This window comes from Thermophagus sp. OGC60D27 (assembly GCF_052400625.1).
In the GTDB taxonomy this organism is placed as follows: domain Bacteria; phylum Bacteroidota; class Bacteroidia; order Bacteroidales; family Marinilabiliaceae; genus Thermophagus.
On sequence record NZ_JBQTGH010000002.1, the window covers coordinates 57,672 to 173,014 of the forward strand.

The window sequence follows — 115,343 nt, forward strand, 5'->3', positions numbered from 1 at the left end:
CGGCCTTCAGACTAACATAATTGGAGTTCTGATCCTTATCAAACATACGCTTCAGTGATATTTCATCTACAAAAAGAGTGGAATAGAGATGAAAGTGATCCATTTGTCGGCTGCTGACATCAAAAAACATCTGTGCATTCTGCCCCACTTCATTCGACGCGCCATTGTATGTATGATCCACTGACTTATAAAACATGACAGGAATTAGAAATGCAGGATTAACACGGGTATCAGCATAAACAATGCTGTTCCCTGCCGAAACATATAACCTTGGCACGGGACGCACAGTAATCATGTTGGCTGCCACATATTTATCGGTAAATACTTCCCTGACACCATCATAATAGGAGAAAGAGCGAACAGTGTCCACCACCTCCGACACAAGCCATCCATGCAGATATCGCAGCTCCAACCATGATACCGGACTGACCACCAACGAAATGAAGGCATACGAAGGGACATTCCCGGAAAAGATATTGGTCCCGTTGTAACCATGTCCCCAGATGTAATGATCCTTTTCAAGTGAAAAACTACCCCAGTTCCACGACCAGGAAATACCTCCTCTGGCCTCACTGAAATCTCGAGCCGTTCCTTCTCCCTTATAAACCGCGCCTCTCTTTTGAAGCAGGTATGACTCGCCCCCTATTATTTCCGACTCATGATTATCACGCAAACTACCGTAAAAACCTACATGAGAACCTATCGAGCCGTATATCTCTCCTCCATTATACCGATAATATCCCACATCTTTCCCCGACATAAATGCGCCCATACCCAAAATAGGATTAACCGTCAGCCGAAACAACGAATCGCTGTAATAGAAGAGGTCGAATCGTTTATTGACCACCTTGCCCTCATGTAACTCCTTCCCGTAATCGCGCAGATAAAACGCTACTTCCTTTCGTTGACGCGAAGTGAGGGAACCTTTATCGAGTGCCATTTCCAGCCAACGGGCAATCTCCTTTCTGCTGTATGGTTTTGCGATGGTATTAACATCAATCACGCCTTCGTTGGCCAATTCATCCACAAAATCATAAATGCCGGAATCATCCACATGCACCGGAACATACTGTCCCCTAAGCAGAGATACGCTGCAGAAAGACAACACAATTACCAATGTCAGCGTACAGATTATATTTCTTTTACCGCCCATTAACATCATTTTCAAGAGTGATTATCGCTAAAGATGTTCAACATTCTGTTTCCTACCACTTCGAGTGTTGCATTTTTCCTATACCAATCCATTGACTTTTGTGCTATTTCCGCCATTCGTTGTCGATCTTTCAACAATTCAGCAAGGGTTTCCTCCAAATCTTCCGGATTACAGCTCACCACCGGCAGGTCGGGATAACTCTTGCGGGCCCACTCTTCCAGACGACACACGACCACACATCCACGGGAAAGTCCTTCCACCGACAACAACCCAAAGGTGTGGGTAAACTGATCGATCAGGACATGTGCCGATTCCAAATTTTTCAACACTTCCTGATTGGTCATCCGCCGGCAGGTATATTCAATTTCATACTTATCTTTTAAATGCGTTATGGCCTCTTCAACATATTTGGTACCCTTTAATTCGCGATGCGATGGAAAATGCATGATGCGTACTGCCGAAGGATTTCTAAACTTATCCATAGATACGGGTTGTTTCGGAGGGTCGGTCATCAACCACATGGGCCATGCTTTCTCGGGATATTTCAGATAGCCCGAAGTACTGGGACGAGAAAAAATATAATCGGCATGTTTTTCAAACTTACGAATTCGAGCCTTCTTTTTATCCGGCTGATTACAAAGACAAAAAGTCTGCTTTTTAGTATCTGTACAATACCAGCAAAAACTGTATTTCATCATATTGAGCTCATCATAAGGATTCTTCTCCGCACAGCCCGGAAAGAAAAAAGCCACCTTTTTTCCGAAGAACCTAAGAATGCCCAGATCCGCATGATTTTCAAAAAAAGTAATGGGCGATATAAAATAAAAAAGATCATAACGAAACAATACCGACACAAAGAATACCACCCGAATCAATGCATTCAACGGATGCAGCACAAATCGATTGTTCACAAGCTTAACAGGCCCCTTCTTCTTCAGCGATCGAAATTGAAGTACCACCCGATCGGTGGGATAACCAAATACATGTTTTTCATAGGCATAACTTCTGGCCTTAGCGCCCACCATTCTTAACGATCGCGCTATATAGTGAGCATTCCCGGCAGTATTACCCGGTCCTACAAACACTCTTAGTTTTCTCTTATTTTTCGATTTATGCATTTGTATAACAGTTATCCATTTCACTATTCTAATGAAACTTTCATGGCCTCCTTTTTTATAAAATAAGTTTTTCGTCATTAGTTAACAGTCCTTTGCTTTCCCAACACTAATGACTATTGACTTACTAGTTGCCAAAAACCCGAAGCCACCATTCGAAACTCAACAGCGACCAAATCAGTAACCGATGGTTCTTTTGACCGTTCATATGTTCTTCCATCAGTAGCCGTGCAGTCCCGAAATCAATAAAATCATAAATTCGTGCATCACGATCATATAACAACCGTTTAATATAATTGAGGCTGTCCCCTTTAAACCAGCTGGCATCGGGTGCCGAGAAGCCTTGCTTATGTCCATTGCAATAGGTGGCCGGCACATATTTCTGCAACATTTTTCGCAGCAACAGTTTACCATCGGTGGACGGGGATTTCACCTGTCGAGCTTTCCCTGCCAGATCGTTCTCATTGACCCGCACCATTTTTTCCCAATCTCGCAATTTAAGCTCCACCGGCACTTTCATGGCAAAATCAACCAGATCGTTATCCAAAAATGGCAAACGGGTTTCCAGCCCATGAGCCATACTCAACTTATCTTCGACCAATAACAAACCATGCAAAAAAGTCTTACTTTCGAAATAAAGAGAATTATTGATATAGGTCTGAGGAGACCGATCATCCACATTGGCCTGGCCATTGGTAAGCAAGCCTCTGAAAACAGCTGCTGGCCGGTCAAAATCCATTTCTCCACGAATTGTTGAAGAAAAAAACGCTTCCCGTCGATCGTCAGGGACTAGCCGCTGCCAGTATTTAAAATAACTATCGGCAAACCCATTATGATACCCATTTTGCGAATTGTGATAATAGCGCCAAGGGTAGCCTGCAAACAACTCATCGCCTCCCGCACCCGACAAACAAACTTTAACAAAGCGCCCGGCCAGTCGCGAAATATAATAGTTGGGATAGGATTGTCCCACTCTTAAATCCTCCAGGTGGGTCGTCAATGCGGGCATCACTCGTTCCATATCTCCGGCTTTCAGAACAACCTCGTAATGTTCCGTTTTATACAAATTGGATAAAAACTCGGATCGCTCACGTTCATCGAAATTTATTTCCATCCCGGTGGCAGAGGTTAAATCAAAGCCGGCGGTAAAAGACTTCAAGTTTCTAAATTTTCGTGACGCCACACAGGTAATGCCCCCGCTGTCCATGCCTCCACTCAGGTAGGCTCCCACTTCCACGTCAGAAACCAACTGTCGTTGTACCGCCTGTTCAAACAAACGCTGAAGCTCCGTCTCTGCTTCATCTGCATCCATGGCTACCGAGCGAAACTTAAAATCCCAATAACACTGTTGCGACATCTTTCCACGCTCCGGCCATACCTCCAAATAATGACCGGCAGGTAAAAGCTTTACCCCCTCAAACAAAGTGAGATCACTTAAAATATTCTGAAAAGAAAAATATTCGATTAATGCCTCCCGCGAAACCCCGAACCGAAACCCTGGATGTTCTCGCAGTGCTTTTATCTCTGAACCGAACAAAAAAACATTATCGGTAAATAGATAGTAAAGCGGTTTGATGCCATATCGGTCGCGTGCCAACACCAGTTTTTGTTCATCCCTGAACCACGCGGCAAAAGCAAACATTCCATTTAATTTTTCAATGGCTTTGATGCCCCATTTATGAAGTGCATTCACCACTACTTCAGTGTCAGAACTCCCACGAAAACGATAACCTGCCCCTTCCAACTCAGCTCGTAACTCTCTGAAGTTATAGACCTCCCCGTTATAAATCAAAACAATTTGTCCGTCTTCCGACGTCATGGGTTGTCTTCCCGTTTCGGTCAGGTCAATGATGGAGAGACGCCTGTGCCCCAACGCTACGGGTCCCGAAGCAAAGATGCCTTCACCGTCCGGACCGCGATGCGCTAGTACCTGAGTCATCTGCCGACACACTGCTTCATCAGCTTTGTCTCCATTTTGGGTTAATATTCCGGTAATTCCACACATCTCACACTGTTTATAAAAGGGTTACAGTTACTTTTCCAATCCACATTACAACTTCATATTTTCAATAGCATCCACCATAAAGCCGGTCACGTCAATGTGATCGTCCAAAAATTTTCCGGATTGTGCCGCCGCATTGTTCTTGGTGCCGGAACGACCAAAAAGCATTTCTGCACTGTTGAGAGCCATCGACTGTTCTTTCTCTGATGTCCCGAAATTTAGAACTAAACCATAGTTATTCTCGAGATACAACAGGTTGGCTAGCCGAAAATCGGACAAGTAAATAGCCGGGGTGCCCAAAAGAGCTGCTTCAGTGGTCATGGTGGCGCCTTCACCAACCAGTAGGGTTGCATAAAACAAGAGATGATGCATTTTGGCGGGATCTATTCTCAAACGATGCGATTCCAGCTCGTTAGGCAATGCTCCTTCCGAGCTAATAAGCACCTTCCCAAATCGTTCAAGTGACTTCACCAATTCCATTTTCCGATGCTCCGGGAATCCCGCTTTCCCGCGATCATGCAAGGCTTTCCAGTCCACAAACCGAAGTATGGCAAACCGATCTCCCGGCTTCAAATTCAAGGCTTCAAGCACCGCAGGGTCAGGCTCAAAATATTTGGGATGAAGATATGCCAGTTCCATAACGCCATTAAACCTCCGGTGATGTTTCCCTAAATGGGAGGGAAAACATTCGGGGGTATATACAACTTTACAAAACGGATCAATAAACCGGCGATAAAGTTTCGTGTTTTCGGTATCGGTAAAGGTAATGTAAGGTTTTCGGGTGAGCCAGGCTGCCGGTCCGGAGTAAATGGTGCTGAAGTCCAAAAACAGATCGGGTTTGAATTTTAATGCCCTGCGATATTGTTTCCAAACCGTGACCAGAAGATAGAATATCTTTCCCATCAATGAGGTTCCACCGATGCCACGATCTTCAAAGGGAATATCGTAATGGCGCAGCAACTCTGTCACATGTTCGCGGCTTCTGGCAGTTACCAGAAACTGGTGTCCGCGGGTCTCCATAATACGGATAAAATTCCGGAAATAGTGAACATGTGCCGGATGGCCTATGTCTATCATGATCCTCATATTGTCAATTTTCAGCTAATTCACTAACCACTCAATACCAGATACTTTTTTTAAGCCAGCTTTACTTAGGCAGCATTACTTTTCAAATAGTATTTATGGAAATAAAAAATTCGCACCTTCTTGTACCACCTGTAAAAGAGTCTGCCAAGGTTCCATAAAAACCAATTGTGAACGTAAACGAATCGTCCGGTTTCGCGGATCATTCCGCCATATGATTTCTTATACTGTCGCAAGAGAAAATCCTTTCCGGGTCTGCCTCCGCTACCCATTTCCAGAGAACCGACTCCTTCCCTTTGTAACTCTCTGATGATATCCCATAAAAAACCATCGTAAATCCATTGCTCGCTTTCCTCAAGCAGATTTCCTTCCATCCAAATATGAGCCCTGTCATCGAAAAGCAAAAGCCATACTGTGGCTTTCATGCTCCCATTTAAAAACAAACCTTTTGCTTTTAGCTTCGGTTTTAGATTTTCGGAATTAATAATCGCCTGCATCAAAGAGAAGTTAGGCATGGGTCTCCCTTTGGATAAAAAAGAAGATCTCAACACCTTCCAGGCGGTTTTGAGTTCCTTTTTATCAACCAATTCTCTGATCTCGAAACTATCGTTCTTCAAATTTTCAATATTCTTACGTCTCTCCGGCGATAGCGATGCCCAGAGCTTTCCCTCCTTTTGGTCGATATCGACCACCACTGTCAGATAAGGTTCGTAATAGAACCCGGCCTCTTCATATACCGGTTTCAGCGGGAGTTTCAACCGATAATTCCGGATCTCTGTATAAACCACCGACCTGGCAGTTTTTGCAAACAAGGACTCTACCAACGCCAGTAAAATTCCGCTATCGTTATCTTTTATCAGCGGTCCGCCAAATATTATCTGACGACGCGTGAAAAACGTAAACGGAGGAAATACATTTCTTAACTGAACCACAATTAACAATCCCACCAGCTCATCCTGTTCAAAAGCAAAAAATGTTATCGGTTTCTGCCGTTTGGTGTAGCAATATAATTCATACATATATGGCATCTGATAGATATTCCCATCCGGGTGGTCACCAACAAACCTCTCCCAACGGCCTTTATCCACCCTAGCAGTATCTGTTACAATCTTTATTGCCATAATATCACCTTACCTTATTTTGGATGAAGATTTATCCTTCACCTCTGCATAAATCATTAATAGTTGATTAACAATACTTTTGTTATCCAATTCCTTTATTTGTTCTCTTCCGTTTGTCCGGCCTTTAACTTGAAGCGCTTTTTCCATTCCCCCGGCCAGCATTTTCGCATCCGAAGGACAGACAAAGCATCCTTTGGCATGGCGCAACCAGCGTTTTACGTCTCCCACATCTGTCGAAACCACCGGCACATTACACGCCAGGGCCTCTTTCACCACATTGGGTGATCCCTCCCATTTGGAAGTAATCAGCACCACATCCGCGGCATTATAATACCAGACCATCTGTTCGGTGGGCTTTCCCCACACCATTTTAAATTCGCCGGTAAAATTTTTCATATGCTTCACCACCTCCATTGCCAGCGCAACATTTTTAACCTCCCTGCCGGGATTTGCCGGCCATAGGATGACCGGTTTGCGGGAGAAGCCTACTTGTTCTTTGGCCTCCTCTTTGGGTATTTCCCTAAACAGCTGCATATCCACCCCGTTGGGTATGATTCTTAATCCTTTCACCTTTAACCGTTCAGCCATTTCCCGACTCTTTACAATGGTCAGCGGCCAACAATACCGGGAAAAAATTCGCACGCCGGCACGCAACCACCTTTTGCCATACACATCGCTGCCCATGAGCGACACGACCAATGGTCGGGCTCCGGCCAGCCAGGCGGTCATACCACTCAGACCGTAATGGGCATGTACCATTTCCGACGGATGACCGGACATATAACGCTTTAACCTAAGGATGGCCCGTAGATAGGCAAACAATCCTTTGCCCTGAATCCTGAAAAATTGAACTTCAACACCGCTTTTTTTCAAAGCCCGAGCCTGTTGCTCTATGGCTGCCGTGCAGCAACCATTGGAGGTTCCACTGCAAACAAACAAGACTTTTGCGGAGGTGAAAACCGATTCATTTCGCATCGTTTATCATTCAAATGCCAACTAAATTTAAGGAAACTGGAATCGAAATGCTGAGAAGACTGGTCAGTGACCATAACTATTTGACTAAATGAGCTATTTTGTATATTAAAGCAACCGATAAAAAATCTTTTGCCGAAAGAACTTTCTTTCAGAAAGCGAATCCAACTGTCAGACAAGTCGTCCGTCTCATTTGCGTCGTATAACACTTAAACCCGAATAATGCATTAGAAAATCTATTACGAATTAAAAGTGCAATCAATCAAGAACTTGTTGAAATGAGGCTTAGCACCGCTATGGTGAATGGAAACAAGTTAGCTTGCGACTTGATTGGCAGCAATTTTAATTCGTAATAGATTTTCTAATGCATTTTTCGGGTTAAAGCGTACCTTTCCCATTTCGGCCCATTAAGCCATGCCAAATGCCCAACCAATAAGTAGCAAACATTTTCGCTCCACCTTTTCGCAACGACCAGAAAAAGGTAAAAGGCGCCATAGCCACTTCTTTCAGCAGATAGGCTGTCAAACTTTTTAAAAGTCCATATTTTTTAAAATAGAGCACCTTGTTTCGCCTCAGATAATAGTATTCTCTTTGGTACCCACTTCTACTTTGTGCACTCCAGTCGTGAAAATGCCAGCACACAGCATCTCTGACCACGTCGGCCACATAGCCTTTTTGTCTGAACCGATAAAAGAAATCTCGTTCCTCACCATACAAAAACAGCTGGGAATCAAAAAAAGACATTACTCTTAAAAGGTCGGTTCGAATCATGAATGCCACCCCCGACAGATAATCGACCCGGGCAAACGTTGGCAGTTCATTCTCCGGTTCCAGGAGCATGCCGGCATCTGCAGAGATTTTCTCTGCGCTCCGGAAATTCATATACAATCGATAATTCTGTATGACATTGGTTTTCCGCGTTCCTTTTCCTTCCAGTATTACCGGACCGCATGCACCCACCTGGGGGAAGTGAATCATGTGTTGGCGCAAATGGTGCAAAAAATCGGGATGCAATTGAACGTCTGTATTCATCACCACCACAAAGGCAGCACCCGACTGAAGGGTTTTTTCAACCAGCCGGCTGTGCCCTCCGGCATAGCCCAGGTTTTGTTCGGAACGATATAACTCACCTTCAGGATACAGTCGGCGGAACGTCTCTGCTGCCGCCTCATCATCACTATTATCCAGTGCGATAACCTGAAAATGCTGATAGCTTTGCAATCGTAATGAATCGATCAACCCAGGCAAGTAGACCGCATCGTGATACAACACCAGCTGTATGATAATTTCTGGAACCATAGTGATTTCAACTTTTCGATTGACGATAAAGAAGAGCAGCCAGAATTCCGGCATACAAATTGATCTGCAAAGTACCCGTGGTTAATTCGTTGAACAAATAGTTGGGTTTAAAAAAGAAGGTTTTCACCATCCAGGCAAAGACCACAAAGAAAAAGGCCATATCCACCTCATTAATGTGAACAACCTTGCTTTTAAACTTTTTATATCCCATTATCAGGAATCGCCACATCTGCACATAGAATAAACTATAAATGCCAAGCCCTATAAAACCATACATGGCCAAATGCCCCGTAATGGGCAAATCGGTCACTTCATAATCGGAAGGATCGAATCGCAGACTGAAAAATTCACTAAAGTCGGCGCCCGTACCCAGCCAGGGATGTTGATCTATCAGGGCCAGGTGTGCCGGCCACTGATTCAGAATACGACCTTCCACCACCCCGCTGGTATAAGCATCGCCACTTATAAACAACCAGAGATCCTTGGCCTGACGCCATACCAGCCCGGGATACTCCGGAAACAACATCAACATCAACAACAATAAAATCATTCCAAATCCCGACAGCATCCCGGTTATCCCGGACAAGGAGATGTTGTAATAACGGTAATACAAAAAGAGGGCTCCGACTAACAACCCCAAAAGATTAATGTAGTTACTTTTGGTTAGTGACAGCATCATGCCCAATGCAAACAACCCGGTAGCAACAACCAGTAACGTACGAAAACGATAATTCACCTTTCCGGCAACAATATAAAAAGCCAGTGGAACAAGCATGTCGGTCAGGCCCGCACTAAAGAGGGAATATCGCATGATGCCGGTTCCGCGGTAACGTTCGGCCTGCCAGACCGGCACCAGATCGGCATTGGTCAAAATGGTGATAAAAAACAGAGTATAAACAATCAACGTGGTCCAAATCAAAAAACCGACAAACATCGACAGATTGCGGCGAGCCATCACAAAGACAGGAATGATTAACAAGAATCCAAACACGCTCATTCGCTCTCTCACCATTACATAGCGAATCAGATAGTTCCACCCCTTGCCGGGTTGCCAATAGCCAAAAACAAAAAGATGATAAAGCAAAAACAATAGCTGAACGCCCAACAATACCAGAAAGGGCCGATAAGAAAGCAATGATTTAACCCTCACCTTCGATGAAAACAACGGAATAAATGCCATCACATACAAAAAGTCCTGATAGTAAAAACCTCCCAAAGCTTCCTTCCCAAACAATACCGACAGATGTCCCGATGGGTCAAATAAAAACACGATGATCAGCCAGAAGGCATGGTCGGGCCACCGTAAAACAGCAAATATTCCTATTGCCATCAGAGAAATAACCAGAAGAATCAGTAACGACAGGCTCATTTCATATACTTTTTTATTCCATCCCAAAGATGTATTAAATCGGAAGGATAGACTAATTTAAGCAAAAATGCCAGACCGCCTACCCCAACAATCACCCCCACCCGAAGCCATACGGGAATTATTTGTGGCCACGACACGACCAATACCGACAGCATCAGGGCAATAATAAAAAAGAGATTGATCCGCCAATAAGGATATGCCACAGAAAAATATTTTGATGCGACCCATACCTTCACCTGCCAGTAAACGACAAACGAAATAAGGGTGGCTAATCCGGCCCCCATAAAGCCCCACCTGGGAACCAACAGGAAGTTCAGACCTATATTCAACAAGGCGGTGACGCCGGTGATCCAGGTATAGTGCCAAGTCTTTTCCGACAAAGAGATTCCCGGCCCCATCGTTTGAAACGATTGTGCGGCAACGTAGGAAAACACCAAAAACGGGATCACCCTGCTACCCTCGGAATAGTCGGGGGTCGAAACAAATGGAACTATGACATCGGCATAGACGGAGAGTGTTGTCGCCAAAAGAACCGCACCGGTCAAATAGATCAGATAGATATCTATAGCCATTTTTCTTGCTTGTGGCTTGCCCGGATCTTTTTCGGAATAGTACAACTGGAAAAATAAAACCCCAAAACTCATTTGAACTGCCATATTCACCAATAGCACCGGTTGAGAAAATAGGGCTCCGATAGAATAGAGACCCACCTCATGCAAATCACAGTAATGCACCAGAAAATATCGGTCGCTGCTATTAAAAACCCAGGCAGCAATGCCTACCCAAATAAGCGGAAAACCATATTTCAACAATTTTCGAGCCCAGTGCATGGAAAACCGAAAGCTGTACTTGTGATAATTAAACCCGGCAAATGCCACCACTACCACCAACGCACTGCTCCCGATTCGGGCCCAAACGGCCCCTTCCACGCCCTTTTTCATCATTATCACCAGCGTGATTCCCAATCCGATATTGGTCAGCGACTTCAGGATGGTAATTAAATTGTATCTCCAGGGTTGTCTGAAATAGCGAAACAGATGCGACTGCTCACTCATCATTAGGTTGACCGGTACCAAAAGCAAAATCATGAAGACCAAAGAAGAATAATCCCGGCTTTGAAAAAGAAGCCGGGAAAAATAATCTTGAAAAAAAATCAATGGTACAATAAGTAGAAAAGAAATCAAACGAAGATAGAAAGCCGTCGACAACACATCGCTTTTCTGACTCTCGGGGGCCTTAAAAAAATAGAATCCGCAAGAAGATTCCAACCCCAGCGAATAAAAACCACCCAACAAAGCAGCCGTAGTTCCCAAGGTTTCCAGCACCCCAAACTCACCCACACTCAACGCCCGCGTATAAAAGGGCAGAAGAAACAATCCAATAAATTTCTTCAATCCATTTCCCAAGCCATAAACCACTGTATCTTTAACAAATGCTTTTCGTTCTCCCATTCACTAACTATTTACTCCTAGCTCCGCCTATAAAAATGTTCCACAAAGCTTTAAAAAAATAGATTACATCCGTTTTGAAAGGAGCCTTATGATAACGCTCAATATACTTCAGTTCGGAAGCCTGGATTTCTTCCAAAGTAGTGGGAAGATCCACATAATAAGGTGGAATAAGACCCGGTTTCACCGATTGGCGACGCTTAGCCACAACCGGATCGTAGAGCTTCAAATACTGAGGGCTCAACGGGCGAACCCCTACCAGCTTCATCTCACCTCTAAAAAGATTAATAAACATGGGCCACTCATCAATCCAGAACTTCCGTAATAGCCCACCTAATATGGTGACACGTTTATCGTTCCGGAATTTCCCCTTAAGATCCAGATGATTCTTCCTATAAATATGTTCCTGAACATATTCGCTAAAGGCAACCATTGTCCTAAATTTATAAACTTTAAACATTTGGCCATTCTTCCCTATACGGTTCAGCTTCAACAAAAGGCCATATCGTTCTTTCAATGGTGCTTTAGGAGGTAGGCCCACCTTCCGCGCCACCAGAAAATGACGTCCATCGATCTCTTCGTCAAATTCAACCCGAAAGCCACAATAGATCAAACGACCTACCATTTCGAAATAAGACATTACTTTTTCACGATTGGAAACAAACCGCGCATACAACCAACGCGTCAATTTAATGGTAGGAACAACTCGCCGAATCAGATAATCATAGAAATAGTATGCCCTTCGAGAGAAAGCCGGCGATTCCCGGAAGATACGTTGTCGTCGCAATCTGGTTGTTTCCAAATTACAAATGAACAATCCTTCCTGGCGCAACTGATAATTTGCCTGAGCCAAAAAACCGTTTATGTGTTCCGCCTCATTTAAGGAGCGCAAAATTACGATACTCCGTCTGGGGCGCAGATCTTTAGTCCGCACATCAAAAGCTTCGGTATCGCTGAGCAGCAGCGTATCTTCCGCCTCAACGTAACAAAAACGACTAATAAATTGAAAAACCTTATCCCCAATAAGACGATCGGGGATTTGAAGCCTTTTTCCCCTAGGTTGAGGAACAGCAGCCGACGTTTTTGTATCAACAACTGTTGGATTTTGGAAATGAAGCATGACCCTTATATTTTTTTGTTGCTCAAAATACAAATAGGACATACCATATTCAATAACAATTTGGCAGACAAGCCAAAAGGATAAACCAAGAGACTCGTTTCGTAGATTAAAAATTTCGGACTATGACTTTTTCGTACCAAGATCTTCTTCACCCCCAAAGACCACCTTTTAGCCTCCGGCACCATGTCAACAGAAACTGCACCCCATTATGTTGCACCCTGAAAAAATCGCTTCAATGGCTTGGGAAAAGGTTAAAAGATCGACATTAGAGGATGAGGATTAAACACCTATTGAGGTGTCGGTCAAAAACCTATAAAGGTGCCTGACAAACACCTTATTGGGTGCCTGACAAACACCTTATTGGGTGTCAGGCAAACACCTTATTGGGTGCCAGTTGAACACCTTATAAGGTGTCAGGCATAAAGATTTAGCAATAAAATAACACGAAATTAATGAAGGAACAGTGGCAGTTGGTCGGACTTGGCATTGCTTCACCATATTTCTCTTGTCACAAAAAATCGGACAGAGCCATTGCCGCTCCGTCCGATAATTATTTCAATTGATATTATTCCCTAATGTTGCATTTCAATGGTTAACAAATTCAGCCTTTCGTCTCTTTCCATAAAGCCTTAAACACAGATTTAGGCTCTAATGAGAAGTAGACAGGATCTCCCTTTCTTATCGAGAAATGCTACAGTCCGAAAACTTCCCGAATCTGATCAACATAATCGAGCTTCTCCCAGGTAAAGAATTCCACTTCACGATTCACCTCTTTTCCGTTTTCGATAAATTTAACATTGGCCGTATAAGGCTCTCTTCCCATATGACCATATGCTGCGGTAGGGGTAAAAATAGGATTTTTCAGTCCAAGTCGTTGAATAATTTTTCCGGGGCGTAAGTCAAACAACATCTGAATTTTTTCAGCAATTTGTCCGTCACTCATCTTCACCTTTGAAGTCCCAAAAGTATTGACGTATAATCCTACCGGCTGAGCCACTCCAATCGCATAGGCCACCTGGACGAGCACCTCATCGGCCACACCTGCCGCCACCATGTTTTTGGCTATGTGACGGGTGGCATAAGCCGCCGACCGGTCCACTTTCGAACAATCTTTTCCCGAGAAAGCGCCACCACCGTGAGCTCCTTTTCCGCCATAGGTGTCAACAATGATCTTCCGGCCGGTCAACCCGGTGTCGCCGTGCGGTCCGCCAATGACAAAGCGCCCGGTTGGATTCACATGCAGCTTATAATCTTGAAAAAGCCTCTGAAGCTCAGGTTTCAACTTGGCCTTGACACGAGGAATCAGGATGGTTTCCACATCGTGCAAAATGGTCTTATGCATAACCTCATCACTGGCATCAAAAGGATCGTGCTGGGTAGAAACCACAATGGTGTCGACATGAATGGGGTTGTTGTGATCATCATATTCGATGGTAACCTGCGATTTGGCATCGGGACGCAGATAAGTCATTTCGTTTCCTTCACGCCGGATGGCCGCCAGCTCCTGAAGTAAAAAATGCGAGAGGTAAAGGGGAAGCGGCATAAAATTGTCGGTATCCCGACAGGCATAGCCAAACATCATTCCCTGGTCGCCGGCGCCCTGAGTATCTTCTCCATCCCTGTCAACGCCGCGGTTGATATCATCACTCTGTTCGTGCAAGGCAGAAATCACACCGCACGAGCCCGAATCAAACATATAATCGGCACTGGTATACCCAATTCTTTCGATGGTGTCGCGTGCCACCTGCTGCACCGCCACATAACCTTTAGTGTTAATTTCACCGCTGACTACTACCAGGCCTGTAGTAACCAGTGTTTCACAGGCCACCTTTGAGTTGGGATCCTGCCTGAGTAATTCATCCAAAACAGCATCCGAAATCTGATCGGCCACCTTATCAGGATGCCCTTCCGATACAGATTCTGAAGTAAATAGATATCCCATAACAATACGATATTACATTTATCACGATCAACACACACGGTGCGCCGGATAAATCGGATTAAACAAACAAGTTATAAGGGATGGAAAAACAATTGGCAGGCTAAAATCGCATTTTAGCATTGTTTTATAGTGGTTGCAAGCAGCCAAATCCATCCACTTTGGATTGACAAAGATAGTGGTTATTTAGAATTAATCAAAAAAGAAGCCCCATTCTCTCTTCTCAACCCAATTACTTTCCTGAGAACTAAACTCTTCAATTCCGTACAACATCTCCTTAAAAAATACTTATTTTATTGTCGCTAAAGTATTAACTCAGAAAAAAAATTGTTTTATTTGAATTTTAAAAATTCTCCATAAATAGTATTTATTCCACTACTTTTAAAACCTTCTTCTGGAAACTCTGTCCCCATCCATCCAGACAATCCAAATGCTTGCAGTCAATGAATATCATTGACTCAAACACAGTATTTCATTTTTTATCAGTCACTTAATGGCTCTACCGTATAATCGAAATAAATCCCCCAATCGTGTGTTTATGTTAATCCTCTAAATTATTGCTATTTTCGCAAGAATAAAATCATTGCATCCGGTGGGATCTAATCACAGCAAAACCTTTCAGAGATTAACACTCTCTTCCCCATTTTTGGGCCAACGGCTATAAAAACGAGGACATGCGGGGTGTCAGACCGAGAGCAACCAACGTCAAAAACAAACAATAGCCTATGATTAGTTTTTACAATGAAAAGGAACTTTTAGAAAAGCTATCATCTGGTGATAAAATGGCTTTTGGAATTCTTTACAACACATACTCTGAAAGGCTTTACTACTTTTCCATGCATTATCTGAATGACCGTGAGGCTTCACGTGATATTTTACAGGATGTATTTTCAGAAATTTGGGAAAAACGGGAAAAATGCACGGAAATTAGGAATTTGTCTTCATGGCTTTTTACGATTTGCAAAAACACTTGCCTAAAAAAAATCGATCATTTAAAAGTTCAACAAAAACACAACGATCATCTCAAGGTAAGACAATTAGCTATTGTACAGAATTCCCTAAACCAGCTCGACACGTCACCAATGATTTTCGATGAGATAAATAAGATTCTTAACCACACACTGAAAAAGCTTCCCGAAAAAACAAGAATAATATTTGAGCTCAGTCGCTTTAAAGATAAACGACATAGTGAAATTGCAGATGAACTGAACATATCTGTAAAATCTGTTGAAGCTCACATTACCAAGGCCCTTAAAGTCTTACGTATAGCACTAAAAAACTACATTCCATTTATACTGTTTCTATTCCGTTAAATTTTCGTTTATCCCACCCACCCTTCTTTCTATTTTGTCACCCCAGCTCCCTCATAACAGGATGGTTTAAAAAAACATTCAAATATTTTTTAGTTTTTTTCAAAAATATTCTTAGGGGTAAGGGGCATAAACCGTACTTAATACTTAGAACATAATATATATGAATAAACAAAAGCTAGAAAAATTTGCCAATCACTCTCTAACCAACAAAAAAGAGATTGAAGAAATAATGAATTGGATCGAGGCAAGTGAAACGAACCGGGAAGAATTCAACCATTTAAAAAACCGACAGGCATATAAATACTTTTTAAATTTTGATAAAATTCAAAACAATCAACGCTCCACTATTCCTCTTTATAAAAAATTCAGGATTTATGAGATTACGAAATATGCGGCCATCCTGATACTAGTTTTTCTGATCGGTGGTGTTTTGTTCCAACCAATAAAGAACACTCTATTGGGCTATGGGGTTAAATTAAATAAGATTGTAGTGCCTTATGGGGAATCGGCTGAATTAATACTGGCCGACCAAACCCATGTTTGGCTAAATTCCGGGTCAACCCTTAAGTATCCTTCCGATTTCGGATCAGGTGCCAGAAAGGTTGAATTATCTGGCGAAGCCTTCTTTGATGTCTCCACCCGCAAAGGCAGCCCCTTCATAGTGAATACTTCTGAATTAAGGGTAAAGGTGCTTGGAACAAGCTTTAACGTTGAAGCTCTTCCCAACGCCAAAACCATAGATATCACCCTGGTAAAAGGAAGTATTTGTATAGAAAACAATGAGGGCAAAAGGATTACCAAACTAAAACCTCATGAAAGAGCTGTTTTTAACAAAAAATCAAAAAAAATCAAAATATCATCCTCTGTTGACACCAAACTATACACCTCGTGGAAAGATGGAGTTATCTATTTTGAAGATGAATCTCTGGAAATGATTGCATCTAAAATTGAAGCCTGGTTTAATATAATAATAGTTTTTGATGATCCTTCTCTGAAAAACATCAAATATACCGGAGCCATTCTCAAGAACAAACCCATTGATCAGTTACTCGAAATTTTAAATTATACGGCGAACATCGATACGAACATGGAAATAAAACACTTAGAACCTAATGTTGTACATATAAAAAAAAGAAGCCAATGAAAAAAAATCTATGAAAAAAGAAAGAGCCGGAAAAATAGTACCAGTATTTCACCGACTCTCTGAAACTAAAACGTTTCAATCATTTTGAATTATTCTTCTAGTAAAAAAGAATTTATTAATCCAAAACATTACGAAGGTATGAAAAAACATCGAAAAGGGGTAGCCAGCGGCTACAATAAACTACTGAAAATAATGAAACTTACGCTATTATTTATAACCATTAGTATAGGTCAGGTTTTAGCCCTTTCGACTTATGCTCAGGATACCAAGATTAATCTAAAAATGGAGAAATCGTCTTTAAAAGTAATCCTGGATAAGATCGAAAGCGAAACCGATTATCATTTTTTCTACAAAAGCGAAGATCTGCAAAACGAAAAAAGTTTTGATATTAATTTCCAGGATGCGACAATATTCGAGATTTTGGATGTATTATTATCCAAAATGGATCTCTCGTATAGGGTTTTCGACAAATACATTGCCATAAGCACCTACAAGTCTGATACCTTACAGAGTGGACAAAACAAAACCATCAATGGAACTGTAACCGACAATACAGGGTTGCCCATCCCGGGCGTCTCTGTCGCCATCAAAGGAACGACCATGGGAGCCATTACGGATGTTAATGGAAATTTTTCTCTCAACATCCCACAGGATGCTGAAACTCTGGTTTTTTCTTTTATTGGAATGAAAACAATGGAAGTTTCATTAGGCCAAAAAACATCCTTCCAGATTGTTATGTCTGAAGAAATAATCGGGTTAGATGAAGTCGTCGCCGTTGGGTATGGAATTAAGAAAAAAGTAAATGTAATTGGCGCAGTTTCTTCATTGGAAGGAGAAGAACTTACCGGAAGACCTGTAGCCCAGACATCGGTAGCTTTACAAGGCCTTGCGCCGGGAGTAACCGTCACGCAATCTTCGGGACAACCGGGTAATGATGCAGGCGCCATCAGAATCAGAGGGGTTGGAACATTAAACAACAATGATCCGTTGGTGCTGGTTGACGGAATGGAATATAACATCAACGATATCGACGTTAACGACATAGAATCCATTTCTGTCCTTAAAGATGCAGCTGCTTCGTCCATTTACGGGGTTCGGGCTGCCAATGGCGTCATTCTAATAACCACCCAAAGGGGTAAAGACAAAGAGATTAAAGTCTCTTATAATGGGTATTCCGGCGTTCAAAGACCAACTCAATTGCCGGACTTTGTTGGAGCCCAGGAATACATGAGCTTAGTCAATCTTCTCCACATCAATTCAGGGGGAGCCGCTATATTTTCCGGTGCCGAGATTGCCGCATACGATAATCCCAACCGCAATACAGACCTGTATCCCGATGTAAAATGGATCGATGAAATACTCCAAGGCTCAGGATTTCAGCAGCAGCATAGCGTTAGCATAAGTGGGGGAAGTGACAATGCAAAATATAGGTTCTCATCAAACTACCTTCAACAGAAAGGGCTTATCAAAAAGGCCAATTATGAACGTCTGACGGTACGATTGAACAGCGACGTCAATTTCAACGATCATTTTACCTTTCAGGCTGACCTGGCTGCTAAACTATCCGACAGAACCGAACCACAGGGAGATGCTGGCGGCATCTGGTTTCAATTCAATCAAGCCATAAAATCAAATCCCACCTTGCCAGTAAACTATTCCGACGGAACATGGGGCATTTCCAGAGGAGACGGAAACCCGGTTCGTTTGCAGGAAGAAGGAGGCAACTACGATTACAAAGAGGATGCCTTCGACGGTAACTTCAAACTCAAATACGAACTGTTGGATGGCCTGAATATAGAAGGAAATGCAATGGTGAGGTATGGCCTTTCTTTTAATTCTTTATACGAAAAATCCCTCGCTTATACAGACTTCTTTTCCAAAACAGAAGTAATAAAAGGTACAGATAAAATTGTTAAGCAAAATTACAAGACCCTACATACAAATCTCCAGGGGTTATTAAGCTATGACAAGCAATTGGGTATTCACTCATTGGGAGTTCTTGCTGGGATATCCCGTGTAAACGACGATACAGATTATCTTTCTGCCCTCCGTAACAATGGTTCATTAGATGTTATTGATGAACTTGCAGCAGGAACCCCATCCTCTCAAGAGAATGACGGATACTCATACGGCTATAGTCTTCTATCCTATTTCGGAAGATTGAACTACTCTTTGGACAATAAGTATTTATTCGAAGCAAACATCAGAAGAGATGGTTCCTCCAGATTCTCTGAAAATAACCGTTGGGGAGTTTTTCCGTCGTTTTCGGTTGGATGGAGAATAACCCAGGAATCATTCATGAACAATGTTGACTTCATTGATGACTTAAAAGTCAGAGCATCATGGGGCGAATTAGGAAACCAGGAAATCGGATACTATCCCTATCAATCGGTAATGCAATTGGGATACAATTATCCTTTTGGAAGCCAATTGACATCCGGCGCCAGAATGATTGATGCTGCCAACTCGGAAATCAGTTGGGAACGCACACAAATTACCAACTTTGGAATCGACGCCATCCTATTAAGAGGAAAAATTGATTTTGCGTTTGAATATTATGTCAAAGACACAAAGGATATACTTATTGAGATCCCCATTCCTTCAACTGTTGGACAAAATGCGCCTTATCAAAATGCGGGAAGCGTTGAAAACAAAGGATGGGAACTGGCCTTAGGATACAAAGGAAAAATTGAAGACTTCAAATATGAAATCCAATTTAACCTATCCGATGTAAAAAACAAAATTACCGACCTAAAAGACTCTAATTGGGAAGATCAAGATAACGACAATCGCATCCTGGCCTACCATGAAGGCTATCCCATTGGGGCTTTTTACGGCTACATCGCAGAAGGTATTTTCCAGTCACAACAGGAAATTGACAATCATGCTCAACAGCCGGGGACCATTGCACCTGGCGATTTAATGTATAAAAATATTTCGGGCGATGACGATCAGATAAATGCAGAAGACCGCACCATTATCGGAAGCAGTATTCCCAGATATACTTATGGTCTTAACTTCTCTGCCGCGTATAAACAATTTGATTTTTCTGCCTTTCTTCAGGGCGTTGGGAAAGTAGATGTAAATACGGTTCAGTCAAATCGTCCCCCCATCAGTCAGGATGGAAATTTCAAAGAAATTCATAATGACAGTTGGACAGAAACCAACAAAGAGGCATCGTTTCCTAGACTTTCCTCTTATGGGCACAACTATGTATCCTCTTCTTTTTGGATAGAAAGCGGGGCTTACCTAAGGTTGAAAAACATGCAGCTGGGCTATACCCTTCCTGAAACTCTCAGTAACAAAGTTGGCATAAGCAGATGCAGACTTTACCTCGGCGGACAAAACCTGCTGACATGGTCCAAACTAAACGACTATGGTATCGACCCGGAAAACCCACAGGACAGCCGCTATTATCCTCAAGTAAAAGTCTATACAATTGGTGTTAATATTGATTTTTAATCGAAAAAATCCAAAAGTTATGAATATTAAAACTTCTATATTTTATTCCCTCTTCATCGCTTTATTGGCATTCTCCTGCAGTGAAGATTTCCTGGAAAAACAACCTACTAACGCCTTGACCAATCAAACTTATTGGGCAACTACATCCAATGCGGGAAAAGCAGTCGTAGGCTGTTATCAGTTTTTAGGTGATGACTGGTGGAAAACCTTTCTGACATGTGCAACAGATGACAGTTACGCATGGTCCAACTGGCCGTGCGACATTCTTTATGCCGGAAACGGATCTGCCACCGCAAGTCTTGGCACATTCTCTCACTTCTGGTCTTTTTATTATCAAGCTATTGCTGCCTGCAATAATGTCATTGACAACATAGATAACGTACCCAATATAAATCCTGATGACCGCAACAGAATGGTAGCAGAAGTAAAAGTCATTCGTGCCTATGCTTACCAACAATTAGTAGGCCTTTACGGCGATGTTCCGCTCATTACCTCCCTGCCCAACGGCCCGGCAGAGTATAATGTGGAACGAACCAGCGCCGCCGATGTGATGGACTTTATTTCACAAGACCTTGCTTCCATAGCAGATGATTTGCCCGAATCTTCAGAGGTTACCGAAAAAGGAAGAATTAGCAAAGGAGCGGCATTGGCATTAAAGGCCAGAATAGACCTTTACAACAAGAATTACAAAGATGCGGCCGATGCGGCTCAACAAGTAATGAAAATGACCGATGGATACATTATTGATCCCGATTATGAAAGTCTATTTAACGGGACCAATGAAGAAAGCAAAGAAATCATCCTTGCAGCCCAGTATATAGAAACCCATAAAAACGCGATTGCAACTTGGGTTGGTGGGCCTTTTGTCGGAGGATGGTCGGAAGTAGTTCCTCTTCAATCACTGGTAAATGCCTATGAATGTACAGATGGTAAAACCATAGATGAATCTGTGTTTTATGATCCTGAAAATCCATTTGAAAACAGAGATCCACGGCTAAAAATGACCATTGTGGTCCCCGGAAGTGAAGTAAACGGAAGCATCGTAGACATTACTGATCCCAATTCCCCGGACGGATTAGGCAAAAATAATGCCTCCTACTCAGGATACTATTACAAGAAATACATACCGGCTGTAATCGATGGTGGTTGGGATGGCAATTCAACCAATGATATTATTGTTATCCGATATGCAGAGGTTCTACTGACCTACGCCGAAGCAAAAATTGAACTGGGAGAAATTGATCAATCAGTGTTAGACGCCATCAATGAAGTTAGAGGAAGAGAATCGGTACAATTACCGGCGGTTACAACCACCAGTCAAGACGAACTTAGGACTATCTTAAGAAGAGAGAGACGCGTAGAATTCGCCATGGAAGAACATCGTTTATTTGATATCAGAAGATGGGGAATTGCGGAGGAAGTTATGCCCGGCCCTGTTTATGGCATCTTAAACTACTGGAATCCGGAAGATGAAAACTACGGAAAACATAAACTGATTGAAGAAAGACAATTCGATCCGGAAAAAGATTATCTCTGGGCCATACCTCAAAGAGATATGGATATCAATAAAAAGCTAACTCAAAATCCGGGTTGGTAATCATTATTGCAGAAGGACGAATGATCTTAAGGCACTAATAAAAAGCTACAGGAATCCGGAAATGAACGTAATTCCTGTAGCTTTTTCGTTTCTGACACCATAGATCTTCGTCTATTTTTTACTCAAAACAAAATATCTTTTATTTGTTTTTTTATTAAGTTTGACTTTCAATAGTAAATATTTCATTCTTTTAAGACTTCCGACAAACCACAGACTGAACAGTTATGATAGCAACCAAAGTACCACTTAGGATTCTCCTCCTTATTTCGATCCTCTTCAGCGCTTGCCAAAATGAAAAATACTACCAAAATCAGGTAGCCTTCGCAGAAGGAGAATCACTCCAAAGCAAGATTCACAAAGCAGCCCGAGTAGTCCCAACCCAAAAACAACTGGATTGGCAAAAACTGGAAATGACCGCATTCATTCACTTCGGCATCAACACATTTACCGGACGGGAATGGGGCGACGGAACCGAATCTCCCCAACTGTTCAACCCCACAGAGTTTGATGCCCATCAATGGGTCAAAAGCCTAAAAGAAGGCGGCATGCAAATGGTCATTGTTACGGCCAAACATCACGACGGCTTTTGTCTCTGGCCGACCCAAACCACATCGCACTCGGTAGCCTCCTCCCCTTGGAAAGATGGCAAGGGAGACGTCGTGCGGGAAGTGAAAAATGCCTGTAAAGCCTTGGGCCTGAAATTCGGGATCTATCTTTCGCCATGGGATCGCCACGCTCAATGCTATGGCGATTCACCGGCCTATAACCAATATTTTCTGGAGCAACTAACAGAGCTTCTTACATGGTACGGGCAAGTGGATGAAGTATGGTTTGATGGAGCCAACGGCGAAGGCCCCAACGGGAAAAAGCAAGAATATGATTGGAAGGCCTATTATGAAAAAATAGAAGAGCTCCAGCCACAGGCCGTTATAGCCATAATGGGCGAGGACGTACGTTGGGTAGGCACAGAAACCGGGTATGGCCGCGAAACAGAATGGAGTGTTACGGCCCTTGCCCCAGGCGGTACACCCAGAATGAAAGCCATCAACGAACAGCTGGGAATCAATGCGCAATCACCCGATTTGGGGAGCCGAAGCTTAATTGAGAAAGCCAATCACCTCTTTTGGTATCCTGCCGAAGTGGATGTCTCTATCCGCCCCGGCTGGTTTTATCACCCCGAAGAGGATCACCGGGTTAAATCTCTCGCCAAACTGATCGACATTTACTTCAATTCAGTGGGTATGAATGCAGTCCTGCTTCTAAACGTTCCTCCCGACCAACGCGGACTCATTCATGAGAATGATGCAAAACGTTTAAAGGAATTCAAAACTTATCTCGACCATACTTTTTCAGAGAATATGCTGGAAGGAGCAGTCTTTTCGAAGACCACTTCCTCACAAACCATTCCATCCGACAACAATATAATGGGGAATACATGGATTGCAGCTAAACATCCTGCATCGGCCGAGATCAATCTCAATGGTGCCAAAACCTTCAATGTCATCCTGCTTCAGGAAGATATTACGAAAGGTCAGCGGGTGGAAAAATTCAGCGTTGAAATATGGACTGATAATCAGTGGAAATCCGTTGCGTCTTCAACGACTATAGGCTACAAAAAGCTGTTGCGACTACCCGAAACCACCACCTCAAAAATTCGCATTATTATTGAAGAAAGCCGTGACAAAGCCATCATTGCAAACTTGGGGCTCTATCGTGCACCGGAACTATTATCCGATCCCATCATTCTCAGAAACAAAACCGGATTGGTAACCATCACCGGCGAAAGCCCCAACCCCGTCATCCGATATACGCTGGACGGATCAGATCCCACGCCCTCTTCTTTGAAATATGAAGGCCCTTTTTTACTTAAGGATGGCGGGATTGTCAAAGCCCGAATTTTCATCAACCATTTTAAGGAACAAAGTGAGGTCGTGACAAAGAGCTTCCATATCAACCAATCTAAATGGAAAGTGGTTGACTTTAGCGACCAGCATAGTGGCTATCCGGCAGAAAATGCCATTGACGGAAACGAATCTACCATGTGGCACACCCCCTGGAGCGATAAGGTAAAATCGCATCCTCACCACCTAACCGTTGACATGGGAGAAAGCATCCCAATAGAAGGATTTTATTATACCCCAAGAATCGATGAGATCAAAAGCGGCACCATTGCCAGATACTCTTTTTGGCTAAGTGCCGATGGGAAAAAATGGAAAAAGATTATCCAACACGGAGAGTTCGGAAATATCGCCAACAATCCCATTCAGCAAGAAGTAAAATTCGATCAAACCTATAGCGGGAGGTTCTTTAAATTCATATCGCACGAAGGGGCTTTTGAAGAAGCATGGATTTCGGCAGCCGAGATTGGGGTATTGAATAAGAAATAAACAGATGCTCCCCAATGGATTGGCATCTCAATTTTGTTTTAAAAAATTAAAGACTGGTCAATTTTGGACCAATATTCTTGTAATTCACATATTTATGAAAACCATATTTCCAGTTTTACTACTTTTCAATCACTTTTTGGTATTAAATGGGCAATCCACCTCACCCAAAGAGTGGGAGAATCCGTTAATCACCGAAATCAATAAAGAACCCGCCAGAGCCTCCTTTACCGCCTACCCTTCCCCTGAGAAAGCGTTATCAGGAGAACCATCTCCCTTTTCGCGCACCCTCAACGGGCAATGGAAATTTCATTTTTCCCAATCCCCTGATGAAAGACCAATTCATTTCTATGAAGATTCTTATGACGTCAGTAACTGGGCAGAAATAAAAGTCCCCGGGAACTGGGAAATAGAAGGTTTTGGAATTCCGATTTATGTCAATATAAAATACGAATTTGCAGATCCCAGAACGCCCATCACAGAACTGAAGAAAGGACCAGAACCGCCAAGGGTGCCTCACGACTTTAACCCTGTTGGATCCTACCGCAGAACCTTTGAGATACCAAAGGAATGGGAAAACCGTCAAATCTTTATTCATCTGGGGGCTGTCAAGTCAGCTTTTTATATCTGGATTAACGGTCGCAAGGTAGGCTACAGCCAAGGAAGCAAACTGCCGGCCGAATTTGATATCACCCAATTTGTAACCCCGGGACAAACCAATACGGTGGCCCTTGAAGTTTATCGATGGAGTGACGGAAGCTATCTGGAATGTCAGGATTTTTGGCGTATTTCCGGCATTGAAAGAGATGTGGAAATCTATTGCAGACCCAAGACCCGCATCCGGGATTTAGAGGTGGTATCGACCCTGAATGATGGTTACAATCATGGGCTCCTTGATCTGTATGTGGATATCAAAAACCATGTTTTCGAAAACCAAAACATATTGTTGTCCCTCTCTTTATTCGATAAAGAAAAATTGTTATTGACCCGAGAACAGTCTTTGACCATTCCCAAAGGCAGTGAAAGAACCGCCGAATTCCATGCTTCTTTGGCGAATATCCGACCATGGAATGCCGAGCAACCGAAGCTTTACAAACTACTTATTACCTTATCTAACGAAGAGGGAATCCCAATGGAAAGTATTGTTCGCAATATCGGATTCCGATCTGTAGAAATCAAACGCGGGCAATTACTCATAAACGGAGTACCCATAACAATTAAAGGCGTCAATTTGCACGAACACCATCCCGAAAGAGGGCATGTCATGGATGAGGAGATGTGGCTACGCGACATAAAACTGATGAAACAAAACAACATCAATGCGGTACGTTTGGCCCACTACCCTCAGGCAGAACGATGGTATGAATTGTGCGATGAATATGGACTGTATATCGTGGATGAAGCCAATATTGAGTCTCACGGGATGGGCTATGGCGAGCGTTCTTTGGCCAAAGATCCGCTATGGGAGAAAGCACATGTTGAACGCATGACCCGAATGGTAGAACGGGATAAGAACCACCCTTCTGTCATCATCTGGTCAATGGGCAACGAAGGAGGTAACGGCGTTAATTTCTATGCCGGATACCAAGCCATAAAAGCGCTGGATCGCAGCCAACGCCCCGTTCAATACGAACGCACCGAAATTGGGAGTCGCTATGCGCTCGACTTCGACTGGAACACCGATATTATTGTTCCCCAGTACCCCGACCCGGCAACCTTTGAGTGGTTTGGGCAGAAGCTGTTGGACCGTCCCTTTATCCCATCAGAATATGCTCACGCCATGGGCAACAGCATGGGCAACTTTCAAGATTACTGGGATGTTATTAACCAATATCCTCAGCTACAAGGCGGTTTTATATGGGACTGGGTAGATCAGGGGATCCATGTAACCAACGATCACGGCCAAAAGATTTTTGCATATGGTGGTTATTTTGGTACAGACATGCCCAGCGATGGTAATTTCCTGCTCAACGGGATAGTAAGTGCCGACCGTAAACCCAAACCAGGCCTGTTTGAGGCCAAAAAAGCACATGAATGGATCACCTTCCAGCCGTTACGGTTGAATGATACGGTTGCAAAGCTACTGGTAGAAAACCGCTATGATTTCTCGAACCTGAGAAACTTTAAAATTACCGCATACATCAAAGCCGATGGGAAAACCCTCAAAACCATTCATCTTCCTGTTTTAGAAACGGCTCCCCATCAGGGTGAAACCATCTCTTTTGACATCTCCGGAGTTCAGATAGCCCCTAATACCGAATACTTCCTCGAGATGGAGGCCTCCAATCGGGCACCAACGGGTCTTGTTCCGGCCGGTCATATTGTGGCACGAGAACAAATAAAATTGCCTTGGGAAGCCAAAACGGAGGAAAAGAGGATGCCCCAAAGCGGCGTAAAAATGTTAGAATCGGTGAACGCTTTTGTCTTTCAGGCAGGCGACATCGAACTTTCAATTGACAAACAAAACGGACGGATTATTAGATATCGTCTGAACAAAACAGACTTATTAAAGGCCGACGGCGGCCCAGCACCGGATTTTTGGAGGGCTCCCAACGATAATGATTTTGGTGCAGGAATGCCCCGGAATAACATAAACTGGAAAAAAGCTACCCACGAACAACATTTATCGAAAATAAATGTCGAAAAAAACCATTTGGGAGAATATCTGGTAAATGTAGTATGGAACTTACCGGCTGTAAACAGTCTATTTTACACCTCCTACATCATTCATGGCGATGGCAGCGTGACATTAAAAAACAGACTATCGGCCTCTACAACCGAAAAAAGTGACATCCCAAGAGTCGGAATGGTCTTGTTACTTCCACGCGAGTTTGATCAACTAACCTGGTTCGGGCGCGGCCCCTGGGAAAACTATGTGGACCGCAAAGCTTCTGCTTTCGTCGGGCTCTACAAATCATCCGTTTCCAACCAATTAGAACCCTATGAGCGTCCGCAGGAAAATGGGAACAAGACAGATGTGCGATGGGCTGCCCTTACCAATCGAAAAGGGATTGGGCTAATGGCCATTTCAAAAGAACATCCCAAGGAAGGGTTTGAAATGACGGCCATGCCATATCTAACGGCTGACTTTGATGCCACAACAGGCTACGAATATGGACCAGTTCATGAGGAGCAAAAACACATTGCTTCAGTCAAAGAACGCAATCTGATTCGCTGGAACCTCGATTACGGACAGCGTGGCGTGGGGGGAGTTAACAGTTGGGGGGCACAACCGCTTGAAAAATACCAACTGGATCCCGAAAAAGCGTACAGCTATTCTTTTACTTTGGTACCTGTTTCCAAATCGGGAACCGTGGAATTGACACAAAAAAGCAAACAACATTAACCTATTAAACAGTACCTACAAACGATCATCAATTGGCATACTTCATTCATAAAATAACCATAAAAATATCGCAATGAAACACAGAATGCTAACATTATCTATTGCTATAGGCATGACCCTCTTTTCTGGGTGTAAGTCTGGAGATACAACCAGCAAGCAGCTCTCAATCATTCCATTGCCCAAGGAAATGAAAGTTCATGGAGGCGAATTTCGCTTATCCGATGATACAAAAATTATTTTTTCACCCAACGACAAAGAAATTAAAAGTGTTGCAGGTTATCTGGCAAATCTTATCGCCCCAGCAACAGGGTTTAATCTGCCTCTTCTTTCAGGCTCTGAGCCCACAAAAAATGCCATATTTTTGAATATCAACGAAGGCATTACAGGGCAAAAAGGCGTTTACCATTTGGCCGTTACCAACAATACAATCACCATTGAAGCACCCGAATCAATAGGCTTATTTTACGGGGTTCAATCTCTTCGACAATTGCTACCACCGGAAATTGAATCGCAATCGGTTCAGTCAGATATTCGTTGGGTTATTCCTGCAGTAACGATAAAGGATGAGCCTCAATTTCAGTACCGTGGATTACATCTTGATGTGTGCCGCCATTTCTTTCCTGTCAGCTTCATAAAAAAATATATCGATCTGCTGGCCCTGCATAAGATGAACAAATTTCACTGGCACCTAACCGATGACCAAGGCTGGCGGCTGGAAATAAAAAAATATCCCAAACTCCAGGAAGTGGCCAGTCAGCGTAAAGAAACACTTATTGGTCATGGAGGAAAAAAGCCTTTCAAATTCGACGGAAAGCCTTACGGCGGATACTACACACAAGAAGAAGCCAGGGAAATTGTAGAATATGCAGCCCAACGATATATCACGGTGATTCCTGAAATTGAAATGCCGGGGCATGCAACGGCCGCCTTGGCCGCCTATCCCCACGTAGGATGTACCGAAGGCCCTTACGAAGTGATCACAAGATGGGGAGTCTTCCCTGATATTTATTGTGCAGGGAAAGAAGCAACATTTGAATTCCTTGAAAATGTCTTGCTCGAGGTAATCGATATTTTTCCAAGCCAATATATCCATATTGGAGGGGATGAAGCGCCCAAGGATCGATGGAAGAAATGTCCGCTTTGTCAGGCACGTATCCGCAAAGAAAATCTTAAAAATGAACATGAACTACAAAGCTACTTCATCGGTCGGATAGAAAAATTCCTGAACAAACATGGACGTCAGATTATAGGATGGGACGAAATCCTCGAAGGGGGGTTAGCCCCTGGTGCCACGGTTATGTCCTGGCGAGGGGAAACCGGAGGTATTCAGGCCGCTAAAATGAACCACGATGTAATAATGACACCTAATTCACACTTATACTTCGACTTTTATCAAACAGACCCCAAAAACGAACCATTAGCGATTGGGGGTTATCTCCCTCTGGAAAAAGTGTATTCATACCATCCCGTACCAAAGGAACTGACGCCCACTGAAGCCAAACATATATTAGGTGCACAAGGTAATTTATGGACCGAATACGTAAAAACCCAAGAGCACGCAGAATACATGGTTTTCCCAAGAGCTGCAGCTTTGGCCGAAGTCGTATGGACGCCCCAGGAAAAAAGAAATTACTCTGATTTCCGGCGTCGTTTGGAAAACCATTTCAAACGCCTTGATGTTCTTGATGTGAATTATTTCTATGAAGTACCTAAACCAATGGCTAACACTAACAAAGCCGGTTTTCTCGACTCTACAGAGATTGTTCTAAGCGCACCTATTCCCGATACAGAAGTCAGATACACCCTTGATGGATCAACCCCTTCAAAAGAATCGTCACTCTATATCCAACCGATCCATGTAACCAACACAGGCGTAATAAAAGCCATCACGGTAAAAAACGAGACAGGCGAAACAAGCTCTGTATTGGAAATCCCGGTTAAAAAAGTGCAATATATCCCTGCAGCAGATAAGATCACCCCTGCCAAACAAGGTCTCAGCTATGCCTACTACAAAGGCTTTTTCCATAGCGTAAAACAACTTCATGAAACAAAACCACAAACGAAAGGGGTTGTTAGCGACCAGCAATTCATTCCAGACATCGCTAAAAATGAACCGTTTGGTATGATCTTTACCGGATATTTGCCAATCAAGGAAGAAGGAATATATCATTTTTTCCTTACCTCTGACGATGGCAGTATTCTTTATCTGAACGGGGAAGAACTTATCAACAACGACGGGTTGCATGCAGCCCAAACAGTCGATGAGCCCGTGGCATTAAAAGCCGGTTATCACGCCATCTCACTCTTGTTTACAGAGGGTGGCGGTGGCTTCAAGCTTGATTTGAAAGCTAAATTTCCGGACGGATCAATAAAAGAATTAAATCCTTCCCAATTTGTTGTCAATCAATAAACGCAGAAACGGGGCTGTCCAAAAAGACAGCCCCGTTTTTAATAGGTTTACGATGGTTACTATCTTAAAAAAGAATTAAATCAATTAGGGGAACAACCAAACGAAATAAAGACACTGCCCTTCATAATTTCATGGTATAGTAGTGCAAAGGCAGCGGGCCTAACAACCCTTAGAAAACATTCTGCAATGTTAAAATCTCATAGAAAATGGCATATTAAATGGGTTCAAACCCTCGATCTCTACTGGTCATTTAGAAGGCATGAAAAATAAAATAAAGGGGCTCAAGACAAAAGTAAATGGTTCTAGAAATATAGGATTTTTTTAATCTAAGAATATTAGATCTTCATCGTTTCAGGACCGCATTTTTGTAATGAACCTAAAAAATGAATTGAAGGAACGCAATAAAAGACATCGAAGTTCACCTAAATATAATATTGAGCATTCTCTCTTGTTACCACATCCAAGGGTAAATATTTAATAGACTCCACTTCCTTTTTGAAAACCAAATAGTCGACCAACAAAGTTACGCCCCAGAATCCTTGTCCCTGGGGATTTTGATTTATTAAAAAATCAATTATTCCTGCCTCCAGTAATTCAAGATTCCTGGAAAGCAGGTCATACCCCACAAGTTTCATTGAATTCATATTTCGTTGGATTAAATAGTCTCCAACAATAAAAGATCGAGAGTTCGTAACAAAAAAACCTCGGATATCTTGATTTTTTTCAAAAAGGTCGTCCAAAATTTTTTCATATACATTTTTATCCCCCCAGTTACTAATTTCAGCACGAACTATATTAACCTTACGATCTGGATCTTTTTCACTGAAATAATCAATAAATCCTTGCTCTTTTCTGATAAGATGAGTTGAATTGGAAATTTCTTTATCAATATGAACCACCACAAAAGTTCCTTCAGAACACCCATAATGCAATAATTTACCTGCAAGGACTCCACTCTGATAAGAATCCTGCCCAACATATGATACCGGCTTATAATCGGGAATATGAGTATTAAACAAATTAAAGGGAATCCCAATTTTACTCCATCGATTTAAAAAGGCTAGAGACTCTCGGTAAAATATAGGAGCAACCAAAATACCATGGTAATTCAATTCCGAAATTTTTGCAGCTTCTTCTTTAAAGGAGTCTGAATCGTTCTGATTAAATAAATACTTATCCACAATTACACCATATCGCCTCATTTGAGCTTCAGCCTCATCCACCCCCTTATTGGGTGCTTCCCAATATTCATCATTAGCAGGATCCGGAATCAGTGCTGCAATTTTAAATTTCCCAGTTGTCACGAGGGCTCGGGCCAATACATTAGGCTCATAATTTAAAGCCTTCATACTTTTCAGTACCTTTTCCCTCGCTTCATCAGAAACCTTTCCTCTATTGTGAATAACACGGTCTACTGTTCCAGGCGAAACCTCTGCCAATTCAGCAATATCTTTTATCCTGGCTATTTTCTTCCCTCTTTTTGACATTTGATAATTTGAACGAAAGCTTTTGATAAAAAATCCAAATTTCATTTGACCGGAAGGAAAATCCTATACCGGTCGAATGAACTCTTAGAAAAATACTATTCACCCACACACAAATACCCCTCCTGTCCGACCAACTAGTTTCATCCGTATACATTATAGTTCATTTATTGGTTGGATGGAACTCGTATGACCATTATTTGATACATGTTCTTGTTGTGACAATCTCACATTGTCATGCTCGTTTCATATGCGGATTTTATGACCTTTCAGAGCATAGTAGAGTATATATCCAAAGATAGGAACAGCAATCCAATAAGCATTCTGTGCGCCAGCTAAATCTTTAATAAAACCATAGACTATTGGGAACAAAGCACCCCCTACTATCGCAACAACCATAAGAGATCCCCCTTGTTTGGTAAATTTACCTAGGTCTGTCATAGCTAGCGGCCAAATAGCAGGCCACATCAAAGCGCACCCCAAAGCAATTATTCCCACACAGAATATGGAAATTTCAGGAGGAGTAACCACAACCAACAGTGATCCCCCAATGGCCACGATAGCACTTGCCACCAAAGCAGTAGATTGACTCAAATACTTTGGAATGAAAACAATCCCAACCAAATAGCCAATAATCATACCTACAGGAGAAATCCAAGCATAAAACTCAGGATTGACCAGATTCAAACTCTCAGCATAATCAACCATAGTCCCCAAGGCAATGGTCTCAACTCCTACATAAAGAAACAACGCCAAAATACCTAGCAACAAATGGGGGAACTGCCAAATCGAGGTCTTCTTCGCCGCATAGGGACAATCTTCCACATTAGCTTCATCTTCACCTACAGCCTTCACTTCTGGCAACGGTGATATTAATGAAACAACCCCAAGCAAGACAAAAAGGCCTATAATGATAATAAAAGGCAAAGTAGTATCGGGAAAACTGACCGTTTCAACACTTTTCCCGATTACTAATGCCAAGAAAAAAGGTGCCACAGGCCAGGCCAATTTATTCATTATTCCCATAATACTCATCCGTCGAGCAGCACTCTCAATAGGTCCAAGAATTGTAACATAAGGATTGACCGAAGCCTGCAAAAAGGTATTCCCCATTCCACTAATAAAACTGGCCACAAGAAACAATGGCAAACTTTCCATCTTTCCCGAAGGAATATAAAGGTAAAATCCAAGGGCAAAAAGCAAGAAAGAAAGACCCATAGTCCGTTTGTAACCTATTTTGGCAATTACAAAGGAAGCAGGATACCCAAAAATCAGAAATGCTGAAAATGTGGCAGCTAACACCAGATATGATTCAGCAGAACTAATACTTAACCGGCTTTTCAGCAACGGAATCAAATAGCTGTTTATCCCAAGCGCAAATCCAATGGCAAAAAACATCGCCCCCAGAATAACCAAGGCGACCATTAAATGGCGCCCTTGAATGTGTGATTTAGAATCAGTACTCATAATTATTTATTTTTAGTTTCTTTTGACTCCTCCTGTATTCCTAATAAAGAGGACTTTAATCTGACTAAAATAAAGATTTTTGTTCTTCACAAAAAACCTCATCCACTTTTAACGGACACCTGCCCCTTTTAAAAACATTGCCATCCAACATTTCAGGCTTTCCTTCCTAAATTGAGGAAAAATGGATTACAACGCAACATTTTTTGATTTGTCCAGAAAATGATATCTTCGAAAAGCTTCGATAGCCTCATATTCGGTCAATCCTAATTGATCATAAAGTCTGGCAGTTGCACGATTCCGATCCTCCGCCCTCTCCCAAAATTCTCTGGAATCCTTACCTGGAAATACAGGTACATCCTTTTGCGATTGATGTTTAAAGATGGCCTTTCGCTTCTTCATCAGCTCATCTGGGCTTATGGGCACTGCCATTTCAATATCTTCAATATCCCACTCCTGCCAGGCTCCTCTATAAAGCCACACATAACAATCTTTAGCCCACTCTTCATCTTTAACCATATCCAAAGCACCAAAAATAGCATTGAGACAAACAGCATGTGTCCCATGTGGGTCCTGGAGATCTCCAGCTGCATAAATCTGATGCGGTTGAACTTCCCGCAACAATTTCACAATGATATCAATATCATCAGAAGATAATGGCTTTTTATCAATAGTTCCGGTCTCATAAAAAGGTAGTTCCAGAAAGTGAATATTTTGCTCTTTTACACCGCAAAATCGACAAGCAGCTGTTGCTTCACCTTCTCTTATAAGACCTTTAATCTCCAATACCTTAGAATTGCTATTGCCTTCTTCCGGATGCTTATGCAAATAATCTTTAAGCTCCGAGTAAATTTTATTTATCTCCTCCTGAGCTACATTGAACTTCCTTGAAAAACCGGACACAAAATCCAGAAATCGACGCGCATCATCATCAAAAACAGCAATATTTCCAGAAGTCTGATAGGCCAAATGGACTTCATGCCCTTGCTCTGACAATCTCAACAAGGTACCCCCCATAGAGATGACATCATCATCCGGATGAGGGCTAAAAACGATAACCCTTTTTGGAAATGGTTCAGAACGCTCAGGACGGGTTTTGTCATCTGCCCCGGGTTTTCCTCCCGGCCATCCTGTAATGGTTCGTTGAAGACTATTATGAATTTCAATATTTAAGTCATATGCAGATCCGGCAGTTTCCAGTAAAGAATTAAGCCCCCAAGCCTTATAATCTTTTTCGGTAAGCTTCAAAATAGGTTTCTCCACCTGTTGAGACAACCAGATTAAGGCCTTCTTCTTCATTCTTTCATTCCACTCACAGCTACCTGTTAACCACGGACTTTCTATCCGACTAAGACGTGTTGCTGCCGATCGATCCAATACAAACAGAATATCAGCATGTCTTTGAAGAAACGAAGCTGGAACTTCGGTAGTTTCAGGTCCTTCCACCGCTTGTTTTATAACTTCTGCTTTCTCTTCGCCCCATCCAAGCAAAAAGATCTTTTTAGCTTGTAAAATGGTTTTAATTCCCATGGTAAGCGCTGATCTGGGAACATTTTCTTCGCCGCCAAACCCCATTGCTGCATCCTCAATCGTCAATTTATTCAAATGCACCAAACGCGTTTCATCTGAAGCCAAGGACCCTGGCTCATTAAATCCTATATGTCCGCTTCGACCAATACCTAGCACCTGAATATCTATTCCCCCCATCGAAATAATCTTATTCTCATAGGCAGAACAATACTCGTCGAGATCCTTCATTGCCAAGGTCCCGTCAGGGATAAAAACATTATTCGGATCAATATCTAAATGTGAAAAAAGATTTTCATACATGAACCGATAATAGCTATGCTTACTCTCACGGTCCATTGGATAGTATTCATCCAAATTAAATGTAACCACGTTTTTAAAACTCAACCCGTCTTCTCTATGAATTCTTATCAATTCCTTATACAGCAATAGCGGCGAGCTCCCGGTAGCCAATCCCAAAACCGTAGGTTTGCCTAATTTGTTTTTCTCTTTGATAAGAGACGCAATGGCTTTTGCGACATATTTAGATCCCTCTACTCTTGTTTCAAAAACACGTGTCGCAATTTTTTCCTTGTGTTCTTGCATCACTACAGAAGTATTCATAAGCATATCATTTTTGATGAATAATAAATTGCAAAAATTTAAATCAAATAACTAATCTACCAATTATACATAGATTCAACATGACAAAATCAGCGCCCTAATCAGCACAAAATCCTTCTTCAATCACTAATTTATCTACAATGCCTTCAAATCAATTAAACCCATAAAAAATTAAAGCATCTTCCCCATTCTAAACCTCACAATTTTAATCCCACCTCTTTCCTTTATTAATTTTTCAACACTTAGGATGGCAAAAATACAAACAATCATACCAGCAAAAAAGAAATCACACACTTTTTTTGTGTTCGTCCACTTTTTCCTTAAAATCTTTTTTCCCAATCCTTTAAACAGACCCTGCAAAACCTTTTAACATATTCACACATGTGTTTTCCACACTCACCTCATCTTAAATACATAACCACACAATACACTCATTTATCACAGGAATGCCATCAAGCACTAATTATTCACAAATTAGACCACACATATTTTTTGCCCAATCATCATATTTTTTCTCATGGAAATTTGCAGGAAGTGAAATTTGATTTATCTTTGCATCCGCATTTGAAAAAGTCATTTTTTCAAATAATAGTGACATACTGTAAATAATACCTCATTTTTGATATTGTAATCAAAGTGGCAAATAGGAATAACAGTATAATCACTTTTAACAAAAATGAAATTCGAAAGGTCCCTTCGTCTAGTGGTTAGGACGCAAGATTTTCATTCTTGAAACAGGGGTTCGATTCCCCTAGGGACTGCCAAGCAGAATAGCAGAATAGTTGTAACCTTTAGCAAGAAACAAGATGGCAAATCATCAGTCGGCAAAAAAGAGAATACGGAAAAGTGAGAAGCAAAGACTTCATAATAAGTATTACGCCAAGACAGCTCGTAATGCTATTAAAAAGTTGAGGAATACTACTGACAAATCGGAAGCGGAAGCATTATTCCCTCAAGTGACCTCCATGATCGATAAGCTTGCCAAAAAGAGCATTATTCATCAAAATAAAGCAGCCAATATCAAATCAAAATTGGCTCGACATCTAAATAAATTGGCTTAAGCAATTTTGCTTTTTACGGTCCCTTCGTCTAGTGGTTAGGACGCAAGATTTTCATTCTTGAAACAGGGGTTCGATTCCCCTAGGGACTGCAATGACCTTTCCATAGCATAAATGGAAAGGTTTTTTTTTATATCTTCATCTGCATAATTGGTTTCACCTCGCCCCGTCCTCTCACCTACACCGGCACATAAAGCGGGGATCGGGTAAAAAAGAGGCAATGCAATGGAAGGATATCAAAAAGTTAGTATTCGACATTGGGCAGAAGAAGACCGACCGCGAGAAAAAATGCTGAAAAAAGGGCTCTCCTCCCTTTCCGATGCAGAGCTTCTGGCAATACTTATTGGATCTGGAAGTCAAAAAGAGTCAGCAGTCGATCTTGCCAGGAAAATTCTAAATGATGCCCACAACAATTTGAATGAGCTAGGCAAAGTGACAGTTGAAGCCCTGTGCAAAAAATATCATGGTATTGGAAAAGCCAAAGCAATCACTATTGTAGCCGCACTAGAACTCGGAAGACGAAGGCAGCTAACAGTCCCCCTGCAGCGCTACCAAATTAAGGAAAGTAAAGATGTATTTGCTTTGATGCACCCCTTATTGTCAGACCTTCACTATGAAGAGTTCTGGGTTTTATTGCTCAATCAGGCCAACAAAGTAGTACAACAATTTAACCTCAGTAAGGGTGGTATTTCAGGAACGGTGATCGACGTTCGTCTGATTATGGAAAAAGCTCTCTATCAACATGCCAGCTCTATAATACTCTGCCACAATCATCCCTCCGGCAACAAAAATCCAAGCAAAGCAGACATAGTCATCACAAAAAAATTAAATGAAGCCGGAAAAATTCTTGACATTACAATTCTGGATCATGTGATTATTGCCGAAAACCACTATTTTAGCTTTGCTGATGAAGGCATCCTTCAAAGCTAACCCCCAACCAGCAGACAAACAATTTTATATGGAGATTAAATACATAAAAAATAAAGATATCGACAGGAGTCGTTACGATAACAGCCTTAAAAATTCTTTTAATGCGAATATTTTCGCTTATTCATGGTACCTTGATCTCGTTTGCGACGACTGGGATCTCTTGATAGAAGGTGATTATGAGACCATTTGTCCGTTACCTTTAAAAAAAAGGATGGGATTAACCCTAGTCAAACAACCATCAAGGGCAGCATCGCTTGGTGTTTATTCTCCAAAATATTTACCAGCCGAAAAAGTATCTACCTTTTTAAAGGCCATCCCTTATCACCATGTCACCCTTATCCTCAACCACTTTAATCGTCTAGAAAGCCATTCTCATATTAGTGTCAAGAAAGTACCGGTTCTCGACATGATTGCTCCCTACAATAAAATTATTGAACGATTTTCCGAACAGGCGAAAAATATCTTACCAATAAATGATGGCACTTTTGTAATGCGCTCCATTCGTTCAGATGAATATATGAGTTTCAGACATAAAATTAAAAAAAGGACAACCCTGCAAAATATGCAACTAATTCGTATCATCAATTATGCCTTACGCTATAAAAGTGCAGGGATATACACCGTCTACTCACCAAGAAATGAACTAATAGGTGCATTGTTTTTAATTAAATCAAACAACCGTTTATTCCTTTTCGATTGCATTGAAAATGAAGAGGGGAAAAAAAGATTTGCGATTTTCCGTGCCATTAATCATATTCTGGAAACCAATTGTGAGAAAAATCTAACACTTGAAATTCCGTTCCATTGCCAAGATTTGATGTCCATGATTTCTTTTGACTATCATCAATGCATAAAATTCAGAAAAGGAATTCTGTAATAAAAATTCTTTCAAATCTCCCCTTTTTCATCACAAAAGTATTTTTGCTGACAATGAGAACTTTAGCAACCCTTATTCTCAGCCAATCTCATCATTAGGACACTACAAAACCCAAAGATTCATCACCAACAATGATTTCAGAAATAAATCCGACTGGGAAATTCGAAGTTTAACATTATTTTTGCAATTAAAAATCGTAAATGGAAATTAAGCACATTAATCAGCCGGTCAGCATTCTAAGTAACTTCATAGCCGAAATGCGTGACGTGGAAATCCAAACCGACCCTCTTCGATTTCGCCGCAATCTGGAACGTATCGGTGAAATCTTCGCTTATGAAATTAGTAAAACCCTCACTTATCAACCCACACAAATCACAACTCCTTTAGGTTCAGCAACAGAATGGCGTCCTAAAGAGAAGCTGGTAGTCACATCCATTCTGAGAGCTGGTGTTCCACTTCATAACGGCATATTAAACTATTTTGACCGAGCCGAAAACGGATTTGTCTCAGCCTTTAGAAAATACAATGTTGATGGAGAGTTCGAGATACATATTGAATACATTTCAGCTCCAGATCTTACCGGGAAAACAGTCATCATGGCAGACCCAATGCTTGCGACCGGTTCATCACTAGAATTGGCCTACAAAGCTATTCTCGCCAACGGGCAACCAGAACATGTCCATTTTGTAAGCATAATTGCCAGTCAGCCAGGAGTTGAATACATCTCTGATATTTTTGAAGAAGAACCTGTGACCTTATGGTTAGCCGCTGTAGATGATGAGCTAAATGCAAAATCATATATTGTCCCGGGGATCGGCGATGCCGGAGATCTCGCCTATGGACCAAAACTTTAACCCAATTTTCTAACCTCACCACTGTCCGGGCATTCGAACAGTAACGTTAAAATACTCTTTTTTAAGAGAGGATGTATAAATTCTGACATCCATTCACAAAGAGGAAGTAACGCAAAACGCCGAAGATGCAGTCTCGGATGTGGTATTTGCAGTTCTGGACAATTTATTATTTCATTTTCAACAAACAATATATCAATATCGATTAGACGACCTTCATAGTGAGTGGTCGTCTTTTTTTTTCGTCCTAATTGTTTTTCGATATTTTGCGTTTTTTTTAAAATCTCCTGAGGACGTAAAGTACTTTCAATTTCCAATGCTTGATTCAAAAACCAATTAGGGTGCTGAAACCCCCAGGGGGGACTGGTATATAGACCCGAAAGATAAACTACTTTACCAATTTCTTCATCAATAGCCTGAAGTGCCTTTTGTAGGGCCTCCCTAGTCCCAGACTGATTACCTCCAACCAATAATACAACTTTTGACATCAAAAAATTCGTTTTACGGGTCTAATATATTTTTTTTTCGCAAATTTGTAGAAACGGGAAAAATAAGATACTTATTTTTCTAAAAAAATTAATCATATAATTGTTTTGGAAATGAAGAAATTTCTCAAGTACACACTAGCTGTCATTGTTGGCTCGTTTGTTACCATTGGAATCCTCTTAATTGGATTCTTTATAATGGTTGGAATAATGGCCGCCTCAAGCCAAAAGGAAGTAACTGTAAAAGATAACAGTATTCTGGTATTAAAACTGGACGGTCCCATAGTGGAAAGAAAATCATCTGACCCCATATCTGAAGCTTTTTCTGAATTATTAGGCGAAACTGCTCCCATTGGGCTCAATCAAATTCTCTCTTCCATAAAAAAAGCTCAGCGAGATGACCGCATCAAGGGCATTTATATGGAGTCAGGAATCGTCATGGGTGGGTATGCATCTATTGAGGAAATCAGAAATGCGCTGTTAGAGTTCAAAAAAGCAGGCAAATTTATTATCAGTTTTGCATCTATTTATTCCCAAAAATCTTATTATCTGGCATCAGCAGCGGATAAAGTATACCTCAATCCTGGAGGAATGCTTGAATTTCAAGGGATCAGTGCCAATCGTACTTTCTTTAAAAATACCTTGGAAAAGCTTGGAATCGAAATGCAAGTTTTCCGACATGGTGAATTTAAATCAGCCGTTGAACCATTCACCCGAACAGAAATGAGCGAAGCAGCTCGCCTACAAACCCAAACCTATACTCATTCCATTTGGCGTCATATCTTAACCAAAATTGATGCCTCTCGAAAATTAGGATTGGAAAAGCTTAATAATATTGCCGATCAGGTTCCCATGTTCCAAAATGAAAATTTTCTCATACAATCAGGACTAGTGGACGCATTAAAATATAAAGATCAGGTTCTCATTGAGCTCAAGGACTCTACCAACACAAACTACAAAAAAGATCTTAACAGCATAAACATCCGAAAGTATGCCGATGTTTATGTACCGGATAACAAAAAAGGAATTTCAAAAAATAAAATTGCTATAATTTATGCCGAAGGTGAAATTGACGGATCAGATTCCGAAGGGATCGTTTCCGATGATTTATCCCGTACCATTCGTCAAGCCCGCCGCGACTCAACAATAAAGGCTGTTGTTCTACGGATCAACTCTCCTGGTGGATCGGCATTAGGGTCAGAAATTATTTGGCGCGAAGTAAAATTAACTTCTGACACAAAACCTCTGATTGTCTCCATGGGGGATTTGGCGGCATCAGGTGGCTATTACATAGCTTGTGCTGCCGATACAATTGTGGCACATCCGAATACACTAACCGGCTCAATAGGGGTATTTGGACTTATTCCGAATGTAAAAGGTCTTTTCAATAAAATAGGAATCACAACCGACAGAGTTAAGACCAATAAGTTTGCAGACATGCCGGCCATTGACAGGCCTTTTACGCCTGATGAGAAAGAATTAATGCAGGCATTTGTAGAAAATACATACAACACTTTTATTGGTCGATGCGCAGAAGGCAGGAAAACCTCTAAAGCAGCCATTGACGAGATTGGACAGGGACGTGTATGGAGTGGCAAAGATGCATTAGAAATCAATCTGGTTGATGTATTAGGGGGCATAGGCAGAGCGGTTGAAATAGCTGCACAAAAAGCAAATATCGCAGATAATTTCAGAATTGTGGAATTGCCTGAAGAACTAACTCCTATGGAGCAATTTTTGAAAAATATTACAGGGGATGCAAAAGCATACATGAATAACTTATTTTGGAATAGTTCAGAATATGCAAGAACCCTTAGAATCATTAATGGTATGCAGGATAGCTACCCGATACAGGCAAGGATTCCATATGAAATCAGCCTAAATTAATTTTTTAAATTTACTATCAAAAACGGATAAACTTATCAATTATCTTTCCAAGATAAAGAAGGCTGTCTGATTCATTTGGACAGCCTCTTTCTAGCTAATAGAAAAATATGAGATGGACTCCTCGGATTTTACTGTATCCTTTTTCGATACTCTTCTGTATCCTTGTCAGGATAAAGAATTTCCTTTATGATAAGAGAATACTTAAAAGCCACTCATATTCTATACCAATAATCTCAATAGGAAATTTAACTGTGGGTGGAACCGGGAAAACTCCCATGACCGAATTCCTGATCAGGCATCTTTCCCCTCAATACCGGTGCGCACTCCTCAGCCGGGGATATGGCAGAAAAACAAAAGGGCCATTGGAGGCATCTCTAGAAAGCACTTCTACGACCATTGGTGATGAGCCCATGCAGATGAAGCTTAAATTCCCAGATCTTAAAGTCGTTGTGGCAGAAAAGCGTGTTTTAGGAATGGACATACTTCTCAAAGCAAATCCTAGTCCGGAAGTAGTTCTGTTGGACGATGCCTTTCAACACAGAGCTATTAAACCAGGACTCTCCATGCTAATTGTGGATTATTTTCGTCCAATAAACCAAGATTGGTGTTTGCCTGCAGGAAACCTTCGCGAGCCCAGGAAGGGCATAAAACGGGCAAAAATCGTTATTATTAACAAATGTCCTCCTAATTTACCATGGGAAGAAGCTCTAAAAATCAGCAAAAGTATGGCACTACCTTCTTCTCTAAAACTGTTTTTTAGTAGCATTGTTTATTGCCAACCGAAGCCATTATCAACAATGGGGAAACAACAAGCGAGGATCGATTCCACTTGGGAAGCCAATCTCTCAATTATTGCAGTAGCAGGCATTGGAAATCCAAATCCCTTTTTCAAAGAAGCAAGACGTAGGGGAAATGTGCTAAAGACTATCGCTTATCCGGACCATCATAATTTTTCTGATAAAGACATCAAAAAGCTTAATCTCATGCTAGAACAATCCGGACCGGAAACCATTATACTAACCACTGAAAAAGATGCGGTTCGCTTACTACAAAAAGATCTGGATTTTGCAATATCAAATAAAATATGGTACGTTCCAATTAAACTAACGATTCTATTTAACCAACAGGATCCCTTCCTGAAAACTATAAATAACTATGTTAAAGGAAATAAAAGAAACAGCAAGTTTTCTTAGAAAACATTATTCCCCTGCTGCAGAAACAGCCATTGTTCTGGGCACGGGACTCGGAGGCCTCGTAAAAGAAATAGATATTCAGGCAACTATTGCTTATCAGGAGATCCCCAATTTCCCCGTTTCAACTGTTGAGGGCCATGAAGGCAGACTCATTTTCGGAAAGATTGGGGATACTGAGATAATCGCTATGCAAGGACGGTTCCACTATTACGAAGGATACTCCTTGCAGCAGGTCACATTTCCTATTCGCGTCATGCAATTCCTTGGTATTAAGACTCTAATCGTATCAAATGCCAGTGGAGGGTTAAATCCCGATTATAAGGTAGGGGATATCATGGTTATTACCGACCACATCAATATGTTTGGAGACAACCCGCTCATCGGAAGAAATTTGGAGGAACTGGGCCCACGTTTCCCGGATATGAGCGAACCTTACAGTAAAGATCTCACAGAAAAAGCTTTTTCCATTGCTGACAAGCACGGTATCACACTCCGAAAAGGGGTATATGTGGGAACATCCGGTCCAACTTTTGAAACGCCGGCAGAATATAAGTTTTTCCGAATTATTGGTGGAGACGCAGTGGGCATGTCTACAGTTCCGGAAGTCATCGTTGCCTGTCATGCCGGAATTACCTGCTTTGGAATTAGCATTATAACCGACTCCGGAGTTCCGGGGCAAATCGTAGAAATATCACACGAGGAAGTGCAAAAAGTAGCAGCCGAGGCAGAACCCAATATGACAAAAATTATAAAAGAACTAATCACTACGTTATAAAAAAAATCACCCGGAAACGTAATTATATGTTTCCGGGTAATTTTTTCCAAAGTGCATGAATATTAATGATCCTCATCAGGATCAATTATTGGATAAAGAAAATCATTAAATGGAAACCGGGTAACATGAATTTTCACCACCTCTCTGTACAGTAATTCCCGAAACTCTTCAAAATTATTTTTCTCTTTAGCCGAAATAAAAATACTTTTTCCACTCTTAGCCATCCAACTATTCTTTAGGTCATCAAGAGAATAATTCTCCCTGGTGGCAGGTGTCAGATCATCTTCTTCCTTCGGCACGTATTTAAATGCATCAATTTTATTAAAAACCATAATCATCGGTTTTTCCCGGTCATTAATTTCATGGAGGGTCTGATTTACCACTTCAATCTGTTTCTCAAAACCGGGATGAGAAATATCCACCACATGTAATAAGATATCTGCTTCTCTCACTTCATCCAAAGTCGACTTAAACGATTCCACTAAGTGGTGAGGTAATTTTCGAATAAAACCAACAGTGTCAGAAAGCAAAAAAGGCAAATTACCCACCACAACTTTTCGGACGGTTGTATCGAGGGTCGCAAACAATTTATTTTCGGCAAAAACATTACTTTTTGTAAGCGCATTCATAATGGTGCTCTTCCCTACATTGGTATATCCCACTAAAGCCACCCTAACTAGTTTTCCTCTGTTTTTTCGTTGTGTAGCTTTCTGCTTGTCAATTTTATTAAGATCAGCTTTCAGTTTTGCTATCTTATCCCGAATAATTCGACGGTCTGTTTCGATCTCCTTTTCTCCAGGACCACGCATCCCAATTCCACCACGTTGTCGCTCCAGGTGAGTCCACATTCTTGTAAGCCTAGGTAACAAATACTGATACTGGGCCAATTCCACTTGAGTTTTAGCATGGGCTGTCCGTGCCCTCTTGGCAAATATATCCAGAATAAGATTAGTGCGATCCAAAATTCTTCTACGAAAAGCCTCTTCGAGATTTTTTAACTGAGAAGGCGTCAGTTCATCATCAAAAATAACAGCATTAACCTCTTCATGAACCTTTACATAAGCGACCATTTCTTCTAGTTTTCCACTTCCCACAAAAAAGCGCTTATCCGGAACCGACAACGACTGAACAAATCTCATAACGGGAACGGCCCCGGCCGTTTCAGCCAGAAATGCCAATTCTTCAAGATATTCATTGACTTCTTGCTCACTCACATCGGGTGTACGCACAGCAACCAGAATTACCTTTTCAATCTCTTTTGCTGTAGATATCAGATCGTTCATTAAGTAAGAATTGTTAAGTTTTCAAATATAGCTTTAGAACCTCCACATCATTGGTTTTCATTTATTATTGAAATAAATTGTCCATTTCGGAGAATCCCATTATTAATTCACTAGTCCTTTTAATAGGCAGATAAGACAAAAGTAATTTAAATTGGTGGATAAAACGTTAAAATAGTAACCTGAAAATAGGAGTCAATTCAGCTCTCATATTACAAGAAGAGCCATCCAAAGAGTTTAAAAATAACTTAAAAATCGAAATCCTTTTTCGAAACAAATTTCAGATATCCGATTCTAAAGCATGTATCCCTTATTTATATAGTTTTAAATTTCAAAAGACTTTTTTATTAATTGATCGGGCAGAAATAAACCAATCTTCTCCTGTCAAATTTATTGTCAGAAGATAGAATCAATCCGTTTCAAAAAGCAATTGATTAATGAATTGTAATTCTATTTATTTAAATCTCAATAATGCTAAAAAAATGTCTTCCTTTCAAAACGATCTACCACTTAAATTATAAAAAAAGAGGCTGTCCCAAAAGACAGCCTCTTTTTTTATCTTCTTCTTAAAACATTAAGGTTTTACTGCAATACAAAGTTTATAGGTACTGTATAAGAAACTCTTACAGATTTTCCCCGCTGCTTCCCTGGCTTCCATTTAGGCATGCTTTTCACTACCCTTAAAGCCTCTTTGTCAAGACTGGGATCAACACCTCGAGCAATTTCCACATCGGTTATTGAACCATCCGTATTAACAACAAACTTCACATAAACACGTCCTTGAATTCCATTTTCCTGCGCGATGACCGGGTATTCAATCGTACTGGCAAGATACTTATGAAGCGCCAACTCACCACCCGGGAATTCAGGCATCTCTTCTACAATAAAGAAAACCGGGGCTTCTTCCTCTTCCTCATCGGTGGTCATATCAGTAAAATCCACTTCAGTCTCCTCAGTAGCTTCAGTGTCCTGAATAATCAACTCTTCTTCCAATTCCACATCATCTTGAACAATGTTCAAAATGTCGGTCACTTTTGGTGGTGGCGGTGGTGGTGGGGGTTTCACTTCATCCTGACGGGTGATCGGAATGATCTCCTCTTCAACTTCATCTTCCTCAATTTTCAAACCTTCGTTGACTTTCGTGTCAGTGGTTGTCCACTCGAAGGCGATGAAAACCAGAGAAAGCACCACAACAAGACCAATTTGCATGAAAACGGTCTTCTTGCTTTCCAAATCTGCTTTTGGCGACTTCTTTACTTCCATAAAAATCGAATTTTGGTGCCTAAATTAATGACTGTAAACGGTTTTCAATGTTTCTAATTCCCAAATTAAGGCAAATTATGCCAAACGGGACGTTAAAAATAGGATTTTATTACCAATTCTGCGCATTTTTTTGGGTTCTTTTTAATTTAGTGAAACAACCAATCAACTTGTAAATCCCTTTATAACAACAATAAAAACAAATTTAAAGTCCTATTATTAGGATCCGGATCCACACAGAATAATTTTTTCATAAAAATCTTTTGTCCAATTTCCCAAATTTACTTTATATTTGCACAGCAAAATCAGGGGGTGTAGCTCAGTTGGCTAGAGCGCATGACTGGCAGTCATGAGGTCAGGGGTTCGACTCCCCTCATCTCCACCTACTAAATTAATATAAACCGGGCAAAAAGTCCGGTTTTTTTATTTTAATTAATGTCTATTTCAGAAAGTTTAACAACCCATCTTTCCGTTATGGTTAGGATACAGTAACTTTGTACCTTAAATTTGATCCTATTCAGCCAAAATACATGAGCTTTTGAGTTCGAAGGCGATGCCATTGATTCCCGAACCATTGTTTCTGGAGGCGAAATCATACCAGCTCTTCGAATTTATCAATGTCAAACATCAATCGCCAGAATATCTGAAATGACAGACAACTCAGGAAAAATCATACGCAGTATTCGTCCGGTCAGAATATTTCTTCCCATAGCAATTGGTTTATCAGTAACCGCATATTTGCTATATCGGGAGTTTGATCCCAATAGTTTTAACCTCATTAGTTTCTCTGGATGGTCTTTCTTCTGGCTCCTTTTTTCATTTGCACTGATGGCAGTTCGCGATTTTGGCTATATGTTGAGACTTCGCATTTTGACCAACAAAAAATTAACATGGAGAAAAGCCTTTAATATTATAATGCTTTGGGAGTTTACTTCAGCAATTACCCCCTCTGCAATAGGAGGCACCAGCGTTGCTATTTTTTTCGTAAACAAAGAAGGAATAAGTGTTGGACGTAGCACGGCTGTGGTAATGGTAACCTCTTTTCTTGATGAGTTATACTTTATATTCACCTTCCCTATTCTGCTTTTTTTTCTAGGTCGGTCAGATATATTTGTCCTAGATCCATCAGCCCCAGCCATACCATGGTTTCAAAACAAATTTTTCCTCCTAGCCTTGGGAGGATATTTCATAAAATTAATCTACACACTAATTTTAAGCTACGGATTATTCATCAATCCCCGCGGTCTTAAGTGGCTCCTGTTAATGATTTTTAAGCTCCCCATTATCCGAAAATGGAGACCACAAGCCAACGAATCAGGAACCGACTTAATTCAGGCTTCTAGAGAATTCAAAGGTTGGCCATTACACCAATGGATGAAAGCGTTTTGGGCTACATTTTTCAGTTGGACTGCCAGATACTGGGTAGTAAATACGCTCATAATCACTTTTTTTGGCATCAGATGGCTCGGTTGGGAAGATCATCTACATGTTTTCGGAAAGCAACTGGTAATGTGGATCATGATGCTGATTAGTCCAACACCTGGAGGTAGCGGATTTGCTGAATATGTGTTTAAGGAATTCCTGGCGGCATTCATTCCTGCGGGGACTGGGATTGCCATTGCATTTTTGTGGCGAATCATCAGCTATTACCCCTACCTCTTTATTGGAACTTTTCTTGTTCCCAGGTGGATTAAAAAGCACTTTATCAGCCATAAGCACAAAATTGAGTCCTCAAAGAACGGTTCCTTTTGACCAAAGACTTCATTTTTGTGACCAATTCCGTGAAGAAATATTCATTGCATCGTATCTTGCAACAAGACTTTTTAATTCATTTTTATAGAGAAGTATTTTAGAAAAAGATATTGAAAAGTATTTTTAATGTCAGGCATTTAAATAATTTCCCCACCCACCCGATCAAACCCATTAACACTAAATAGGCTCTCTCATCCCACAAATCAACCCTAAGACAATAATTGGCAACCCTTTTTTACAAATGAAACCAGCATGACCAACTGAGTTTGTCGCAACAAGAGAATGTATAAAACTTAAGATCATGCGAGTTCCATCAGACCAATGATTTAACCTAATTTTATACTGATGAAACGAGTATTGAAGTGTTCGCCCAAGAAGAACATGTATAAAATTCAGGCAATTCAGGCGCATTACGTTCGGCCAATATTTTTCATCCGAATGAATCAAGCCTAGAGATGAAGGTTACCACAAACAATGCTGATCATTTAATATTTAAACATTTTCAGGAGAATGAATGAAGGATATCCTTCTTATAAAAGCCATTTGGAAGGAAATTGGATTTCTTTGATAGAGATATTTTTTTGTTGAAAAATTTATTTTGTACGGAATCCCTACAACTGGAGGAATAGATTACCCTCTTATGAATTTATTTATATAATAACAAATTATAGAGGACAAACTGTGAAAATTTTCAAAATAGCTATTTCCATTCTCTCAATTATTTCAATCGGCTTTCTGACGCATTGCAAAAACACACAAAAAAACAATGAGCCAGACAGCAAACTAGTAATCTATTGTGAAAACGGTATACTGGCCTCAGTTCGGGAATTCTCATCAGAATTTGAGAAGGAAACAGGAATAAGAATCAGCATTCAAAACGATTGTGCAAGAAATCTATCCAATTTAATTCATTATCGCGGCGAAGCGGACATATTTATCCCGGACTGTCGATTGGCTATCGACAACATGTCAATGACCAATCCAGAGTTATTTGAAGATACGATACCTATTGGATATCAAACACTCATTTATTTGGTCTCTAGAGGAAATCCACTCAATTTTAATGGTGACTTTGCCACACTAACCTCTACCAATTTGGGAATTATTCTTGCCAACCCCGAAACCAGCTCGCTGGGACAGGCTACTGAAATCTTATTAAAGAAGCACTCTGTATACAATGATGTAGTAAAATCGGTATTGTCCCTTACAACCGACTCCAGAGGACTCCTTAGAAATATCTCTTCCGGACAGTCCCAGGTCGCGATAGACTGGGCATCGGACTATTTGAGCTCGGATGTCATGGAACTAAAAACAGACACCCTTCATATTCCTTCAGACACGGTATTTTTTCAAGTTTTGGCGGCCATTCTTAAAGATGCGCCCAATAAACAAAATGCATTAAAATATATCGACCGACTTAAAACTCATTCCGGAAAAAAATTTTTCCGAAAATATGGAATAACGGAACTTCCTTCTTCGCCAATTTAATTGTATATTTATTGTTGCCATACTAATGAATTAAGAGTATTTTTCAATGGTATGTATTTATGGCATTATCTATTTATTGACGACTAATAGAATCTGTTTTGGGGAAAAAAGCTGAAAAAAATATATTTGGGAGATTATCCTTTCCCTCCAGCAAGGGATTTTTTAATGAACCCTTAATTAACAAACTATATTTGTTACTTGGAATTTTTGTAATTACCATAGCAGCCATTATCCTAATTGACAACTACTTTGACCGTAACCACACCATCCACTATCAGGAAACGATTCGCAATCAGGAGCAAAAACAAAGAATGGAAGGTTTACTTAGAGAAAACCTCCTCCATATTAATCTCATTTTTAAATCTTTTTCATCCATCACACATCCACAACAATTAAATAATATCCAAGAAGATATCCGAAACCGCATCACCCAATCGGTCAATATTCTCGAAAAACTGGACAAAGGGGGAGATGTAACCGTCATTAAAGCGGTTAACATGGAAGATCAGGATAGAATACAAGAAGTGATCAAATACCGTAATGATGAATATACCGGGACCATCCAAGAGATTAGAGACATTGCCCCTTTACTATACGAACTGCAATCCCTTTCTGCAAAAATTACCGGTTCTTTGGAAGGTATTTTAATTTCTGCCCCCACTGCCAAACAACCCAATCTGGAATCTATCAGTTTTTACCAAAAACAAGCAGAAAGCATTCTTGCCAGAATTTATGAGTTTGAAAACCAGATCTCGTTTAAGATTAGTAAAACCATTTCGGCGCTCAACAAACGTCACCTTATTGTTTTTGAAAAATACACCCGACTTAAGTATCTTAGCTTGGTAGTTTTTTCTTTCCTCGCAGGGTTCATTACATTTCTCATCATTAACCAGATCCGACTTGTACTGATTAACCGACAAAAAGCAGAAGAAACCAACAAAAAGCTGTTGAAAGCCGTTGAGCAGAGCCCAGTATCCATATTAATAACTAATACTCACGGTATTATCGAGTATATCAATAAAACATTTGAGAAACGAAACAATGTTTCAAAAAAAGAAATAGAGGGAACCAGTCTTCATTTTCTTCAGTCCAAAAACGATGATAGTTTTTCTGCACGCCTTTTGGACATCATTCAGGAAGGGAAATCGTGGGAAGGTGAAATTCAATCCTATAATTCGAAAGGAGAAATTATTTGGGAGCAAGTATCCATTTCTCCCGTCCTAAATGAAGAAAATACCATTTCCAACTTTATTGCCATTAAAGAAGATGTGACAGAAAAAAGACTGCTAACCCAGTCGCTTAAAGAATCAATTGAAGCCCTAAAAACAATCACTGAAAATCTGCCTGTAGGTATTCTTATTACCGATCAAAATAAAAATATTCAGGAGATTAATTTAACAGCAGCTACTACAATGGGATTTGACAATCTGGAGGATGCGTTAGAATTTGTAAAAAAACATCACTATCACCAGCTCTTCCAAACCCTAAAAAAGGATCAGTATAAAGATGAAGTTGCAGGAATTACCATCACCACCTTGGAAGAAAGGCTTACTGTCGAAGAAAACAATATTTCACGGACAATTCTGAAAAACATTATCCCTGTCAAAGTCAACCATACGGAAATAATGCTTGAGGCTTTTATGGATATTACTGTACAGAAAGAAATCCAGCGCCGTGAAGCTGAAGCCAACAAAGCTAAATCTGAGTTTCTGGCCAATATGAGTCACGAAATAAGAACTCCAATGAATGGAATTATTGGAGCAACCGAACTATTGGGACAAACTAGGTTAAATCGAGACCAACAAAACATTCTTACCATAATTAGCCGTTCTTGCGACAATCTCCTGAACATTATTAACGACATACTCGATTTTTCAAAGATTGAAGCAGGAAAAATGAAAATTGAAAAATACCCTTTCAATCTTCGTTCAACAGTTGATTACCTACTGGATCAGATGTCTTTTAGAAGTCATGAAAAAAACCTAGAACTAATGGCATCAGTAGATGAATCCATTCCTGCCATCATCATCGGAGACGAAGGACGTCTCATTCAGGTCATCATCAATCTGATGGGAAATGCTGTGAAATTCACACAAGAAGGCGAAGTCGTACTGAAAGTGGACTTGGAACGTAAGGATGGAAAAGAAATCCTTCTCCATTTTGCCATTGAGGATTCAGGAATCGGGATTCCTTCAGAAAAGAAAGAAAAAATTTTCGAATCGTTTACTCAGGCAGATGGATCTACAACCAGAAAATATGGAGGAACTGGTTTGGGTACGAGCATCTCAAAAATGCTAGTTGAACTGATGGGGGGTAAAATATGGGTAGAAAGCCCCAATCCCAGTTTTGCCTGGTCAAAAGAAAATCCCGGCTCTGTCTTTCATTTTATTCTTCCATTTACCTTTGACAAAAACAAAACAAATATCGACATTAAAAACCCCAAGATGAATACTCTTAAAGCCCTTATTGTCGATAATCACCGGACCAACCTCCTCCTTATAAAAAAGATGTTTTATAATTGGGGTATTTCACCGGAAGTGGCCAACGATGAGAAGTCTGCCTTTCAAAAAATTCAGGAAAACAATAATTTTAATCTTATCATTATTAATTCCCATATTCTAAACCTCAACGCACCAGACCAACTCCTCATCAATCAACTCAAGCAACGTCCGACTAACGTTAAAACCATATTATTCTCGTCTCGAAGAATCTCAGCAATGGATGGGTTTGATGTAATAATGGAAAAACCAATTAAACAAACTCTTCTTTTCAATACTATTAATCAACTGTTTTTTAACGATCCAAACACAGAAAAAAACAAAAAATTAGTTTCCTCTTCATCTCACAAGAATAAGAAAATTTTATTGGTAGAAGATAATCCGATTAATCAGAAAATCACAGAAAAGATGTTAGAAAGAATCGGCCTTCAAACAGTCATTTCATCCAATGGACAGGAGGCTGTCAACTTGATTCTGAACAAAAAAGAAAATTTTGATTTGATATTAATGGATATACAAATGCCATTATTGAATGGTCTTGATGCCACAAAAGAATTACGAAAAGCTGGTATTTCCACTCCAATTATCGCCATGACAGCAAATGTATTAAAAGGTGACCGTGAAAAATGTCTGGAAGTCGGGATGAACGACTATATAGGAAAACCAGTCAAATTAAACGACCTTCAGCACACCCTTCAAAAATGGATATAGCACTGATTATCCATTTAGGAAGAATTGTGCTAATACTGCTATTCCTACCATCAACCATAAAAGGGTTTCCTGCCAAAATTTTCCCGATATCTTATCAAACCAGAATGCCAATACCACTGACGGACCTACAGCCACCATTGGAGTCAGCTCCACAGAAAAGAATGGAGTAAGACACGCACCTGCCGTCAATAGAATTAACCAAACTATAACTCTGAATATTTTTCGATTAATAATTTTTTGAGTTGGAAGATACCGAAATACATTTATGATTGCCAATAGCGTTAAAAAAACCAAAAGTGGCAAATAAATACGCGTGCCAAGATTGTGACTAAGCTGGCCTGTATTGGAGAGTAAATTAAAAACAATAAAGACCCCAAATTCCATAAATCTCCCCAAAAAGAAAAAATAGCCAGCACTTAAAACAAACGGCAACAAAAGCCCCATTAAACTGGCAACAAACGTTCTAAATGTCAGATAACGAAGACCTCCCATCACCACCAAAAGCAAAGGATACAAGTATAATCCTTTTGCATACATCAGAGACCCTATTCCTATCAAAAGTGATGCATCAAAGCTGCGTCCTTCCTGCCGGCCATGGTTTACAATGCCCAAAACACGTTCAATTGCCAGCAAAAAAAACAAATTATACATCCATACAACATTCAACCGTTGCACCACCAAAAAACCACTCACAAGCAGACCATACAAAACTGCAGGCAAAACAGATTGGCGGCCCATTAAACCATAACGGCCAACCATCCGGTTGACCGTAAATGCCGTTAATACAACCAAAACATATGAAAACGCAGCCGCCCCAATTGCACTCTGTCCAAATATGGGACGTACCAACCACTCCCATAATGGCATGGAGATACCATCAAAACTTATAGGCCCGGCTCCCTCAAAAAGAAAAACCCGAACCCAAAACAATAACAAAATAACCGGAACTAAAATAAAAGCCACGAGGCTGTTGTTGTGCAGCGTCCTGTAAAGCATGTTCAAATTACTTTAAATCAAATCCGATGTCTTTTCGGTAATATTTATTCTCAAAATTTATAACCTTGGCATTTTCATAAGATTTCTCCAAAGCTTCATCTATAGAATTACCAAGGGATGTTATCGCCAGCACCCTGCCACCAGAAGTAATCACTCCATTTGATATAGTGGTACCCGCATGAAAGACAATACTGCCTTCTACGTGATCAAGGCTTAAAATGTTTTTCCCTTTTTCATAACTTCCCGGATACCCGCCTGAAACCAACATAACAGTCGCTGCAGTTCTAGAATCTATTGTGGGCTTCAAATCTTTCAGATTACCGGCAGCCACGGCTTTAAATATTTCCACTAAATCACTTCTAAGCCTAGGTATAACAACCTCTGTTTCTGGATCTCCCATTCTAACATTATATTCTATCACAAAAGGATCACCCCCAACATTTATTAAGCCGAAAAAGATAAATCCTTTATACAAAATACCCTCCTCATTGAGACCTTCAATCGTAGGCCTAATAATCCGCTCTTCTACTTTTCCCATAAATTCTTCATCGGCAAAAGGTACCGGCGAAATAGCCCCCATTCCTCCAGTATTCAGACCGGTATCACCCTCTCCTATCCGTTTGTAATCCTTGGCCTCTGGAAGAAGCATATAGCTGTGACCATCCGTTATAACAAAAACAGACAATTCTATTCCTGAAAGAAATTCTTCAATAATCACCGTTTCACTGGCTTTACCAAACTGTCCACCCAACATCACCCTCAGCTGGTTACATGCTTCATTCAAATCTTCAACGATTAAAACACCTTTCCCTGCCGCAAGACCATCAGCTTTAAGAACGTAGGGGGCCTTCAACTTTTTTAGAAATCGCTCACCCTCATCAATGGTATCGGAAGTTACCGCCAGATATCTTGCCGTAGGAATATTGTGAGCCAACATAAACTGTTTGGCAAACTCTTTACTTCCCTCCAATTGTGCACCCCGCGAGGTGGGGCCAATAATAGGAACACCAGACAATTTCGGATCATTCAGAAAATAATCTCCGATTCCTTTCACCAGTGGAACTTCTGGTCCCACCACTACCATATCAATATGGTACTCCAGTACAGCCTTTCCAATGGCAGAAAAATCGTCAGGCGCAATATTCAAATTTTGCCCCAAAAGAGAAGTTCCTGCATTCCCGGGTGCAATAAACAGTTGATCAAGCAATGGACTCACCCGCATTTTCCATGCCAATGCATGCTCTCGACCTCCAGACCCGATGAGAAGAATATTCATAACTTTCTTATGTTTTGGTTTAATGAACTCAATATATCTGTTTGATATCCTTTTTCGGATAGCCATGACAAAACTACGGGCAAGGCTTTCTTTAAGTTGGGCCATGCCTTCAACGAATCATGAAAAACGATCAATGAACCAGGGCGTACATGGCCTATTACATTATCTATTATGGTTTCCGGGTTAAGGGTGCGATCATAATCTTGCGACAAGACATCCCACATGGCAATATTTAAATGGTATTTCCCAATTTGCGAAGCACGCCATGGAATAAGAATACCATGAGGAGGCCGGTACCAACAAGCATGGGAATTTAATTCAATACTCCGCCTGAGTTCTGTATCGAATTCTGCTCTCGTCAATCGATGCGCAGGTCTATGGTGAAACCCATGTATGGCAGTTTCAAAGCTGGCCTGCTTTAACTGAGAAAATATTCTAGGATATTTTCTCACATTATCCCCCACACAAAAAAAAGTAGCCCGGAACCCATACTTTCTAAGCTGATCAATAACCCAGGGGGTAATCCCGGGAACTGGTCCGTCATCAAACGTAAGGAAGATGCGTTTATCATCCACTTTAGCTCGCCACAGAACCCTTTTAGGAAACAACCTCCTCATTAAAAGAGGAGGTTGTGTAATCCATTCAGAACGTCTATTCAAAAAAGCCCGTCTTCTGCAGGCTACTGTCATATTCATTTTTTAATTTTTCCAATAAATCCTCCCTGTCAAAATTTTCTGCCGTACGAATAATCTCAGCATATATGGCCATTGTTCGACGAAGCTCTGACATCACAAAATTACGTTTGGAAGGAGGCAGGGACAAAAAGAAATCTAACTCCTGAAAGTTAATAGAAGCCAACCCTTCCAGTATCTCATCTCCTTTTTCTTTTTGTTCAGCCCTGTAATATCCTTCAGCCAGAAATATAGAAAAATAGTTATGATGCACCCTGTCAGGAGGAATAACATCCAAGGCCTTATTCAGGATATTCAATGCTTTTTCTGTTTTTCCCTCATCCAATAATGCATTGGCAAGTCGACCCATATTATTTCGAATATTTATCGCCATCCGCTGATGGTTTTCATCAAGATATACACGGGGATCCTTAAAATTCTCCAGATCATAAACTTCCATGAAATTCCGGTAGGCTTTTTCCGTATCCACACGACCGGTCATGCCATCTTTGCTGTTTACTTTTATCGGAACAATCCGATAGCCAAAACCTTCGAGTTGGAAATAATTACCTAACCCCACATAATTTTCGCCACCAACTGTAACAGCATAAAATATCGGACGATTCCAATCGTTGGTCGCAAGCATATCCAGAACAATCATCTCATTTTTTAAAATGTAATCTTTGCTTCCCAAACTGATATGCATTGCTGAATCCATCAAATGTGCATATTGTTCACTCACATATCTCTTCTGCAACAACTTAAGACTATCGGCTGCAAGGGTAAATGAATTGGAGGGAAGATATTCAATTCGCCCACTGTATCCTGGTACGCGTTTGGTACGATCGTTCTCACTTTTCAAGAATTGCATGGCCTCCTTCAAATCAGCATCACCTTTAACCCGATCAATCAGATATACCATATCACGCTTACCAGTAACATACTGATCGTGCTCTAAAGAGATAGGAAGAGGATCTGATTCGTAGGATTTACGCTTCATTTGATCAATATACCAATCGGTCTGCAAATAACTTAGATTACAAACTCGAACATCTGTTCTTACTCCTTCTACTTCCTGCACATACCACAAGGGGAAAGTATCGTTGTCACCATTGGTGAAAATAATTCCATTTTCATCAATGGTATTCAAATAATTCTTCGCCAGATCACGCGCCACCGTCCTGTGTGAGCGGTCATGATCATCCCAGTTTTCGGCAGCCAAAATTCCTGGAACCAAAACCAAAGACACTAAAGAGCCAACTACAGCGGCGACCTTCCCTCCCGTCAATCGTTTCAGACCATCCACCAATGCCAGAACGCCCAAACCAATCCATATGGAAAAAGCATAGAAGGAACCAGCGTATGCATAATCCCGTTCCCGAGGCTGAAGAGGCGTCTGATTTAGATATAACACAATGGCCAGGCCTGTAAGAAAAAACAGTAACATGACAATCCAGAATCCCTGTTTCCCTTTCTTCCCGGAATGATATTGAAACAATAATCCCAATAATCCTAATATAAACGGAAGGAAGAAATAAGTATTTCTGGCAGGATTGTTCTTTAAATGATCAGGCAATTTTGACTGGTCTCCATACAAGGCATCATCGACGAATGGAATTCCGGAAATCCAGTTACCATAATGTAATTCACCGTTGCCTTGGATATCATTCTGGCGCCCCACAAAATTCCACATAAAATAACGCCAATACATGTACCGAATCTGATAGTTAAAAAAGAATCTCAGATTTTCACCAAAGGTGGGCAACTGAATAGTTTGAGGAGTCCCCTGTACGTCCATGATGGACACTGGTTTTCCTTTTATATTAGCCCAACGCTTATATTCTTCAATATGGCTAGCCTGTCGGCTGTACATCCTCGGGAAAAAAGTCGTGGTTCTGGAATCAAACACATACTCGGGACGATATTGTACAATCTCATACCGTCCGTCTTTCTGAATTCTTATGGGCGAGCCTTTTTTCTGCTGGGTTGCCTCCCTATCAACAGGAGAGTTATAATATTCACCTACAAATAATGGGCGATCACCATACTGCTCCCTGTTCAAATAGGAAATAAGTGCAAAAACGTTATCAGGAGAGTTTTGATCCATCGTGGGTTGCGCCGAAGAACGAATCATAATAAGCGCAAATGAAGAATATCCAAAAATAATAACCGTTACAGCAGTCAGAATCGTATTCATCAGTACTTTCCCTCGGATGTAAGTATAATAAATACCATAAATCAAACCACCCACCAGTAATACCAAATACACAAACAAACCGGAATTAAATGGTAGTCCCATTCCATTCACAAAGGCCAATTCAAAAATCCCTGCAATTTTAGGGACGCCCGGAATAATTCCATAAAGGATAAACAATAACACAAATGCAGAGATAGCCAGTGCTTTAATGGTATTATTCTTATTGATTTCAAAATTTTTAAAATAAATAACCATCGCGATTGCAGGAATGGCCAACAAATTAAGCAGGTGAACCCCGATAGAAAGCCCCATCAAATAGGCGATAAAAATGAGCCAGCGATTGGCATAGGGTTGATCGGCTATATTCTCCCATTTTAAGATCGCCCAAAAAACAACAGCTGTAAACAAACTAGACATCGCATATACTTCTCCTTCCACCGCAGAAAACCAAAAGGTGTCGGTAAAAGTATAGGCCATAGCACCAACAAATCCACTGCCTAGCACCGCCCAATATCTCCAGATCTCGGCATGCTCATGATTATCTACAAAAATCTTACGTGCCAGATGGGTAATGGTCCAAAACAAAAAGGCTATGGTCAACGCACTGGCCAAAGCAGACATTGAATTTACCATTGCTGCCACATGCGTACTATCCGGGGCAAATAAAGTGAAGAATCGTCCCAATATCATAAAAAAAGGTGCTCCCGGAGGATGACCTACCAACAGCTTATAAGAAGAGGCTATGAATTCGCCACAGTCCCAAAAACTGGCAGTGGGCTCAATAGTTGACAAATAAACAAAAGCTGAAATAAAAAAAGTAAGCCAGCCTGTTGCCAAATTGTAATTTTTGTAATGCTTCATCAGTATATTGTTTGTCTGTTTTATTGGGTCCAGCATCTTCCCCTTAAATCGGGGCTAGTGGTGACTATCTAATTTGTTAATGGTTATATTTTGCAACTATTATCAAGATAAAATCAAGCTTACAAAAACCCAACAACTCTCACATCAACATCTATTTTATACAACCCTCTCTTTAAGAGCAATATTCACAAATAGAGACTCTGCTTAAAGTTTATTTATTTCTATATTTTTCCCAAGGAACTGCAAGCCTGCCAAAAATACATAAAAGTTAGTAATATCCCATATTTTTGGTTTTTGCTACCTTCTCTGATCCTCAAATCAAAATCCGCAAAGATAATGGAGTTCTGTATCTATCTGAGCAAGAAGTCCTGTGAGGTCAAGATCTTCTGCCAGCGCCCTCAATTGGCCGAACAGCTCACAATACCGATGCTTTACATAACTGGTATCAAAGCCTGAATAAACGAAATAATAAACATCCTGGAGATTCACGTAAATAATATCCCGCACCAATTTTTCAGCTTCGGCCTTCTCATTGCATTGGACTAGTAAGCGGGCCATTTCAACCATTGATAACTGAGGCATATAGGGAGAATAGGGATATTCTTTAATACTCTTCTTTAAAAGGCGGACAACATTAGATTGGTATCCTGAGCTCAGCAAACGATGAGACAGGTCAATAACTGCTTCACGATACCCGGCCGCATCAAGTGCCTGGCGACAGGTATTATCCCACCAAACTTCTGATGACCTACCTATTCTGATACTATCCATAAACAAAGAATAGTCAGCCAATACTCCCTGTACCCCATTTTCTGAATTGGTTTGCCCTACTTGCCAAACCAAACCCCGCGGAATAAAATGATGGTCAAGTCCATGAAGGGCACTCCGATCAACATTTCGAGTAAAACAAACCGCATGATTTTCAATATTAGAAGAAATAATATCATAAAGAACCAAACTCCCTGTCGAAAGATAACCAGGGGATAAACGCCAAACCAAAACCTCTTCATTGGGTAATCGTAACTCCCAAACTGGCGCCAATTCTTCACCTAACAATTGATCTTTCGCCGACAATCCCGACAATTGTCTTTTTAGCTGTAACAAAGCTTGAGACCCCTCAACCGGCGAAAGGTCAGAACGCGATACACCGACATAGTCCAATTGATGATTCAAATAAAAATCAAAAGGCAACGTCAACGAAAGTCCTCCTGAGCCCTGAACTGCTTTTTTAATCTGCTTTACATACCAAGGTGCACTCAACAGTCCCAAGTTTACAATCCGCACATCCATTCTAATATTTTCAACCTGCTGCGCATACCATAAAGGATAGGTATCATTATCCCCATAAGTAAATAAAATGGCATTGGGGGGACAGCTACGAAGTTGAGAAATGGCCAAATCGTGTGCCAAATAACGAGACGACCGGTTATGGTCATTCAAATTGACAGAAAACAACAGTCCAGGCCCTGCAAGCAAAATTAATAGTCCCGACAGAAGCAGGGTGACATTAGATGCGGAGATTCTGTAAATTCCCTTCAACAAAGCAAAAACACCAACCCCTCCTATTGCAGAAAGACTCATATATGCCGCAATATACACATAGTCACGCTCTCTCGGCTCAAAAGGCGGTTGATTAAGATAAAAAACAACTGCTGGGCCGGTCATTACAAAGATTAAACCTAACAAAACAAGGATCCGTTTTCGACCTCTTCCTTCTCTCAACAAAAACAATAAACCAACCAATGTAAAAAACAACGGAATACCAAAATAATGATTGGCCGATGAGCTATAAATATCTTCCGCAAGCGGGTATTTTCTGCTTCCCAGACGATATCCATCAACCAGACCAATGCCTGTTGCCCAATTACCGGACAAAATATCACCATGCCCCTGACTATCATTCTGACGTCCTACGAAATTCCACATTATATATCTAAGAAAACTAAATCCCATTTGATATCGCAAAAAAAATGACACCTGCGAAAACAATCCAGGTTTCCGATTCAATGGCGACTCCCCCAACCACCATTGATAACCTTCTATATGTTGAGGCAGACGGCTGTATATTCTGGGAAACCAAACCATATCCTCGGAACTGAAATAAAGATCCATATTGGAAGCGACTTCTTTATATCTCTTTCCTTCATCATCATAAATCATGCGTTTTTTTTGTTCCCATCCAACAACTTTAGCACCTGCATGATGGCCATATAACAAGGGCCGATTTCCATACTGAGTACGATTGATATATTCATTCAAAGAAAATACGTTATCTGGACTATTCATGTTAATGGGACATCCGGCCTCGGCTCGTATGAGAACAAAAGCATACGAAAACCACCCTATCAAAATCAGTGTAGAAACCAAAAAACCAAAATGAAAGACCGGGCGACTGCGACAGGTCAATATCAAACCCAAGACATGAATTCCCCCCAAGACTACCGCAAAAACTATTAAACCGGAATGCTTTGGAAAACCCAGATCGTTTACCAGCCATCCTTCCAGACACATGGCCGGAACCAACCCGTTCACAATTAATCCCCAATGTATTACCCCTAATAAAAACACCCCCAACAATATCCCTTGGATGGTAAATTTCACAGTATGTCCCCGGACTTTCCAGACAAAGAGCATTACAAAAACAGGAATAAACAAAAGATTCAGCAAATGGACTCCAATCGACAGCCCTAATAGATATACCCCTAAAAAAAATAATCTGGAGGAATCTTTTTCTCTCAAATACCACGACAAAAACAACCACAACGTTATCATGGAGAAAAAAAGAGATGAAGCATATACCTCACTTTCGACCGCCGAATACCACATACTATCGGTAAAAGCAAACATAAGGGCTCCAGCAACTGATGCCATCTCCATAAAGAGCCTTTTCTTAAGCGTCTCCCCAGTAGTCATAACTCCCAGAAGCAAAAGCAAAATTTTATAAAGAAAAAACACTGAGAATGTTGAAGCGATTACCGATAAAATGTTAATGCTAAAGGCCACCATAGAAGCATCCGACACCCACATGGAAAAAAAACGTGCTAATAATAAATAAACCGGTGCTCCTGGAGGATGGGGCACCTGAAGACGATATGCCGAGGCAATAAATTCACCACAATCCCAAAAGCTGACCGTGGGAGAAACGGTAAAAAAATATACAATTAAACTGGTCATTAAAACCAACAAGCCCGATAAATTTCGTCTCAATACTGGAATAAACCACCTCATTATAAAATTCTTTTGACTGCTAAACTATGGCAATTGCCTTGCAAAAACAAACAGAAAAATGAATACCCGATAATTTTTTAAAAAATATTTTTTGTAGGTTACCCAAAAACATTCTATATTTGCATCGCTTTTGAGAAAAGCAACCACTGTTTGTCCCGTGGTGTAAAGGTAGCACAGGAGATTTTGGTTCTCTTAGTCTGGGTTCGAATCCTAGCGGGACAACTATGTAATTGAGTTACAGCGCTTTAAGCTAAACAATTAGGAAAATTAAAGAATTAAATTTGGTACAATTTTGGTACAAAAAAACAAAAGGCTATCAATTACGATAGCCTTATTACTTAAATTAAAATATCTATATTTCTACATACATAAAACCAATTGATACCCAACCCCTTAAAAGTAGACAGAGTAAAAAAATGACTACGCCGATTGGTTTAAACCTGATTATCAATTATTTAATAAATCCCCCCCTTTACCTCTTTTAAATTCGAAATATTTCCGATAATCCTCGATAAGAATCCTAATTATCTTTGATACGGTTAGACCTGTTTCTTCCTTTAGGCCGTTCAACCATTCCTCTAATTCTTTATCAATCCTGAATTTCAAAACTTTATCTCTCATATCTATTTAACTTTAAAATCATCAACAATTGCATCATTTACTTTATTGCTCTCTCATTCAATTAATTAAATTAAATTGTAATTAAACTAAACTCAATTAATCAAAATAAGGCCTTTATTTGGCCTTATTCTATCTTTCTAATGTAATTATATTACTTCACAAAGAAAACCTAAATATAAGCCTAATTTAGGGCAAATTTGGCATCTTTTTGCTTTGGTTTAAAGTAGCCTTTATCCAAAGTCCTTTTTCTATCGTAAAACCTTCCAGAGTGAAAAGCAGTACAAATCTTAAATACTTGTTCACCTACTGAATAGTTTCTCAATTTATCAACGTAAATACGCATTTCTTTCACATCTCTCTCATCGTTGGTTTGGTTCAACGTGAATACATAGGAAAAAGGTTTTACTAATGTCCTGTCGCCTTCAATGTTATTTCTGGTAATTACTTTATCGGGTTCATTCCATATAGTAGGAGGAACATCTCCTGTTTGTGTAGCTGTTAAGATTCTGGTTTTTAGTTCTACGCATAAATTTTTCATTCTTTTTGCTGTGTTCTGTAATTTCATTTTAATACTTTGAGTATCAACTCCGTATTTTATTCCGTCTCCTGGATTCAACAAATCTAAAGAATCAATAACAACTAAATCTGGAACACTTCCTTTTTTTCGTTCGTAATCAATAACTATATTCCTAATATCATTCATTGAAGCCTCATCGAATTGTTCAAAGGCATAGATATCTAAATCTTTTCCTGCATTACAGAAACGTTTTGCTTCCATTGATAACTTATCGAATTGTTCCTGGTCAATCTCTCCCTTATTTATCTGGTTGTAACTTAGGGCAGTCCATACCTGAGCATATTTATCATATGCTTCTTGCCTTGTTCCCTCTAACTGAATGTGTAAAACCTTATATCCCAAACGTATAGCCATAAAACCTATCCATTTTAAACTTGTCGATTTTCCAATACCAGACCTTGCAACAATTAGGGCAGTTTCAGCGGGTTCAATTCCTCCGTTGGTTAACTCATCCAGGCAATCGATTCCAAAAGGTACCTTTTCGTTTTGTTCTTTTTCTGCGTTTAGTCTTCTTTGTCGTTGTTGGTCTTCAAAATCTTTGAACAAACTTAAATATTGGCCGCTTTCACTTCGTATTGAAAACCTTGCTATCTCTTCACTCTCTTTAGCTGATAATGAAATTGCTTCGTCTTTTCTCCCTTCTTTATACAAATCAAAAATTTTATCGCTTAAAAGTTGAAAACGAAAGCTTTTGATATAATCCTCTAATTGTGTTAAAATAACTTCCGTATCTGCTACTTTGCTGTTTTTAATTTTTTCCAATAATTCCTGAACGTCAAGGTCTAAATTGTGTTGTTGACTTACTGCTCCATAGGTTGGTAATTTGTTCGTTACTCTGTATATTGTAACTATGGATTTTAATATCTTTTTAAATTCCTTTAATTCTACGGGAATATACTCGTATTTTAAATGCTTTACAATCGCATCTAATACGGGTTGTTTCAGGAAACATAGTTTAAATAATTCCAATAAAAATTGGTCTGTTAGCGTGTTCTTATTCATATTCTATTGGGTTTTAATGTATTATTCAAAAATTCAATTTCTCCGTTTAATTTTGCTTCATTAATAACGCATTGTTTAATGCTCTCAAAATCTGAATCGTTGGTTATCTCCTCTATGTCTCTGATTAGGCAACTATCTAAAGCATATTTAATCAATTCCTTTTCTTTGGGATTATTTGAAATCCTCTTTGTAATGTAGGTAGTTGGTTGGTTTGTTTCTTCTTCTTTCTCTTCTTCCTTAGGTTTCTCCTTTTTCTCAAACAATGGCTTTTTACCTTTAAGGATTAATATATCGTTGTGCAAATTCCTTAACTGTTCGTTATCCATTCCAATAGAGAAAGAAAATAACCCTTCTTCCTGGTCTATTTTCTTTAATAGTTCTTTGTCAGTGAAAGTATATTCATAATTAGGGTTATAATACTTTTCTTTTGTTAAGGCTTCGATATCCGTTTTATTTTCTTCTTTTTGATTGTTAGGGAAAATTGTCTTTGTTTGTTGTTGTGTTGTAACCTCATCAATATCATTTGTTTCAACCTCTTCAAAATCAAAATCTTCTTCCTCTATTTCAATTGGTAAACCTCGTTCATCTGTTGCCACTTCAACAACTTTATTTGTGTATTTTTCCTTTCCTGGTTCCTGGTTAACCTCATCGATATTGCTTTGATTGATATTTTCCTTTTCCTCTTTATTTTCAATTGTTTGAGCATCTTCCTCTAATGAAAAAAATGGTTGTTCTTTGTGTTCCTGGTCATCTTCCTGGTCAACTTCATTGCAAACAAACTGATACATTCTTTTTTCGTTCACTAGGGAAAGGATTCGGGGTAATTTTATCCCTTTCTTTTTTGCTTTTTTAATAGATTCCTTTACCATTTGGATTTGGTTGTCAATGTCTTCAAGATATAACCTTTCAATGGATAAAAGAAGGTTTTCAACCCTTTCAATTAGTCGGGTGTCTTTTAGTTGTTCCTCTATCTCTCTGATTTTCTTATTTTTCCTGGCTTCTTTTCGTTCCTGTTCGTACTTTTTAGCTTCCTGGTATTGTCTCTTTATATCTTCTTTATCTGAATGGATATCTATTATTTCCTTTTTTCCTATGTATGGTTTAAACGCATTATTTACAAGCAATGAAATACCTTCTTTATCTCTTTCAATCCACCCTCTTTTTTCAAATTCTTTTAATCTCCTCCAGAGAGTTACTTTTGAAAGGTTTAATTTTTCGCATATCTCTTTTATTTTCAAAGATATTTTGTTGGTATTGCTATATGTTAGGCTTTTCAATTGAATTAAGAACAACTTATCTTCGTAACTAATCTCCCTATCCTCGATAAAATCGTTACGAACGATTGTAAAGTTTTCGAAATCTAATTTATTTGTTAAAATGTAATATTTGTTATTCGTTATTATCTTTCCTTCTTTGTTTTGGTGATTGCTTTTAATATCGATAAAGCCTTTCTTTTTAAGTCCTGTTAATATTTGAGAAACCTGATTTTTTGATGAGGTTTTTTGCGCTTTAAATAACCAATCCGAAAGGCTTTCAATGTTTACAAATGATTGAAATTGGTTATCTTCCTGTTTTCTATTGTTAAACTGCTTATAATCAATCTTTGATAACATTCTAACAAATAACATTTTCTCCCTATCGGTCAAATCTTTGGATTTTAAAAATAAAGTTGGTATCTTTGTGTAACCTTTGGTTGTTAGTGTGTTACGCTCTTCTCCTTTCATTATTTTAAGGTTTAAATGGGTTAAACATAAATCACAATTGCACCGTTAGTATTGTGCTTTTCTTTTAACTCTTTTAACTTACTGATATTCACATCGGAAAGGATATTGCCTATCTCATCAAGGATTAGGGTGATATCCTTTCTTTTTTCAAATAAATTATCCGTTAACAATCTAATCCCTTCACTTTCTACCTTTATCAACTCTCTATCCAGGAAAGTTTTTAGCTTCCTGCTCAATGTATATTGGGAAATATTGAGCTTTTCGCTTATTATTGTTTTCTTGGGTAAATAATTGTCTTTCAATCTTAATGCAAACAATTGAATACCGAATATTTTGTCCTTCCAATTTAATTTTTCGTTGTATAAATAACTCTTTGGAATGTTTACCCTTTTATCTTCTTCTTTGACTTCGTATTTGCTTTTGCCTTTCTTTTTTAAATAACCTTTCTTAACAAGAATAGATATATCTTTAATTACGTTTATCTCCTTAGAATGGTCGTGACTACCATAGAGAAAATCTGCTATCTCTTTGGCTTTTATTTCGTTCTTTTCCACTATTTTAACGAAAGTTATTTTTTGTTTGTCTGTCAAGTCTTTAGCAAAAAGAACTGAATAAGGTATCTTAATAAAGTTGCTGTTTCTCTGAGTTTTAGTTTTCATTTCAATTAAAATTTTAAAGATTAAACGAATATCTTTTTAATATATATAGCTTTAAAGCTATTTTTGTAATACATTTTTGAGCATATTTTTTAAACGAACTATACAAATTTAATATATTTATCTTAATTCTCAAAGGATTAGGCAAAGAATTTTTTTAATTTTTTTCTGAAACAATCTTGGATTAGAGCAAAGATTAACCTTTTATTTTAGATTTTAGTTAATTGCCTAACAACTCAAATTAATTCATTTTAAGGCTTATTTTTTGATTTTTTTATTTCTCTGGACTATTACCCTATTTTTACATTTAAACTAAATTATAAGGCTAAAAATAGGCAAAAATAGCGTGTTGTTAATTTAGGTTTATTCTTACAAATGTAATTAGGAGAAATTAAATTGGATTTGTTATTAATTCCAGGAATTCAATTTTAAGCCTTATTTTTTGATTTTCTTTTTTTGTTGGTGTTATTATACCTTTTTAAATTTTAAAGATAAAATTCAGGCTAATTTCAATTAAAAATAAGGGATAATAAGCTTTGATATATCACCATTAAAACAAATAGGAAAGAAGACAAAAGAGAAAATTCAATTTAAGGCTATTTAAAGCCTTCTTTTTTTGCTCTGGTATTATTTATCGAATGAAATTAGATAACTCAAATTTGAGCCTAATTTTATGCAAAAAAAGCATTAAACAATCAAAGAGAGAGAAAGGAAATTGATTAAATTGAATTAGGGATTTGATTAAGGTTTGGTTTGAATTACTACTAATGCAATTATATTACTTTCCTGTTTCAGGTTAAAATAAAATAGGCAAAAATAGACGTTGTTAATACCTGGTAATACCTGGATAATTACTTTTAAGAAAAGAAAGAAAAATAAGAAATTCAATTTAAGGCCTATTTAAGGCGTTATTTTTTGTTGGGGTGAAGAAATATACCTATTAATATTTTAAACTAAAATATAAGCCTAATTTTATGCAAAAATAGCGCAAGAGAGAGCAAGGGAAAGAAGCAGGGAAAGCGGACAAGGGAAATACCTTTTGTTTTTTATTTTAATAAATGGATAGGAGGATTAGGTATCCTATCTTTTGAATAGGGAAATTTGATTTGTTATTTAAGGTTTTGTTTTCTTCAATTAATAAATAGGGAAAATTCATTTATCTTTTTTCATTCTTCCTAATTCAAAATAAAAAAAGAAAACCAATGAATCGTTAGATTCATTACTCTTATTTAATCTTACTTATTTAATACTACTATATATGTTATAAATTTGAAACCTTTTAATTTGCGTAAAATATCGCTCTATCCCTTTAAATTCAAAGAATTGATTAAATTTCCTGTGATTATTAATTTGAAACCTCTGTGATTATTAATTTGAAACCTCTGTAATTATAAATTTGAAACCTTTTTATTTAGGCAAAATGTCCTCTATCCCTTTAAATACAAAGGATTGGTTAAATTTTCCGATTGTGCATATTTTGAAACCTCGATTGTGCATCTTTTGAAACCTTTTTTAATCTCCCTTAAATAGCTTTTTCCTCTAATTTTTTATCCCAAAACTTCGCTAATAATTCAGCGTGTTCTTGTGGAGAAACTTTTATGTATTTAAGGAAACTACTCTCCGACTTATGTCCCGTTATCCTCATTATTGAATGAGCGGGGAAACCCGCTTTGTAAAGATTTGTAGCAAATGACCTTCTGGCTGTGTGGGTAGATATTAACGAATACTTAGGCATTTCCTCTATCTCTTTTTTGCCTCCTTTAATTGTTGATATTGTTACTATTTGATTAAGTCCAGCTAATCGGGCAACTTCTTTTATGTACTTATTGGTTTTTTGATTGGAAATTGAAGAAGGTAGTTTACCATTGTATTTACTTAGAATTCTTTTTACAATCGGATGTAGTGGAATAATTACCCTATCACTTGTTTTGGATTGAATTATATTAATATATCCGTTTTCTATTTTATCGGGTGTTATCCTGGTTAAATCTCCAAAACGCAATCCTGTCCAACAACCGATTAGGAACAAGTCTCTAACTCTTTCTAAATATGGTTTAGAGCTTAGGTTTAAATCCTCTAATTGCTTTAATTCTTTTTCATTTAGGTAAACCTTATCCGTTTCAACCTGAATTTTTACAAACCTATGGCTTTTATAAGCAAGATTAGTGTTAATACCTTCTTCGGTGGCTTTGTTAAGGAATACCTTTAAGTTTTTAATGAATTTGCCAACGGTGTTGGCTGCATAATCCTTTTTTTGCAGGAACGAAATAAAATCGCTGTAAAAGTCTAAATCAATATCGTTAAAATCTAATCTCTTTCTTTTCTTTTTACTGAATTCCTTAAGTAGTTCAAAGGTACGTATATAATCCCTTATTACAATTCTATTTAGTGGTTTACCTGTCTTTGGATTTGGATTATTTTTTGCTTTCAAAATGAAATTATCGATATATTTAAATAGTGTTATTCTTTCCTCTATTTTTTCATTCTTTGGGTTGAAAAATTCATTTACATACTGTTTTAACCAATCATTTTCAAGCTTGTTAAAATCCCCTATCTTTTTTATTTTATCATTGAGAAATACCCTCAAATTGTTTAAAGTTTTATTTTCTCCTTTGTCAAACTGTGGTCTTACAATTTGCTTTTTTGAGTTAAAGGAATTAGAAGGGATTTTAATTCCTGATGAGGTTTTCCATTGTTTACCCTTATGAGTTACTTTAACGTTAATTGAATCTTTCCCTTTTCTTCCTCTAATACAATGAAAACTAACTGATGCCATTGTCAAAAAATTTGGTACAATTTTGGTACAATTTTAAGGGATAATTTTCAATAAAGCAAATAGGGGAAAACTCAAACAATCTTGTAATTAATTGTTTGTTAAGCTTTTGCACAGTTTAAATTTTGGTTCTCTTAGTCTGGGTTCGAATCCTAGCGGGACAACAAATAATTTATTCTACAGTACTTTAATCCAAATTTTTTAACAAAACTAATTTGAAAAAAGTACGAAAACTCATTTAAAAGCTACTCATCTTTTGGGTAGCTTTTTTAGGTTATAGAAATCATCTTCTTTGTAGTAACGGACCACACCCAAAATCTGGGTCTAGACATAACTCTTAAGCATTCTTTAAAGGAAGAATTTTACATCAACCACCTCCTTGAACAGTCTTCTGAAGTCCTTTATTTTTCCATTGAATGACTCTGTTGCTGCATTTGGACTTCTTCTATGAAAGTAGCTAATAGTGTCATGATGAGTTTCAAAAGTTCTTCTAATAGTCATGATATCGAAGGTTACTTCTCGTACAATTTTACGCTGCTGAGCCGGGTAATTCAAGTATGAGTTTGATTATTTCATTGGACTGAATGCTTTTAAAAATTTACATTTAGCCCCAACTTTTGGGAGTGATCACCGATCCTCGGATAGGTTCGAAAAGAGCGATGTACCAACAACATTATCGTCTTTTCTCAAACTATCTCTTTTTAAATCCATTCGTTGCAAAACATTGACTAATCAGCCAAAGATCCATACAAGTGGCAATTTCTACCGGCATGGCAAAAGAAAGAACTATGCACAACATTACGGTTCATTCTAAAACTAAAAAAAATTAATAAGAAATTTGCACAAAAAAAAACGTAGTCTTATATTTGTATTGGGTTAGGGTTAAGGTTAATAACTAGAAAGGTCTGTCGGAATGCCGACAGGCCTTTCTTTCTATATGAAGACCGCTAGATTATCAAAAAGGTCAAAACTCAAAAATCTATCATCTTTTCCGATCATTTTGAAACATCATATACACTTTTTTTGAAGAACTAACAGGAAACATTATTAAATTTGTCAATCGATAAAATTTAATTTCAAAGCAACAATAAAGAACATAACAAGAGGTGATTGTCACTAATGAAAATGCATAAAGCTTGACCATGCGAGTTCCTTTCGACCAATAACTTAGATAAAATTTATACAAATGAAACGAACATGACCAGCTAAGTTTATCACAACAAGAACTTGTATAAACAAACGGTCATGCGAGTTCCATCAGACCAATGATTTAACCTAATTTTATACGGATGAAAAAAGTTGTTATTCTAGTCGTATCAGCTTTAATGGCGATACCTGTTATTAGCAGCGCCCAGCGAGGCGATCATGCCATAGGACTTCGATTTGGAGGGGGCATTGGACACGATGCCGAATTAACTTTTCAAACACCATTTCACGCAAATCGCGCTGAACTCGATTTAGGTTTTGGAGGCAGAGGGAATTACAACTATTGGAAACTCACCGGTATTTACCAGTGGGTCATGCCCATCGAAAGTGGATTTTACTGGTATTTAGGCGTTGGTCCCGGGCTGGGCAGCTGGTCAGAAGACTATACCAATGACAGCGGCATCTATCTAACAGCAGCCCTGAATGCGGGTATTGAATATTTCTTTTCAGAAATACCCCTTCAAATATCTATTGACACCCGTCCTGAGCTGTCGCTCTCCAATACTCCTGATGACGCCTTTGGATTTGGGCTGGCATTGGCAATACGATACAGATTTTAGCTTGTTGTTATCTGTCACAAGATATTGTCCGACCAATGGCGGTTTGTCTGGACGAACCACAAAAAAAGGAGAGCTCCCAACATTTGGGAGATTTCCTTTTTTGTATACAATCTCATTGCCCGAAAAAATTTATTAGGGCATTCCATTTTAATATTAAGGATTAAAAAGAAAGAACTCATCTTTCTTTTTAAGGTTTTTGGTCAATCAACCTAAAAAAGAGTTTGGACATCCCGGTGTTTCAAATCTTTTGCAAAACGCTACTCTTTCTTCAACATATCATCCAGCAATCGTCTGATCTTAGAAGAATTCCAATTGGCAGCTCCTGTCTTATGAACCACAACCCTCCCTCCCGGCGATACAATAAATGAGGAAGGAATCGTTGAGGTTTCAAAAATGGCAGGCACCCCACCAGCCAAACAATAAGCAGGAAAAGAATAATTACTTTTTGCCAAAAAGGAATTAACAGTTGTACAATCTTCGGTGCTAACCAGGATAAAAGCCACCTTCTCTTTATAATCGTCATATAATTTTTGAATGGAAGGCATCTCTGCAATACAAGGAGGGCACCAGGTTGCCCAAAAATTAACAAACATGGGCTTACCTTTAAATTTGTCCAGTAAAACTGGCTTAAGAGTCTCACTCTTCAGTAAGGGCATTTGCCAATCATTTTCCGACAAAAACATCACCTTTTCGGTTTCGGAGGGAGGGAAAAGGATCTGCCGAATTAAAAATGCTGAAACCGGTTTACGGGTGCCGGGAAACAGCATGGCGAAAACAAATATCATAAACAAAAAATCCAATGCTATCGACCACCATCGCTTCTTCCTACTATATTTTCTCCAAAACTTTTTCATGGTTTATCAAAATTTCAATTGCTATTTGATCAGAAAATTTATCCATCCAGGCAAAACAAATCGTTTATAAATTTTCCCACTGGTGGTTTCTATGACTGCACCCACTCGATTTGATTTTTTCAGGTCAGGCAGTTTTTCATAAAAATGATCCAGATCAATCACAAGTTGATGGCTGGTTCCACCTGTTAGCGTTATCGGGAACATATCCTCCTGATCACTACTTTTCAAACGAAATCGCCTCTCCTGATCCCATTTTCGAAACACTACCATGGGGGCTAGAAAGGTTATTCCCTCGCGTGTATTGTTCTGAACAGAAATTTTCAACAACCATCGCCTCGTTATTCGATCTTTAACTTTTTCCACCTTAAAATTAACACGTCCTGGGAACAATCGGTGCCTCCATCTCTTCCACCAAGGTTTACTAAACAGCCATACCACGACGGCACCCATGATCAATAACCACATAAAAGTAAAGAAACTATTCGGCTGGTCTTGGCGAATTGGCCGCCTCTGCTGCATTAATTCCTCATAACTTTTCAGGTGAAGATCATGGTCGTCTGATTGAGGATTCGTTTCTAAAAATGCATTCGGACGATCTTTTTCCAATGCTGTATACCTTACTTCCCGGTTACACTCATTTACAATCATTAGAAAAAACAATCCAATGAGAACAAAGTTGCCGTATTTACTCCAAAAATTTTTAAACTCGAATGGTTGCATCATATTCTTTTGACTATTACTTCGGGAAAGGAAGAAGCCCTTTATAATTGATGTAGTATTCCCCGTTAATTTCCGGTTGACTCATCTCTTCATCATTATTTCCGTTGGCATTGGCAATGCCGACACCGGCAAAAAAGCAAGTAGCTCCGTGCTTCCTGGCATGGTTGCTTACACGCGCGGCCACCCGAGGAGTTAACACACCCATATTAGGGAAGGTGGCTGTTCGCACCACAACAAACACCAATTTCCCATTTTGCCGTGCAACAATCTGAGGGTCAACATCTGTTTCCTTCCTCACATTCAATACATCATACCCATTATCCACAAGATCCTTATAGACGACTTTTATTCCCAAAAAATGAAGATCCTCTTCTCCCAATAATTGTTTGTTTCCCATAAATATTATGCTTCCTGTTACGATTTAAGAGTCAAAACTATTATTTGTCATTAACACGTTCCTTCATAAATGATTAAAACGGTTTAACGCACTTTCACATTACAACCTTCTCTTTTTTTCTATTTTTGTGACATGGAAATTATTTTGATCAGCATTTTTGGTGCTTTAATAATAGCACTATTTGCCACGAAGTTCTCAAAAGACGGAAGGTCAAACGATAAAACCTCCGTTGAACCTCCTCCTGCGGACTGTTGCGGTGCACATGAAGTATGTGAAAAATTATCCCTAGAAACTGTCAATCCGGATGAAATCATCTATTTTAATGATGAAGAACTGGATCAATATCGTGATAAAGATCCTGCCACCTACACACCTGAAGAGACACTCCAATTTCGTGAAATATTAATTACCATGCACCCCCACGAAGTAAGTGACTGGCTCAAAAGTCTTAGAGCTCGTCATGTCAAGCTCCCTCCTGAAGTTCGGGAAGAAGCTATCAATATTCTCCGTAAACAAAGAGCCTGAAAAGCTTCATAATGGGATTTATCCAGTCTAATGAACCAGAGTCCCTACCTTTTCTCCCTTTAACACCTTCAACAGATTACCGCACTGATCCATGTTAAAGACCAATACCGGAAGGTCATTCTCTTTACACATGGTAGTGGCTGTAAGATCCATCACTTTAAGACCTTTTCGATAAACTTCATCAAAGGTAATGGATTCAAATTTCCGGGCTGAAGGATCCTTCTCAGGATCGGCAGAATAAACACCATCAACCCTTGTCCCTTTGAGCATCACATCAGCATGAATCTCTATTCCTCTAAGAGCGGAAGCAGTATCTGTGGTAAAATACGGATTCCCGGTACCCCCGGATATAATCACGACTTCCCCTGCATTCAAGGCATCCACAGCTTTCGGTTGAGAGTAGAGCTCTCCTACCGGCTCCATTCGGATTGAAGTCATCACCCTTGTCCGAACCCCGACATCTTGTAATGCAGACGCCAAAGCGAGACTGTTTATAACCGTTGCAAGCATTCCCATCTGATCCCCTTTGTATCGATCAAAACCTTTAGCTGCGCCACTCAACCCACGGAAAATATTACCTCCTCCGATAACAATGGCTATTTGCACCCCCTTTTCCACAATTTCTCCAATCTCACGGGCATAGTCGCTTAATCTCCCAGAATCAATGCCATGTCCTTGATTCCCCATCAGAGATTCACCAGAAAGCTTTAATAAAATTCTTTTGTATTCCATAAAAATCCTTTGGTTTTCCCCATCCTAAACACGATTAATACTAAATGGGACTATTTTGTTTTTTATTTTAACCAGTGACAAAATTACAAATTATTCATCAGCTATTAACTTTTCCCAATGATGGCACCATATCAGGAAAGAAATTGAAAACAGTAAAACTTGTTTGTCACAAAAAAAGGGACTTGTCGATTGGTGACAGTCCCTTTCTTTTTATTTCATAAAAAAACTAATCGTTCAAAGAGTAACGTTTGAACTCAGTGACCGTTAATTCTTTATCAGCGCTTTGCAAATATTGCTTGATCGACATTTTGTTATCTTTCACAAAAGCCTGCTCCAACAAAGTACTTTCTTTAAAGAATTTTCCCAATCGGCCTTGTGCAATACGATCGAGCATTTCTTCCGGCTTACCTTCATTGCGGGCCATTTCTTTCCCGATCTCCAGCTCTTTTTCAACGATTTCCTGTGGAACAGAATCTCTATCTACCGCTACGGGAGCCATTGCTGCCACCTGCATGGCAACATCTCTTGCCATTTGATTTTCAATATTCGCTTTATTGAAACCAACGATGGTAGCCAATTTATTACCCGGATGGATATAGCCTACCACATTTTCAGCTTCAATAACATCAAAAGCAGCCAATTCAAGCTTTTCTCCGATAACTCCGATTTGCTCAGTAATAACATCTTTTACCGCTACACCATCAAGTTCAAGTTCTTTAACTTCGTCTAATGTTTTGGCACCTTTGTTAAGTCCCAAATCCAAAATAGATTGTGCCAAAGCAACAAAACTATCATTTTTGGCCACAAAATCGGTTTCGCAATTCAATACCACCAGAGCACCTTTTTTGGCATCATCTGTAACTTTAGAAAGAACAACTCCCTCACTGGCTTCCCGATCGGCACGTTTACTGGCCACAGCCATTCCTTTTTTGCGGATCTCTTCAACCGCTTTATCAAAATCGCCACCGGCTTCCTGAAGCGCTTTTTTGCAATCCATCATACCGGCGCCGGTCATTTTTCTAAGTTTGCTTACATCAGCAGCAGTTATAGCCATGATATATATTTTAGTTAGTTGATAAAATGCAGGGGAAAAGCGGTCCCCATCCCCTGATCATACAATAATTTATTCTTTGTCCTTTTGAGTGCTTTCTTCCGGCTGCTTTTCAGAATCTCCCTTTTTAGCAGCGGCATCAGAGGAAGCAACCGGTCCTTTGGCAGCTTCTGCTTTGCTACCACCCTCTTTTCGGGCTCTTGTGCGACGACCTTCTGATTTTTTCTCGGACTTTTTCTCGCTCTGAGCTTCTTTCTCTTTTTCGGCCTTACGTTCAGTCAATCCCTCTTTTACAGCCTGAGCCATAATATCAACAATAAGTTCAATAGAGTTGGAAGCGTCATCATTGGCAGGAATCACAAAGTCGATGCCATTAGGATCAGAATTGGTATCCACCATGGCAAAGATGGGGATATTCAATTTTTGAGCTTCTCTAACAGCGATATGCTCTTTCATGACATCAACCACAAACATGGCAGCTGGAAGACGATTCAGATCTTTAATACTTCCCAGTGTTTTTTCCAATTTGGCACGTTGACGGGAAATCTGAAGCTTTTCCCTTTTGGAAAGACGATTCCAAGCATCATCACTCATGAGTTTATCTATGGAACTCATTTTTTTCACAGCCTTACGAATAGTGGGGAAATTGGTCAACATTCCTCCTGACCATCGTTCGGTCACATAAGGCATATTAAGGGCACCGATTTTTTCGGCAATAATATCTTTTGCCTGTTTTTTGGTAGCTACAAAAAGAATTTTGCGTCCCGATTTTGCAATTTGCTTTAAAGCATCAGCAGCTTCATCAATTTTAGCCACTGTTTTATGCAGGTCTATAATATGGATACCGTTACGTTCCATGAACACATAAGGTGCCATGGCAGGGTTCCATTTTCTTTTAAGGTGGCCGAAATGGACTCCGGCCTCTAATAATTGTTCAAAATTTGTTCTGGGCATGTTGTTTTTTTTAAACGTTTACTTTCTGTGTTAAGCAACCATTAAGTAGTCCGTACTTCGGAATCTTAACAGTTTAGATACTAAACGTACCAGACGATTATTAACGCTTGCTAAACTGGAATCTTTTGCGGGCTTTGGGACGACCGGGTTTCTTCCTTTCCACCACGCGTGAATCACGGGTAAGAAATCCTTCGGCACGCAAAACACTTTTGTGTTCTTCATTTATTTTAACCATCGCTCTGGCTATAGCCAAACGTGTTGCTTCGGCCTGTCCTTTAATACCACCACCTTTCAGGTTCACTTTGATATCATATTCACCGTCAGCATTGACTGCATTCAGCGGTTGTTTAACGATATACTGAAGAATGGGGGCGGAAAAATATTGGGCCAGGTCTCTTTTATTGATGGTAATCTGACCTTTGCCTTCTGTCACATATATACGGGCAATGGCTTCTTTCCTTCGTCCTATTGCATTAATTACTTCCATACTGCTTATTTAATGGTATTAATATCAATGACCTTTGGTTTTTGAGCATCCTGTTTATGCTCCGGACCTACATACACATAAAGGTTTTTCAGTATTTGGCGTCCCAGCTTATTCTTGGGCAGCATTCCTTTTACGGCGTGATAAACCAATTGCGTCGGATCTTTGGCATACATATCGGCAGGCGAAGTTTCTCTTTGCCCTCCCGGATATCCTGTGTGCGAAAAGATGACACGATCACTCCATTTCTTTCCGGTGAGTTTTACCTTTTCGGCATTGATCACGATCACGTTGTCCCCACAATCAAGATTAGGCGTAAAATTGGGCTTGTTTTTTCCACGAAGCAATTTTGCAACGCGTGAGCTCAACCGTCCCAACACCATATCTGTGGCATCTACTACCAACCACTCTTTATTAATGGTTTCTCTGGTGGCCGATTCTGTTTTGTAACTTAAAGTATCCACAATCTTCCTCTTTAGAAAATTAGACCTACATAAATAATTAACTTCCAACACACCTCTATCGTCTACTGCCGGTGATCTCGGGCAAAAATCAACAACAGTTTTTTAACGGGGATCTTTATCCCGGTGTGTCGTTCAGCATGGATAATAATCGGCCGCAAAAGTACAGCTATTTTTATTAAACACCAACCTTTTAGAGACAATTTTTGCTCACAAAAGGTAATTTCAAATGTCTTATAAGTAAGATTATTAATCCTCCGATTAGCTTCTTTGCAAAAGTGATGAGCATCCGAACGATCACAATGATCTGCGCCACATTAAGCATCAAACAAAAAATAGTGATTTGTCCGTAATATAATGTTGTTTCCTCTATATTTGTAAATTACAGAATAACTGAAGGCCAAATTACATCATTCGACCCATGCTGACAGATGGTTTTCCAATGCGTTTATCCAACGGTTTTTTCTGCCGTGATGTATTAGAAGTAGCTCCCGATTTAATCGGAAAAATATTAGTACGCAAATTTGATGACGGAGAAATATTAAGACTTACCATCAACGAAACAGAGGCATACCGAGAGGAGGAGGATTTGGCATGCCATGCCAGCAGGGGACGGACCCCCAGAACGGAAGTAATGTACCACAAGGGTGGTCTTGTATATGTCTACTTCATATATGGCATGTACTGGTTACTCAACTTTACCACCGGAGCCATCAATCATCCACAAGCGGTTCTGATTCGCGGAACCCGTGAAATTAATGGTCCCGGTCGTCTCGGTCGGACGCTCAAGCTGGACAGGTCATTTTATGGGGAAGATTTGACCACCTCTGGTCGATTATGGGTCGAAGAAAGCCCAGCATCAACAACGCCGACTTCAATTATCACAAAAACTCGCGTAGGCATTAACTATGCAGGGGAGTTCTGGGCCAATAAACCTTGGCGGTTTATGGAAACCTCTTAACTTAATTCATCCGCTTTTCCTTCTTGAACGAAGCAAAATTGAGATTTAACAAAAACATTGATTAAAAAAACTCTTTGTCCAGTAAAAAGAAGGAGGGACTGAATACAACCTGCATGCCCGGTGCAAAATCAAAACGACGGTCTTTAACATCGAAATAACCTTCGAAGAGAAAAGAAAACTTTATCTTGTCCAGAAAAGTCCGGTTATAACCTATTTTCAACGTCATCAACTGCCTCCGGGAGACATACACATTTTCATGGATAGGAGAAACCGATTGAAAATTGCCTGAACCTCTTAATGAGACAAAGTCTTTGCCACAAAAATAGCCGGTCATCAAATTGAGACGTTTCGTACTTGCGGTCACCCCCATATAGCAAGCAGATCCATTGTTTATTCCCAAAGGACCGGCGTCATTCAAATTGCGATAGGATATTCCATAACCAAAAAGGCCAATACTATTCAATGCGCCTTCAAAGAAATGTTGCGTTTTAATACCGGTTGCAAGATTCAACGAAGTTTGAACCCGCTCGGGATAGTTACTCACTTCTCCTCCCCGATGCGTAGCAATAATTTGGATCGGCAGGGTAACACTCCATGGCGATTCATCCGTACGCTCACGAAGCAGATATTCCGTATTCATACCTGCGGTAAACCACTCCGGGAAATCATCACCCTCACGGATAAACTGTTCCCAGTCTACCCACATATCAGATTTAAGCTTGGATCCATCCACCAAAAACTGAATTCCATTTTCCACCGGTCGGGTATATTGTCGTTCCGGATCAAATAAAGGTTCTATCAGATTGTGATGGAGATGACCTCGCAACGCGCCCATTATGACATCCACAGAAGATGATAATCTTAGGTGGGCTGAAAGAACCGGTTTAACCTCGCTATAGTAGTTTAAGCCACTGTATTGCTGCACAAAAACGCCCACCATGAGCCGTAAACGATCCCCCGCATAATACATCAAAGAAGGTTGAAGTCCATAACCTATTAATGTATGCCCCCAGGCAAAATGGTTCTTATACTCATTATCCTTGACAAAATTAACATTGGCAATATGAAGAAGCAACTCATTAGAACGCTCCGGTTCAAAGTCCGGATAGTAGTACCTGAAATTGTTTTCAACCTGAGAGATTACAGGTAACGAAACCAGGAAACAAGAGAAAAAAATAAAAAATGGTATTACTTTATTTTTGAGCATGTCCTGTAAATCCAAAATTGCCGAAGACTAAACAAACTAACACATGGGCTCTATTATACTAAGTTTCTGCAAAAAAGTTCGAGCAATTTAATCATTTCACGCTCCATCAAAATTTCCTTCTAAGGGACAGAGTCATGCAACGCCAGGCATCCTTTATGGGTGAGAACACTCAATCTGATTGTTTCTGTTTTTTTCGACCTGAATGGTCGCATGAGAAATATTGAATTCTCTTTTCAACATTTTTTGAATTTCTGCCAAAAAAGGGTCGCCACCATCATGAGGCACGACCAAATGCACAGAAATCGCAGTCTGATTAGTACTAAGTGCCCATATATGCAGATCATGAGCATCTTCCACTCCGGGAAAGTTATTCAAGGCATTTCTCACATCACCCACATTTATATTTTTAGGTGCTGCATCCAACGCCAGGTTAAGAGAATCCACAAACAAGCGCCAAGTGCCCCACAGCACCACTGCGATAATGACAAAACTAACGGCGGGATCAATCCACTGATAGCCCGTCACCATAATCAGCAATCCCGCCAACACTACGCCCAACGATACCGCAGCATCAGCCATCATATGTAAAAAGGCCCCTTTAATATTCAAATCATCTTTTTGGCCTTTCATAAACAAGAGCGCTGTTACAGTATTGATCACAACGCCTATGCCGGCAACAATCATCACGCTGGTTCCCGCCACCGGTTGTGGTTCTTCCAGTTTTAAGATGGCATCTTTGGCAATAAAATAAACAGCTACAAACAACAAAATTGCGTTCAATATAGACGACAAAATAGTGCTCCGCTGCCAGCCGTATGTATATTTCCCACGAGGCTTTAAATTGGCCAGCCAAAAAGCAACCCAAGCAAAAAACAATCCCAAAACATCACTGGCATTATGTCCGGCATCGGCAAGCAAAGCGGATGAATTGGCGATTAACCCATAAAAAACTTCAACGCCTACAAAAGCAAGGTTTAGACCAATGCCGATGGCAAATGCCCTTCCTTTTGCAGGATGATGATGGTGATGATGAACAGTGGACATATGAATGTAATTATTAAAAACAAAATTGGGCATTTTTTTACCGAAATGGCCGACAAAGCCCCCACAACCCCTAACAACGATTTTTCCTAATCCTTAAATCTCTCGATTTAAATATTTTGATTCCAGATAAAAAACATCCGCCCCCCTTTTTTTCATTTCAACGTGAGAATTCGCAGAGCCAATAATTAAAGTACAATATTTATCATTACACCTCTGTCATCCTGCTCTGGATTTCTAATCATACCTTCCCCACTCCCTTACTGTGAAAGTTTTATAATTCTTACGGCCCCCCACACAATCAAAACAAACACAAAACTACCAATAATCAAATCGGGAAGTGGGGAACCGAACCAATACACCAGCGCTCCTGATAGGATAATGCCGGCATTAATGATCACATCATTGGAAGTGCAGATCATACTAGCTTTCACATGCTCACCTTTGCTTTTCGACTTTTGAAGCAAGTATAAACTTACTGCATTTGCGATTAATGCAAAGATGGAAACAATAATCATGGCTCTGAAATCCGGAAATATTTCTACCCCTGTAAAGCGGCGAATCACCTCGCTCAGACCCAAAATAGCCAATATCAACTGTAAATAACCGCTCACTGCGGCAACCCGTTTCTTCCGACGAATCATGGCACCTACTGCCCAAAGACTAAGACCATACACCAAAGCATCAGCCAACATATCCAAGGAGTCGGCCACCAGCCCCATGGACCCTGACAACCAACCAGCCACCATCTCCCCCACAAAAAACACGGCATTTATGATCAACACTGCCCATAACATTTTTCTTTCCAGCCTCAAATCCCGGCCTGAAGACTCTGCTCCTTCCACCTCTTCTTCTGTCATTAGCCGGCCTCCCATCTTCAGCGATTCTATCAATGGTGTTATTTCCGCAACATCCCCATGGTAATATACGTGAAGCTTTCGTCCCTCAAGATCGAATGCCAATTCTTCCAATCCTTTTATTCCTTCCAATTTCATACGAATAATTTGTTCTTCTGAAGGACAATCCATTCCGGGAATATGATAACAAAACTTCTTCATTCGAATTTAATTTATCTAAAACATTGGTCTAATGGTCCCCACATAAAATTTGGCAGATTATGAGATCCCGGATCATTCGAAACCGGCATGAACAATCGCCTTGAAATACTCATTCGGCCGGAGAAATAGCCGGCTTATCAGTTTTTTTCTGGACTTACATGATCTCGACGTGGATGCCAATAATTCTTTACCCTAAACTCCTTGCACTTCAGCAAACAATGGGATGCTCAAAAATACCAACAATGCCATTAAAAAAACCAATCACCGGGACAAATGGTTTAAAAATACCAACAATTGGGGATATCATTTTGCCATTGGGGGAGGAAAATAAAGTTGCTATCTTTCGGCCATGTGGATCGAATTAGAATATGTCGGCTTGTTTCTGGCGAGTTTTTTAGCGGCCACCATTCTGCCTTTCAGTTCAGAATTGGTTTTAAGCGGCATTTTGGCTTCCGGAGGCGATCCCCTCATTAGCTTTACCCTGGCAACACTGGGCAATTGGCTCGGCGGATTAACCTCCTATTTTATCGGTCGAATGGGCCAATTGATATGGATTGAAAAATACCTGCACATTCCTCACCACAAACTAAAAAAATGGCAGCAAAAGGTGTCAGGCAATGAATGGTGGGTGGCTCTCTTCTGCTGGGTTCCGGCCATTGGTGATTTACTGGCTGTAGTATTGGGTTTGCTCAAAAGTAATTTCTGGTGGTCGGCATTAGGGATGCTGGCAGGAAAAGCCTTGCGTTACCTCGTATGGGGACTGCTTACTCTGCAAGTTATCTCAAAAATGGAGTTTTAGTTTTTAATCGAAGATTAACCATCGACTACAATCCATCAACAGTCTGGCTTTTCTATTTCTCTACCTCCTCAATTTTCTAATCTCCACTTTTCAGTCGCGGGGTTCCAAACACCTGAACCCAATATTTTCCATTTCGTGAGCAGGCGGCGCCCATCTCTGTAAAATCACCATTCATGATATTACTACAATGTCCGGGGCTATTAAGCCAACCCTCCACCACCTCCGGTACCGAACGCGGCCCCATGGCAATGTTCTCCCCCACGGTTCGCCATTGATATCCTTCTCGTTCCACTCTTATCACCACCGTCGATTTCCCTGTTCCTATATGGTCAAAAAAATCATTGTCGGCCATATCATCGGCATGCTTTTGAGCAGCTTGCGCCAGCATATCATTCCATTTCAGGGGAGGTACGGCCTCGTGTTTTTTCCCTCCGCAACGACGTTTGGTCATACGAGCATCATTGACCAGACGCAGCATTTTATCACTGTCAAAATCAACCGTCACCTCTTCCTGTCCAAACAATATCAAACCGGAAAATAAAAACCATAAGAAAAGAATCCGCTTCTGCATATCATAAACTTATTTTAAAACAGTCCTCATTTTTTTGAATAACGTGGCAATCAATAACATTTATCTCACAATGCTACCAAATTAAAACGGTTTCTTTCGTCAAATGTTTTATTTCTTAGGACTTTCGGGTTGAGGATTATCGGCCTTCAACGAACTGAAAAACATAAATACAATAAATATCATGGCCAGCCAACCCATTGAAGTATAGCTGTGAAAGTAGGTTTTAGACAAACTAAAAAAATAAGGTGCCAATGCACTGGCAAAAACAATCATTGACATGGCACGGCCAGAAATAGCTCCCAGGTGTTGACGTCCAAACAGCTTGGGCCAGGTTACGGAATTAAACACCGCGAACAGACCCCCACAAATTCCGGCACCCGCTACCACTGCCCATGCGCCCCATCCGGCAGAAAGACCGATCAAACCCACACTCCAAATCAGACCGCCTAAGACCATCACAAACAAAAGCTTTTTTAACGGAATCAGGTCACTCAAAAAATTAAACACCAATGAAACACTCAAACTCACCAATGAGATGGGCAAAAAGATGGCTACCGCCTGGTGACGATCAAAACCGGCTGAAGTAAATATATCTACCATATGAAACGATAGGCCGGTGATAAAAAAAGAATTGAAGGCCAGCATCAAAGCATACGACCAAAATGCCCGTGTAGCAAAGGCCTCTTTTGGCAAAAACTGTTTTAATGCTTTCACCCCTTCCTTCTGCTGCTTTTGGCTGCCACTTTTTCCATCGGGCACAAGCCCCACTTCCTCCGGATTATCTCGGTAAAAAACCCACATAAGCAGACATACCATAAATACCCCCAGCGCCAAAGCCCGCCAGGCCCCAGCCCATTCCCACTTTCTGATAAGCCAGTCAAACAACAGGGGTGAACTCGAAAACCCAAGTGAAATGCTGATACTCACAAAAGCATTGATGCGTCCTCTATAACGATCAAACCATTTCATGATCATATTTCGCGAAGCCATGGTCAAAACTCCCTGCCCACTAAAACGAAGCATAAAAAACAAAATCATCATCACCGCAAAGGGAACACTCCAATGTTGAATCCCCGTCGCCATCATCACTTTCGCACTCAAGACATCGGAAAAGGATGAAAGAATGAGTGTGGTGGCCAACGCAAGTGCAGAACCAACTGCCACAACGCGAGCTCCCCAACGGTCAAACCAACGACCTGCCCGACCTAATAACAAGGAGCTCGCAAAGGTCCCAACCATATAGGCTCCGCTAAACTGGTCTCGCGTTAAGCCCAACGCCCCCTTCACCGGATCTGTAAAAGTAGAAACCCCAATGGTTTGTCCGGGCACACTTGCCCAAATGCCAATAGTCCCCACAAGAGCCACAATATAGCCATAAAAGAACGGCCACTCTGCAATATTGGTTTTTCTTTTCATAACTGCACAAAATTACGAATAAGACCATTCGTAAAATGTCAGAGGACGTCAAAAGCCTATAAAAAAACAAAATGGGAATAATAACTTCATTAAATGTGGTGCGTTTATTAAAAAAATTCATCTAACAACCTGGGCTCAGTTAACATTCTTCCCTTAAGAATCAGGAATCGAAAAAGCCCCTTTTACGGTCTTCCCTGCTATAGGATTGAAAAGCAGCCACCTCCTCACTCAAAAAAAAGGCAAAAATCATTCAACCATTTAGACCTTGGAAGAAAAGCGAGGTAATGGTTAGGCCAAAGGAAGTTTAAACTTGAAGTCACTGCCCACGCCGGGTTTGCTTTCCACCCATATTTGACCGTTCTGCTTCTCAATAAACTCTTTACACAGTGGCAGTCCAAGACCGCTACCTTTTTCACCGGCAGTTCCTTCTCGTAAGGAGTTAGGAAACACCTCCCATAGCTTTTCCTGAAGATGCTGATCTATTCCGATTCCGGTATCGGAAACCGTGACAATAGCATCGTTCTGATTTTTCTCTGAATAAATCGAAATATTCCCTCCTTGGGGAGTAAATTTAATGGCATTGGAAAGAAGATTACGGAAAATGGTCCTAAGCATAAAGTCATCAGCCTGAACTAAAATATCAGAACCGGACAAACACTGAATTTTAATATTTTTTTGGCAGGCCAAATCTTTAAGGAGTGTTATGACATCTGCACAAACCGTCGCAAGTGATACGGCCTTGAAATCGGGATTAATTTTCCCGGACTGTGAATTGGCCCACAAAAGAAGATCTTCCAGAAGATTGTAGGCTTGCTCGGCAGAATTATAGATCTGCACCAGGTGAGATTCCGCCTCGTCAGGTGCAAGAGAGTCTCTGCTTGTTAGCAATAACTCGGAAAAACCCATTATGGCGTTGAATGATCCCCGAAGATCATGTGCGATAATGGATATAAACTTGTTTTTTGCGGTTATTTCGTAAGTTAACTGGGTCGCCTGACTTTCCACTTTATCCTGATGCTCCTGTAGCTTCAAATTGACTCTGGTTAACTCATTTTTCTTCTGTGCCAGAATCTTATTTTGATTTCTTATCTCCTTGGTCCGCTCGGCAATCAGACGATTGAGTTTCTTTATTCGGCTGGTCCTGTTGACATAAAGAACACCAAAACTCACCATCAATGGAAGCAACACCAATCGAAACCAGTATGTTTCAACAATTTTCTTCCATATACTTCCATTAACCCCATGGGTCAAAAAAGAAATAGATGGAAGTGATATGCCTGCTCCGAAAGAAGAACGATGGATTAAAAAAAAATTGGTTGGACTGATGTGTTGGGCAATCCCAAATGGGATAACCCCAGCTTCGATGAATTCTTCTGTGCCTTCCAACAAAAGACAACCTTTTGCCTGATTTGAATAACTATTCTCTGAAGAAACGTCGGGCCGGATTAGAAAACACAAAACAATAATGACAATACTTCGAAGCATATAATACCCCTACATTAAACAAAAAATACAAGAAAAAAAAAAAAAAACAAAGGCTTGTATTTCAATTCAACATCAACAAATTTAATAAATTATTACATTTATCTGTTTTTTTTGACGTAAAATTTCAGGAAAATCAACAGGACTATTTCTCGCAGATAATGCGCTGTCGGATTTTTGGGAAAAATCAGACAAAAAAAATCCGACCGTTAGAATATCGGCCGGACAAAAATGAAATGTGGTAATTTTTAATGCTTTAACACCTTATTCCCTAATCCTTTTGGGGGGTGCGACAGGTGGTTACTCCAAACAAGGCATAAAGCCCACAAAGACGAAATGCTGCGGTAAGTAAAAGAATGGCTGCAACAATCAAAAAGATGGTTCCCAAAGTACCTGTTACGGAACCGGTGAAATAAAGAATTGCAAGAACAGCGGCAATCACAATACGGATCACTCGATCTGTTGTACCAACATTTTTATTCATAATACCTGCATTTTATGGTTTATAACCTAACAATCAAAACAGGTATTTGGTTTTAACTTTTTTTAGCGACTCGCTTTCTTTCATGTTCTTGCAGCAGTATTTTCCGCAACCGGATCGCCTTAGGGGTAACTTCCACATACTCATCCCCCTGAATATATTCCAGTGCTTCTTCCAGACTAAAAATTATCGGGGGCGCCAACCTCACTTTATCGTCCGACCCAGAAGCACGCATATTGGTAAGTTTCTTCGACTTCGTCACATTGACGGTAAGGTCTCCTTCCCGGTTGTTTTCTCCTATTACCTGTCCCATGTAAACCTCTTCCTGAGGGGCAATAAAAAATTTACCGCGGTCTTGCAGTTTGTCCAAAGCATAGGCAAAAGCAGTTCCCGATTCCATCGCGATAAGAGAACCGTTCTGACGTTTAACGATCTCTCCTTTCCACGGCTGGAATTCGATAAACCGATGCGACATAATGGCCTCTCCGGCGGTGGCAGTCATCAGGTTGTTACGCAGTCCGATAATCCCTCTCGAAGGAATGTGAAAATCTAATACGACCCGCTCTCCTTTTCGTTCCATCGACAACAGCTCCCCTTTTCGCTGGGTAACCATTTCAATGGCACGACCGCTGAATTCATCCGGGAGGTCTATGGTCAGCTCTTCTACCGGTTCATGTTTCTCGCCGGCAATTTCTTTAATGATAACTCGGGGCTGCCCGACCTGCAATTCGTACCCCTCGCGGCGCATCGTTTCGATCAGAACCGATAAGTGCAGAACGCCTCGTCCGTAAACATTCCAGGCATCGGCTGCCTCAGTCTCTTCCACTCTTAGGGCCAGATTTTTCTCCAGCTCTTTATCGAGTCGCTCTTTGATGTGTCGTGAGGTAACAAATTTACCTTCCTTCCCGAAAAACGGAGAATTGTTAATGGTAAACAGCATACTCATGGTTGGCTCATCGATGGCAATGGGATCCAGTGGCTCCGGGTTTTCCGCATCGCAGATGCTGTCTCCAATCTCAAAGCTGTCGAGGCCGATGATGGCTCCCAACTCCCCATTGGGCAATAAGTCGGTTTTTTTGCGACCCAATCCCTCAAACACATTCAGTTCTTTAATGCGTGTTTTGTACACCGATCCGTCACGCCCCACAATGGCCACGTCCTGACCGGTTTTAATGGTGCCACGATGCATTCGGCCAATGGCAATTCGTCCCACATAGGGAGAATATTCCAATGACGTGATCAACATCTGAGGCGTTCCTTTCCGTTCCTCCGGAACCGGAATGTATTCGATGATGGCATTCATCAAAGCACTGATGTCGGAGGTTTTCTTTTTCCAGTCGGTCGACATCCATCCGTCGCGGGCCGACCCATAAACTGTTGGGAAATCCAACTGATCTTCACTGGCATTGAGGTTAAACATCAGATCGAACACCTGTTCCTGCACTTCTTCCGGCCGGCAATTGGGCTTATCCACCTTATTGATCACCACAATGGGCTTAAGGCCTAAGCTCAAGGCTTTCTGAAGCACAAACCGGGTCTGAGGCATAGGCCCTTCAAAGGCATCCACCAACAACAATACCCCATCGGCCATGTTGAGCACCCGTTCCACCTCACCCCCAAAGTCGGAGTGACCGGGCGTATCTATAATGTTGATCTTATGATCATTCCAAATTACCGAGGCATTTTTGGAAAGAATGGTGATACCACGCTCACGTTCCAGATCATTGCTGTCCATGATCAGCTCCCCGGGTCGCTGATGATCACTGAACAATTTTCCGGCTTTCAACATTTCATCCACCAATGTGGTTTTCCCATGGTCCACATGAGCTATTATCGCTACATTTCTTATTGACTGCATATATGGTATTTAAAACAGGCTGCAAAATTAGGCTTTTTAAACACACGATGGATAAAAGATATGCATTTATGCTGTTAAATTTGTTTAACTTCTGTCACTCTTTCAATGAATCAGGCATGGTAAGTTTTGTCAAATTAAGAAAATGCATAAAACTAGTCAAGTCATGAGAGGTATATGATACCTATCATTTAAATGATTAATTACAAAAAAAAGCAGCCCTGAAAAAATCAGGACTGCCCCTCTTCTAAAAATGCATGATTTGTTTTTGACAAAAACTTCTTAAATCATGAAAAAAGAAGTACTATAACCAAATACTTACGACGCTACTACTTTTCTTATTTCCGGTGGATGAGACTGCTGTCACCTGATAATACATCTTCACATTTTTCCCTCTGTCACAATCTTTCATAGAATTAGTACTGGTTTTTCCAACTTCTGAAGCATAAGACATACTGCTTGAAGATGAAACCTTTACAGTGTAAGATACTGCATTGTCAGCTGCATCCCACGAAATGGTAACACAGTCACCGTTTTTCTCCACTTTCACATTGCCGGGTGCACCAGGAATAATGGCATTGGTTTCGGGCTCTTCAAATACCACTGCCTCAACAGCGGTTTCACCGATGATCTTACCGTTTTCAGTTTTGAGGACGCCTTTGAGATAGTAGGTGTTACCATCTACAAAATCCATATCATTCTTCCATGCAGTTATATTAACAGTCGTTGACCACCCCCAACCGAGATATAAGAATTCATCCGTATTGGCCACCACAAATTCTCCATCTTCAGTATCGGCACAATACAATTCAAGCACCAAATCACCCGCTTCTTCCCATTCACTCTCATCTTCGAATAATTCGGAAACATTCACAGAAACATCCAATTGCAAACCGCCACTATAACGAGCGTTATATCCGGAACCCTTAACCGCTAATTCGGCAATCTCACTTTCCGTGGTGAAATTCACCGTAACTTCATCGGAAAAAGCCTTCACATCTGCTTCGGTATTGTAGGCATACAGGTAGAGCGTATAATCCGTTTCCGGGGTTAACTCTCCAATGGTCACAGCATTCTCTCCTTCTGCCACATCTTCAATGGTAACGAGCGGAGTAGACGATTCTGTTCTTGCCTCGGAATAAATATTAACCGCGTGACAACTACCGCTATAGGTAAACGTCAGGGTGACACCGGTAGCCTCTGCTACTGCGGCCACATTGGATGGAGCGGCAGGGGCCACGACCGAAACTTCGTAAGTAATTTCTGACTTGGCAATAAGAACAGTGGCTTCAGCGTCGGCATAAGCCTCAACCCCAATAACCGATTGAGCTTGTAGATCAGATAGCATGGCGCTGGTTCCGGTGTAAGGAACACTCGAAACCGCACCTCCGTCTACAAATACCTGATAACTCTGAGCACCTTCATAAGCGGCCCATTCTACCTGTACCGAGCCATTAGAGTATGAATATTGAAGGCTTGACAACTCGCCAACTTTAATGCTATTATCATCATCATCTCCGCAACCAAACACTAAAAGTGCCATTGCCAGAAGACTTAAAAACTTGATTTTATTCGTTATTTTTCCCATGTTCTTTCTATTATGGATTGTTTTTAAAACATTGTTAATTAATAAGGAGACTTTGAACATTCAAGATTAGACACCTTCCCAACTTATCAAGACTTATCTTCGGTCTTCTTCTGACTTTTTATAGGTTATTTCACCCTTTACGACCACAAGAATTTCAGCCATGTCGGAATAACCTTCCACGGTAATAACCGTCCCATCTTCCAGGTCCGCGTCAAGCAAAGCAACGTTTCCAAGGTAGGGTATGGTCCGGACTCGCAGACCATCTACAAAAATCATATAACATATAGCATCTTCATGAGTATCCCACCCTAACGTTATTATCCCGTTGGATTCCGAATATTCAAGATTCGACAACTTGTCAATCTTAAACAACTCTTCCGGATCGCAACCAAAGACCAAAAGCATCATTGCAAGAAGGGCTAAAAACTTAGTTTTATTTATAACTTTTCCCATGTCCTTTCTTTTTGGATAATTTTCTTCAAAGTCTCTCTCTCAAAAGAGGTGAACTGCCTTCTAGAACCAAGGTAAAATGAGTCTGACGGCGTTCACCCCTATTTGGGAATCACTTTCATCGAAAGCTATATACTACTCAGCACTATAAGTAATCGTACCTTCAGCAATAAGATCGGTAATCTCCGGATCCGAATAAGCCTTAACGGTGAGCTCCGCTCCATCTTCCAGGTCGTTAAAGACATGACTGTTCCCTGAAATGGGGATGGTCGAAACAGCCTCATCACCTACAAATACCATATAACTTTTGGCGCCGGTATAGGCATCCCACAATAAGGTTACCATTCCGTGATTTTCGGAAAGACTAAGGTTAGACACCTCACCCACTTCTCCGGATCCTTCACCGGATCCACCGGCATTGCTTGCATCAAAAGTGATTTCGCCCTTAGCGATAAGAATTTCTTCATCAAAGTCAGCATAGGCTTCAATGGTAATTACCGCTCCATCTTCCAGGTCACCGAGCATAACTGAGGTTTCCATGCCGTCAGTAGCATACAAATCATCCACATATACCACATACATCATTGCCCCTTCAAACGCATCCCACGAAACGGTTAACATGGCACTGGATCCTGTATATTGAAGATTTGACAATTCGGCAACATCAAGTCCATTATCATCATCGTCTTTTCCACAAGCAAACACTAAAAGTGCCATTGCCAGAAGACTTAAAAATTTTATTTTACTCATGACTAAATTGATTTTTGTGTTTTGTTTATTTCTATATTATTGTATTTCAAAAACTCACTTAAAAAGAGCATCTGCTACTTTTGTTTCGCTTTCTGATCATACACCCAGAAAAATTCAGGAACATATTTAAATTTCCTTTTGAATGACTTGGGATAGCAAGCCATGAAATCTGAATTGTCTCCAAAAAAGTCCACAAATTCTTTATTCCGGAAAGCCCCAAACAGGAAAGCAATACCTCCGGGTTTTCTAATCAGCACACTCTCTTTTTCTCCGACTTTTACAATCCGGTAAGAGTCATAATAGTCCCCCATTTCACCGCCGCCAAAAAGCATGGAATACATATTAAATTCACGGCCGAAGGAAAGGGGTTTCGCACCAAAGTCGACATATACTTTGTATTTGCTGTCGAAACCGTTATTGACCAAGAGCATCAATTTAGATTTCTCTTTCCCCTTTTTTGTGATGTTGGTAACCACCTTTTCAATCACTACAGGCTTGTAATACTTGTCCTTATCGAAGGTGTCAAACTGGTCAATATTAAAAGGAAGATTCTTATGGTGTACTTCTGATGCACTTTTTCCTCCGATGCTAATATTCACACTTAATTCAACATCTTTGTCCACAAACCTCAGGTCAGGCAATAGCTCTACACGAGCCACGTCAGCAGGCTTGATTTCATGTAACTGGCCTTTGGTATCATACCATTGCCACTTCATCAATTTTACCGTTAAGCCTTCTTTAAATTCGCCTTCAATCTTGTCGCCGGATACCAGGGTGATGGTTCCTTTTCCCGGACACGGGAATTTGTCAAATCCATCCCGGAAAGCGACGCACTCTGTGGTTGGCTTTTGTCCCCATGTCATCACGAAGGAGAAAAGCATCAAAAACAAAAGTTTAAATTTTTTCATGTTACGCATTTTTAAAATTCATGATTAGAAGATTGATCAAAAACAGAAAAGAAAATCAAAAATCAAATGCCGGCAATCGATATTTCAATCACTTTTCGAGGGACAAATATATTTGAAAACAGCATCGGCAGGCCTTGTTCTTATTAGGTTTTAAAGTTTTCGGAATAGTTTTTAAAGTTTTGGGAAGAATGAAAAAACAATTCCAAACTATTTTCCCCGGGTTTAATATTTTTTTACTTTTGTCAGACCTAAAAAAATCCTCCATCAATAGGTCGTTGGATTTTTTTAAACCAACCTTCTCACGACTCGCACAACATTGAAATCACGAGTGTTTTCGAAGAATCCCAGTCTGTTTCATATTTGTTAAACCAGAGGATAACAAAACACATTACTTATCCGACAACCTATTGTACTCATGAACAAATACTTATCTATTTTATTACTTGTCCTTTCTACAATAATTACTTTTTCCTCCTGTCAACAGAATAAGGATTCCGAATCCGAAATTCAGGCCATTTATCAGAAAGCATTAAACAATCACCGTACTCGTCGCGACTCATTAGAGTATTACTATGAACAATGTTTAAAACTGGATACTCTGAAATTGTCCGATCTTGCCCGGGCGCAAATTCTTCATATTAAAGGTCTGATGTTTGAAGAACGTCTTTGGCACGACAGCGCATCTTATGTCTATACAGCCGCCGTCGACCTGCAACCTGCCGATACCTTGCAGGCGATCCTGCTGATTCGTGCCGCCTGCAATGATGCCCGGGTTCCTGATTACGACAGATACCAAACTAATATGGCTTCAGCCGAGAAGGTGGTAAAAAAACTGAATGATCCCGTTCAGGATGCTGCTTTACTGGGGGCTAAAGGCGATTATTATATCGAAATTGAAGACTACAAAAATGCTATTGAATCATATATGTCTGCCGACAGCATCCTGAAGGCTCATGACATTATTAAGGGGCGCCAATATTTCCACAACCGCACCAGCTATGCTTACCGGAGAAGTGCTAAATACCCGCCGGCGTTTGAGCACATGCTCAAAAGCATCGAATTTTCAGAGCAACTCCAAAACAAATATCGACTGGTATCCAGCTATCTGGACATTAGCCGAATGTATCGTGATGTACAGCGATACGATGAAGCCATGAAATGGGAAGTAAAACATTTGGCGCTGGCGCGTGAGGTTAATAGCATTGATAACATCAGAAAGGGACTGGAGAATATGGGAATTATCCATGCTGAAAAACAAGAGTGGGATACGGCTCAATCCTATTTCGAACAGGCCATGGAATTAGCTTATGAGATCAATAATCCTGATGCCATCACTTTTGCACTAAGTAATATGGGCAACTTCTTTTACCGGAAAGGCGACATTGACATGGCTCTTTCTTATTATGAAAAAAGCTATGAGTACCGAAAAAAGAATTTCCCTAGAAATAATGGAATGGTCAATATCCTTTTCCATCTGGGATCTGCACATCTGGCAAAAAAGAATTACCAATTAAGTGAGAAATATCTTTTAGAAGCACAGGCTTTTGCCGACTCTTCACAAAATAAAGGGTGGGCACTCTCGGTGGGTGAACAATTACACCAACTGTATAAAGCAACCAAAGACTACAAGAAATACGCGCTCAGCCTGCAATATTACCTCGATGCCAAAGAAAAATGGGACTCCAATAAAGAAAATACACGATTTAATAAACTTATGCTTCAATACGAGAAAAAACAAAATGATGCCACCATCGCCTTGCAGGCGCAAAAGTTAAAAATCCGACGTCAGTTATTAATCTTTCTTGGCGTGCTATTGTTAATGATCATTACCATTATTACTATTGTTCTGGCCAACAAAAAAACCAAAGAGCAGGCTATCAAAACATTATATCGGCAATCTATTTTAGCCCACGATCAACAAAAAGTGATCAACAGTCTCCTGCAAAAATCAGCCCCGGAACACCATGATAATTCGGAAAACAAAATGTTGAATTCGCTTCTCCATTTGCTGGATATTGAGCACATTTATCAAAAAGCCGAGCTATCACTCGAATCGCTGGCACAAGAGCTGGGAACCAATAATACCTATGTTTCGCAGTTGATCAACCGCGAATTCAATTGTAATTTCAAGACCCTCATAAACCGTTACCGTATTAATTATTGCAAGACGGAAATAAAAGAAAACCCCGATAACCTGGCTATGAAAAATATTGGCATGAAAGCCGGGTTTAAGTCCCAGTCTACTTTCTACGCCGCCTTTAAACAGGAAGTGGGAATGACGCCGCTACAATTTGCCAAGGTTGCCCATATGGAAAACAAAAAACAAGAACCAAGTAAAAAATCGGCTTAAGCCGAAAGAGAACGACATCCTCCCATTATATATAAGAGAATTTCAAACATAAAGCATAAGCCATTTTCTTATATTTTCTGAGTTCCTGCAGCATGCAGCATGTTTTCAGAATTTTTTCCGAGGCGCTGCAATGTGCAGCACGTTTTCAGAAAATTTTCCGGGACGCTGCAATGTGCAGGACGTTTTCAGAATTTTTTCCGGGACGCTGCAGTGTGCAGGACGTTTTTCAGAATTTTTTCCAAGGCGCTGCAACGTGCAGGACGTTTTCAGAAAATTTTCCGAGGCGCTGCAACGTGCAGGAACAAATCTTAAACGTTAGCTGACGCGCTGCAGCGTGCAGGAGCAAATCCACAGCTTCGACCGAGGCGCTGCGTGCTGCAGGAACAAATCTTAAACGTTTGCTGACGTGCTGCAGTGTGCAGGAACAAATCTAAAACCTTTGCTGACGCGCTGCAAACTGCAGGAAGAAGCGAAAAGCCGATTCCCCAATTCACGCCTTTACGCTTTTTCAGAGAAAAGCCATCAGATTATTTCTTGCCAAACCCCGTATTTCTTTTTAATTTCGATATCCAGTCCGTCAGAAATGGCATAACACCCCATAACAACAGGGATTTATGAAGGATAAATACAGAGGTAAATACCGGAATAAATCCATGCGTTTGCAAAATTGGGACTATAGTTGGAATGCTGCCTGTTTTGTGACCATTTGCACCCATCAAAGGCGCTGTTTTTTTGGGGAGGTGGTTTCAGGAAAAATGAAATTATCGCCCGTCGGCATTATTGCCGATATATTGTGGCATGAAATTAAAAACCACGCCCAAAACGTGGAATTGGGGGCATATGTGGTGATGCCCAACCACGTTCATGGCATTTTGATTTTGCCTGGCAACCCCGATTTTACGAACACATCATTCGGAACGAAAAATCATTCGAAAATATTTCCAATTATATCATCAACAACCCGGCAAAATGGGGAAATGACAGAATGTTGACAAAAAAATAAAACACCTTCTAATTTATGGAAGAAATAGGCATTCGTTTTAACTGCTTCTTAGTTTAGGATTCACTCTTATTTAAATGCCCACCCGGAAAAACCTTTTCCATCTTTAAATGTTTTATCCTTTAAACAATTCCAATACCATTCCGGGCGTTATGACACATTAAAATATGCTTCATTCATGGTCGTGAAAATAGATAAATTCAAACTTGTAGGGTTAAAACTAAAAGGGAAAACCACCAATGAGAATAACCAATCGGGCAAAGATTGCGGCTATTTATGGCAAAAATTTCAAACGGAGAAAATTTCCGAAAGAATTCCGGAAAAATTATCCGACGAAATTTATGCGGTCTATTATGATTATGAAAGCGACGAAACATCGCCATTTTCATATTTCATAGGGTGTAAAGTTGCTGAAAACACCGATGTGCCTCACGATTTGGACCAATTAATAATCCCGGCCCGGCAGTACCAAAAGTTTACGGCAAAAGGTGTCATGCCGCATTGCATTGCAGACACCTGGAAGAAAATATGGAATTCAAACATGAACCGAAAATTTGCCTTCGACTTTGAAGTTTACGATGAACGAAGCAAAGATTGGAATCATGCAGAAGTAGACCTTTTTTTATCAATAGCCGATTAAATAACGCAACCTCGTCGGATCCACACAGGCAGAAGATAAAAATCGCAATTCCAACCCGTTTTTTTGACTCCCGATTCAAACCGGACAATAACAAAGTGCCATTCTTGCTTTAAGCGATACCGTACCATCTGAAATATTCGCCTCAAAACAAACAACCATATAAACCTCACAATCTGACGATTAAAATCAATTTATCTGAAAATATTTTTACTGTCGTATTGCATAAAAAAACTAAAAATCAACAATTAAATTATCGGAAATTAATTATAATAAACCCTTAAACTTTTTCATCCTCATCTTAATCCATTACCTTTGCAGGAAAATCTGCTTGCATCGAAACAAATATTATCAACTACCTATTCAATTTATTCCGGCTTTATACATAGATCCGGCTCCGATTGTTGATAGTCTTTTCTGATGCTTTTGTCAAGCGTATTCATTCGTATAGAATTTATTTAAGAATTGGGCGAATGGAACTCGCATGACCGTAAGATTATACATATTCTAATTGTGACAAACTTAAGTTGGTCAGGCTCATTTCATTATTAAAAATTCAAATAAATGCAGTTAAAAAGAATCTTATTAGCCTTTGGGGCCATATTGTTTTTTGCACAAAACACTATGGCACAAGACGAAAAATCAGAAAAAGAAGACTTTGTAAAATTTGGCGGAGCCGTCAGGTTCAACATCTATAATAAAAGCTGGGTGAAGGGGAAAACCCAACCCGAAGCCACCATCGACACCTGGCGGTTAAACGTCACCGCCCGCACCAAAGGTGTGGATCTGAATTTTGAATATCGCTTCTATCCTACATTCGGGACCCATTTTATGAAGCATGGTTGGTTAGGTTATGCCATATCCGACGACGTTTATATGAAATTGGGCGTCAGTCAGGTGCCCTTTGGCATAACGCCTTATGCTTCGCATTCCTGGTGGTTTCAGGCCCCCTACTACGCAGGTCTGGAAGATGACTACGATATGGGAATAAAGTTCGACATTTCGAGCATAGAAAATTTAGATCTGAGCCTTGCCTACTTCAGACAAGCTGAACCCGAAGGACCCTCCAACGACGGCCTCGTTACGTTTGGCAACTCCGGTCCGGGCCGCTATTCTTACGACTTTGTACCTGCTGATGACGCATCCAATCGGGAACTGAATCAATTCAATCTGCGGGCTGCCTACCATCTTAATGCAAACCTTGAATTGGGTCTTAGCGGTCAGCTGGGGGGCATCTATAACAGTGTGTTAAATGAATCGACCACTTCCAAAGCCTTCGCCGCACATGTGGTAGCTGATGTTTCAGGATTCAATTTTAAAGGTGAAGTGATTTATTACGATTACACCGCCAGGGATAACTCGGGTGAAGACCTCAAGACCATTCAGATGGGGGCCTATGGTTCACCCTATCAGGTAGCCACGGAAGCCACTATGTATGTGGCCGGCTTAGGTTATACCATTCCGGTGGAGTTTGGGCCCATCAGCAGCGTTCAGACTTATATCGATTACACCTATACCGATAAACTGGAAAAAAGCTTTGTGGATATGCAGCATTTAATTCCCGGCTTTATGATTACGGCAGGTAATATCTATACTTATGTGGATTTTGCCATGGGGAAAAATCAACCCTGGTTAACCCCTTCCTTTGGTACCGGTCTGGGAAAAGGACAATTGTACAGCCCGGATGCTGACTCAAAATATTATACTGATGATGAGAATTTACAAGGTACTCCTGTGCCCATGAAAGAGCTGGAATGGGAAACCCGATTCAACATTAACATCGGCTATTATTTTTAAACGAGGTGTATGAGCCATCATTTAGGAACCAAACAAAATAAAAATGTCAACAGACACCATAAAGATAGAAGTTAAGGACCTGACCGTCATATTTGGCAAAAACAAACATCAGGCCTTAAAAATGCTGGAACAAGGTAGCAGCAAAGAAGAGATACTGAAAAAAACAAGATGCACCGTAGGGGTTAACAATGCCAGCTTTCGCATTAATACCGGGGAGGTATTCGTTATAATGGGCCTGTCGGGAAGTGGAAAGTCAACGTTGCTTCGTTGCTTAAACAGGCTTATTGAACCCACCACGGGCGATGTAATTGTCAATGGTGTGAATATTACCAAACAATCGAACGAAGAATTATTGGATACCCGGCGCACCGAAATGAGTATGGTTTTTCAGAAATTTGGGCTACTGCCGCACCGTTCTGTGTTGGAAAATGTGGCTTTTGGCCTGGAGATAAGAGGAGAATCCAAAGAATCGCGGTTGCAAAAAGCGCAAGAAGCTTTAGAAACGGTGGGACTGAAAGGTTTTGAAGCACAAAAACCATCACAACTTTCGGGAGGGATGCAACAACGAGTGGGCCTGGCACGCGCATTGGCCAACAACCCCGAAGTATTGTTAATGGATGAGGCCTTTTCGGCACTCGACCCGTTAATTAAATCGGACATGCAGGATGAATTACTCGACATACAGGACAAACTGCATAAGACCATCGTCTTCATCACCCACGATTTGGATGAAGCGATTAAAATAGGCGACAGAATCGCCATCATGAAAGATGGTTTTATAGAACAAATAGGAACGGCCGAAGAAATTCTTAAAAATCCTGCCAGCGAATACGTGGAAGCATTCGTAGAAAAGGTGGACCGAAAATCTATTATTACGGCCGGAAGCTTAATGTCCCGTAAACCTACGTTGGTTCAAGCTGAAAAAGAAGGACCTGAGCAGATCATCCGCAAGATGAATAAACTGTCGGTCGAAGTATTGCCGGTCGTAAATAAACACCGTATTTTTCTGGGTTTTATCTGGCTGCCTCGGGTGCTGGAAGCAGTCAAACAAAATAAAACGACCATCGAAGACTTTATCACCACAGAATGTCCCAGCGTGTACAAAGAATACACCGTAGAAGAAATGCTTCCTTTAATCACCAACACCAAATCGCCCATTGCCGTGGTGGAAAAAGAACAGGGCAAACTGTTGGGTATCGTCAGCCAAACTTCTTTGGTCATTGAAGCCACCCGCTTTGATAAGCAAGAAATTGTAGAACTTAAGGAACAAGCAAAAGAACAATAACCATGGAAAAAATCATTGATATAGGAAAATACATTGAGACGGTAGTCATCTGGCTGACAGAAAACCTTGATGGGTTATTTGACTTCATCAAGAATGTGGGCAATGGCTTTATTGAAGGATTTGAATGGTTAATGTTGGGCATCCCGTTTTACCTTTTCATCGCGTTGTTTGCCCTTCTGGCCTATTTTAAAGTAGGACGTGGAGGGGCGGTCTTCACCGCGCTGGGGTTAACCCTCATCTATCTGTTGGGCTTTTGGGTTGAAACGATAGAAACCCTTGCCCTGATATTTGTATCCACCATTATTGCCCTAGTACAGGCCATTCCTCTGGGTATCTGGGCGGCAAAAAATGCCAATGTCAACAAGGTGGTGCGCCCCATCCTTGACTTCATGCAAACCATGCCGGCGTTTGTTTATCTCATTCCGGCAGTTTTGTTCTTCAGTATCGGCAAGCTTCCGGGTGCTTTTGCCACGGTTATTTTTGCCATGCCGCCGGCGGTAAGGCTGACAACCCTGGGCATACAGCAGGTCCCTCAAGATGTGGTTGAAGCCGCCAGAGCCTTCGGAGCCACAAACCGGCAAATATTGTTTAAAATAGAACTGCCATTGGCCACCAAAACCATCTTTACCGGCGTCAACCAAACCATTATGATGGCTCTTTCCATGGTCGTAATTGCCGGCATGATTGCTGCCGGCGGATTAGGCGAAAAAGTGCTGGAAGGCATCAACAACCTGGATATTGGTCTGGGCTTCGAAAGCGGGTTTGCCGTAGTCATCCTGGCCATCATCCTCGACCGCATCACTCAGTCGTTTAGCAAAAAAGACAACCATGGAAGCATGAATAAAATAAAATTCCTCTTCCGGAAAAAACAAAAAGATTGAATGGTGGGTGTCACAAAAGAATCACCCCACTGTACACCAATCATTCTGAAACCAATTTCTAAAAAATAAACACGATACTCATGAGATTAAAAAATCTATTCTTAGCAGTACTAATAGTGGCAATAAGCAGTTGCCATTCTTCACAGAAAAAAACAGGTGAAGCCTCCAAAGAAATTACCCTGGCCTATGTGGACGGTTGGGCCGAAGGCGTTGCCATGACCTACCTGACAAAAAGCATTCTGGAAACCGAAGGCTATTCAGTAAACTTAAAAAGAGCGGCCGTCGACCTGGTGTTTGCCTCACTGGCAAACGGTGACATCGACGTATTCATGGATGCCTGGCTACCCGTTACCCACAAAGAAAAGGTAGCCAAATTTGGCGATAAGCTCGAAAGCCTGGGAACCAATATCGACCAGGCAAGGATAGGACTGGTGGTCCCAACTTATGTAACCATCAGTTCCATCGAAGAATTGAACAGTGTGGCCGACCGGTTTGATAGAAAAATCATTGGCATTGAGAAGGGGGCCGGCATTACCGCCAAAACCGATTTGGCCATTGAAGAATACAACCTGAATTTGGAACAAATGAATTCATCAGGCATCGCCATGCTCACCGAACTGTCAAAAGCCATCAAAAATAAGGAATGGATTGTAGTTACCGGCTGGGCCCCACACTGGAAGTTTGGCCGTTTCGAGCTAAAATTTCTGGACGACCCACGGAAGGTGTATGGCGAAACAGAGCATGTTGAAACTTATGCCAGAAAAGGATTTAAGGAAGATGACCCATTTGCTGCCAACTATTTTTCCAATTTCCATTTAACGGATGCCCAGATAGCCGATTTGCTGGCGAAGATGGAAGATGGCGCCGACAACAAAGACGCCGCTGCCAAAGCCTGGATAGAACAAAACAAAGCATTGGTTCAAAGCTGGCTGCAAAAGGCAGAATAGGATGATAATCCCTAAAAAAATCCCGCCACTTAAAATGTGACGGGATTTTTTTTCTACGGATATTTCAATCTGCAAGCTGAATGTTCCGGAACGTTAGGCATGTTACCCCTCCATTTAGTTGTTGGCTGTTGCCCCTAAAAACTCATTTACATCAAGGACTCTGGTTTCCCCTTTTTTCATCGACAGCATCAATATTTTATCCTTATAAAGCACTTTCGTTTCGGCATCTGCCGCCGAAGAAATTTCTGCCTTTACCAGTCGATTATTGTCCCAAAAGATATTAACGGTATATCCGCCTCTGGCTTTCACCCCTGTGATCGATCCCTTTCCCCATGCATTGGGCAGCGCCGGCAGCAGTTCAATATATCCCTGATGGGATTGCAGCAGCATTTCAGTCATCCCGGAAGTACCCCCGAAGTTACCATCGATCTGAAAAGGAGGGTGGTTATCAAAAAGGTTGGGATGAGTAGATTTTGTAAGAAGAGCCCTCATGTTCTTGTAGGCCTCATCACCATCTTTAAGTCGGGCATAAAAATTAACCATCCATGCTCGGCTCCAGCCGGTATGGCCACCGCCATTTCTAAGTCGTTCTTCAATCACTTTTCGGGCGGCCTCCATCAATTCGGGCGTATGTTCCCATGTAAACTGATTGGAAGGGAACAAACCATATAGATGCGACATGTGTCGGTGGCCGGGTTCTGCCTCTTTAAGCTCTTCGGACCATTCCAGAATGCGACCGTCGTGCCCAATTTCAGGGGGCGTCAGCTGTGACAGTTGGCGTTGGATTTTTCTGGTAAAACGATCTTCAGCATCTATTACTTTAGCAGCATTGATCACGGCAGAAAACAAATGATAGATGATCTGATGATCCATGGATGGCCCCATAACGACCGAGGCATGATTTCCTTTAGGAGTAATAAAGGTGTTTTCGGGCGACATCGATGGCCCTGAAACAAGCAATCCGGTAGAAGGATCTTTTACCAGAAAATCTGACAGAAAAAGAGCCGCTTCTTTCATCACATCATAGCCATAATTCTTCAGAAAAGCCGTATCACCGGTAAAAAGAAAATGTTCCCAGAAATGAGTAGCAGACCAGGCTGCACCCATCGGCCACATGCCCCATTTGGGCTGTCCCTGGGCGGTTGTAAAAAGCCATGCATCGGTGGTATGATGGGCTGTGAAGCCTCTGGCCCCATAAAGCGTTGCGGCCGTTTTCCGACCGTTTTCGCGCAATTGTCCAATAAAATTAAGGAACGGAAGATGACATTCTGAAAGGTTGGTCACCTCAGCAGGCCAATAATTCATTTGAAGGTTGATGTTGATATGGTAATCTGCATTCCAGGGGGGCGTAAGCGTTCCTTCCCATAACCCCTGCAGATTGGCAGGAAGAGTCCCCGGGCGCGACGAAGAGATGAGCAAATAGCGTCCAAACTGGTAATAGAGGGCAAAAAGCGCCGGATCCTGTGCCCCTTTTCTGAGCGCATGCAACCGCTCATCAGTGGGGAAATAGACGGCATCCGACCCCCCCAGATCTATGGACACCCGATTGAAAAGGCTTTGGTAATCGTTCAGGTGTTCTGCCTTAAGACGCTCAAAATCCTTTCCGTCGATATTGTCCAAATAGGTATGGCAAAGTTCTGTGGGATCATCCCCGCGGAAATCGGTAGCAGCCACCTGTATCAGCATCACCTCATCGGATCCTGATACCTTAATAATACCTCCTTCTGATTCTACCGTCCCTCCTTCAGCATAGACACGAACCCTGGTTTCAAAGGTTACCCCGTCCCTATCATCGACCTTCTGACGCATAACTAAATCACTGCCTTTCACAAAAACGTTCTCTCCTTCCCCCGGTCGGCTCAATTGCGCCGCAAAGGTAATTTTACCCGGCTGATCAGCAGTTAGTCGGATGATGGTGGCATTGGCCGGATGAGAGGAAAAATATTCTCGCTTATATTGAACCCCATTGGATTGATAGGAAACGGAAGCGACCGCCTGTTCCAGGTCCAACTCTCTGCAATAACTGCTAAAAGCAGCATGATCATCAAAGGAGAGCATTAAATCACCAAGCGTTTGGTAGGTATTGGTGTTACTTGGCATCCGTTGGCTCAAAATATATTTCCGGATGAGCGTTTCGGCTTCTTCATATTCTCCTGAAAAAAGCAAATTCCGGATCTCTTTAATATGTTGGTGCCCATTTGGCTTGTCGGTATACTCACCACGTTTTGTCCAGACACTCTCTTCGTTCAGCTGGATCCGTTCCTGCTGAACAGTGCCAAATATCATGGCACCCATCCGGCCGTTTCCAATAGGTAGTGCCTCCACCCATTGGCCAGCTGGTTGGTTATACCACAATTTATTTGTTGATGGTGAATGGCTTCCATGCATGCTGAACAGAGGCATGATGAGAAGCAATGAAAGAAAGAGAATTTTCCTCATAGTAAAAACTTTTTTGAAAGCAATAATCAATTCATAATGCAACCGACCTTACTCCACACTTATAAAAAGCACTTGAGTAAATGGTTGAATAAAACGATCCCGACCAATATCAAATACATGTTCTTATGGTCGATTTTCCTGATCTTTCTTATTTCAAATTTGAGTTTCTCATCTGTTTTCCGCATAAAAATAATGTAAATAAGATAAATACAGTTGCCCTTTGTAACGATTATTTCAATCTCAACTCTTTAAATGTCCAGTAAAATTGGCTCTTTCGACGGTTATTGAAAAAAAACATTACTTTGTATTGCATAGTACTAATTTTTTACCATATATTTGCATAACCCCTTTCATGGTATTGAAAGGTATTGTATGTAAATCAAAAAAGGATAGCATTCATCCGGAATGGTCTCCCTGAATCGAATAACTGATATTTAAAACGGGACACAAACCATTATTAAGCAATCCTCAAAAGCCAACAAACAAAAGGTAAAACAACTGAAAGGAAATGAAGAAAAGCCAACCAATCACCAAAGAGAGATGGGCAATGATAGTTGCTGTGTCCGGCATTTGCTTCTTATCCGTGTTGACAGGCAAGCAACAACAACCCATTTCCGGAGGGAAGGACAATCCTTCAGGCATTACCGAAAAAACAGAAAAAGATGTTGAACATGGTTCCGAAAATGATTCGGACCAGGAAGAATCGAACCAGGAGGCCACAGCCTTTATGATTGGTCTTCCGTTTTAAAAAATAAAATTATGAAGATAGAAAACGCAAAAGCCCAGATGCGCAAAGGAGTGCTGGAATATTGCATCCTTTCGGTGCTCTCCAGAGGGGATGCGTACGCTTCTGATATCATCAAAGACATGAAGGAAGCACGTATCATCGTCGTGGAAGGGACCCTTTACCCCCTTCTTACGAGGCTTAAAAATGCCGGTCTTCTCTCCTACCGATGGGAAGAGTCGACACAGGGACCTCCCAGAAAATATTACGAACTGACCGATCGAGGTCAGGAATTCCTGAAGGAACTTGACAAATCATGGAAAGAGTTAGTAGATTCCGTTCAATCCATAAATGCAAAAAAACACAACAATGAAGAAAGTAGTAACCATTAACATATCGGGGCATTCATTCTATATTGACGAAGACGCCTTTGCACGCCTGGACGATTATCTCAAAAAGTTGGAAGTGTGGTCGCAATACAAAGAGAGCGGCCGGGAAATATATGCCGACATTGAAGCTCGTATCAGAGAACTGTTTGAAGAAAAAATAAACCCAACGACCTCTGTCATTACCATGCCGATGGTAGAAGAAATCATTGCCATCATGGGGCAGCCGGAAGATTTCTCGGAAGAGAGTTCAGACGATCAAAACAAGGAGCAAAAATCTGAAACGTTCCACTCAACGCCGCCCCCGCGCCGTCGCCTTTATCGAGATGTGGAAGACCGCGTCATTGGAGGCGTATGTTCTGGCATTGCTGCCTATTTTAACATCGACCGGGTATTTGTTAGAGTACTGTTTGCGGTATTGCCCTTTCTCAGCTTTGGTGCCATCATTCCCATCTACATCATCCTTTGGATTGCCATCCCTCCTGCCCTTACGGCGGCTCAACGACTCGAGATGCAAGGACATGATGTAAACATTTCCAATATTGAAAAAAATATACGGGATGAATACTATAAGGTAAAAAGCAAATTCCAGAAATCGAATGCCTATCGAAAGGGGGAAGATTACCTTTCCCGCATTCAGAAACGCGACCGCACAGCACTGATTATTGCCTCTGCAGTCATAGGCATCATTCTGGTTGCCAACATCATCAACGTGCCATTTAATATGGGCTGGACACCAGGCTTTCATTTCAATTTTCCTTTTGCACTGTTTGGGTTTTCAGGTATTTTTCCTCTGATATTAATTCTCCTATTGCTGGGCCTGGCGTTCCGTACTGCCATGAAAGGATTTCTGATATTAATCGTAATCGCCTTGGTTGCGGCTTTTATGTTTAAAATCATGGGGCTATTCATCTGGCCACATTGGCTCATCCCACATTTTTGAATTCAGAACACGGCTCAAGCCTTCCTGCAATTATCATTGAATTAAAACCACCAGCAAATTTTTGACCATGAAAAAAACAATACATATAAACTTGGCTGGCCACGCCTTTAGCATGGACGAGGATGCCTATGAGCGCCTCAACACCTATCTGGAACAAGTGAAGGCCAAACTTGGCAACACCGAAGAAGCCCAGGAAACATTTGAAGACATCAACCTGCGTATTGCCGAGATTTTCAGGAGTGTTCATCCTGATGCCACATCTTCTGTTACCATTGACAACGTGGAAGAGGTCATTAAAACACTGGGCGATCCGGGGGACTATGAAACCCCCTCCGACCCGGACGAAACAAATGAATTCAACACCTCCCGCGAACCCTATCAAAGAAAACAACTATTTCGTGATCCCGACAATCGGGTTTTGGGTGGGGTCTGCAGTGGTATGGGATATTACTTTGGAGTCGATCCCCTTATCTTTCGCTTATTATTTGTTCTGGCCGCTCTTTTTTATGGTTCTTCCATATTGGGTTATATTATCCTATGGATTGCTATTCCTAAAGCCGTTACATTACAACAACGCATCATGATGAGCCGGGCAACCTCCAGACCCGAATTTTTAAAATACCGTCAAACAGGTAAAAGAAAAGAAACCCATTTAATGGAAGGTGCTTTTCGCATAGTATCCATTATTATCGGCATCATTTTGATCATTATTTCATTTGTGTCGCTAACCGGATTAATTATGACCTTTGCATTGACCGATCTAATCTTTGAGAATTTCTTCACGCAGGATGTATGGCTGTCTGACATTGAGCATTTGTTCTTGTTACCTGGCCATCATATGGTGGCAGTAACCGGAATACTTCTGACGGTGGGCATGCCTCTGTTGGTATTATTTTATCTTGGTTTATTTCTTGTTTTTAGATTTAAAAAAGGGGCTACAGCCATTCTGATAACTTCCCTTATATTGTGGATCATTGGAATCGGGCTCATCAGTTACTCAGCCATAGAAATAGCCTCCGAATATTCCGACAAAATGGAGATAGAAGAACGTAATTTACTTGAACTGCCGAGTTCGGATACCATTTATATCCAACCGTCGGCAAATTCCTTAAAATTGGGAGATGGAGAACAAATATTTAGCAACAACAACTTCACGTTAAAAAAGCAACCGGCAGGATTGGTCATGATTGGCACACCCAACATTAATCTGCTCAGAAATCAAGATAAATTTGAAATCTCAATAAGAAAAACATCAAGGGGCAGCACCTCGGAAGAGGCACTCAAAAATTCAGAATTGATTGAATATTTTTTTCTGCAGGATGATTCACTTCTGTTACTCGACCGCTATTTCAGCATTCAAAGGCCGGGAATGATACGTGGACAGTCGGTAGATGTCTCCATTAAGATCCCTGAAGACAAAGAAGTTATCCTGTCGGATGAATTCAAATACTTAATACAATAGATCATTGTCGAACAGATGATCTAACCGATTATTGATGCCGGTTTCCGAAAAATTCGGACGCCTACAACCAAAAGGTAATGAAATGGAACAACGATGACAAAGGTGGCTGTCACAAAAGACAATGTAAACAACCTAGTCATGGGCGTTCCATTCGACCAATTACTTAACTAAAATTTACACGGATGAAAAAGATTTTATTAGCACTATGTATTTTGGGGGCAACAATATCCCCCCTCACAGCCCAACTCACCTCATCAGAAAAATTATATGCCGGTTTGGAAGGAGCCGATGGCGTAACCATTCTCTCCTTGTCAAAAGATATTATTGATCTGGTGGATATGGTGGTGGATGAAGAATCCAAGCAAGTGTCGGGACCACTGCAAAAAGTAAAACTTATGGTATGTCGTAAGGATAAAGCAGCCTCTTCCATAAAGGCCGTTGTAAGGACGCTAAATGGCCGTCCCTTTAAGGAAATTAAGGACTCGGAATTTGATGAGGATAATAAAGTATTTGTCATTCGTTCGGGCAAAAAAATAAAAGAATGTCATGTCGTTAACTACAATGAAGAGAATCTCTTTATGCTTTCATTTTACGGGGACTTCAAGGTAGAAGACATCGACAAAATGGTTTCTAAAGCCGACAATATGAGATAATTTATTACCTTGTCGTTACAAATCAGGCAAATGCTTTAAATACTTCTGCCATGCTCAATCAATTTAGGGTATGCCTGTTCGTCTTTCTGGTAGCGGTGGGCACCAATGCTCAACCAAACTGCCAAGACAGGTTAACCGACAGAGAAATAAAACATATTATCGAAACGCTACCTCATATGGTTTCCCGGCTCAGAGAAGCGGGGATTACCATATCTGAGGCTTATTATATTTGGCCGCGAGATGCAGCCCTGCACGCCAAAGGGGAAAAACTGCTTGAACAATACGGCTACGATGCACTACTTCTGGATGCATTGGAAACTTTTTGCAAAACCTGGTTTTGTCTTAACTACGACTCACTCAACGCAGATCGGCAGAAAATATTACGTACCACCGAAGAACATATTAACGAGAACCCCTACCTATCGGATGAGCAGAAAAAAATCAACATACGTATCTTAAACAAAAGTCTGGGACACAACAAAGAGCAATTGAAAAAAGAAGTTGGAGAAGACAATCTGAGGATTATCCGAACCTACTGTAATAAAATATCTGAAATTTGGAAAAAGCTGGATTAAGAAAGGGGGAATCTCAGACTAATTATTATAATTCCCGAAGTCATTTAAATTCCATACCAATCAACGATATATCATCAAATATGGCTCCCGACTCCAGGTGCAATGCCACCAATTGTTTGGCCTCCTCCATATTCGCTTCGATACTTTTGTGATTAGTAATAATTTTTTCAATATTCATAAGTCCTGACTGCACTTCATTATCTCGTTCCAATTCTATCAACCCGTCTGTAAATGCCATCAGTTTGGCATTTTTAGGTATTTTTATTTTACCCACCTCCACGGCAGGTATAACATCCAGCATCCCAAGTCCGATACAACCCTGATCCAGTGAAATCAGATGAGATTTACGACGATCAAAAAGAAGCGGCGGAAGATGCCCGGCATTCACATACACAAGCCGACGGCTCCTTAGATTGTATTTCCCAATAAACAGGGTGATAAACTTCTCGTTATTGGCACTACTGTTTACCCTTTGGTTCAACTGATGAATTAGCTTTTTCATATTAATTCCTGCGGTAAACAGGGTGCGAACAACCGCCTGAAAGTTCGACATTAAAAGAGCAGCAGAAATCCCTTTCCCCGAAACATCAGCAACACAAAAACCAATGGTGTGACGCGATAAGGGAATGATATCATAATAGTCGCCACCCACACCCCAGTGCGGATGATAAAAGGCTTGCAGTGACAACTTTTTCAGACTGGGAAGATCTTCCGTACTGGGAATCAACTGATTTTGAATTTTAGAGGCTACCTCCATCTCTTTTTTGAGTGCTTCTTGTTCCAGAACGGCTTCCTGCATCCGTTTGTTTTCAATAAAAACAATGATCAGATTGGAAATAATCTGGATGAGCTTAAGATGCTTGATGGTAGGACTAATACCGTGGTGTTCTTCCTCCACATCTCCAATAAGAACATAACCAATGGCGCGGTATCGGTGAAACAGGGGAATAACAGCATCGAATCCCTGCAAGGAGGCAGGGGGCGAGAGAGTAATGTTTTCTATCGATTTATACTGGAGCAGATCACGCTCTACGTCAATTTTTTCAACCTCTTCAGCCGAGACACCCGAAATCAGCAGATTTTTCCATTGGCCATCCGAGTTTGTAAACACAAGTATTTTTCCAACTTCTAACTCTTCCCGAAGCAAAATTTCAAATTCTGCCAACAAATCATCCACCGAATGGTCCTGATTTATTGTCTGCGCAATATCCAGTAAGATGTTGAGTCTATCCTTATATAATCGTAGCCGCTTCTTTTTAACCTGCGTAATCATGGAGAGTTGATGTCAAACATTCCCGCTAAATGTACGAAATTAAATCCTTCTATTCGCAAAATAATTCCACAGAGATTTCTTTGCCACAAAAAAACCTGTCAAAAACTCGTAACGGCTTCTGACAGGCATAAATCTTAACTATTTAATTTTGAGATATATTAGATCACTCAAACGACTAAATGGCTATTTTATTCTTTCACTCGTTCCACATAAGATTGATCGCGGGTATCAACCTTTATTTTGTCACCTGTATTTACAAATAATGGAACCATGATGGTGGCACCGGTATCTATAGTGGCAGGTTTAAGTGAGTTGGTAGAAGAAGTATCACCGCGAACTCCCGGTTCGGTATAGGTTACCTCGAAATTGATAAACTGCGGCAGATTAACCATCAGTGGAGTCTCGGTATCGGCGTGGTAAACAACCTCCACTTCCAGACCTTCTTTAAGAAGATGAGGGCTATCTACAAGCTCTTTGGACAAATTAATCTGCTCAAATGTTTCGCTGTTCATGAAATGGTAGCCAAGATCGTCGTTATATAAGTACTGATGTGGCCGTCTTTCCACACGTGCTTCGTTAACTTTGTGTCCCGAAGGAAAGGTATTATCTAATACTTTACCGGTAGCCACATTTTTCAGTTTTGTTCTTACAAAGGCAGGGCCTTTACCGGGCTTAACGTGCTGAAACTGGACGATAAAATAAAGTTGCCCGTTGAATTCAATGCACATCCCGTTTCTAAAATCTGCAGTTGTTGCCATTTAATTCCTTATTAAATTTAGATGTGTTATTTTTGCGGTGCAAAAATAGTGTAAATCAATTTAAACGTCCAAATTATTGTGGTTATTCCACCACAAAACTCGAGAATGGCTTACGAAGGCCTCTAAATTGTTCCAAATTACAGGTAAAGGCCCCTACCCTCAGCTGAAACCGTATCCGGACCGGCACCCTATTTTCGTCGCGGGATATCCACACCTGCATATCCTCTTCGGTTTTAAAGGCACGCCCCACCGTTGTCACCGGAGAAAAGAGATAGCATTCCAACTTACCAAGCGGGGTGTCAATCACATCAATCCCCCGGTATCGGATTCGAAGAGGAAACAACTCATCAGAGAAATAGGTCATGATTTCAATGACTTCACCCTCTACGAGATCATCGTTAAATTTATTCTTTCGGGCATAATAAAAAGCAGAGAGAATGTCCTGAATATTTTTGGGGACCCAATGCTCTCCGGATTTTTGACTTTTTACCAGAGCAGAATCCGGAAATTGGTGCTCAAAGAACACCTCGTTATAATACTTATATCCGCCTTCGCGGATGCTTCTGACGGCTTTGACCGGAAGTTGGCTTTTGGGATCAATAAAACTTTCATACCTGTCTCGAACTTTGTATACGGCATCGGCCAGTCCAACAGTTCGCCCACTGGCCACCACATGATGGACCGGCTTTCCCAAAACGACAGAATCAGTAACTGTCAGCTTTGCCTCACCTCCTTTTAAAAAACCATATTTGAGTGAATAAATTAATTCTTCGCCGGGCGAATATTCCAGTTCTGCATCATTAAAACCGGACAGGTTTTTGGTTATTGCAAAGGAAGGAATAGCCGAAAAAGCCGTTAACAATAGAAAAAAACTAATTTTGCCATTCATAACAATCAGGTTTTTGCTCCCCATAAAACTAATCATTTATTGTTTATATGGGGTGTTTGCCTAATTGTTACAATTTTAGGGCCGTTTTATTCATAGCGCAAAGCGTCGATGGGGTCAAGACCTGCTGCCTTGCGGGCCGGATACCATCCAAAAAAGATTCCCACCACCGCACAAACCAGAAATGAAAGAATAATTGACTGCTCGGTCACCAAAATGGGCCAGTTCAAAAAATTGCCGATGCCATACGAAACCCCCAAGCCAAGGAAAATCCCTAAAAGGCCACCGCCCACGCTCACAATTATGGCTTCCATCAGAAACTGCGACAGAATATCTATTCCTCGCCCTCCTATGGCCATTCGCAGCCCTATCTCTCGTGTTCGCTCCGTTACCGAAACAAACATGATATTCATGATGCCGATTCCACCCACCAACAGAGATATTCCTGCAATGGCACCCAACAGAATGGTGAGCATTTCACTGGTGGAACTGAACGTGGTAATCAACTCCTGCTGGGAACGTACGGCAAAATCATCTTCTTCATCCTCCCCAATGTCGTGAGACACCCTCAATGCAGTGGTAATTTCCTCTTCTGCTGCTTCAGAATCGGCTTCACTGGAGGCACTCGCGTAAATATCCTGGATATGGGTAATCGCCATAATTCTTTTTTGAACAGTGGTATATGGCGCCAGAATAATGTCATCCTGATCCTGGCCAAAAGAATTTTCACCTTTTTCAGCCAATACTCCTATCACCTTTAAGGGAATTTTCCCAAACCGAATCGTTTCCCCAATGACCGTTTCTTTATCGGGGAATAACTCATCGATCACAGTCTGCCCCAATAAACAAACTTTGGAGGCACTTTTTATGTGATAATCGTTAAACATGACGCCATCGACCACTTCCATTTTTCTGATATCCAAGAATTCTGTGTTTACTCCCTGAATCATGGTGGGCCAGTTGTTGGAGCCGGCAATGGCCTGCCCCGATGTTTTTACCACAGGGGAGATTGCAGAAATATGAGAAGAATATTTTTTAATGATCTCTATATCCTTCATGTCCAATGTCTTCATGGACGACGGATCAATCCTTACGCCTCCCCGTTCTTCACTTCCGGGACGAATCATCAGCATATTGGCACCCATAGAAGAGATTTGTTCCTGAATACTTTGTTTGGATCCCTGGCCTATGGCCAGCATGGTGATCACGGAGGTAACCCCGATGATGATCCCCAGCATGGTCAGAAAGGTTCGCATCTTATTCCGAAACATTGCCTTAAGGGCAATCCTTGCAAGATTAAATATATTCATGATTTTTATAATATTTCTGATTTCATGCTTTTGGCCGGACGACCAATATTAGCGTAATCGTCAATAATTTCTCCGTCTTTTAACACGATCGTACGTTTGCTGTATTCGGCAATTTCAGGTTCGTGCGTAACAAAAACAATGGTTTTACCCTGGCTGTTCAGATCCTGAAAAAGAGACATGATATCCAAAGTTGTTTTACTGTCAAGGTTTCCGGTGGCTTCATCAGCCAAAACCATGACAGGGTCATTGACCAGGGCGCGGGCAATGGCCACACGTTGCTGCTGACCTCCTGAAAGCTGGTTGGGTGCATGGTCCATACGATTGGCCAAACCTACTATCCGCAAGGCTTCAACAGCCATCTCCTTTCTTTGACGTGACGGGATAGTGGAATTATACATCAAGGGCAACTCAACATTTTCGAGGGCAGAAGTACGTGGCAGCAAGTTGAATGACTGAAAAACAAATCCTATTTTCCGATTCCGGATTAAAGCCAGTTCATTTTTGGACAGACTGCTCACATCGACGCCATCGAGAAAATAATGTCCGGATGTGGGTTTATCCAGAGCACCAAGAATGTTCAGCATAGTCGATTTCCCCGATCCACTGGTTCCCATTATGGTAACGAATTCGCCCTCTTCAACGGTAAAAGAAACACCTCGTAAGGCATGAACCGTCTCTATGCCGACAATAAAGTCTCTTTTTAGCTGCGATATTTTTATGATTTCATGCTTCATTGCATCATTTGGTTTTGTCAAAAATTCATGTTTGACCGGGAAAGCCGGCACCCTTTAAGTCGCATTTCTTTAGCTGATCCGATATATGCTTTCGGGGAAAAACACCGAAGTTTTCCGGTAAATCTTTAACGAAGCATTATCTTCTGCCTCCGCCCGGTCTACTGGGCATGAAAGGACTCTTTGCGGTATCGGCAGAACTATTATTCTGCGAATGGTCCATGCCGATTACGACTGAATCACCTGGCAGCACCCCTTCTCTAATTTCGTATAAAACACCATCATCTATCCCTGTAACCACCATCGCCGGCACTAAAGAGCCATGCTGCCACAGCCATACCCTTTTATGCGTATCCCCCATATCATCCTTTTTCTTATCGACAGTAGCGCTTTGAGGAATTGCCATCTCTTCCGACTCATTTTCTCGGGGAGAAAACTGAAATGCCGCCGCAGGAACCACCGTCACATCCGAGGCTTCCTTCGTTATAATGGTCACCTCAGCCGTCAATCCCGGTTTCAATTTCAGATCAGGATTGGGGGCATCAATAATCACGGTATAAGTAACCACGTTGCTCTCTACCACGGCCTCCAATCTTACCTGCGTCACCTCTCCCACGAATACCTGATCGGGGAAGGCATCCACCGTGAAGGTCACCCTCTGTCCTTCTGTTACCTGACCGATATCCGCTTCATCCACATCTGCCTCCACTTGCATCCGAGTCAGATCTCTGGCAATAACAAATAAGGTAGGAGTACTAAAACTGGCGGCAACGGTTTGCCCTTCTTCCACACTTTTACTGAGAACAACTCCGTCGATAGGTGAATATATCCTTGCATAGGAGAGATTAACCTGTGCCTGTTCCACTTCCGACTCGAGCGATTCCACAGAGGCTTTAGCCTTGCTGTATAGGTATTTGGCTTCATCATATTCCGACTCGCTAACCATCTCCTTTTCATACAGCATTTTTATTCGGTTGAAGGTTTTCTCCTGATATTCCAGTTCGCTTTTTGCCGAAGCCAAACTGGCCTTTCTCTGTAGGAGACTAGCACGCAATGCACTTTCATCAATTTGTGCAATCAGCTGCCCTTTGGTAACCTTATCGTTGTAATCCACAAAAATGCTTTGGATCACCCCTGAAACCTGGGTTCCAACTTCAACCTGATCTATGGGTTCAACAGTCCCGGTGGCGGTTACTGTGTTTATAATATTTCCTTTCTCAACCAAATGAATACGTGGTTTCATTTCGTTCTCCGGCCCTTTTCTCCCAACGAGGAAAACAATGGCCACAATCAGAGCCAGAATGGCTGCTCCTAAAAAAAGGTATTTACGCTTCATAATAGTATTGATGATGTTTCGTGACATTTTAAAAAATCGTTATTGGGGTGACCATGAACCATCCAATCTTTATCCGGAAGGCTAACCCGTCAGGCTAGTCCTTTTCACGGTCATTTGCTTCCATAGAGGCCTCGCGGTTTTCGGCGACGACAGGTAATCCTCTGTAAAAGTCAAGGATCTTGCGATATAGCAGAACCGAGTAGCGGGCCTGTATCAGTTCTGCATTGGCATTAAGCAAATCATTTTTGGACTGTCGCAGGTCAATGGCATTAGACAGCCCCAATTGAAACTGCTCCTGCTGATATTCATAACTAATCTTTGCCGCATTAACTTTTTCCTGTGCAGCCAGGAAGCGTTGTTGTTGAGCTTTTACTTCCACAAAAACCTGCTCTACCGTCTGCAATAGATTATTTTTGGTTTCACGGGCATTTAGCTCAGCCTGATAGATCATCACCTTTGAGCGGGTCACATTGGCTTTATTCTGGTTCCGACTAAAAATGGGAACACTAACAGAAAGTCCCACATACTGAGTAAAGCGATCGTTCATTTGAGTTGCCAACGACCCATTGTAAATATCGGAATAGGATGAGGAGGCCGAAGCATTGAGATTTATGGTTGGCAAATATCCTGCTTTGGCGTTGGCAAGGTCAAGATGTGCCACGTCCTCGGACAATTGACTGTTTTTAATCTCCGGCCGATTGGTTAGTACATCAGCAACGATGGCATCCAATGTGGGGACCTCATCTTTCGGAACATCAACCTGCGCAGGAAAAAGTGGATTAAATTCAACATCATAAGAGAGGTCGAGCATGGTTTTCAAATCGGTAATTCGGGTATCCAGTTCATTCTTTGCCAAAACCATAGAATATCGGTCCGATGCATATTGCGATTCTATCTCAGCCAGGTCTTTACGAGAAATGGTTCCTGCCTCAAACAATGCTTTGTAACGCTCCAGATTGACCTGCGATGTTTCAACCACATCCTGATAGTAAAGATAATTTTCTCTGGCATAAAGGATATTCAACCATGCCTGCGTAATCGATAAAACTATATCATTTTGAGCCTCTGCCACATCCAGTCGTGCTTTTTCCAACTCAATTTCTCCGGCTTTTATATTGTTATTAATAATCCCACCCCGATATATTGGCACATCGGTGTTCAGACCAATCTGTGCTCCCTTGGTAAACTCACCGCCGGTATTATCAAAAGCGCGTGAATTATTTCCCGATACGGAGGTGGAAGCGCTAAGGGAAGGCAGCCTGCTGCTCTTGGCTTCCAAAAGATTGGCCTCTTCAGCATCAATAGCAATTTTCGCACTTTGAATGGAAATATTGTTTTGGAGCGCATACACAATGCACTTTTCCAACGTCCATCCGGTCTCATTCTCATCATTCGCGGAATAAAGAGGTAGCGCAGAAAGAAACATCCATAAAAGCGAGGTAATATAAACTAATCGTCCCATCATTGACATTTCAAT

General features: G+C 40.8%; 90 protein-coding genes and 4 tRNA genes (1 of these 94 only partly in view). 39 read left to right on the forward strand and 55 right to left on the reverse strand.

Annotated elements, in window-relative coordinates:
- The 11 genes from ACT29H_RS02420 to metK all read right to left on the reverse strand — a co-directional run.
- Window positions 1–1,153, reverse strand: the 5' portion of a protein-coding gene (locus ACT29H_RS02420) for a hypothetical protein (protein ID WP_444820000.1). The gene continues 503 nt to the left of window position 1, outside the view; only the first 1,153 of its 1,656 coding nucleotides appear in the window; it begins with the start codon at window positions 1,151–1,153; its stop codon lies beyond the left edge, outside the window.
- A gap of 11 nt (window positions 1,154–1,164) precedes the next feature.
- A complete protein-coding gene (locus tag ACT29H_RS02425) occupies window positions 1,165–2,271 on the reverse strand; it encodes a glycosyltransferase (RefSeq protein WP_444820001.1) in 1,107 nt (368 codons plus the stop codon).
- A 124-nt stretch (window positions 2,272–2,395) separates the two neighbouring features.
- Window positions 2,396–4,273, reverse strand: a complete 1,878-nt coding sequence (gene asnB, locus ACT29H_RS02430; RefSeq protein ID WP_444820002.1) for an asparagine synthase (glutamine-hydrolyzing) — start codon at window positions 4,271–4,273, stop codon at window positions 2,396–2,398.
- Window positions 4,274–4,318: 45 nt separating this feature from the next.
- A complete protein-coding gene (locus tag ACT29H_RS02435) occupies window positions 4,319–5,356 on the reverse strand; it encodes a DUF354 domain-containing protein (protein WP_444820003.1) in 1,038 nt (345 codons plus the stop codon).
- Window positions 5,357–5,421: 65 nt separating this feature from the next.
- Window positions 5,422–6,474, reverse strand: a complete 1,053-nt coding sequence (locus ACT29H_RS02440) for a hypothetical protein (RefSeq protein WP_444820004.1) — start codon at window positions 6,472–6,474, stop codon at window positions 5,422–5,424.
- Window positions 6,475–6,483: 9 nt separating this feature from the next.
- Window positions 6,484–7,449, reverse strand: coding sequence for a glycosyltransferase family 4 protein (locus ACT29H_RS02445; protein ID WP_444820005.1), 966 nt, complete (start codon window positions 7,447–7,449; stop codon window positions 6,484–6,486).
- Window positions 7,450–7,824: 375 nt separating this feature from the next.
- Complete coding sequence (locus ACT29H_RS02450) at window positions 7,825–8,745, reverse strand: glycosyltransferase (RefSeq protein WP_444820006.1); 921 nt, start codon at window positions 8,743–8,745, stop codon at window positions 7,825–7,827.
- 7 nt (window positions 8,746–8,752) lie between these two features.
- Window positions 8,753–10,114 carry a hypothetical protein gene (locus ACT29H_RS02455; protein WP_444820007.1) on the reverse strand — a complete coding sequence of 454 codons (1,362 nt, stop codon included), beginning with the start codon at window positions 10,112–10,114 and terminating at the stop codon, window positions 8,753–8,755.
- Window positions 10,111–11,565: a lipopolysaccharide biosynthesis protein gene (locus ACT29H_RS02460; protein ID WP_444820008.1), complete on the reverse strand. Its 1,455-nt coding sequence runs from the start codon at window positions 11,563–11,565 to the stop codon at window positions 10,111–10,113. Before ACT29H_RS02460 ends, ACT29H_RS02455 begins: the two co-directional genes overlap by 4 nt.
- Window positions 11,566–11,572: 7 nt before the next feature.
- Window positions 11,573–12,682 (reverse strand): sugar transferase, encoded by a 1,110-nt coding sequence (locus ACT29H_RS02465; RefSeq protein WP_444820009.1) that lies wholly within the window; start codon window positions 12,680–12,682, stop codon window positions 11,573–11,575.
- Between the two features lie 691 nt (window positions 12,683–13,373).
- On the reverse strand, window positions 13,374–14,624 hold the full coding sequence (gene metK / locus ACT29H_RS02470) for a methionine adenosyltransferase (RefSeq protein WP_444820010.1): 1,251 nt from the start codon (window positions 14,622–14,624) through the stop codon (window positions 13,374–13,376).
- 722 nt (window positions 14,625–15,346) lie between these two features.
- On the opposite strand from metK, the gene ACT29H_RS02475 reads away from it, so the two are divergent.
- From ACT29H_RS02475 to ACT29H_RS02510, 8 genes are all read left to right on the forward strand, one after another.
- Entirely contained in the window at window positions 15,347–15,934 is a 588-nt protein-coding gene (locus ACT29H_RS02475) for an RNA polymerase sigma-70 factor (RefSeq protein ID WP_444820011.1), read from the forward strand.
- Between the two features lie 160 nt (window positions 15,935–16,094).
- Complete coding sequence (locus ACT29H_RS02480) at window positions 16,095–17,078, forward strand: FecR family protein (RefSeq protein ID WP_444820012.1); 984 nt, start codon at window positions 16,095–16,097, stop codon at window positions 17,076–17,078.
- A 138-nt stretch (window positions 17,079–17,216) separates the two neighbouring features.
- The gene (locus tag ACT29H_RS02485; protein WP_444820013.1) at window positions 17,217–20,540 is read left to right on the forward strand and encodes a TonB-dependent receptor; all 3,324 of its coding nucleotides are present in this window, start codon (window positions 17,217–17,219) and stop codon (window positions 20,538–20,540) included.
- Between the two features lie 19 nt (window positions 20,541–20,559).
- Window positions 20,560–22,137, forward strand: coding sequence for a RagB/SusD family nutrient uptake outer membrane protein (locus ACT29H_RS02490; RefSeq protein WP_444820014.1), 1,578 nt, complete (start codon window positions 20,560–20,562; stop codon window positions 22,135–22,137).
- A 224-nt stretch (window positions 22,138–22,361) separates the two neighbouring features.
- A complete protein-coding gene (locus ACT29H_RS02495; RefSeq protein ID WP_444820015.1) occupies window positions 22,362–24,524 on the forward strand; it encodes an alpha-L-fucosidase in 2,163 nt (720 codons plus the stop codon).
- Window positions 24,525–24,618: 94 nt separating this feature from the next.
- Window positions 24,619–27,867, forward strand: coding sequence for a glycoside hydrolase family 2 TIM barrel-domain containing protein (locus tag ACT29H_RS02500; protein ID WP_444820016.1), 3,249 nt, complete (start codon window positions 24,619–24,621; stop codon window positions 27,865–27,867).
- A 73-nt stretch (window positions 27,868–27,940) separates the two neighbouring features.
- Entirely contained in the window at window positions 27,941–30,277 is a 2,337-nt protein-coding gene (locus tag ACT29H_RS02505) for a family 20 glycosylhydrolase (RefSeq protein ID WP_444820017.1), read from the forward strand.
- A 211-nt stretch (window positions 30,278–30,488) separates the two neighbouring features.
- Window positions 30,489–30,602: a hypothetical protein gene (locus ACT29H_RS02510; RefSeq protein WP_444820405.1), complete on the forward strand. Its 114-nt coding sequence runs from the start codon at window positions 30,489–30,491 to the stop codon at window positions 30,600–30,602.
- A gap of 97 nt (window positions 30,603–30,699) precedes the next feature.
- Here ACT29H_RS02510 and ACT29H_RS02515 read toward each other — a convergent pair whose 3' ends face one another.
- The 3 genes from ACT29H_RS02515 to nagB form a co-directional block, all read right to left on the reverse strand.
- Window positions 30,700–31,764, reverse strand: coding sequence for a LacI family DNA-binding transcriptional regulator (locus tag ACT29H_RS02515; RefSeq protein ID WP_444820018.1), 1,065 nt, complete (start codon window positions 31,762–31,764; stop codon window positions 30,700–30,702).
- A gap of 243 nt (window positions 31,765–32,007) precedes the next feature.
- Window positions 32,008–33,228, reverse strand: coding sequence for a glucose/galactose MFS transporter (gene gluP / locus ACT29H_RS02520; RefSeq protein ID WP_444820019.1), 1,221 nt, complete (start codon window positions 33,226–33,228; stop codon window positions 32,008–32,010).
- Window positions 33,229–33,414: 186 nt separating this feature from the next.
- Window positions 33,415–35,355, reverse strand: coding sequence for a glucosamine-6-phosphate deaminase (gene nagB, locus ACT29H_RS02525; protein ID WP_444820020.1), 1,941 nt, complete (start codon window positions 35,353–35,355; stop codon window positions 33,415–33,417).
- A 689-nt stretch (window positions 35,356–36,044) separates the two neighbouring features.
- Between nagB and ACT29H_RS02530 the strand changes: the two genes are divergently transcribed.
- The 6 genes from ACT29H_RS02530 (at window position 36,045) to upp (ending at window position 39,074) form a co-directional block, all read left to right on the forward strand.
- Window positions 36,045–36,119, forward strand: a tRNA-Glu gene (locus tag ACT29H_RS02530).
- 42 nt (window positions 36,120–36,161) lie between these two features.
- Entirely contained in the window at window positions 36,162–36,416 is a 255-nt protein-coding gene (gene rpsT, locus ACT29H_RS02535; RefSeq protein ID WP_444820021.1) for a 30S ribosomal protein S20, read from the forward strand.
- A 17-nt stretch (window positions 36,417–36,433) separates the two neighbouring features.
- Window positions 36,434–36,505 (forward strand) — tRNA-Glu (locus ACT29H_RS02540).
- A 133-nt stretch (window positions 36,506–36,638) separates the two neighbouring features.
- A complete protein-coding gene (radC, locus tag ACT29H_RS02545) occupies window positions 36,639–37,343 on the forward strand; it encodes a RadC family protein (protein ID WP_444820022.1) in 705 nt (234 codons plus the stop codon).
- 28 nt (window positions 37,344–37,371) lie between these two features.
- Window positions 37,372–38,220: a hypothetical protein gene (locus ACT29H_RS02550; protein ID WP_444820023.1), complete on the forward strand. Its 849-nt coding sequence runs from the start codon at window positions 37,372–37,374 to the stop codon at window positions 38,218–38,220.
- A 200-nt stretch (window positions 38,221–38,420) separates the two neighbouring features.
- Complete coding sequence (gene upp / locus ACT29H_RS02555; protein ID WP_444820024.1) at window positions 38,421–39,074, forward strand: uracil phosphoribosyltransferase; 654 nt, start codon at window positions 38,421–38,423, stop codon at window positions 39,072–39,074.
- On the opposite strand, the gene folK is transcribed toward upp, so the two are convergent.
- Window positions 39,071–39,559: a 2-amino-4-hydroxy-6-hydroxymethyldihydropteridine diphosphokinase gene (folK, locus tag ACT29H_RS02560; RefSeq protein WP_444820025.1), complete on the reverse strand. Its 489-nt coding sequence runs from the start codon at window positions 39,557–39,559 to the stop codon at window positions 39,071–39,073. The two genes, upp and folK, sit on opposite strands and share 4 nt — an antisense overlap.
- A gap of 111 nt (window positions 39,560–39,670) precedes the next feature.
- On the opposite strand from folK, the gene sppA reads away from it, so the two are divergent.
- The 3 genes from sppA (at window position 39,671) to ACT29H_RS02575 (ending at window position 43,411) form a co-directional block, all read left to right on the forward strand.
- On the forward strand, window positions 39,671–41,443 hold the full coding sequence (gene sppA, locus ACT29H_RS02565) for a signal peptide peptidase SppA (RefSeq protein WP_444820026.1): 1,773 nt from the start codon (window positions 39,671–39,673) through the stop codon (window positions 41,441–41,443).
- 107 nt (window positions 41,444–41,550) lie between these two features.
- Complete coding sequence (gene lpxK, locus ACT29H_RS02570) at window positions 41,551–42,636, forward strand: tetraacyldisaccharide 4'-kinase (RefSeq protein WP_444820027.1); 1,086 nt, start codon at window positions 41,551–41,553, stop codon at window positions 42,634–42,636.
- The gene (locus ACT29H_RS02575; RefSeq protein ID WP_444820028.1) at window positions 42,599–43,411 is read left to right on the forward strand and encodes a purine-nucleoside phosphorylase; all 813 of its coding nucleotides are present in this window, start codon (window positions 42,599–42,601) and stop codon (window positions 43,409–43,411) included. Before lpxK ends, ACT29H_RS02575 begins: the two co-directional genes overlap by 38 nt.
- Window positions 43,412–43,473: 62 nt before the next feature.
- Here the strand turns inward: ACT29H_RS02575 and hflX are convergent, their stop codons facing one another.
- Together hflX and ACT29H_RS02585 are read right to left on the reverse strand one after the other, a co-directional pair.
- Window positions 43,474–44,694, reverse strand: a complete 1,221-nt coding sequence (gene hflX / locus ACT29H_RS02580) for a GTPase HflX (protein WP_444820029.1) — start codon at window positions 44,692–44,694, stop codon at window positions 43,474–43,476.
- A 579-nt stretch (window positions 44,695–45,273) separates the two neighbouring features.
- Entirely contained in the window at window positions 45,274–45,954 is a 681-nt protein-coding gene (locus tag ACT29H_RS02585) for an energy transducer TonB (protein ID WP_444820030.1), read from the reverse strand.
- Between the two features lie 305 nt (window positions 45,955–46,259).
- Here ACT29H_RS02585 and ACT29H_RS02590 point away from each other — a divergent pair.
- The 4 genes from ACT29H_RS02590 to ACT29H_RS02605 all read left to right on the forward strand — a co-directional run bounded on the left by ACT29H_RS02590 (window position 46,260) and on the right by ACT29H_RS02605 (window position 52,400).
- A tRNA-Ala gene (locus tag ACT29H_RS02590) sits at window positions 46,260–46,333 on the forward strand.
- A gap of 266 nt (window positions 46,334–46,599) precedes the next feature.
- The gene (locus ACT29H_RS02595) at window positions 46,600–47,703 is read left to right on the forward strand and encodes a lysylphosphatidylglycerol synthase transmembrane domain-containing protein (RefSeq protein ID WP_444820031.1); all 1,104 of its coding nucleotides are present in this window, start codon (window positions 46,600–46,602) and stop codon (window positions 47,701–47,703) included.
- 681 nt (window positions 47,704–48,384) lie between these two features.
- Window positions 48,385–49,191 carry a substrate-binding domain-containing protein gene (locus ACT29H_RS02600; RefSeq protein WP_444820032.1) on the forward strand — a complete coding sequence of 269 codons (807 nt, stop codon included), beginning with the start codon at window positions 48,385–48,387 and terminating at the stop codon, window positions 49,189–49,191.
- A 191-nt stretch (window positions 49,192–49,382) separates the two neighbouring features.
- Complete coding sequence (locus ACT29H_RS02605; RefSeq protein ID WP_444820033.1) at window positions 49,383–52,400, forward strand: response regulator; 3,018 nt, start codon at window positions 49,383–49,385, stop codon at window positions 52,398–52,400.
- Between the two features lie 6 nt (window positions 52,401–52,406).
- On the opposite strand, the gene ACT29H_RS02610 is transcribed toward ACT29H_RS02605, so the two are convergent.
- The 5 genes from ACT29H_RS02610 to ACT29H_RS02630 form a co-directional block, all read right to left on the reverse strand.
- On the reverse strand, window positions 52,407–53,396 hold the full coding sequence (locus ACT29H_RS02610) for a hypothetical protein (protein ID WP_444820034.1): 990 nt from the start codon (window positions 53,394–53,396) through the stop codon (window positions 52,407–52,409).
- A gap of 7 nt (window positions 53,397–53,403) precedes the next feature.
- Window positions 53,404–54,672, reverse strand: coding sequence for a phosphoribosylamine--glycine ligase (gene purD, locus ACT29H_RS02615; protein WP_444820035.1), 1,269 nt, complete (start codon window positions 54,670–54,672; stop codon window positions 53,404–53,406).
- Window positions 54,669–55,367 (reverse strand): polysaccharide deacetylase family protein, encoded by a 699-nt coding sequence (locus tag ACT29H_RS02620; protein ID WP_444820036.1) that lies wholly within the window; start codon window positions 55,365–55,367, stop codon window positions 54,669–54,671. Before ACT29H_RS02620 ends, purD begins: the two co-directional genes overlap by 4 nt.
- Complete coding sequence (locus ACT29H_RS02625) at window positions 55,324–58,401, reverse strand: glycosyltransferase family 117 protein (RefSeq protein ID WP_444820037.1); 3,078 nt, start codon at window positions 58,399–58,401, stop codon at window positions 55,324–55,326. Before ACT29H_RS02625 ends, ACT29H_RS02620 begins: the two co-directional genes overlap by 44 nt.
- 318 nt (window positions 58,402–58,719) lie before the next feature.
- Window positions 58,720–61,629 (reverse strand): glycosyltransferase family 117 protein, encoded by a 2,910-nt coding sequence (locus tag ACT29H_RS02630; RefSeq protein ID WP_444820038.1) that lies wholly within the window; start codon window positions 61,627–61,629, stop codon window positions 58,720–58,722.
- A gap of 151 nt (window positions 61,630–61,780) precedes the next feature.
- On the opposite strand from ACT29H_RS02630, the gene ACT29H_RS02635 reads away from it, so the two are divergent.
- Window positions 61,781–61,851, forward strand: a tRNA-Gln gene (locus ACT29H_RS02635).
- 225 nt (window positions 61,852–62,076) lie between these two features.
- Here ACT29H_RS02635 and ACT29H_RS02640 read toward each other — a convergent pair.
- From ACT29H_RS02640 to ACT29H_RS02660, 5 genes are all read right to left on the reverse strand, one after another.
- Entirely contained in the window at window positions 62,077–62,250 is a 174-nt protein-coding gene (locus ACT29H_RS02640; protein ID WP_444820039.1) for a ribbon-helix-helix protein, CopG family, read from the reverse strand.
- Window positions 62,251–62,431: 181 nt separating this feature from the next.
- Window positions 62,432–63,829: a DnaB-like helicase C-terminal domain-containing protein gene (locus ACT29H_RS02645; protein ID WP_444820040.1), complete on the reverse strand. Its 1,398-nt coding sequence runs from the start codon at window positions 63,827–63,829 to the stop codon at window positions 62,432–62,434.
- A complete protein-coding gene (locus ACT29H_RS02650) occupies window positions 63,826–65,553 on the reverse strand; it encodes a winged helix-turn-helix transcriptional regulator (RefSeq protein WP_444820041.1) in 1,728 nt (575 codons plus the stop codon). Before ACT29H_RS02650 ends, ACT29H_RS02645 begins: the two co-directional genes overlap by 4 nt.
- Window positions 65,554–65,573: 20 nt before the next feature.
- Window positions 65,574–66,212, reverse strand: coding sequence for a hypothetical protein (locus tag ACT29H_RS02655; RefSeq protein WP_444820042.1), 639 nt, complete (start codon window positions 66,210–66,212; stop codon window positions 65,574–65,576).
- Between the two features lie 1,519 nt (window positions 66,213–67,731).
- On the reverse strand, window positions 67,732–68,985 hold the full coding sequence (locus ACT29H_RS02660; RefSeq protein ID WP_444820043.1) for a tyrosine-type recombinase/integrase: 1,254 nt from the start codon (window positions 68,983–68,985) through the stop codon (window positions 67,732–67,734).
- A 1,286-nt stretch (window positions 68,986–70,271) separates the two neighbouring features.
- On the opposite strand from ACT29H_RS02660, the gene ACT29H_RS02665 reads away from it, so the two are divergent.
- Window positions 70,272–70,748: a hypothetical protein gene (locus ACT29H_RS02665; RefSeq protein ID WP_444820044.1), complete on the forward strand. Its 477-nt coding sequence runs from the start codon at window positions 70,272–70,274 to the stop codon at window positions 70,746–70,748.
- A gap of 257 nt (window positions 70,749–71,005) precedes the next feature.
- Here ACT29H_RS02665 and ACT29H_RS02670 read toward each other — a convergent pair whose 3' ends face one another.
- From ACT29H_RS02670 to ACT29H_RS02680, 3 genes are read right to left on the reverse strand one after another with little or no spacing between them, the layout of a single operon-like run.
- Complete coding sequence (locus ACT29H_RS02670) at window positions 71,006–71,602, reverse strand: TlpA family protein disulfide reductase (RefSeq protein WP_444820045.1); 597 nt, start codon at window positions 71,600–71,602, stop codon at window positions 71,006–71,008.
- Between the two features lie 21 nt (window positions 71,603–71,623).
- Window positions 71,624–72,325, reverse strand: coding sequence for a hypothetical protein (locus ACT29H_RS02675; protein WP_444820046.1), 702 nt, complete (start codon window positions 72,323–72,325; stop codon window positions 71,624–71,626).
- 13 nt (window positions 72,326–72,338) lie between these two features.
- Window positions 72,339–72,719: a hypothetical protein gene (locus ACT29H_RS02680; RefSeq protein WP_444820047.1), complete on the reverse strand. Its 381-nt coding sequence runs from the start codon at window positions 72,717–72,719 to the stop codon at window positions 72,339–72,341.
- Between the two features lie 132 nt (window positions 72,720–72,851).
- Here ACT29H_RS02680 and ACT29H_RS02685 point away from each other — a divergent pair, with 132 nt between their 5' ends.
- Entirely contained in the window at window positions 72,852–73,244 is a 393-nt protein-coding gene (locus ACT29H_RS02685; protein ID WP_444820048.1) for a hypothetical protein, read from the forward strand.
- 27 nt (window positions 73,245–73,271) lie between these two features.
- Here ACT29H_RS02685 and pyrH read toward each other — a convergent pair whose 3' ends face one another.
- The 5 genes from pyrH to rplM all read right to left on the reverse strand — a co-directional run bounded on the left by pyrH (window position 73,272) and on the right by rplM (window position 76,929).
- Window positions 73,272–73,976 (reverse strand): UMP kinase, encoded by a 705-nt coding sequence (pyrH, locus tag ACT29H_RS02690; RefSeq protein ID WP_444820049.1) that lies wholly within the window; start codon window positions 73,974–73,976, stop codon window positions 73,272–73,274.
- 226 nt (window positions 73,977–74,202) lie between these two features.
- A complete protein-coding gene (tsf, locus tag ACT29H_RS02695) occupies window positions 74,203–75,030 on the reverse strand; it encodes a translation elongation factor Ts (protein WP_444820050.1) in 828 nt (275 codons plus the stop codon).
- A 69-nt stretch (window positions 75,031–75,099) separates the two neighbouring features.
- Window positions 75,100–75,981: a 30S ribosomal protein S2 gene (gene rpsB, locus ACT29H_RS02700; protein ID WP_444820051.1), complete on the reverse strand. Its 882-nt coding sequence runs from the start codon at window positions 75,979–75,981 to the stop codon at window positions 75,100–75,102.
- Between the two features lie 100 nt (window positions 75,982–76,081).
- On the reverse strand, window positions 76,082–76,468 hold the full coding sequence (gene rpsI, locus ACT29H_RS02705) for a 30S ribosomal protein S9 (RefSeq protein WP_444820052.1): 387 nt from the start codon (window positions 76,466–76,468) through the stop codon (window positions 76,082–76,084).
- 5 nt (window positions 76,469–76,473) lie between these two features.
- Window positions 76,474–76,929: a 50S ribosomal protein L13 gene (gene rplM, locus ACT29H_RS02710; protein WP_444820053.1), complete on the reverse strand. Its 456-nt coding sequence runs from the start codon at window positions 76,927–76,929 to the stop codon at window positions 76,474–76,476.
- 439 nt (window positions 76,930–77,368) lie between these two features.
- On the opposite strand from rplM, the gene ACT29H_RS02715 reads away from it, so the two are divergent.
- Entirely contained in the window at window positions 77,369–77,887 is a 519-nt protein-coding gene (locus ACT29H_RS02715; protein ID WP_444820054.1) for a DNA-3-methyladenine glycosylase, read from the forward strand.
- Between the two features lie 61 nt (window positions 77,888–77,948).
- Here the strand turns inward: ACT29H_RS02715 and ACT29H_RS02720 are convergent, their stop codons facing one another.
- The 3 genes from ACT29H_RS02720 to ACT29H_RS02730 all read right to left on the reverse strand — a co-directional run bounded on the left by ACT29H_RS02720 (window position 77,949) and on the right by ACT29H_RS02730 (window position 81,193).
- Window positions 77,949–79,094: a hypothetical protein gene (locus tag ACT29H_RS02720; protein WP_444820055.1), complete on the reverse strand. Its 1,146-nt coding sequence runs from the start codon at window positions 79,092–79,094 to the stop codon at window positions 77,949–77,951.
- Between the two features lie 153 nt (window positions 79,095–79,247).
- Window positions 79,248–80,171, reverse strand: a complete 924-nt coding sequence (locus ACT29H_RS02725) for a cation diffusion facilitator family transporter (protein ID WP_444820056.1) — start codon at window positions 80,169–80,171, stop codon at window positions 79,248–79,250.
- 224 nt (window positions 80,172–80,395) lie between these two features.
- Entirely contained in the window at window positions 80,396–81,193 is a 798-nt protein-coding gene (locus ACT29H_RS02730; RefSeq protein ID WP_444820057.1) for a cation transporter, read from the reverse strand.
- A 349-nt stretch (window positions 81,194–81,542) separates the two neighbouring features.
- Here ACT29H_RS02730 and ACT29H_RS02735 point away from each other — a divergent pair, with 349 nt between their 5' ends.
- Window positions 81,543–81,992, forward strand: a complete 450-nt coding sequence (locus tag ACT29H_RS02735; protein WP_444820058.1) for a YqaA family protein — start codon at window positions 81,543–81,545, stop codon at window positions 81,990–81,992.
- A gap of 76 nt (window positions 81,993–82,068) precedes the next feature.
- Here the strand turns inward: ACT29H_RS02735 and ACT29H_RS02740 are convergent, their stop codons facing one another.
- The 9 genes from ACT29H_RS02740 to ACT29H_RS02780 form a co-directional block, all read right to left on the reverse strand.
- Complete coding sequence (locus tag ACT29H_RS02740) at window positions 82,069–82,563, reverse strand: CAP domain-containing protein (protein WP_444820059.1); 495 nt, start codon at window positions 82,561–82,563, stop codon at window positions 82,069–82,071.
- Window positions 82,564–82,671: 108 nt separating this feature from the next.
- Entirely contained in the window at window positions 82,672–83,979 is a 1,308-nt protein-coding gene (locus ACT29H_RS02745; RefSeq protein ID WP_444820060.1) for an MFS transporter, read from the reverse strand.
- 288 nt (window positions 83,980–84,267) lie between these two features.
- A complete protein-coding gene (locus tag ACT29H_RS02750) occupies window positions 84,268–85,464 on the reverse strand; it encodes a sensor histidine kinase (protein WP_444820061.1) in 1,197 nt (398 codons plus the stop codon).
- A 268-nt stretch (window positions 85,465–85,732) separates the two neighbouring features.
- Entirely contained in the window at window positions 85,733–85,945 is a 213-nt protein-coding gene (locus tag ACT29H_RS02755; RefSeq protein ID WP_444820062.1) for a YgaP family membrane protein, read from the reverse strand.
- Between the two features lie 52 nt (window positions 85,946–85,997).
- A complete protein-coding gene (gene typA, locus ACT29H_RS02760) occupies window positions 85,998–87,800 on the reverse strand; it encodes a translational GTPase TypA (protein ID WP_444820063.1) in 1,803 nt (600 codons plus the stop codon).
- 301 nt (window positions 87,801–88,101) lie between these two features.
- Window positions 88,102–89,385 (reverse strand): hypothetical protein, encoded by a 1,284-nt coding sequence (locus ACT29H_RS02765; protein WP_444820064.1) that lies wholly within the window; start codon window positions 89,383–89,385, stop codon window positions 88,102–88,104.
- 93 nt (window positions 89,386–89,478) lie between these two features.
- Entirely contained in the window at window positions 89,479–89,838 is a 360-nt protein-coding gene (locus ACT29H_RS02770; RefSeq protein ID WP_444820065.1) for a hypothetical protein, read from the reverse strand.
- Between the two features lie 132 nt (window positions 89,839–89,970).
- Window positions 89,971–90,585 (reverse strand): hypothetical protein, encoded by a 615-nt coding sequence (locus ACT29H_RS02775; RefSeq protein ID WP_444820066.1) that lies wholly within the window; start codon window positions 90,583–90,585, stop codon window positions 89,971–89,973.
- A gap of 74 nt (window positions 90,586–90,659) precedes the next feature.
- On the reverse strand, window positions 90,660–91,493 hold the full coding sequence (locus ACT29H_RS02780) for a hypothetical protein (protein WP_444820067.1): 834 nt from the start codon (window positions 91,491–91,493) through the stop codon (window positions 90,660–90,662).
- Between the two features lie 415 nt (window positions 91,494–91,908).
- Here ACT29H_RS02780 and ACT29H_RS02785 point away from each other — a divergent pair, with 415 nt between their 5' ends.
- The 7 genes from ACT29H_RS02785 (at window position 91,909) to ACT29H_RS02815 (ending at window position 100,390) form a co-directional block, all read left to right on the forward strand.
- A complete protein-coding gene (locus ACT29H_RS02785) occupies window positions 91,909–93,843 on the forward strand; it encodes a tetratricopeptide repeat protein (protein ID WP_444820068.1) in 1,935 nt (644 codons plus the stop codon).
- Between the two features lie 614 nt (window positions 93,844–94,457).
- Window positions 94,458–94,835, forward strand: a complete 378-nt coding sequence (locus ACT29H_RS02790) for a hypothetical protein (protein ID WP_444820069.1) — start codon at window positions 94,458–94,460, stop codon at window positions 94,833–94,835.
- Window positions 94,836–95,021: 186 nt separating this feature from the next.
- Entirely contained in the window at window positions 95,022–95,483 is a 462-nt protein-coding gene (locus ACT29H_RS02795) for a GyrI-like domain-containing protein (protein WP_444820070.1), read from the forward strand.
- Between the two features lie 561 nt (window positions 95,484–96,044).
- Window positions 96,045–97,277, forward strand: a complete 1,233-nt coding sequence (locus ACT29H_RS02800; protein WP_444820071.1) for a hypothetical protein — start codon at window positions 96,045–96,047, stop codon at window positions 97,275–97,277.
- Between the two features lie 43 nt (window positions 97,278–97,320).
- A complete protein-coding gene (locus tag ACT29H_RS02805; RefSeq protein ID WP_444820072.1) occupies window positions 97,321–98,562 on the forward strand; it encodes a quaternary amine ABC transporter ATP-binding protein in 1,242 nt (413 codons plus the stop codon).
- A gap of 2 nt (window positions 98,563–98,564) precedes the next feature.
- Window positions 98,565–99,443: an ABC transporter permease gene (locus ACT29H_RS02810; protein ID WP_444820073.1), complete on the forward strand. Its 879-nt coding sequence runs from the start codon at window positions 98,565–98,567 to the stop codon at window positions 99,441–99,443.
- An 80-nt stretch (window positions 99,444–99,523) separates the two neighbouring features.
- A complete protein-coding gene (locus tag ACT29H_RS02815; protein ID WP_444820074.1) occupies window positions 99,524–100,390 on the forward strand; it encodes a glycine betaine ABC transporter substrate-binding protein in 867 nt (288 codons plus the stop codon).
- 114 nt (window positions 100,391–100,504) lie between these two features.
- On the opposite strand, the gene ACT29H_RS02820 is transcribed toward ACT29H_RS02815, so the two are convergent.
- Window positions 100,505–102,829, reverse strand: coding sequence for a glycoside hydrolase family 95 protein (locus ACT29H_RS02820; RefSeq protein ID WP_444820075.1), 2,325 nt, complete (start codon window positions 102,827–102,829; stop codon window positions 100,505–100,507).
- 508 nt (window positions 102,830–103,337) lie between these two features.
- Between ACT29H_RS02820 and ACT29H_RS02825 the strand changes: the two genes are divergently transcribed.
- The 6 genes from ACT29H_RS02825 (at window position 103,338) to ACT29H_RS02850 (ending at window position 107,572) form a co-directional block, all read left to right on the forward strand.
- Window positions 103,338–103,577 carry a hypothetical protein gene (locus tag ACT29H_RS02825; protein ID WP_444820076.1) on the forward strand — a complete coding sequence of 80 codons (240 nt, stop codon included), beginning with the start codon at window positions 103,338–103,340 and terminating at the stop codon, window positions 103,575–103,577.
- 11 nt (window positions 103,578–103,588) lie between these two features.
- On the forward strand, window positions 103,589–103,945 hold the full coding sequence (locus ACT29H_RS02830) for a PadR family transcriptional regulator (protein WP_444820077.1): 357 nt from the start codon (window positions 103,589–103,591) through the stop codon (window positions 103,943–103,945).
- A complete protein-coding gene (locus ACT29H_RS02835; protein ID WP_444820078.1) occupies window positions 103,923–104,882 on the forward strand; it encodes a PspC domain-containing protein in 960 nt (319 codons plus the stop codon). Before ACT29H_RS02830 ends, ACT29H_RS02835 begins: the two co-directional genes overlap by 23 nt.
- A 67-nt stretch (window positions 104,883–104,949) precedes the next feature.
- Complete coding sequence (locus ACT29H_RS02840; protein WP_444820079.1) at window positions 104,950–106,344, forward strand: PspC domain-containing protein; 1,395 nt, start codon at window positions 104,950–104,952, stop codon at window positions 106,342–106,344.
- A gap of 182 nt (window positions 106,345–106,526) precedes the next feature.
- Entirely contained in the window at window positions 106,527–106,997 is a 471-nt protein-coding gene (locus ACT29H_RS02845) for a DUF4252 domain-containing protein (RefSeq protein WP_444820080.1), read from the forward strand.
- A 50-nt stretch (window positions 106,998–107,047) separates the two neighbouring features.
- Window positions 107,048–107,572, forward strand: a complete 525-nt coding sequence (locus ACT29H_RS02850; RefSeq protein WP_444820081.1) for a hypothetical protein — start codon at window positions 107,048–107,050, stop codon at window positions 107,570–107,572.
- A 40-nt stretch (window positions 107,573–107,612) separates the two neighbouring features.
- Here ACT29H_RS02850 and ACT29H_RS02855 read toward each other — a convergent pair whose 3' ends face one another.
- The 7 genes from ACT29H_RS02855 to ACT29H_RS02885 form a co-directional block, all read right to left on the reverse strand.
- Window positions 107,613–108,845 (reverse strand): PP2C family protein-serine/threonine phosphatase, encoded by a 1,233-nt coding sequence (locus ACT29H_RS02855; protein WP_444820082.1) that lies wholly within the window; start codon window positions 108,843–108,845, stop codon window positions 107,613–107,615.
- A 188-nt stretch (window positions 108,846–109,033) separates the two neighbouring features.
- Complete coding sequence (gene efp / locus ACT29H_RS02860; protein WP_444820083.1) at window positions 109,034–109,603, reverse strand: elongation factor P; 570 nt, start codon at window positions 109,601–109,603, stop codon at window positions 109,034–109,036.
- A gap of 82 nt (window positions 109,604–109,685) precedes the next feature.
- Window positions 109,686–110,492 carry a DUF3108 domain-containing protein gene (locus tag ACT29H_RS02865; protein ID WP_444820084.1) on the reverse strand — a complete coding sequence of 269 codons (807 nt, stop codon included), beginning with the start codon at window positions 110,490–110,492 and terminating at the stop codon, window positions 109,686–109,688.
- 86 nt (window positions 110,493–110,578) lie between these two features.
- On the reverse strand, window positions 110,579–111,799 hold the full coding sequence (locus ACT29H_RS02870) for an ABC transporter permease (protein ID WP_444820085.1): 1,221 nt from the start codon (window positions 111,797–111,799) through the stop codon (window positions 110,579–110,581).
- A 5-nt stretch (window positions 111,800–111,804) separates the two neighbouring features.
- Window positions 111,805–112,533, reverse strand: a complete 729-nt coding sequence (locus ACT29H_RS02875) for an ABC transporter ATP-binding protein (RefSeq protein ID WP_444820086.1) — start codon at window positions 112,531–112,533, stop codon at window positions 111,805–111,807.
- Window positions 112,534–112,669: 136 nt separating this feature from the next.
- Entirely contained in the window at window positions 112,670–113,893 is a 1,224-nt protein-coding gene (locus tag ACT29H_RS02880) for an efflux RND transporter periplasmic adaptor subunit (protein WP_444820087.1), read from the reverse strand.
- 67 nt (window positions 113,894–113,960) lie between these two features.
- The gene (locus tag ACT29H_RS02885) at window positions 113,961–115,331 is read right to left on the reverse strand and encodes a TolC family protein (protein WP_444820088.1); all 1,371 of its coding nucleotides are present in this window, start codon (window positions 115,329–115,331) and stop codon (window positions 113,961–113,963) included.
- Window positions 115,332–115,343 lie beyond the last annotated feature (12 nt).

Coding starts and splice junctions, on each gene's coding strand:
- typA (WP_444820063.1), bottom strand. CDS start 87,800: ATGCAGTCAATAAGAAATGTAGCGATAATAGCTCATGTGGACCATGGG.
- ACT29H_RS02880 (WP_444820087.1), bottom strand. CDS start 113,893: ATGTCACGAAACATCATCAATACTATTATGAAGCGTAAATACCTTTTT.
- ACT29H_RS02485 (WP_444820013.1), top strand. CDS start 17,217: ATGAAAAAACATCGAAAAGGGGTAGCCAGCGGCTACAATAAACTACTG.
- ACT29H_RS02625 (WP_444820037.1), bottom strand. CDS start 58,401: ATGAAGCATTACAAAAATTACAATTTGGCAACAGGCTGGCTTACTTTT.
- ACT29H_RS02575 (WP_444820028.1), top strand. CDS start 42,599: ATGTTAAAGGAAATAAAAGAAACAGCAAGTTTTCTTAGAAAACATTAT.
- ACT29H_RS02645 (WP_444820040.1), bottom strand. CDS start 63,829: ATGAATAAGAACACGCTAACAGACCAATTTTTATTGGAATTATTTAAA.
- gluP (WP_444820019.1), bottom strand. CDS start 33,228: ATGAGTACTGATTCTAAATCACACATTCAAGGGCGCCATTTAATGGTC.
- ACT29H_RS02845 (WP_444820080.1), top strand. CDS start 106,527: ATGAAAAAGATTTTATTAGCACTATGTATTTTGGGGGCAACAATATCC.
- ACT29H_RS02495 (WP_444820015.1), top strand. CDS start 22,362: ATGATAGCAACCAAAGTACCACTTAGGATTCTCCTCCTTATTTCGATC.
- pyrH (WP_444820049.1), bottom strand. CDS start 73,976: ATGGAATACAAAAGAATTTTATTAAAGCTTTCTGGTGAATCTCTGATG.
- ACT29H_RS02830 (WP_444820077.1), top strand. CDS start 103,589: ATGAAGATAGAAAACGCAAAAGCCCAGATGCGCAAAGGAGTGCTGGAA.
- ACT29H_RS02585 (WP_444820030.1), bottom strand. CDS start 45,954: ATGGAAGTAAAGAAGTCGCCAAAAGCAGATTTGGAAAGCAAGAAGACC.
- ACT29H_RS02840 (WP_444820079.1), top strand. CDS start 104,950: ATGAAAAAAACAATACATATAAACTTGGCTGGCCACGCCTTTAGCATG.
- rpsT (WP_444820021.1), top strand. CDS start 36,162: ATGGCAAATCATCAGTCGGCAAAAAAGAGAATACGGAAAAGTGAGAAG.
- ACT29H_RS02755 (WP_444820062.1), bottom strand. CDS start 85,945: ATGAATAAAAATGTTGGTACAACAGATCGAGTGATCCGTATTGTGATT.
- ACT29H_RS02505 (WP_444820017.1), top strand. CDS start 27,941: ATGAAACACAGAATGCTAACATTATCTATTGCTATAGGCATGACCCTC.
- ACT29H_RS02720 (WP_444820055.1), bottom strand. CDS start 79,094: ATGCTCAAAAATAAAGTAATACCATTTTTTATTTTTTTCTCTTGTTTC.
- ACT29H_RS02435 (WP_444820003.1), bottom strand. CDS start 5,356: ATGAGGATCATGATAGACATAGGCCATCCGGCACATGTTCACTATTTC.
- ACT29H_RS02745 (WP_444820060.1), bottom strand. CDS start 83,979: ATGAAAAGAAAAACCAATATTGCAGAGTGGCCGTTCTTTTATGGCTAT.
- radC (WP_444820022.1), top strand. CDS start 36,639: ATGGAAGGATATCAAAAAGTTAGTATTCGACATTGGGCAGAAGAAGAC.
- ACT29H_RS02500 (WP_444820016.1), top strand. CDS start 24,619: ATGAAAACCATATTTCCAGTTTTACTACTTTTCAATCACTTTTTGGTA.
- ACT29H_RS02640 (WP_444820039.1), bottom strand. CDS start 62,250: ATGAGAGATAAAGTTTTGAAATTCAGGATTGATAAAGAATTAGAGGAA.
- asnB (WP_444820002.1), bottom strand. CDS start 4,273: ATGTGTGGAATTACCGGAATATTAACCCAAAATGGAGACAAAGCTGAT.
- ACT29H_RS02790 (WP_444820069.1), top strand. CDS start 94,458: ATGAAGGATAAATACAGAGGTAAATACCGGAATAAATCCATGCGTTTG.
- ACT29H_RS02735 (WP_444820058.1), top strand. CDS start 81,543: ATGTGGATCGAATTAGAATATGTCGGCTTGTTTCTGGCGAGTTTTTTA.
- ACT29H_RS02775 (WP_444820066.1), bottom strand. CDS start 90,585: ATGAGTAAAATAAAATTTTTAAGTCTTCTGGCAATGGCACTTTTAGTG.
- nagB (WP_444820020.1), bottom strand. CDS start 35,355: ATGAATACTTCTGTAGTGATGCAAGAACACAAGGAAAAAATTGCGACA.
- ACT29H_RS02440 (WP_444820004.1), bottom strand. CDS start 6,474: ATGGCAATAAAGATTGTAACAGATACTGCTAGGGTGGATAAAGGCCGT.
- tsf (WP_444820050.1), bottom strand. CDS start 75,030: ATGGCTATAACTGCTGCTGATGTAAGCAAACTTAGAAAAATGACCGGC.
- ACT29H_RS02780 (WP_444820067.1), bottom strand. CDS start 91,493: ATGAAAAAATTTAAACTTTTGTTTTTGATGCTTTTCTCCTTCGTGATG.
- ACT29H_RS02445 (WP_444820005.1), bottom strand. CDS start 7,449: ATGCGAAATGAATCGGTTTTCACCTCCGCAAAAGTCTTGTTTGTTTGC.
- ACT29H_RS02810 (WP_444820073.1), top strand. CDS start 98,565: ATGGAAAAAATCATTGATATAGGAAAATACATTGAGACGGTAGTCATC.
- metK (WP_444820010.1), bottom strand. CDS start 14,624: ATGGGATATCTATTTACTTCAGAATCTGTATCGGAAGGGCATCCTGAT.
- folK (WP_444820025.1), bottom strand. CDS start 39,559: ATGTCAAAAGTTGTATTATTGGTTGGAGGTAATCAGTCTGGGACTAGG.
- purD (WP_444820035.1), bottom strand. CDS start 54,672: ATGAATATTCTTCTCATCGGGTCTGGAGGTCGAGAGCATGCATTGGCA.
- ACT29H_RS02815 (WP_444820074.1), top strand. CDS start 99,524: ATGAGATTAAAAAATCTATTCTTAGCAGTACTAATAGTGGCAATAAGC.
- ACT29H_RS02515 (WP_444820018.1), bottom strand. CDS start 31,764: ATGTCAAAAAGAGGGAAGAAAATAGCCAGGATAAAAGATATTGCTGAA.
- ACT29H_RS02595 (WP_444820031.1), top strand. CDS start 46,600: ATGACAGACAACTCAGGAAAAATCATACGCAGTATTCGTCCGGTCAGA.
- ACT29H_RS02875 (WP_444820086.1), bottom strand. CDS start 112,533: ATGAAGCATGAAATCATAAAAATATCGCAGCTAAAAAGAGACTTTATT.
- ACT29H_RS02650 (WP_444820041.1), bottom strand. CDS start 65,553: ATGAAAGGAGAAGAGCGTAACACACTAACAACCAAAGGTTACACAAAG.
- ACT29H_RS02785 (WP_444820068.1), top strand. CDS start 91,909: ATGAACAAATACTTATCTATTTTATTACTTGTCCTTTCTACAATAATT.
- ACT29H_RS02610 (WP_444820034.1), bottom strand. CDS start 53,396: ATGCTTTACAGGACGCTGCACAACAACAGCCTCGTGGCTTTTATTTTA.
- lpxK (WP_444820027.1), top strand. CDS start 41,551: ATGAGATGGACTCCTCGGATTTTACTGTATCCTTTTTCGATACTCTTC.
- sppA (WP_444820026.1), top strand. CDS start 39,671: ATGAAGAAATTTCTCAAGTACACACTAGCTGTCATTGTTGGCTCGTTT.
- ACT29H_RS02885 (WP_444820088.1), bottom strand. CDS start 115,331: ATGATGGGACGATTAGTTTATATTACCTCGCTTTTATGGATGTTTCTT.
- ACT29H_RS02465 (WP_444820009.1), bottom strand. CDS start 12,682: ATGCTTCATTTCCAAAATCCAACAGTTGTTGATACAAAAACGTCGGCT.
- ACT29H_RS02725 (WP_444820056.1), bottom strand. CDS start 80,171: ATGCCCAATTTTGTTTTTAATAATTACATTCATATGTCCACTGTTCAT.
- ACT29H_RS02825 (WP_444820076.1), top strand. CDS start 103,338: ATGAAGAAAAGCCAACCAATCACCAAAGAGAGATGGGCAATGATAGTT.
- ACT29H_RS02765 (WP_444820064.1), bottom strand. CDS start 89,385: ATGGGAAAAATAACGAATAAAATCAAGTTTTTAAGTCTTCTGGCAATG.
- ACT29H_RS02835 (WP_444820078.1), top strand. CDS start 103,923: ATGAAGAAAGTAGTAACCATTAACATATCGGGGCATTCATTCTATATT.
- efp (WP_444820083.1), bottom strand. CDS start 109,603: ATGGCAACAACTGCAGATTTTAGAAACGGGATGTGCATTGAATTCAAC.
- ACT29H_RS02805 (WP_444820072.1), top strand. CDS start 97,321: ATGTCAACAGACACCATAAAGATAGAAGTTAAGGACCTGACCGTCATA.
- ACT29H_RS02425 (WP_444820001.1), bottom strand. CDS start 2,271: ATGCATAAATCGAAAAATAAGAGAAAACTAAGAGTGTTTGTAGGACCG.
- ACT29H_RS02750 (WP_444820061.1), bottom strand. CDS start 85,464: ATGCTTCGAAGTATTGTCATTATTGTTTTGTGTTTTCTAATCCGGCCC.
- ACT29H_RS02855 (WP_444820082.1), bottom strand. CDS start 108,845: ATGATTACGCAGGTTAAAAAGAAGCGGCTACGATTATATAAGGATAGA.
- rpsB (WP_444820051.1), bottom strand. CDS start 75,981: ATGCCCAGAACAAATTTTGAACAATTATTAGAGGCCGGAGTCCATTTC.
- ACT29H_RS02455 (WP_444820007.1), bottom strand. CDS start 10,114: ATGAGCCTGTCGTTACTGATTCTTCTGGTTATTTCTCTGATGGCAATA.
- ACT29H_RS02820 (WP_444820075.1), bottom strand. CDS start 102,829: ATGAGGAAAATTCTCTTTCTTTCATTGCTTCTCATCATGCCTCTGTTC.
- ACT29H_RS02685 (WP_444820048.1), top strand. CDS start 72,852: ATGGAAATTATTTTGATCAGCATTTTTGGTGCTTTAATAATAGCACTA.
- ACT29H_RS02630 (WP_444820038.1), bottom strand. CDS start 61,629: ATGAGGTGGTTTATTCCAGTATTGAGACGAAATTTATCGGGCTTGTTG.
- ACT29H_RS02665 (WP_444820044.1), top strand. CDS start 70,272: ATGAAAAAAGTTGTTATTCTAGTCGTATCAGCTTTAATGGCGATACCT.
- ACT29H_RS02450 (WP_444820006.1), bottom strand. CDS start 8,745: ATGGTTCCAGAAATTATCATACAGCTGGTGTTGTATCACGATGCGGTC.
- ACT29H_RS02480 (WP_444820012.1), top strand. CDS start 16,095: ATGAATAAACAAAAGCTAGAAAAATTTGCCAATCACTCTCTAACCAAC.
- ACT29H_RS02490 (WP_444820014.1), top strand. CDS start 20,560: ATGAATATTAAAACTTCTATATTTTATTCCCTCTTCATCGCTTTATTG.
- ACT29H_RS02460 (WP_444820008.1), bottom strand. CDS start 11,565: ATGGGAGAACGAAAAGCATTTGTTAAAGATACAGTGGTTTATGGCTTG.
- ACT29H_RS02715 (WP_444820054.1), top strand. CDS start 77,369: ATGCGTTTATCCAACGGTTTTTTCTGCCGTGATGTATTAGAAGTAGCT.
- ACT29H_RS02730 (WP_444820057.1), bottom strand. CDS start 81,193: ATGAAGAAGTTTTGTTATCATATTCCCGGAATGGATTGTCCTTCAGAA.
- ACT29H_RS02740 (WP_444820059.1), bottom strand. CDS start 82,563: ATGCAGAAGCGGATTCTTTTCTTATGGTTTTTATTTTCCGGTTTGATA.
- ACT29H_RS02770 (WP_444820065.1), bottom strand. CDS start 89,838: ATGGGAAAAGTTATAAATAAAACTAAGTTTTTAGCCCTTCTTGCAATG.
- ACT29H_RS02850 (WP_444820081.1), top strand. CDS start 107,048: ATGCTCAATCAATTTAGGGTATGCCTGTTCGTCTTTCTGGTAGCGGTG.
- ACT29H_RS02660 (WP_444820043.1), bottom strand. CDS start 68,985: ATGGCATCAGTTAGTTTTCATTGTATTAGAGGAAGAAAAGGGAAAGAT.
- ACT29H_RS02870 (WP_444820085.1), bottom strand. CDS start 111,799: ATGAATATATTTAATCTTGCAAGGATTGCCCTTAAGGCAATGTTTCGG.
- ACT29H_RS02795 (WP_444820070.1), top strand. CDS start 95,022: ATGGTCGTGAAAATAGATAAATTCAAACTTGTAGGGTTAAAACTAAAA.
- hflX (WP_444820029.1), bottom strand. CDS start 44,694: ATGAACGATCTGATATCTACAGCAAAAGAGATTGAAAAGGTAATTCTG.
- ACT29H_RS02550 (WP_444820023.1), top strand. CDS start 37,372: ATGGAGATTAAATACATAAAAAATAAAGATATCGACAGGAGTCGTTAC.
- ACT29H_RS02655 (WP_444820042.1), bottom strand. CDS start 66,212: ATGAAAACTAAAACTCAGAGAAACAGCAACTTTATTAAGATACCTTAT.
- upp (WP_444820024.1), top strand. CDS start 38,421: ATGGAAATTAAGCACATTAATCAGCCGGTCAGCATTCTAAGTAACTTC.
- ACT29H_RS02670 (WP_444820045.1), bottom strand. CDS start 71,602: ATGAAAAAGTTTTGGAGAAAATATAGTAGGAAGAAGCGATGGTGGTCG.
- ACT29H_RS02680 (WP_444820047.1), bottom strand. CDS start 72,719: ATGGGAAACAAACAATTATTGGGAGAAGAGGATCTTCATTTTTTGGGA.
- ACT29H_RS02675 (WP_444820046.1), bottom strand. CDS start 72,325: ATGATGCAACCATTCGAGTTTAAAAATTTTTGGAGTAAATACGGCAAC.
- ACT29H_RS02800 (WP_444820071.1), top strand. CDS start 96,045: ATGCAGTTAAAAAGAATCTTATTAGCCTTTGGGGCCATATTGTTTTTT.
- ACT29H_RS02865 (WP_444820084.1), bottom strand. CDS start 110,492: ATGAATGGCAAAATTAGTTTTTTTCTATTGTTAACGGCTTTTTCGGCT.
- rpsI (WP_444820052.1), bottom strand. CDS start 76,468: ATGGAAGTAATTAATGCAATAGGACGAAGGAAAGAAGCCATTGCCCGT.
- ACT29H_RS02475 (WP_444820011.1), top strand. CDS start 15,347: ATGATTAGTTTTTACAATGAAAAGGAACTTTTAGAAAAGCTATCATCT.
- ACT29H_RS02620 (WP_444820036.1), bottom strand. CDS start 55,367: ATGAATATGACAGTAGCCTGCAGAAGACGGGCTTTTTTGAATAGACGT.